The 115,343-nt window shown below is 56.6% G+C and carries 97 protein-coding genes (2 of these 97 only partly in view); 77 read left to right on the forward strand and 20 right to left on the reverse strand.

Going from position 1 to position 115,343, the window contains the following annotated elements; genetic code table 11:
• Nucleotides 1–289 carry the beginning of a M20/M25/M40 family metallo-hydrolase gene (locus ACOYW0_RS22045; protein WP_482415909.1) on the reverse strand. Its footprint begins 1,022 nt before the window's first position, so only the first 289 of its 1,311 coding nucleotides appear in the window; it begins with the start codon at nucleotides 287–289; its stop codon lies off the left edge, out of view.
• Between the two features lie 358 nt (nucleotides 290–647).
• Between ACOYW0_RS22045 and ACOYW0_RS22050 the strand changes: the two genes are divergently transcribed.
• From ACOYW0_RS22050 to meaB, 5 genes are all read left to right on the forward strand, one after another.
• Nucleotides 648–1,196, forward strand: coding sequence for a bacterioferritin (locus ACOYW0_RS22050; RefSeq protein ID WP_482415910.1), 549 nt, complete (start codon nucleotides 648–650; stop codon nucleotides 1,194–1,196).
• Nucleotides 1,197–1,409: 213 nt separating this feature from the next.
• Nucleotides 1,410–2,231, forward strand: coding sequence for an OmpA/MotB family protein (locus ACOYW0_RS22055; protein ID WP_482415911.1), 822 nt, complete (start codon nucleotides 1,410–1,412; stop codon nucleotides 2,229–2,231).
• A gap of 757 nt (nucleotides 2,232–2,988) precedes the next feature.
• On the forward strand, nucleotides 2,989–3,390 hold the full coding sequence (gene mce / locus ACOYW0_RS22060) for a methylmalonyl-CoA epimerase (protein WP_180141909.1): 402 nt from the start codon (nucleotides 2,989–2,991) through the stop codon (nucleotides 3,388–3,390).
• Nucleotides 3,391–3,530: 140 nt separating this feature from the next.
• Entirely contained in the window at nucleotides 3,531–5,666 is a 2,136-nt protein-coding gene (scpA, locus tag ACOYW0_RS22065) for a methylmalonyl-CoA mutase (protein WP_482415912.1), read from the forward strand.
• A 203-nt stretch (nucleotides 5,667–5,869) separates the two neighbouring features.
• Complete coding sequence (gene meaB, locus ACOYW0_RS22070) at nucleotides 5,870–6,856, forward strand: methylmalonyl Co-A mutase-associated GTPase MeaB (protein WP_482415913.1); 987 nt, start codon at nucleotides 5,870–5,872, stop codon at nucleotides 6,854–6,856.
• A gap of 146 nt (nucleotides 6,857–7,002) precedes the next feature.
• On the opposite strand, the gene ACOYW0_RS22075 is transcribed toward meaB, so the two are convergent.
• A complete protein-coding gene (locus tag ACOYW0_RS22075; protein ID WP_482415914.1) occupies nucleotides 7,003–7,449 on the reverse strand; it encodes a methanogen output domain 1-containing protein in 447 nt (148 codons plus the stop codon).
• Nucleotides 7,450–8,772: 1,323 nt separating this feature from the next.
• Here ACOYW0_RS22075 and ACOYW0_RS22080 point away from each other — a divergent pair.
• Nucleotides 8,773–10,386 (forward strand): putative Na+/H+ antiporter, encoded by a 1,614-nt coding sequence (locus ACOYW0_RS22080; protein WP_482415915.1) that lies wholly within the window; start codon nucleotides 8,773–8,775, stop codon nucleotides 10,384–10,386.
• 391 nt (nucleotides 10,387–10,777) lie between these two features.
• On the opposite strand, the gene ACOYW0_RS22085 is transcribed toward ACOYW0_RS22080, so the two are convergent.
• The gene (locus tag ACOYW0_RS22085) at nucleotides 10,778–11,041 is read right to left on the reverse strand and encodes a DUF4282 domain-containing protein (protein WP_482415916.1); all 264 of its coding nucleotides are present in this window, start codon (nucleotides 11,039–11,041) and stop codon (nucleotides 10,778–10,780) included.
• Nucleotides 11,042–11,608: 567 nt separating this feature from the next.
• A complete protein-coding gene (locus ACOYW0_RS22090; RefSeq protein ID WP_482415917.1) occupies nucleotides 11,609–11,926 on the reverse strand; it encodes a hypothetical protein in 318 nt (105 codons plus the stop codon).
• Nucleotides 11,927–12,796: 870 nt separating this feature from the next.
• Here ACOYW0_RS22090 and ACOYW0_RS22095 point away from each other — a divergent pair.
• Entirely contained in the window at nucleotides 12,797–13,090 is a 294-nt protein-coding gene (locus ACOYW0_RS22095) for a hypothetical protein (protein ID WP_482415918.1), read from the forward strand.
• An 865-nt stretch (nucleotides 13,091–13,955) separates the two neighbouring features.
• Here ACOYW0_RS22095 and ACOYW0_RS22100 read toward each other — a convergent pair.
• From ACOYW0_RS22100 to ACOYW0_RS22125, 6 genes are all read right to left on the reverse strand, one after another.
• On the reverse strand, nucleotides 13,956–14,330 hold the full coding sequence (locus tag ACOYW0_RS22100; protein WP_482415919.1) for a hypothetical protein: 375 nt from the start codon (nucleotides 14,328–14,330) through the stop codon (nucleotides 13,956–13,958).
• Nucleotides 14,327–14,647: a monooxygenase gene (locus tag ACOYW0_RS22105; protein WP_482415920.1), complete on the reverse strand. Its 321-nt coding sequence runs from the start codon at nucleotides 14,645–14,647 to the stop codon at nucleotides 14,327–14,329. Before ACOYW0_RS22105 ends, ACOYW0_RS22100 begins: the two co-directional genes overlap by 4 nt.
• Before the next feature lie 884 nt (nucleotides 14,648–15,531).
• Nucleotides 15,532–16,047 carry a hypothetical protein gene (locus ACOYW0_RS22110; protein ID WP_482415921.1) on the reverse strand — a complete coding sequence of 172 codons (516 nt, stop codon included), beginning with the start codon at nucleotides 16,045–16,047 and terminating at the stop codon, nucleotides 15,532–15,534.
• Nucleotides 16,048–16,164: 117 nt separating this feature from the next.
• Entirely contained in the window at nucleotides 16,165–16,488 is a 324-nt protein-coding gene (locus ACOYW0_RS22115) for a hypothetical protein (protein WP_482415922.1), read from the reverse strand.
• A 43-nt stretch (nucleotides 16,489–16,531) separates the two neighbouring features.
• Complete coding sequence (locus ACOYW0_RS22120; protein WP_482415923.1) at nucleotides 16,532–17,263, reverse strand: hypothetical protein; 732 nt, start codon at nucleotides 17,261–17,263, stop codon at nucleotides 16,532–16,534.
• A 987-nt stretch (nucleotides 17,264–18,250) separates the two neighbouring features.
• Entirely contained in the window at nucleotides 18,251–18,673 is a 423-nt protein-coding gene (locus tag ACOYW0_RS22125; protein WP_482415924.1) for a heavy metal-binding domain-containing protein, read from the reverse strand.
• A gap of 75 nt (nucleotides 18,674–18,748) precedes the next feature.
• On the opposite strand from ACOYW0_RS22125, the gene ACOYW0_RS22130 reads away from it, so the two are divergent.
• Complete coding sequence (locus tag ACOYW0_RS22130) at nucleotides 18,749–19,969, forward strand: IS256 family transposase (protein WP_482415925.1); 1,221 nt, start codon at nucleotides 18,749–18,751, stop codon at nucleotides 19,967–19,969.
• A gap of 455 nt (nucleotides 19,970–20,424) precedes the next feature.
• Here ACOYW0_RS22130 and ACOYW0_RS22135 read toward each other — a convergent pair whose 3' ends face one another.
• The 5 genes from ACOYW0_RS22135 to ACOYW0_RS22155 all read right to left on the reverse strand — a co-directional run bounded on the left by ACOYW0_RS22135 (nucleotide 20,425) and on the right by ACOYW0_RS22155 (nucleotide 26,459).
• Nucleotides 20,425–20,892 carry a GNAT family N-acetyltransferase gene (locus ACOYW0_RS22135; RefSeq protein WP_482415926.1) on the reverse strand — a complete coding sequence of 156 codons (468 nt, stop codon included), beginning with the start codon at nucleotides 20,890–20,892 and terminating at the stop codon, nucleotides 20,425–20,427.
• Nucleotides 20,893–20,958: 66 nt separating this feature from the next.
• On the reverse strand, nucleotides 20,959–21,399 hold the full coding sequence (locus ACOYW0_RS22140; RefSeq protein WP_482415927.1) for a GNAT family N-acetyltransferase: 441 nt from the start codon (nucleotides 21,397–21,399) through the stop codon (nucleotides 20,959–20,961).
• Nucleotides 21,400–21,535: 136 nt separating this feature from the next.
• Entirely contained in the window at nucleotides 21,536–21,994 is a 459-nt protein-coding gene (locus tag ACOYW0_RS22145) for a GNAT family N-acetyltransferase (protein WP_482415928.1), read from the reverse strand.
• 1,031 nt (nucleotides 21,995–23,025) lie between these two features.
• The gene (locus ACOYW0_RS22150) at nucleotides 23,026–24,738 is read right to left on the reverse strand and encodes an FAD-binding oxidoreductase (RefSeq protein ID WP_482415929.1); all 1,713 of its coding nucleotides are present in this window, start codon (nucleotides 24,736–24,738) and stop codon (nucleotides 23,026–23,028) included.
• A 173-nt stretch (nucleotides 24,739–24,911) separates the two neighbouring features.
• On the reverse strand, nucleotides 24,912–26,459 hold the full coding sequence (locus ACOYW0_RS22155) for an FGGY-family carbohydrate kinase (protein ID WP_482415930.1): 1,548 nt from the start codon (nucleotides 26,457–26,459) through the stop codon (nucleotides 24,912–24,914).
• 249 nt (nucleotides 26,460–26,708) lie between these two features.
• Between ACOYW0_RS22155 and ACOYW0_RS22160 the strand changes: the two genes are divergently transcribed.
• The 66 genes from ACOYW0_RS22160 to ACOYW0_RS22485 all read left to right on the forward strand — a co-directional run bounded on the left by ACOYW0_RS22160 (nucleotide 26,709) and on the right by ACOYW0_RS22485 (nucleotide 100,678).
• Nucleotides 26,709–27,404, forward strand: coding sequence for a GntR family transcriptional regulator (locus tag ACOYW0_RS22160; RefSeq protein ID WP_482415931.1), 696 nt, complete (start codon nucleotides 26,709–26,711; stop codon nucleotides 27,402–27,404).
• A 25-nt stretch (nucleotides 27,405–27,429) separates the two neighbouring features.
• Entirely contained in the window at nucleotides 27,430–28,989 is a 1,560-nt protein-coding gene (locus ACOYW0_RS22165) for a glycerol-3-phosphate dehydrogenase/oxidase (protein WP_482415932.1), read from the forward strand.
• A 366-nt stretch (nucleotides 28,990–29,355) separates the two neighbouring features.
• Nucleotides 29,356–31,674 (forward strand): protein kinase family protein, encoded by a 2,319-nt coding sequence (locus ACOYW0_RS22170; protein ID WP_482415933.1) that lies wholly within the window; start codon nucleotides 29,356–29,358, stop codon nucleotides 31,672–31,674.
• Between the two features lie 30 nt (nucleotides 31,675–31,704).
• Nucleotides 31,705–33,327 (forward strand): endonuclease/exonuclease/phosphatase family protein, encoded by a 1,623-nt coding sequence (locus tag ACOYW0_RS22175; RefSeq protein WP_482415934.1) that lies wholly within the window; start codon nucleotides 31,705–31,707, stop codon nucleotides 33,325–33,327.
• A 95-nt stretch (nucleotides 33,328–33,422) separates the two neighbouring features.
• A complete protein-coding gene (locus ACOYW0_RS22180) occupies nucleotides 33,423–34,304 on the forward strand; it encodes an RluA family pseudouridine synthase (protein WP_482415935.1) in 882 nt (293 codons plus the stop codon).
• Between the two features lie 440 nt (nucleotides 34,305–34,744).
• Nucleotides 34,745–35,722 carry a sigma 54-interacting transcriptional regulator gene (locus tag ACOYW0_RS22185; protein WP_482415936.1) on the forward strand — a complete coding sequence of 326 codons (978 nt, stop codon included), beginning with the start codon at nucleotides 34,745–34,747 and terminating at the stop codon, nucleotides 35,720–35,722.
• A 313-nt stretch (nucleotides 35,723–36,035) separates the two neighbouring features.
• The gene (locus ACOYW0_RS22190; protein ID WP_180141848.1) at nucleotides 36,036–36,251 is read left to right on the forward strand and encodes a RebB family R body protein; all 216 of its coding nucleotides are present in this window, start codon (nucleotides 36,036–36,038) and stop codon (nucleotides 36,249–36,251) included.
• Between the two features lie 19 nt (nucleotides 36,252–36,270).
• Nucleotides 36,271–36,624, forward strand: coding sequence for a hypothetical protein (locus tag ACOYW0_RS22195; protein ID WP_482415937.1), 354 nt, complete (start codon nucleotides 36,271–36,273; stop codon nucleotides 36,622–36,624).
• Between the two features lie 24 nt (nucleotides 36,625–36,648).
• A complete protein-coding gene (locus ACOYW0_RS22200) occupies nucleotides 36,649–37,101 on the forward strand; it encodes a hypothetical protein (RefSeq protein ID WP_482415938.1) in 453 nt (150 codons plus the stop codon).
• 64 nt (nucleotides 37,102–37,165) lie between these two features.
• Nucleotides 37,166–37,390, forward strand: coding sequence for a RebB family R body protein (locus ACOYW0_RS22205; RefSeq protein WP_482415939.1), 225 nt, complete (start codon nucleotides 37,166–37,168; stop codon nucleotides 37,388–37,390).
• 170 nt (nucleotides 37,391–37,560) lie between these two features.
• Nucleotides 37,561–37,788, forward strand: coding sequence for a RebB family R body protein (locus tag ACOYW0_RS22210; protein ID WP_180141840.1), 228 nt, complete (start codon nucleotides 37,561–37,563; stop codon nucleotides 37,786–37,788).
• Between the two features lie 113 nt (nucleotides 37,789–37,901).
• Nucleotides 37,902–38,126 carry a RebB family R body protein gene (locus ACOYW0_RS22215; RefSeq protein WP_180141838.1) on the forward strand — a complete coding sequence of 75 codons (225 nt, stop codon included), beginning with the start codon at nucleotides 37,902–37,904 and terminating at the stop codon, nucleotides 38,124–38,126.
• 27 nt (nucleotides 38,127–38,153) lie between these two features.
• Nucleotides 38,154–38,381: a RebB family R body protein gene (locus ACOYW0_RS22220; RefSeq protein ID WP_092210099.1), complete on the forward strand. Its 228-nt coding sequence runs from the start codon at nucleotides 38,154–38,156 to the stop codon at nucleotides 38,379–38,381.
• Nucleotides 38,382–38,533: 152 nt separating this feature from the next.
• Nucleotides 38,534–38,761, forward strand: a complete 228-nt coding sequence (locus ACOYW0_RS22225; RefSeq protein WP_092210098.1) for a RebB family R body protein — start codon at nucleotides 38,534–38,536, stop codon at nucleotides 38,759–38,761.
• 78 nt (nucleotides 38,762–38,839) lie between these two features.
• Entirely contained in the window at nucleotides 38,840–39,106 is a 267-nt protein-coding gene (locus ACOYW0_RS22230; RefSeq protein WP_218951047.1) for a RebB family R body protein, read from the forward strand.
• Nucleotides 39,107–39,186: 80 nt separating this feature from the next.
• On the forward strand, nucleotides 39,187–39,546 hold the full coding sequence (locus tag ACOYW0_RS22235; protein WP_482415940.1) for a hypothetical protein: 360 nt from the start codon (nucleotides 39,187–39,189) through the stop codon (nucleotides 39,544–39,546).
• 85 nt (nucleotides 39,547–39,631) lie between these two features.
• Nucleotides 39,632–41,764 (forward strand): hypothetical protein, encoded by a 2,133-nt coding sequence (locus ACOYW0_RS22240; protein ID WP_482415941.1) that lies wholly within the window; start codon nucleotides 39,632–39,634, stop codon nucleotides 41,762–41,764.
• Complete coding sequence (locus tag ACOYW0_RS22245; protein ID WP_482415942.1) at nucleotides 41,751–42,542, forward strand: hypothetical protein; 792 nt, start codon at nucleotides 41,751–41,753, stop codon at nucleotides 42,540–42,542. Before ACOYW0_RS22240 ends, ACOYW0_RS22245 begins: the two co-directional genes overlap by 14 nt.
• Before the next feature lie 88 nt (nucleotides 42,543–42,630).
• Nucleotides 42,631–43,434 (forward strand): peptidoglycan-binding protein, encoded by an 804-nt coding sequence (locus tag ACOYW0_RS22250; protein ID WP_482415943.1) that lies wholly within the window; start codon nucleotides 42,631–42,633, stop codon nucleotides 43,432–43,434.
• A gap of 159 nt (nucleotides 43,435–43,593) precedes the next feature.
• A complete protein-coding gene (locus ACOYW0_RS22255; protein WP_482415944.1) occupies nucleotides 43,594–45,090 on the forward strand; it encodes a DUF6765 family protein in 1,497 nt (498 codons plus the stop codon).
• Nucleotides 45,091–45,297: 207 nt separating this feature from the next.
• Nucleotides 45,298–45,879: a Pvc16 family protein gene (locus ACOYW0_RS22260; RefSeq protein ID WP_482415945.1), complete on the forward strand. Its 582-nt coding sequence runs from the start codon at nucleotides 45,298–45,300 to the stop codon at nucleotides 45,877–45,879.
• Nucleotides 45,876–46,745 carry a hypothetical protein gene (locus ACOYW0_RS22265; RefSeq protein WP_482415946.1) on the forward strand — a complete coding sequence of 290 codons (870 nt, stop codon included), beginning with the start codon at nucleotides 45,876–45,878 and terminating at the stop codon, nucleotides 46,743–46,745. Before ACOYW0_RS22260 ends, ACOYW0_RS22265 begins: the two co-directional genes overlap by 4 nt.
• 2 nt (nucleotides 46,746–46,747) lie before the next feature.
• Nucleotides 46,748–48,337 carry a phage tail sheath family protein gene (locus ACOYW0_RS22270; protein ID WP_482415947.1) on the forward strand — a complete coding sequence of 530 codons (1,590 nt, stop codon included), beginning with the start codon at nucleotides 46,748–46,750 and terminating at the stop codon, nucleotides 48,335–48,337.
• 72 nt (nucleotides 48,338–48,409) lie between these two features.
• The gene (locus ACOYW0_RS22275) at nucleotides 48,410–48,868 is read left to right on the forward strand and encodes a phage tail protein (RefSeq protein ID WP_092210079.1); all 459 of its coding nucleotides are present in this window, start codon (nucleotides 48,410–48,412) and stop codon (nucleotides 48,866–48,868) included.
• Between the two features lie 34 nt (nucleotides 48,869–48,902).
• Nucleotides 48,903–49,403: a phage tail protein gene (locus ACOYW0_RS22280; protein ID WP_482415948.1), complete on the forward strand. Its 501-nt coding sequence runs from the start codon at nucleotides 48,903–48,905 to the stop codon at nucleotides 49,401–49,403.
• Nucleotides 49,404–49,417: 14 nt separating this feature from the next.
• Nucleotides 49,418–49,588, forward strand: coding sequence for a DUF5908 family protein (locus tag ACOYW0_RS22285; protein WP_180141817.1), 171 nt, complete (start codon nucleotides 49,418–49,420; stop codon nucleotides 49,586–49,588).
• Nucleotides 49,589–50,275 carry a CIS tube protein gene (locus tag ACOYW0_RS22290; RefSeq protein ID WP_482415949.1) on the forward strand — a complete coding sequence of 229 codons (687 nt, stop codon included), beginning with the start codon at nucleotides 49,589–49,591 and terminating at the stop codon, nucleotides 50,273–50,275.
• 3 nt (nucleotides 50,276–50,278) lie between these two features.
• A complete protein-coding gene (vgrG, locus tag ACOYW0_RS22295; protein WP_482415950.1) occupies nucleotides 50,279–52,069 on the forward strand; it encodes a type VI secretion system tip protein VgrG in 1,791 nt (596 codons plus the stop codon).
• Complete coding sequence (locus ACOYW0_RS22300; protein ID WP_180141811.1) at nucleotides 52,069–52,371, forward strand: PAAR domain-containing protein; 303 nt, start codon at nucleotides 52,069–52,071, stop codon at nucleotides 52,369–52,371. Before vgrG ends, ACOYW0_RS22300 begins: the two co-directional genes overlap by 1 nt.
• Before the next feature lie 3 nt (nucleotides 52,372–52,374).
• Complete coding sequence (locus tag ACOYW0_RS22305; RefSeq protein WP_482415951.1) at nucleotides 52,375–52,785, forward strand: GPW/gp25 family protein; 411 nt, start codon at nucleotides 52,375–52,377, stop codon at nucleotides 52,783–52,785.
• Complete coding sequence (locus tag ACOYW0_RS22310) at nucleotides 52,786–56,493, forward strand: hypothetical protein (protein ID WP_482415952.1); 3,708 nt, start codon at nucleotides 52,786–52,788, stop codon at nucleotides 56,491–56,493.
• Nucleotides 56,494–56,511: 18 nt separating this feature from the next.
• Nucleotides 56,512–57,261: a hypothetical protein gene (locus ACOYW0_RS22315; protein ID WP_482415953.1), complete on the forward strand. Its 750-nt coding sequence runs from the start codon at nucleotides 56,512–56,514 to the stop codon at nucleotides 57,259–57,261.
• A gap of 1 nt (nucleotide 57,262) precedes the next feature.
• Nucleotides 57,263–59,656 carry a hypothetical protein gene (locus ACOYW0_RS22320; protein WP_482415954.1) on the forward strand — a complete coding sequence of 798 codons (2,394 nt, stop codon included), beginning with the start codon at nucleotides 57,263–57,265 and terminating at the stop codon, nucleotides 59,654–59,656.
• A gap of 39 nt (nucleotides 59,657–59,695) precedes the next feature.
• Complete coding sequence (locus tag ACOYW0_RS22325; protein ID WP_482415955.1) at nucleotides 59,696–60,094, forward strand: hypothetical protein; 399 nt, start codon at nucleotides 59,696–59,698, stop codon at nucleotides 60,092–60,094.
• 15 nt (nucleotides 60,095–60,109) lie between these two features.
• Nucleotides 60,110–60,595, forward strand: coding sequence for a hypothetical protein (locus tag ACOYW0_RS22330; RefSeq protein ID WP_482415956.1), 486 nt, complete (start codon nucleotides 60,110–60,112; stop codon nucleotides 60,593–60,595).
• A gap of 129 nt (nucleotides 60,596–60,724) precedes the next feature.
• The gene (locus tag ACOYW0_RS22335; RefSeq protein WP_482415957.1) at nucleotides 60,725–62,845 is read left to right on the forward strand and encodes a hypothetical protein; all 2,121 of its coding nucleotides are present in this window, start codon (nucleotides 60,725–60,727) and stop codon (nucleotides 62,843–62,845) included.
• Between the two features lie 44 nt (nucleotides 62,846–62,889).
• The gene (locus tag ACOYW0_RS22340; protein ID WP_482415958.1) at nucleotides 62,890–63,939 is read left to right on the forward strand and encodes a hypothetical protein; all 1,050 of its coding nucleotides are present in this window, start codon (nucleotides 62,890–62,892) and stop codon (nucleotides 63,937–63,939) included.
• A 41-nt stretch (nucleotides 63,940–63,980) separates the two neighbouring features.
• Nucleotides 63,981–65,456, forward strand: coding sequence for a hypothetical protein (locus tag ACOYW0_RS22345; RefSeq protein ID WP_482415959.1), 1,476 nt, complete (start codon nucleotides 63,981–63,983; stop codon nucleotides 65,454–65,456).
• A gap of 24 nt (nucleotides 65,457–65,480) precedes the next feature.
• Complete coding sequence (locus ACOYW0_RS22350) at nucleotides 65,481–65,723, forward strand: hypothetical protein (RefSeq protein ID WP_482415960.1); 243 nt, start codon at nucleotides 65,481–65,483, stop codon at nucleotides 65,721–65,723.
• A gap of 70 nt (nucleotides 65,724–65,793) precedes the next feature.
• Entirely contained in the window at nucleotides 65,794–66,126 is a 333-nt protein-coding gene (locus tag ACOYW0_RS22355) for a hypothetical protein (RefSeq protein ID WP_482415961.1), read from the forward strand.
• 60 nt (nucleotides 66,127–66,186) lie between these two features.
• Nucleotides 66,187–67,410: a chitinase gene (locus ACOYW0_RS22360; protein ID WP_482415962.1), complete on the forward strand. Its 1,224-nt coding sequence runs from the start codon at nucleotides 66,187–66,189 to the stop codon at nucleotides 67,408–67,410.
• A 32-nt stretch (nucleotides 67,411–67,442) separates the two neighbouring features.
• Nucleotides 67,443–67,868, forward strand: coding sequence for a hypothetical protein (locus tag ACOYW0_RS22365; RefSeq protein ID WP_482415963.1), 426 nt, complete (start codon nucleotides 67,443–67,445; stop codon nucleotides 67,866–67,868).
• Nucleotides 67,869–67,967: 99 nt separating this feature from the next.
• On the forward strand, nucleotides 67,968–69,176 hold the full coding sequence (locus tag ACOYW0_RS22370; protein ID WP_482415964.1) for a hypothetical protein: 1,209 nt from the start codon (nucleotides 67,968–67,970) through the stop codon (nucleotides 69,174–69,176).
• A 37-nt stretch (nucleotides 69,177–69,213) separates the two neighbouring features.
• A complete protein-coding gene (locus ACOYW0_RS22375; protein ID WP_482415965.1) occupies nucleotides 69,214–69,726 on the forward strand; it encodes a hypothetical protein in 513 nt (170 codons plus the stop codon).
• A 260-nt stretch (nucleotides 69,727–69,986) separates the two neighbouring features.
• Entirely contained in the window at nucleotides 69,987–70,526 is a 540-nt protein-coding gene (locus tag ACOYW0_RS22380; protein WP_482415966.1) for a hypothetical protein, read from the forward strand.
• A 46-nt stretch (nucleotides 70,527–70,572) separates the two neighbouring features.
• Nucleotides 70,573–70,770: an RING finger domain-containing protein gene (locus ACOYW0_RS22385; RefSeq protein WP_180141788.1), complete on the forward strand. Its 198-nt coding sequence runs from the start codon at nucleotides 70,573–70,575 to the stop codon at nucleotides 70,768–70,770.
• A gap of 317 nt (nucleotides 70,771–71,087) precedes the next feature.
• The gene (locus tag ACOYW0_RS22390; protein WP_482415967.1) at nucleotides 71,088–73,217 is read left to right on the forward strand and encodes a DUF6765 family protein; all 2,130 of its coding nucleotides are present in this window, start codon (nucleotides 71,088–71,090) and stop codon (nucleotides 73,215–73,217) included.
• A gap of 562 nt (nucleotides 73,218–73,779) precedes the next feature.
• Complete coding sequence (locus tag ACOYW0_RS22395) at nucleotides 73,780–74,202, forward strand: GH-E family nuclease (RefSeq protein ID WP_482415968.1); 423 nt, start codon at nucleotides 73,780–73,782, stop codon at nucleotides 74,200–74,202.
• A gap of 33 nt (nucleotides 74,203–74,235) precedes the next feature.
• Complete coding sequence (locus ACOYW0_RS22400) at nucleotides 74,236–74,856, forward strand: hypothetical protein (RefSeq protein ID WP_482415969.1); 621 nt, start codon at nucleotides 74,236–74,238, stop codon at nucleotides 74,854–74,856.
• Nucleotides 74,857–75,029: 173 nt separating this feature from the next.
• Nucleotides 75,030–75,590, forward strand: a complete 561-nt coding sequence (locus tag ACOYW0_RS22405) for a hypothetical protein (protein ID WP_482415970.1) — start codon at nucleotides 75,030–75,032, stop codon at nucleotides 75,588–75,590.
• A 239-nt stretch (nucleotides 75,591–75,829) separates the two neighbouring features.
• Nucleotides 75,830–76,804 (forward strand): hypothetical protein, encoded by a 975-nt coding sequence (locus tag ACOYW0_RS22410; RefSeq protein ID WP_482415971.1) that lies wholly within the window; start codon nucleotides 75,830–75,832, stop codon nucleotides 76,802–76,804.
• Nucleotides 76,805–77,265: 461 nt separating this feature from the next.
• A complete protein-coding gene (locus tag ACOYW0_RS22415) occupies nucleotides 77,266–78,432 on the forward strand; it encodes a hypothetical protein (protein ID WP_482415972.1) in 1,167 nt (388 codons plus the stop codon).
• A 1,319-nt stretch (nucleotides 78,433–79,751) separates the two neighbouring features.
• On the forward strand, nucleotides 79,752–80,876 hold the full coding sequence (locus ACOYW0_RS22420) for a hypothetical protein (RefSeq protein WP_482415973.1): 1,125 nt from the start codon (nucleotides 79,752–79,754) through the stop codon (nucleotides 80,874–80,876).
• A 34-nt stretch (nucleotides 80,877–80,910) separates the two neighbouring features.
• The gene (locus tag ACOYW0_RS22425) at nucleotides 80,911–81,336 is read left to right on the forward strand and encodes a hypothetical protein (protein WP_482415974.1); all 426 of its coding nucleotides are present in this window, start codon (nucleotides 80,911–80,913) and stop codon (nucleotides 81,334–81,336) included.
• A gap of 1,309 nt (nucleotides 81,337–82,645) precedes the next feature.
• Nucleotides 82,646–84,013, forward strand: coding sequence for a hypothetical protein (locus ACOYW0_RS22430; protein ID WP_482415975.1), 1,368 nt, complete (start codon nucleotides 82,646–82,648; stop codon nucleotides 84,011–84,013).
• Nucleotides 84,014–84,229: 216 nt separating this feature from the next.
• Nucleotides 84,230–87,046 (forward strand): ABC transporter substrate-binding protein, encoded by a 2,817-nt coding sequence (locus ACOYW0_RS22435; protein WP_482415976.1) that lies wholly within the window; start codon nucleotides 84,230–84,232, stop codon nucleotides 87,044–87,046.
• Nucleotides 87,047–87,058: 12 nt separating this feature from the next.
• A complete protein-coding gene (locus ACOYW0_RS22440; RefSeq protein WP_482415977.1) occupies nucleotides 87,059–88,999 on the forward strand; it encodes an SLC13 family permease in 1,941 nt (646 codons plus the stop codon).
• On the forward strand, nucleotides 88,996–90,051 hold the full coding sequence (locus tag ACOYW0_RS22445; RefSeq protein WP_482415978.1) for an ABC transporter substrate-binding protein: 1,056 nt from the start codon (nucleotides 88,996–88,998) through the stop codon (nucleotides 90,049–90,051). The genes ACOYW0_RS22440 and ACOYW0_RS22445 overlap by 4 nt, the downstream gene beginning before the upstream one ends.
• The gene (locus tag ACOYW0_RS22450) at nucleotides 90,044–90,988 is read left to right on the forward strand and encodes a phosphoglycerate dehydrogenase (protein ID WP_482415979.1); all 945 of its coding nucleotides are present in this window, start codon (nucleotides 90,044–90,046) and stop codon (nucleotides 90,986–90,988) included. Before ACOYW0_RS22445 ends, ACOYW0_RS22450 begins: the two co-directional genes overlap by 8 nt.
• A gap of 12 nt (nucleotides 90,989–91,000) precedes the next feature.
• Nucleotides 91,001–91,648 (forward strand): HAD family hydrolase, encoded by a 648-nt coding sequence (locus tag ACOYW0_RS22455; protein ID WP_482415980.1) that lies wholly within the window; start codon nucleotides 91,001–91,003, stop codon nucleotides 91,646–91,648.
• Between the two features lie 29 nt (nucleotides 91,649–91,677).
• A complete protein-coding gene (locus ACOYW0_RS22460) occupies nucleotides 91,678–92,562 on the forward strand; it encodes an NAD-dependent epimerase/dehydratase family protein (protein WP_482415981.1) in 885 nt (294 codons plus the stop codon).
• Nucleotides 92,562–94,094 carry a hypothetical protein gene (locus ACOYW0_RS22465; RefSeq protein ID WP_482415982.1) on the forward strand — a complete coding sequence of 511 codons (1,533 nt, stop codon included), beginning with the start codon at nucleotides 92,562–92,564 and terminating at the stop codon, nucleotides 94,092–94,094. Before ACOYW0_RS22460 ends, ACOYW0_RS22465 begins: the two co-directional genes overlap by 1 nt.
• Before the next feature lie 10 nt (nucleotides 94,095–94,104).
• The gene (locus ACOYW0_RS22470) at nucleotides 94,105–96,996 is read left to right on the forward strand and encodes a contractile injection system tape measure protein (protein WP_482418854.1); all 2,892 of its coding nucleotides are present in this window, start codon (nucleotides 94,105–94,107) and stop codon (nucleotides 96,994–96,996) included.
• Between the two features lie 6 nt (nucleotides 96,997–97,002).
• Complete coding sequence (locus ACOYW0_RS22475; RefSeq protein WP_180141763.1) at nucleotides 97,003–97,479, forward strand: eCIS core domain-containing protein; 477 nt, start codon at nucleotides 97,003–97,005, stop codon at nucleotides 97,477–97,479.
• Nucleotides 97,480–97,843: 364 nt separating this feature from the next.
• Nucleotides 97,844–99,217, forward strand: coding sequence for an ATP-binding protein (locus ACOYW0_RS22480; RefSeq protein WP_482415983.1), 1,374 nt, complete (start codon nucleotides 97,844–97,846; stop codon nucleotides 99,215–99,217).
• Between the two features lie 12 nt (nucleotides 99,218–99,229).
• Complete coding sequence (locus ACOYW0_RS22485; RefSeq protein ID WP_482415984.1) at nucleotides 99,230–100,678, forward strand: hypothetical protein; 1,449 nt, start codon at nucleotides 99,230–99,232, stop codon at nucleotides 100,676–100,678.
• A 3-nt stretch (nucleotides 100,679–100,681) separates the two neighbouring features.
• Here the strand turns inward: ACOYW0_RS22485 and ACOYW0_RS22490 are convergent, their stop codons facing one another.
• Both ACOYW0_RS22490 and ACOYW0_RS22495 read right to left on the reverse strand, forming a co-directional pair.
• Nucleotides 100,682–101,620, reverse strand: a complete 939-nt coding sequence (locus tag ACOYW0_RS22490; RefSeq protein ID WP_482415985.1) for an alpha/beta hydrolase — start codon at nucleotides 101,618–101,620, stop codon at nucleotides 100,682–100,684.
• 157 nt (nucleotides 101,621–101,777) lie between these two features.
• Entirely contained in the window at nucleotides 101,778–102,989 is a 1,212-nt protein-coding gene (locus tag ACOYW0_RS22495) for an MFS transporter (protein WP_482415986.1), read from the reverse strand.
• 393 nt (nucleotides 102,990–103,382) lie between these two features.
• Here ACOYW0_RS22495 and ACOYW0_RS22500 point away from each other — a divergent pair, with 393 nt between their 5' ends.
• From ACOYW0_RS22500 to ilvN, 3 genes are all read left to right on the forward strand, one after another.
• Nucleotides 103,383–104,258, forward strand: a complete 876-nt coding sequence (locus tag ACOYW0_RS22500) for a radical SAM protein (RefSeq protein ID WP_482415987.1) — start codon at nucleotides 103,383–103,385, stop codon at nucleotides 104,256–104,258.
• Nucleotides 104,259–104,908: 650 nt separating this feature from the next.
• Nucleotides 104,909–106,582 (forward strand): biosynthetic-type acetolactate synthase large subunit, encoded by a 1,674-nt coding sequence (gene ilvB, locus ACOYW0_RS22505; protein ID WP_482415988.1) that lies wholly within the window; start codon nucleotides 104,909–104,911, stop codon nucleotides 106,580–106,582.
• On the forward strand, nucleotides 106,575–106,850 hold the full coding sequence (ilvN, locus tag ACOYW0_RS22510) for an acetolactate synthase small subunit (protein WP_180141749.1): 276 nt from the start codon (nucleotides 106,575–106,577) through the stop codon (nucleotides 106,848–106,850). The genes ilvB and ilvN overlap by 8 nt, the downstream gene beginning before the upstream one ends.
• 286 nt (nucleotides 106,851–107,136) lie before the next feature.
• On the opposite strand, the gene ACOYW0_RS22515 is transcribed toward ilvN, so the two are convergent.
• From ACOYW0_RS22515 to ACOYW0_RS22525, 3 genes are all read right to left on the reverse strand, one after another.
• Nucleotides 107,137–113,460: a hypothetical protein gene (locus tag ACOYW0_RS22515; protein WP_482415989.1), complete on the reverse strand. Its 6,324-nt coding sequence runs from the start codon at nucleotides 113,458–113,460 to the stop codon at nucleotides 107,137–107,139.
• Nucleotides 113,461–113,936: 476 nt separating this feature from the next.
• Nucleotides 113,937–114,728 (reverse strand): TIGR00266 family protein, encoded by a 792-nt coding sequence (locus ACOYW0_RS22520; RefSeq protein ID WP_482415990.1) that lies wholly within the window; start codon nucleotides 114,726–114,728, stop codon nucleotides 113,937–113,939.
• Between the two features lie 73 nt (nucleotides 114,729–114,801).
• A protein-coding gene (locus ACOYW0_RS22525; RefSeq protein WP_482415991.1) for a hypothetical protein crosses the window boundary here: on the reverse strand, nucleotides 114,802–115,343 show its 3' portion. It continues 304 nt past the right edge of the window; the window shows 542 of its 846 coding nt (coding positions 305–846); its start codon lies off the right edge, out of view; its stop codon occupies nucleotides 114,802–114,804.

Raw genomic sequence — 115,343 nt, forward strand, 5'->3', positions numbered from 1 at the left:
AAGGCGAGAAGGGAGAATCCCATTCGGTGTGATCTGCGTCCACGGTGTCCACATGGGCGCTTAGGTACACAAGTTTTTTTTTGAGGTCGATGCTGCCGGGCAGGGCAATGAGATTTTGTCCCTCGTCTTCTATGACGGTGTAATCCGGGAGGGCCGACACAAGGACTTTTTTGCAGTACCCCATGGCTTTTTCCACGTCCCGGGGCCGGGTAAAGACCGACGGAAGGGCCGCCAGGTTGCGAAGATGGGCGAGATAACGGCTCGCATGGGTTGAGACAAAGGCTTCCATGGTGGGCACTCCTTCCGTTGTAACCCGCAATGCGTGGGATTCATGACCCTTTTTGCGGGAAGGTGTTGTGGGCTCGGGATCCTTCCAATATCACAGCGGGGGTTGACTTGGGAAGGCAAGGTTTTTATTCTTGTAGACACGAACCAGGAGAAAGGGGCGCTTCTTGTCCCTTCATCTCCGGCCTTCACCGGGCCCACGGGTTCATGCCTCACCGACCCGACCTTTGTTGTTGATTTACCCGCAGACCGTACGAAAGCGCGAGAGCATCACGGTTGATGATGTTTCCTTGACCATGCCTTGCCCCATGCCCTTGCGCGTGTGCTTTTTTCCACAACCCCTAATAAAAAGGTGCAGACCCATGACACAGACTTCACGGGAAGAGAAGAAGGCAAAGGTGATTGAGGTGTTGAACAAGGCCAGGGCCATGGAACTTCACGCCATCGGCCAATACATGAATCAGCACTATGCCCTGGACGACATGGATTTCGGGGAGCTGGCAGCCCAGATGAAGCTCATCGCCATTGACGAGATGCGCCACGCCGAGATGTTTGCCGAGCGCGTCAAGGAGCTGGGGGGGGAACCCATCACCGAACCTGCCGATGCCGTGGAACGGGGGCAGGAGGTGTCCGTCATCTTTGGGTTTGATACGGAACTGGAAGATGGCACCCTGGCCGATTACAATGAATTCCTTGCGTTGTGCCTGGCCTGTGGAGACAGCCTGAGCGCCAAGATTTTCGATGATATCATCGACGAGGAGCAGGCCCACTACAATTACTTCGACAGCGTGGCCGGTCATATCAAGACCCTGGGGGCCGCCTACCTGGCCCAGAAGGCGGGGACCTCGTCCGCCACCGGGCTCAATACCCAGGGCTTTGTGGCCCGCAAATCCACACCACCCCCCGCCTGATTCGAGGTTTTTTTATTCCCCGGCTTCAGGTTTGCCGAGATCCGGCGATATATGAGACAGGTACCCGGCTGCCGCAGAAAAGGCAGCCTGGTGCCGAGGCCTTTTTCAGGGCCATGGAAGACCCCGGACGCACGGATGCGCCGGGCCGGATTGCGGTGCGAAAGCACCGGGTACACCGTTGAATGACCAGGGAAGGTTATGGGACGAATGGTGATGTCAAAGATACGAGGCGCCGTGTGTGCGCTGGTCGTGTTGGGGTTCGCGTGTACGGCGGCCGGGGCCGACGGCGTCAACGGCTACGGTCCCGACGGGCTGAAACCTGATGCCGAGGCCATCGCTGTGGTGGCCAAGGCCGTTGAAGAGGTCTCGTCACGTCTCCTCGACGCCAAGGAGCGCCTTGTGGTGCTTGCCGTGGAAGGCCGGGACACCCGCAGGGTCCACCGGGAGATTGCCCACCTGGAGGAGGTCCTCCTCAACCACAAGCGTGAGTTCTCCGATATGGTCAAGGTGATGGCCGAAGCCGGGGGCGGTGAGATACCGGTCTGGCTCAAGGGCACCATGGCTGTGGTTCTGGAAGAAGAAGGGCTGATTTCCGACCCTGATTTTTCCGTGAAGAAAAAGCGGCGCGCCCTCCACGCCGACCTTGCCTCCCAAATCAAAAAAAGCGATGTGGCCTCCTGGCTCTCCCTGGACAAGACCACCTCCGAGCTGGTGGTCCACCTGGATCTGCCCGTGTTTTTTTCCGCCAACGGGAGCCGGGTTTCCGGCGAGTACAGGGACACCCTTCAGCGCGTAGCGACAGTGCTGAAACCCTATCGGCCCGTGGTGGTGGTGACGGGGTTCACAGATGCCGAAGGGGCTAACGCCCGGTTTGCCCTGAGCGCCGAGCGCGCCGCCAATGTGGCCCGGGAGTTCCTGGACGCAGGCATGGCCTCGGATGCTCTTTCCATCCGCACCCGCGAGGAAGAGGCAGGCATGGATCGGGTGGAGGTCTCCTTCAGGATCTTGGACCCGGAAGAGGTGATTCCGGGGTAATTCTCTGGTTGTGCCGATTCCCGTCAAATGGCTTGAAACACGTTGCCGCACATGTTTGTGCGGCTTTTTTTGTACCTGTTCACCATACCTTTGCCTTGGGCGATCCTGTTGGGAGCAACGTTTTTGCAGAGCCTTTTTCAACGACGTGATCCGTCGGAGGCCGTGTGGCCAGATCCACAGTGGACAAGTGGCGACAACGTATCCCGTTAGGTCGAAGCTTGTGAGCCAGGCCGTACAAACCATGAGTGTTTGTGAAGGGCGAAGCCCGAGGCAAAGGCAATCAGCTTTCGAGGTGTCTCACCTCGCCGCCGGAGGCCTGCTTTATCCACTCACTTAAACCACAGAAGGCACAACAGAATGGTTGCGTTTTTTTTGCTGGTCCCGTCGTTGCATTTCCTATCGAGGTTCTCTCTCAAATCCCCTTGACAACCAAAAAAGCCGCGTGGTATTTCTTACCAGACTGAGCGCTCGTTCAGGCCCTTAAACTTCGTTTCTTCTTCTTGCGATATTCCTCCTGCGTCCTGTGCGTTTGCCCGAGAGCGCGACTCAACCGGAGACAATTCATACGTAGCCTTTCCTAACCCGAATATTTCACGAGGCAAGTGCACCCATATTCAAGGCATCAGAGCTGCAGATGTAGTGGTTTACCTCAATGCTCTGATAACCACCGGCAATGACCTTTCATTGAATTGATATGGTCGTTTTCTTATGAAATATTCGGGCTAATGTGTCTTTATCATGCAGAGAGGAGACCTCCATGAAGGTGCTTCACGTGGATCACATCGGTGTGGCGGTGCACGGTATCGACGCCGGGCGACGCTTCTGGGAAGAGGTTCTTGGGCTGTCTTTCGACGGCACGGAGACCGTATCCGAGCAGAAGGTGACCACCGCTTTTTTTCCGGTTGGGGAGAGCGAAGTAGAGCTCCTGGAGGCCATGGAGCCCGACAGCCCCGTGGGACGATACCTTGCGAAAAAAGGTGAAGGGGTGCACCACATTGCCTTTCGGGTTGCAGACATCGACGAGGCCCTGGCCGAGCTTAAGGCAAAGGGGGTTCGTCTCATCGACGAGACGCCCCGCATGGGTGCCGGGGGGGCGCGCATTGCCTTTATCCATCCGAAAGAGACCCAAGGGGTGCTGGTGGAGTTGTGTGAAAGATAAAACAGGAAAATAAGGTCATAGGAAAAACAGGGGATAGGAAAAAAGAGGACAGGGAATAGGGACTACTTTGTTTGTGTAGCGTACAGGTTGATCCGATTGTGGTTTTCTTCGGTGGTTTATCATCCATAAGGAGACTCGTCATGGGCAGTAGCAAAGGGCTTGAGATGTGGCGGAAGCTTGCAGAAAAGGAACTTCGGGGCAGGGCCGTTGAGGAGCTGACCCGGGCCACGCCGGAGGGGATCTCCATCAAGCCCCTTTACACGGAAGACGACCTGGAGGGCCTGGAGTGGGCCGGTGCCATGCCGGGGCTATCCCCCTATGTTCGGGGGCCCAAGGCCACCATGTACGCTGGTCGCCCCTGGACCATTCGCCAGTACGCGGGCTTTTCCACAGCCAAAGAGTCCAACGCTTTTTACCGGCGCAATCTGGCGGCAGGGCAGAAGGGGCTTTCCGTTGCCTTTGACCTTGCCACCCACCGGGGCTACGACTCGGATCATCCCAGGGTGTCCGGGGACGTGGGCAAGGCAGGCGTGGCCGTGGATTCCGTGGAGGACATGAAAGTACTTTTTGACGGGATTCCCCTGGACGCCATGAGTGTTTCCATGACCATGAACGGCGCGGTGCTGCCCGTTCTGGCCGGGTACATTGTGGCAGCGGAAGAGCAGGGCGTGCCCCACGACAAGCTCACCGGCACCATCCAGAACGACATCTTAAAAGAGTACCTCACCCGCAACACCTACATCTATCCTCCGGCCCCTTCCATGCGCATCGTTTCGGACATCATCGGGTTTTGTTCCAGGGAGATGCCCCGGTACAACACGGTGAGCATCAGCGGGTATCACATGATGGAGGCAGGGGCTGACTCGGTGCTTCAGTGTGCCTTTACCCTTGCCGACGGACTGGAGTACGTCAAGGCCGCCCTTGACGCGGGCCTGGATGTGGATGCCTTTGCCCCGCGCCTCTCCTTTTTCTTCGGCATCGGCATGAACTTTTTCATGGAAATCGCCATGCTCCGGGCAGCCCGGTTTCTGTGGGCGGAGATCATGGCCCGGTTCAACCCCAAGGATCCCCGATCTTCCATGCTGCGCACCCATTGCCAGACCTCCGGTTGGAGCCTCACGCGTCAGGATCCCTACACCAATATCATCCGTACCACCCTGGAGTGCATGTCCGCCGTGCTGGGCGGCACCCAGTCCCTTCACACCAATGCCTTTGACGAAGCCGTGGGGCTTCCCACGGAGCTCTCCGCACGGGTGGCGAGGAATACGCAGATCGTGGTGCAGGAGGAGAGCGGGGTGTGTGGCGTGGTTGATCCCCTGGGAGGCTCGTACTACGTGGAGTCCCTGACCCGTGAGATTGTTGACAAGGTGCGTGGGGTCCTGGCCGAGGTGGAGGCCCTGGGCGGTATGGCCCGTGCCATTGAATCCGGCATGCCCAAGATGCGCATTGAAGAGGCCGCTGCCCGGCGTCAGGCGCGCATCGACCAGGGGCTGGATGTCATCGTCGGAGTCAATCGGTATCAGGAGGAGGAGGAAGAGGAGATGGAGGTTCTGGACGTGCCCGCTGCCATCCGGGAGGAGCAGGTCGCCGGGCTCAAAAACCTGAAAAAAAGCCGGGATGCGGCCGAGGTGGACCGGTGCCTTGCGGCCATAACCCGCTGCGCTGAAGGGGATGGCAATCTTTTGGAGGCGGTGATCCCTGCCATGCGCGCCCGGGCCACCGTGGGGGAGGTCTCTGAAGCCATGGAGAAGGTCTTCGGACGCTTTACCGCCACCACCCGGTGCATCTCCGGTGTCTACGCCGGTGAGATGGGCGACAACGGGACCATGGCGACCCTGCGGAATCGCACCGATGCCTTTGCAGAGCGCAACGGGCGCCGCCCGCGGATCCTTCTTACGAAGATGGGCCAGGACGGCCACGACCGGGGCATCAAAGTCATCGCCACTGCGTATGCCGATTTCGGTTTTGACGTGGACCTCTCCCCCATGTTCCAGACCCCGGAGGAGGCCGCGAAAATGGCAGTGGAAAATGATGTCCACGCCATCGGCGTCTCCTCTCTGGCTGCCGGGCACAACATCCTTGTCCCGGAGCTGATCCGCCACCTTGCCGATCATGACGCCGACGATATCGTCGTTTTCGTGGGCGGTATTATCCCGCCGTCGGATTACGATCTTTTATCCTCAATGGGCGTCAAAGACGTCTTCGGCCCCGGTACCCGCGTCACCGAATCCGCCAACCGGATTCTCAATGTGCTGATGGAAGAGTCACCAATGTAAAAAAACTGCATGATGCCAAGGGCGCTATGAATGTCCTTGACACACCATATATCAACTGTGACCCTTAGCCCTTAGCCCTTAGCCCTTAGCCCTTAGCCCTTAGCCCTTAGCCCTTAGCCCTTAGCCCTTAGCCCTTAGCCCTTAGCCCTTAGCCCTTAGCCCTTAGCCCTTAGCCCCATTAACCCCTTACTATTCATTATCCCATGTCTTCTTTCTCCCACCCTCCAGATTATCTCATCCAGGGCGTCCTTGCCGGAAATCGCCGTATCCTTGCCCGCACCATCACCCTGTTTGAAAGCCGAAATCCTGACCATCTCCGGTTGGCTGCCCAGGTTCTGCAAGGGCTGGCTCCCCATGGGGGCAATGCCCTGCGCCTGGGGATCACCGGCGTGCCGGGTGTGGGCAAATCCACCCTTATCGAGGGGCTCGGACTTCATCTTGTTGAGCGAGGGCACCGGGTGGCCGTGCTGGCCGTGGATCCTTCCAGCCGCGTGAGCCAGGGGAGCATCATGGGGGACAAGACCCGCATGGAGGAGCTGTCGCGACGGACAGACGCCTTTGTGCGCCCCTCTCCTTCGGGCGGGACCCTGGGCGGTGTGGCCGCACGGACCCGGGAGGCCATGGTTGCCTGTGAGGCGGCCGGATTTGACGTCATCCTCGTGGAGACGGTGGGGGTGGGGCAGTCCGAAACAGCTGTCAAAGGCATGGTGGACTTTTTTCTCCTTCTCATGCTGGCAGGGGCCGGTGACGAGCTCCAGGGAATCAAGCGGGGCATCATGGAGCTGGCCGATGTCGTGGCCATCACCAAAGCCGACGGCGAGAACCGGGAACCCGCGGAAAGGGCCCGCAAAGCGTATGAAAACGCCCTGGCCCTGTTCCGTTTTGATCGAGAAGTGCCCGTGCTCACCACCAGCGCCCTGAACGGGGACGGGTTGGCGCCTCTGTTAGATAGTCTTTTTCGATTGTATGAGGCAGACAAGGCCACCGGGGCTCTTTTTAGCAGGAGAAAAGCGCAGCAGGTGGACTGGTTCTGGGAGCTGGTGGAAGAGGGTCTTCTGGATCGGTTCAGGCATGCCTCAAAGGTGGCATCCCTCATGGACGAGACCGTAGCAGGAGTCGAAAAAGGCGAGGTTTTTCCCGGCCACGCAGCCCGGAAACTTTTGGAGCTATTTGCCGGGGAAAAAAGGTAAGGCAGCTGTGGGGCTATTCGGTGGGAGACAGATTTTGGTAAGGGTGGGGGACACCGTTTTTGTGGCATCAACCCCTCCCTGGACTGCGTTGGCAACTGTTATTGTATAAGTGTGTCCCCTTCATCATGACGATGTGACTCTTCAACTCAATCTTCCCGGATCATAACCGTGAACTCACAAACATCATCGCCGTTTCCAATGGATTGCTTGATGTGGACGTCAGCTTTTTTATGTGTAGCGTGTGAGAAAACCCTTTCAATCATGCCCTTGGAGCACAAACACTGAACAGGAGTAAGCTGAACAAATCCCGACCGAACCAATGGGCAGCCGCATTCATGGAATGTCCCCGTGATGCAATCACCATCTATGATCCACTTTCCCCGGAGATCTTTCGATTCCCTGACGGTGTTCCAGCCAGTGACGAGGTCCTCAAGAGAACCCACAGGGTGATTCAATACGCTTTCACACAAAGCCAGAATGTCAGAGGAACATCCCACACCCGCCTCACGCATAACCATTAAACGGTCTTGTTCGCTGAGTTGATTTATGGCCGTCTGTAAGCTTCCAACCCAACGTCTATTCTTTTCAATCATTTTAAAATTATCCTTCATAATACTGACGTATAAACAACCGGCATCACAACTCAGTATAGCGAGAAACGAGCGGACTCTTTCGTGATGCCTGAGAGCGTTTTGGTGCGTACGCCCGGTATGGAGTGACTTTGTGCGGCGATCCCTATGCTTAATGATGGGATAGCCTCTGGACAAGAAGAATCCAGGCGATCATCGAACGGCTTAACATACGAGCTTTTGCAGTTCAAGTATGGGGCCATTGGCACCCATCGGCAAGGGCTTTGACGTCGTTTGCCGAACGGTTTGGGCGGGCATTCCCTATGGCACTGTAGCTGCTGTGCTTTATGGTGGGTAGTAAGATGCTGAGGCCGTCATTACGTCAGAATAAACAGAGCAGGCATCGACTACGCCGCAACGGTGTGTTGCTCCTTCCTTATTAATAGCTGTGGTGACCGTCGGGCCGGAAGGGAGAATACGTGCCAGGACTTTTTGACGGAGCATCTGCCTTGGCGTTTTCGGCTCCTGGCTAATCGAATATGGTGCATGAAATGTGGGCTGCAAGGGAATATTTGTCGTGTTTCTATGCGTAGGAATGAGATAAATTATTTTGATGGAACTGTCCAATTTTTTTGGGCAAACGACCGGGACTTTTCTTTCCCCTTTCGTGGATTTGGCGGCGCTTGGGGTCGTTGCTGACGGAAAACAACATTAAAATCCGGACATGAAACGTTGTTTTTATTTGGGCGCGTTTTTTGGAGCTTCCCGAAATCAGGAGGTTTTGTCGTATTTGCCCTTCAAGGCCCTGGAAAAAAGGTTCAGGAAGGGGCTTGCTTTTTTGGAAGATTCTTGAGAGTTCCAATAAGTCACGAGCCTCAGCACCTGCTATTTCGGGTGTTGCTGACAGTGATGGTAACTCTGCACTGTGCTCGTTCCCGGAGCAGTATGACTCGACGTGTTACAGGTTCAGGAAATAGATTTTCAAGACGCATGGACTGTCTTTTGCAAATAATAAAGGCGCTCCATGTTCTTTTTGAAGCCGAGGGTTGTCATGGTCCAATGAGAATCCCTCGGTCCTTTGGCGTGTTTAAGGTTTGTTTCCTCTTTTGAAATATTTTCGCAGTCTGTCGTGGAGTAAATGTTATGGAGAAAAGAAAGCTTTTAAGTATCGTTTTGTTTTCGCTTGGAATTGTGGCCATGGCCTCGCTGGTTTACGCCAGTGGGGGAGGGCATGGCGCATCAAGCGGCGAGGTTTTTCCAAGGGCCCTTGACTCTTACGGGGACGCTCATGCCTCTGGAATTTTAGAGATTCTAAAGGACCGAGTGGCCCAGGAACCCTTTAACTTGGTGGCGAGTCTCATCTTCCTCTTTGCCATCATTCATACCTTTGTTGCCAATAAGTTTCTCGCCATAGCCCACAAGTGGGAACACGAGCATCAGGAAAAGATTGAGCGCGGGGTCGCGGATAAATATTCCGTGAGCCATGGTGCCGAGCTGTTTCACTTTCTGGGTGAAGTGGAGGCTATTTTCGGCATCTGGGCCATTGCCCTGGCTGTGGCCATTCTCGGGTTCTACGATTGGCACACCCTCCTGAACTACCTCGGTCACAAGGTCAACTTCACGGAGCCCATGTTCGTCGTGGTCATCATGACCCTGGCCTCCACGAGACCTATCCTGAAACTGGCCGAAGGAGTCATGTGGAAGATCGCCAACCTTGCCGGTGGAACCCTCATCGCCTGGTGGTTCACCATCCTCACCTTCGGTCCCCTTCTTGGGTCTTTCATTACCGAGCCTGCCGCCATGACCATTTCGGCGCTTCTTCTTTCCGCAAAATTCTACGATCTGAACCCCAGCGAGAAGTTCAAGTATGCCACCATCGGCCTGCTGTTCGTGAACATCTCCGTGGGCGGCACCCTGACTCATTTTGCGGCGCCTCCGGTCCTCATGGTTGCCAGTCCCTGGGATTGGGGCATGATGCACATGCTGACCCATTTCGGATGGAAAGCCCTGACCGGTATCCTGGTTTCCAACGTGGTCTACTTCCTGCTCTTCAAAAAAGAGTTCAACAAGCTGCAGGAAAAATTTGAGCTTACGAGCCTCAAGGAGGAGATCGGTAAAAAATACTTTACCCGTGAAAACCTTGAGCAGGAGTTCAGCGACCTGGAACACATCATCAGCAACAAGCTCGGGTTCACCGATTCCTTCAACGAGGCGTGCAGCCGGATCAAGGAAAGGACCCGGACCCGGCTCCGTGAAGAGCTTGCAGAGCGCATTGAGCGCAGGGGCACCGATCCCGAACTGGTGAGGGAAGCCTTTAACGAGCGCTTTGAAGAGATCAAGCGCCGCGAGATGCGAAAGACCATTCCCGGCCTCATGCCCCACAACGAGCGTGCGAACTTCTACGACCCCGAGTGGGACAAGCGTGATGATCCCGTCCCCCGTTGGGTGGTTGTTGTCCACGTCCTCTTTATGGTCTGGACCATTCTCAACGCCCATTACCCGGCCCTGTTTATCTGCGGCATGCTTTTCTTCCTGGGCTTTGCTCAGGTGACCTCGCCCTTCCAGAACCGCATCGACCTGAAGCCCGCGCTTCTTGTTGGTTTCTTCCTCGGCGGCCTGGTTATCCACGGCGGCGTCCAGGGATGGTGGATCGCACCTGTCCTCGGCAACCTGGGTGAACTCACCCTGATGCTTTGCGCCACCGTCCTGACGGCGTTTAACGACAACGCGGCCATTACCTTCCTGAGTACGCTGGTACCCAACTTCACCGACCCGCTTAAGTACGCGGTGGTGGCAGGTGCTGTTGCCGGTGGTGGTATGACCGTTATCGCCAACGCCCCGAACCCCGCGGGCCAGGCCATTTTGAAGAAGTACTTCAAAAACGGCGTGAACCCCGGCAAACTCGCCATGGCGGCCTTCTTCCCCACGGTTGTGGTGGTTCTCGCCTTCCTGCTTCTGTAGAAGCTGGGACAAGGGCTTAAAAAGCCGTTCGCATGAAAGACGGGCCCTTTTCGAAGGGCTCGTACATAAGATATGGAATTAAAAAAAGCGCTTTTCATCTTCGCGGATGAAAAGCGCTTTTTTTGTCCGGCCAGCCTGTAACCTTCTGAACCAGGAGAGGCGATGTGGCAGCGGCATTTATCGAAATCAGGTGCCGCGCAAGGCACAATGAACAACAAGTGGAATCCAAGGCAAGGGTTGGCTTCCATTGGAAACGAGTGGGTGAGAATTCATTGCCAGGCTACGGTGCGGTTATTTTGGTATAAGCCGCCCGGAACGGGACGCAAGGACGTGGCCGCTTTAGATCCGCATGTAAGGTGCTGTGGGGCCGGGGGGAGCTCCGGCTATGTCGCTATAATATCTGTCTATCGCAAAGCTTTTTAAGGTTTTCATGGATTTTGAAAAGTACAATCATCAGTTCACACCAAATTCGTGCACTCAGTGCTCCAAAGATAATTATACAAATTCCTATCAGCATCATTCCGAAGGTTCCTTGATCATAGGCAGCACTTATTACGGCAATTCCTGCAATAGCAGCAAAGAATAATATTAGCCAATAAACAAAGGTGATAATCTTAGGGGTTAGCATTGAATCGAAAAAGAATATATTTCTCACGTGATGACCTCCGTATTCCATTTGGTATAACTCCAAATATGTTTAACAATCTGACAAGTCTTTGTAGTGCCTCTTTTTCCATTAATATGGGCATTATCTCAAGAGATGGTTTGAGAGTATAACAGGAACTGTTCGCAATTCCTGCTGAGCCTGCAAGGGCTTAACATAAGTACTAATAAGAGGCAAGATTTGCGTCTTTTTTTTGTCTGAAATGGATAAAGTGAAGGGGAATAACGAGTTTTAGTCTGGATGGTTCACGAGTCTCATTCTCTCATGTTCAGAGTATCAGAGCTGCAGATGTAGCGGTTTGACTCAATGGGCCGATGACGCCGGAGAGGGGGCTCTACAGTAAATCTTCAAGCTGAGGAGAAGGTAAAACCACAGGCGTTTATATATTGGCATCTTTGCCGTATTTTTCCGATGGGACAACGGGAAACGGTAGGGTGAGCTGACCGCACCGGCTTTTTGGTCCTGATATGGCTGCTTTAAGGCTCCTCTTTATTGCTTGGGAACCATAAGTTCAACATTTCAAAGGGTTGAGTTTGACTTTTCGCGTGGTGCTCTTTGCTATGAGGTCATGTCGCTATCATCAGGATCTTCGGGGTAGAAGGTGTATCCACGCCCAGGGCTTCGCCTCAAATACTCAAACATTCCAACAGGGACAATTTCCTCTACGTAAATCATTGGAGGGTCATCCCTTTGGTTCAACGTTCTTTGTGTTAGATCAGGGCATTTTTTGATGAGGCCAATGGCACGTGTTTCAGCATCATTTGCGTTAGTTGCTTTGACCCATCTTGTCGTGAAGAAACCATATTTTTCCGGTGTCGTTTCCTCAAAGTTGAAAAGGAAATTCGTTCCATTTAAAAAAATTCTGTATCTTTTCATTGTTCTTTCCGTGAGATGTGCATGTAATTTTGGGACATTTTTTTTGAAGGGTTCGGTTCCTGAGGGGCAAAAATGGAACATCGATGGGCCGCCTGCAATGACAAAACCACTTACTCGTCATATCCTTTGCCCTGGGTACTTAACTTTTAAGTCATACGACCAAAGCCCCCAATTTTCAATTCAAAAAAATCGTCTTCCCTCGATAGGAACGTGTCCAACACATGGTTCTTTTTGGCATATTGAGAGAGTCAGGATGGTCATAACAGGCATGGTTTCGATGGGCTCACGTCAAATACATCCATGAACTTTTGCAATCAGTTGGCTGCTGATACTGGGGAGTTCTTCGGGAAGGCTGATCTGTCGGGGTTCGCTAATAAGGCTTTATCAGAAATTATTTCAGTAAAGATCGAAATGAATAACCCCATGATTTAGTGTTAAAAAACTATTGACACGCCATGGGGATGGTATTAGGGTGGGGCGTAATAACTAGTTATTGCGAAGTTTTTGGAATTCATGATGCGACCCGACAGGATGCGCCAACATCCTGCCAGGCCTGACCAAAACAACCTTTCAAGGAGGTCGTCATGGCTACACGGTTTTTTACACCACACACATCCCCATTTCAAGTCGTATTTTCCTCTATCCGCGCAACCTTGCGCCCCTTTCACCAACGCAACCGTCGTTACAAATGGCCAATGAACAGTGGGTACTAGGTTATAGGTCCTCACTGATTAGGTAATGGGTGATAGGGGATTGGCTATGGGCTAATCACATCCGGCGCATTTCCTGTGCCTCCCCTATTGCCTGTTCATCGCCATGGCACACTGAGTGCATCGATATTCCACACACAAAAATAAACGGGGGTTCCTCATGATCTCATCGGATAGCCAACCCGGCCGCCGCATGTTTTCAGGGTCGGAAATATCTGAACTCTGCGATGCCATCAAAGACGTACACCGTTTGCTTACATCCGTGGGAGCGTTCTTTTCCGAACTGGAAGATGCCGAAGCCCCGGGGGGAAACGGCCTTCAGATCGATTTTAAGAAATGGGGCCTTCGCACCATCACCGAAGACCTTCTGGATCGGCAATACCAGGCAGTGGATCGGATCGTGTCGTTTTACAGGGCAGAGCAGGAGAGGATGACGGCGAAGGGGAGGGGATAGAGCCCGCAGGGCTCAGGGCATTGCGGAGCGGGAGGCGCTATATGCTGGTGTGAGGGGGAGTGACGCGCCTGATGGGCTCGCTCCGCTTTGCCCATCCTACGAGGTTTGGTGTGTGCGGAATTGTTCGAATATAGGGTGTTGTGAATTTTTAGGGAGGCGCATCAGAATGTGTTACTGGAAGCAGTGGCCAGATGCCGTACCCGGGTTCGAAATCTCATAAGACTTGGTTGCCTGTTGGACGAAGTAACCTCCGTGGGAATGGGTCGGAAAAGGCCGTGGCATTTATCGAAAACGTTTGCCACTCAACGCGAAACGAACAACAAGTGGTTTGTAAGGCAGGGGCTTGTCACCATTAGGGATGAGTGGCTGAAGATTCATTACCCGGCTACCCGACTATACATATTGCTGTACAATGTGTTTTATTGTTTTGTAGATATAAAACTCCAAAAATAGGGGGATTAATCCACTGATTGCGACAATGATTGATTTTTTAAAAAAGGTTAATTTTACGCCTGAGTCGATAAATTTCTCTAAAGTAGAAAAAAATAAATTCCACCCATATAAAAAAACGAGAATAGCTGAAAACACCCCAACGCAAAATAGAACGACCGATTTTGAACTTTGAGATAAAGCAATTATCGTTGCAGACAATGCTGTCCAGCCCACAATATTGAACCAACCACTTATGAGCTCATAATGGAAGAGCAACTTTGATTTGGATTGGATACTTGTACAAAAGTGATCAAAAATGCTTAATATTCTCATAATATTAGTTTTTTTGTGTTGTAAACATTCACATCACTGGCAGCAAAAAGAAGAGCGAAAAACGAGCAGCATTTTTTGGTGCCTGAGTGTATGCCTGTTACTACTTTTTCCGCAAGCTCCACACACATAACCCCGCCATCAACGCAAAGAACGCTGGATCGGACCAGCCAAAACCGATAAAGACCTCGATTAAACAAGCATATAAAGTAACTCCAACGCCGAGCAAATTTGTCCAGAGCAACCCAGTAACAAGTATTCTTGTAGAGACACCATCTGACTCAGTACGACTAAACAATAGCGCTATAATGGCAATTCCACCAAGGAAGATACTGTTGTGTTGAGACAGAAAACGGGCATATTGATCGTTCACGCTCACACCATACAATGGCCAGAGGGTATCTGGAATAAAGAACAATACGATGGCAAACATAGCGTATATTACGGCGTGAATAACGAGTAGAGACTTCATGCTCATTCTTTTGTCTCCAACGGGGCGTGATTTATTCGTGAAAGGTCTTCTAATATGTCAAAAACATGTTCCGTGATGTCAGTGATGCCAATAGCGTTAAGCCGTTTGATGTGCATTTCCCGATATTTTTCAAGGTACTCTAAATTTTTAAATAGGTAAGTAGAGCCAAAGTGGTTCGTGCCGGTTTCGTGGGTCCATATTTTCCAGATGACGCCAGGCTCTTCAGCAATGCTCTCGGCCAACTTACGGTTACCATCCATAAACTCATCCGTTATTTGTCCATCGTATTTCAAGTGAATATCCCATAGCTTTAAAGTGCTCATTTGACCTCCTTTAAGGCATAACATTTGAGCTAACCGGTTGCCAAAAGTTGCAGAGCGAAGCGGCGCGGCTTTTGGCAATTATAGTTTAGCGATTTGTGTACGCCTGGCATGGGTGTAATCTTATGAGGTGACCCGGAAGTTTAACCGGGAAGCCCTTTGTGGCTGAATTCTTCCTATTAAACAATGATTTAGCATGAGCGCTATCCTAAGGCAAGGGCGGCATCGTGAGGTTCCGTCTGGAGGAGATGAAGCGTAGCGGAATCACGAGCGCCAGCGAGAAAGACCGGAGGGCGTGGTCACTCTACGTCAAACCTTTGAGCCGACGAACAGAAACAGCATATAAGGCCAAGTCTCTGGATGAGTCAGCACAACATGACGAAGTCCAGGATTCGAGGAGATATGGGAAATGCTGCGGTTGTGTAAAGAAAGATTACGTTCTTACACCCCTCAAGGGGGTACTAAACTGAGTCCGGGGAGGCCTGTTCGACTTTGCGGCCGTATGGCAGCGCTGATTGTGGTAACACAGGCAGTGATGGAACAGGAATCAACAGAGGTCATAGTAGGTGTAAGAATACGTCATTGACGGAGTGACGTTTGGAAACGAGCCGCGAGACACCCCGAGGTAATCGCTGGAGGACTTATCCCACTGAAGGGCCGAGCATGAAGAACAAAGGTGCAACCATGTGCTCTGCTTCTACTATGAATTCGACAGGATGATTCTGAAACATGCTCGGCGTGGGTTACGTGCCATTGTAGGTCAAAAGGAGAACCGTCAACTTATTACAAGATCAGCTCTTTTAACTACTCGTTGGCTACTCTCGGATATCTTCGTGAACCGCCCTCCGGGTGGTGTGGGGCTGGGGGAAGAGAAACCCCCGGCTACCCTAATTGGGCCTTTCTGTTTCCACTTGGACCAGAATACTTTCGTCAGAAAAGACGATCTTTAGTGAGCCGTCAACCTGTTCATATACCTCGGCTGCTTTTATAGATACAGTATGGCCGTTTATTATTAATTGTACTTCAGAAATGTCGTCATCACCATTTTCGTCAAAAAAAAGTTCAACGGAATCAACAACACCTAAGGGCAATTCACTTAAGGTGCGCTCTCTGTAGATGTTATCTGGTGTTGACGACCCCAACTCTGATGGAGGTAGATTATCGCGCCGACACAAACCCCAATGCGTATTATTTTGATAAGTAACGATTGATCTAACTTCGTCGTTTGATAAGACTAAATCAAGACGATCAAGCTGTAGAGCCTGAATTGAATCATCGTACCATTGTGGTCGTCCATCCAAACCGACTTCTCGTACAGCCATCTCGATTCCAACCCATTGCCGGATGTTGCATCCCTGCAAGGCGCGCAGTAATGTGGCCTGCTGATCGATCCAATCGTTCATTAAAGAATGTTCCTGTGTCCCAACACGTGGCTAAGCTGCCCCAAATAGTTGATAGGGAATGCTGTTGAATTTGCGAAAGATATGGCCAGCTTTTTGGGGGAGGCCATGAGTCAATTGTTATAAGCTGATGTCGACTATTTTATTTAAAAAGATATGATAATAAGCAACTTTATAATCTGAACCCAATTCTGTTTGTAGTTGTTTGGCAAGCAAGAATCCTTTGTCGACAAAATGCTGCTCTTCATTGCCTGATACAAAAGCAGATTCAGGTGGGTACTCTGTGTTTAAAGTCGTATCATATGTTTTTGCCCATTGTTCCAGAGAATAGATTAGCTCTTTAGATAAAGGTAAACTATTTGGATTAATATTTCCTATATCTTTACCTTTATAATGCCACAAAGGGTGGCAATTATAATCCGGCATTAATTTTATAAATTTCATATTTTGGCTTATAACGTTTTGACGATCCGAGTTTAGCGAATTGTTAGGCAACTGTACTGCATAGGTCTGCCACGTTTGGACATTCAAGTAAAAAAGGGTCAATTGTAGTCGTTTCTTGGGGAACCCAAAGCAATCGGAACTCTTTTTGAGGTGAATACTGGTCGCTTGGTTTGACAAAACCAATAGGCCCCGGTGGGGTTTCAAGCCCCGTGTAAAAACGGTCCTTATATTGGACTAAACCCATTCCGCCATCTCGAATTTTAACGAGCTTATCGAGCTCAATAGAGATGTACTTGAATAATTCTAAAGGGTTAGATATTTTTACGCAGTAATTTCCAAAAGTATTGGACAAGTTTTCCGGTTTAAATTCTTTAGTTGCACATAGTACAAAAGCATCTGGTAGCTTTTGTATATGGGTAGCGTTACTGATAGTAATGTTGGAGCATCCCTCGCCGATATGTATACCGCTACGTGCAGCCATTTCGACAAAAGCGGCATCTGAACTACCACCAACAATATGACCGGACTGATATGTATGTGTAGCTTCTTCAGGATCACCTTGTAATGGATCCTCATATTCCCGACATGTCTCCAAAGTGCTGAGCCATACCTTACCTTGGCACAAATCCTCTGCTTGCCACTGTTCAGGAAAGAATCTATAAATTGGTTCATTATACCCATCTAACGATACCAGTTTTGAAAACAACATCGTTTGCGAAATTTGAGCGGCTTTAAGCTTTCTTCTTTCTTTTTTTAATCTGCTTTTCTTACCCATACTCACCAACTTTATGTTGCCTAACGCTTGAATTCACCGGTGAGGGCGGCGCAGACCGACAGCGGTGAATATGCCAAAATTGCTCGAAACCGTGGTGCTCAACGAGGTGAAGCTGTAGCCCGATCCGGTGTAATGATTTGTGAACGCCAGGCATGGGCGTAATCTTATGAGGTCACCCAGAAGTTTAACCGGGAAGTCCTCTGTGCGTGAATCTTGCTGATCAAACAACGGTTTAGCATAAGTACTATCTTAAGACAAGGGCGGCATCGGGAGGTGCCGTCTGAAGGAGATGGAGCGGAATCACGAGCGTCAGCGAGAACGACCGGAGGGAGTGATAACTCTACGGCAAACCTGTGAGCCGACGAACAGAAACAACATACAAGGCCAAGTCTCTGGATGAGTAAGCACAACATGAAAAAGTCCAGGATTCAAGGAAATATGGTAAATGCTGCGGTTGTGTAGAGACAGATCACGCAATTACACCCCTCAAGGGAGGGCTGAAAAGAGTCCGGGTAGACTTGACCGACATCGCGGCTGCATAGGGCAGCAGCGCCCGTCGTGGTAACACGGGGGGTGATCGTTCAGGAGTCAGCAGAGGTCATAGTAGGTCTGAAATGGTGTTCAATTGTTCCGCGAAGGCCAAGGAAACGAGCCGCGGGACACCCCGAGGTAATCGCTGGAGGACTCACCCTGCCAAAGGACCGAACATAAAGAACAACGGTGCAACCATAAGTTCTGCTGCTACAATAAATCCGACAGGAGGAGTATGGAACAGGCGCGGCGTGGGTTACGTGCCCTTGAAGGGTTAAAAGTGGAAACCGTCATCTTGGTATAAGATTCGTTTTTTAACACTTTTTCCTGGCTACGGCCCTGATATCTTTATGAAACGCCCGGTGCGGACCCGCATGCCGGGTGGTGTGGGGGCTGGGGGCGAGAAACCCCCGGCTACCCGATTATATGTCTGTTCTCAGAGTTGAAAAAGCCAAATTAGATGTCTTCCAATAACACAGCTGTACCCGTGTATATTGATTGCGACACTTGCCACCTTGAGCCTTGTTTTTCATACGTTCCAGTGTTTAGTTGGACATCTACAACGCCATTTGCCCCTAACTGTCGAGCTTCATTTAGGAGACTTAGTAGTGCTTCTTTTTCACTTAGTTCGAACTCCGCAGCCCCTGTAGCTTGCGTTTTAGAGATACCACGTACACCACCAATAACACTTAGAACTTCACGCCCTTCAATCTGAGAGCCAGTAATAAAAACTATGTCCTTTCTAACTTGAATCAATTCCATTTCAATATTAGTTATACTTGTTATTGCTGCTTTTTCGCGCTTTTTGTTCGTAGTAAACATGGAAACAAAAACAAAAACCAAAAAGATAAAAACCGATATGATAATTATAAGACCCACCACAAATTAGCTGAGAGTGTAAATTTATCTGTGTATCTGGCTGTGGTATTAACCTCCTGAAAGGAGAATGTCACCATGGCCAAAAAGCAGAGTCGTATAGATGCACTTTTAGATGAGCTGCTCAAAGATGAAGACCCTAAAGAACTATTTAATAAAGATGGACTTCTTGAGAATTTAACCAAACGCCTTGTGGAACGCGCCTTGGAAGGCGAGCTGACCGATCATCTCGGCTACCAGAAGAATGAACGCCAAAAGAGTCGCTCGACAAACGTCCGTAATGGCAATACAAAAAAGACAATTGTAACGAATCGAGGTTCACTTGATATTGAGGTTCCCAGGGATCGAGATGGTGATTTCGAACCTCAGTTAGTCAGAAAGCGCCAAAAAAGGCTTCCAGGGTTTGATGACAAGGTCATTGCACTATATGCTCGCGGAATGACAGTGAGAGAGATCCAGGGCCATCTCAAAGATCTCTATAGTGTTGAAGTATCCCCGACACTGATCAGCAATGTGACCGACAGCGTCATAGATGATGTTCGCCAGTGGCAGTCTCGTCCGTTGGATACGGTCTACCCCATCGTTTACCTGGATGCAATATATCTAAAAATTCGTAAAGGCAGCCATGTTGAAAATCGAGCTGTTTATCTGGCATTGGGTGTAAACCTTGAAGGTAACAAAGAGCTTCTTGGCCTCTGGATTGGAGAGGCTGAGGGTGCAAAATTTTGGCTTGGCATCCTCACTGAGCTTCAAAGCCGAGGGGTAAAAGATATTTTGGTCGCTTGTGTTGACGGCTTAAAGGGCTTTCCTGAAGCCATTGGGAACGTCTTTCCTCAGACGGAAGTCCAGCTCTGTATCGTTCATATGGTGCGTAATTCTTTGAGATACGTTGGTTGGAAAGAGCGAAAGAACGTCGTAAAGAGTTTAAAGGAAATCTACACTGCACCCACAGAAGAAGCTGGTTTGAGAGCTTTGGATCAATTTGAGCAAGAGTGGGGAGAAAGGTTCCCAATTATCGGCCAAATATGGCGTTCTAAATGGGAAAATATAGCGCCGTTCTTCCGTTACCCAGAACCGATACGTAAAGTCATTTATACGACAAATGCTATCGAATCTTTGAACGCATCATTGAAGAAAATTACAAAGAAACGGGCAGCTTTTCCAACAGAGGATTCAGTGCGAAAGGTTTTGTATCTGGCGATATTAAAGGCTTCTGAGAAGTGGTCGCGCCCCATCAGGGACTGGGCTGCTGCTCTCAACTATTTTTCGATTGTATTTGAGGGGAGAGTCCCTCTTTGATTTAAACGCCAGATACACAGTTTATTTGACAGTCTCAATTAGCTCCTTTTTTACAACTATGATTATACTAAGGCCACAAACAGCACATTTCAATTTTATTAACAAGTTAATACTGAGGTGACCATCACTTACAAAAAGAAAGGTTCCCGACGCCCCAGGCGACAGACACTTGAAGTGATGGAGTTCATGCTAAAGATCAGAGCCCTTGGGGTGCGCCTTGAGGTGTGGACACGCCAAAGCAGGGGGCACGCCGAGCCACAAAACACGAGACAAATCAGTGAAACCGATGCGACGAGTCACCACATCACGTCAATGAAGCAGCCCATCTCGCAACTCAGAGGCGGGCTCCCGCCTGTTTGCTGAAAAGCAATACCCTATAAGACCATCGAGTACCGAAAACCGGGCTTCTTGAACAAAGGATTGATGTGACCTTCGGTCACGAGCAATCCTTAATGTTAAATGCTTTTTATCATTTGTAAACATGGTGTATTTTTACCCCAGAAAGCACTTGTGTCTTCGAGTGGGGTAAATCCATGTTTTGTGTAAAATTTTAGAGTTTTTAGATATTCGGGATTTTTAACTGTAGGGCTTAGTGTTTTTACTTGAACATATTTGATGTTTTTTCTTTTTAGTTCACGTTCAACATGATTGTATAACGAACTACCAATGCCGATTCCATGAAATTGCTTGTGCACCCCCAGGACATGGAGTTCAGCTGATTCTGAAAAGTGATTATTTACCGTAATAAACCCAATTAAATGGTTTTCATACCAAGCACTATAAGTATCCATAACATGGATATCACGAAGATAGGATTGTAAGGAGGATTCAATTCCGAACCACTCTGGGAGTGATCTGAGAACAGCTTCACATTCAGCCGATAAACCTACAACACAATCTTTGTATTCTATATTACATTTCATTGCTCGAAATATGCATTTAACGTTTTGATAAGCGGCGCGGCTTTTTGCGTACGCTTAATTAAATGGTTATATTTCCTTAAATTTCATGTGTATTAAAGGAAAAGGATTGCCCTGCCCATCAAGGTCAGAGCGACCTGTTTGCACAAACCCCATTCGTTGATAAAACCCTATTGCATTAGGGTTCTGCTCGTTTACGTCAACTTTTGATGCACCAAGGTTCTCAATTGCAAATTCAGTTAGCTTTCGACCGATTTTTTGACCAATATAATTCGGATCTAAAAATAACATTTCAATATTCGAATCAGCGACGCCTATAAATCCTAATATCCTATTGTTACGGTCTTTAAAGCACCGCAAATCAACAGCATCAAAATACTGTTCCAAAATCAGAGGCTTCAACTCTGCAATTTTTTCCTCTGGTAAAAATTCATGGGTTGCCCTGACGGAAGCTTCCCAGATAACGATTAATTCTTGATGATTTTCTTTTGTTACTTCTTGAATACTCATGTTTCCCTTTTGAAATATAACGCCACACTTCACCCGACGGGCGCCGAAGTACGACAGTGTTTGATATTTGAAAAATTCCGGGCAACGTGCAGGCACGAAAAGTTGAACTTGCGCCCGGTCGGCGTGCAAGTGTTTGTTAGCGAGGCAATTTTTGCATATGGAGCAGTCCAATGCCCTGTGGTGTTTCTGATTGGGTATAAGTCTTGTAGCCCAATTTTTCATAAAGATGGATGTTTCGACTACTTTTTATTCCGGTAAATAATTTGAAGGTAACTTTTTTATCAGCAATTTGCTCAACTCGTTTCATCAAGGCTGTTCCAACGCCTTGATTCTGAAAATTTGGATCTACAATCAAACGTTCTATTTCAATTGCATTACCATCAATCGTGAAACGTACAGAACCTATTATTTTGCTATCGAATTCGGCTTTTAAAAATACCTTGCTTTCAAACTCATCTTTCAATGATTCCAAAGTTTGGACCAATGGTGGCAACTTGTAATTATAGTAAATTTTTGCCTGCCCCTCAAATGCGGATTTTTGAATTCTCCAAATTTCAGGAGCATCCGATAACTTTGCCTTTGTAATCGAAATCATATCAATACTTCCATATCCAACTGAACGCTAACATATATTATGGTGCATTATCACTCAATAAAACGATCAAATGCATCATAAACTGTCGTTAACGTGGGTTATTGTGCGTTTGTGCGTATATAATCGTTCAATCTGTCTTATGATACCTTTTTGCCCAATAAAGTTGGTATATCTGTGAAAAAGTGCATTTTCCAGTTTGATTGTTTTATAGGACTATTTTTTTGCGGTCGCAGTTGGATCAACTCAGTGTGTTCTATCGAAAGGTGGCAGTGTCCGAAATTGACGCTACATTTCGATTGATTAACGTTCTTAGTCATACGCCTGAAATCGTGAACATTCAATTTAAAAACGAGTTTTGATTTTTGTGGTGTGATGTCGGGGAATATTTGTGTTTGATTGTGACGTTGGGAGAAGGGCGGGGCGTTAGGTGGGCACGCTTCGCTTTGCCCATCCTACGTGGGTGGAGGGGTGTTGGTTTGGGGGGCGGGAATTGTGTGGGATCGTAACCTATCGATTTTGTGTCGGTATGGGTGGCGGCGGGTCTGGTGTGAGGGGGCTTCGGGGTGCTCGATGGGCACGCTTCGCTTTGCCCATCCTACGTGGATCGGCGGAATGTTGGTGTGTGTGATGGGGGCGTGAGTACACGGGGGGGGAGATGAGTTGCCGACACCCTAAAAAGAAAACAGGCGGACTCTGGGAAAGTCCACCTGTTCTCTAAGGGGGAATGCTGTTGATGAGGGGATTTACTTCGGTATTTAATATAGGTGAAATCAAGGGCGGGGTCTATGAAGTAAAAGACTCAAATATATGGGGTTTTCTCCTGGGGTGCCGGGGTGATGTGAAAGCATTGGGCTTGCGCAGAAAACGAACGGGCTCGTTGCCATAAAAAAACCGCCTTCCGGGTGTGGGGTCACTCGGTGAGGCGGTTTTTTGTTGGGAGCGGGGGCACAGGTCCCGATCTCCCTTAGCCCGGATATCTCATGGGGACAAGCTGTAACTTACTGCTATTGGCGTGCTTCGGGCAATTCGGGTCAGGGCTCGGTTGGCTCGTCCAGGCCCAGGGTGCCGCCGGGGTTCATGATGTTGTTGGGGTCGAAGTGTTTTTTTAAGGCTTTCAGAGTGTCCATTTGGCCCTTTCCGAGGTGTTTTTCCATGAGGGGGGCCATCATACGGCCCACGCCGTGGTGGTGGGAGAGGGTGCCGCCGTTTTCCTCGATGCTTTGGATAATGCCCCGTTGAAAGGTCACGAACTCATCCCGGGTTTCGAATTTGCCGATGAAGATGAAGTAGAGGTTGGTCCCCTGGGGGTAGATGTGGGAGCAGTGGGTCATGCACAGGGTGTCCGGGCGGTTTTTGATAAACTGGCGCACGCCCATGTGGACCTTGTGCAGGTTGTCCCACTTGACGCCGGTCTCCAGGGTGTCGATGACCACACCGTAGTCGTTCAGGTCCTCCCGCAGGTACGGGTCGCTGAAGCGGCCGTGTTGCCAGAGTTTGACGGGGTAGCCGGTGAGGCTCATGGCTCCGTTGGCCTTTGCGATGCGTCGCACGTTTTTGCAGACGTTTTTGGAGAATCCCTTTTCCCCTTCGGTGTGGCCGAGGAGCAGGCAGCGCTGGCCGGATTTGTAGCCTCGAAACGTCATGAAGGTGTCCAGCGGGGTGCCTTCGATGCCGTGTTGCTTGAGGCCGATATAGGTCTCTTCCGGGTCGGAGATGCGAAACACCGAGGGCATGCCGCATTCGGCCTGGGAGATCTCCCGGGTGGCGTTCACCGCGTCCTGCCAGGTGGGGAAGATGAAGCTGAAGCGTTTGCGGGTCTCGGGGGTGTGGCGGAACACCTTGAGGGTGGCACGCGTCAAGACCCCGTAAGCCCCTTCTCCTCCTTTGAGGATGTCGTTGACCATGGGGCCTGTGGCGGTGCTGGGAAAATCGAGGGTGGTGACCTTACCCGCAGGGGTGACGCAGGTCTGGCCCAAAACCAGGTCCACGGCGTCGCCGTAGTAGGAGGACTGCTGGCCCGATCCCTTGGCCGCGATCCAGCCGCCCACGGTGGAGAACTCGAAGGACTGGGGAAAGTGGCCGCAGGTGTAGGTGTGGCGGGTGTTGAAGGTGTTGGGGGCGTTGTTGAGGAGCTCTTCCAGGGCCGGGCCCATGATACCGCATTCCACGGTGATGGTCTGGTTGGTCTCGTTGAACTCTACCACCCGGGTCATGTGGGTGGCCATCACCAGGGTGACGCCCCCTTTTTTTGGTGTGAGGCCCAGGGTTACGGAACTGCCGCCGCCGAAGACGTGAAGGGGGATCTTTTTTTCGTGGCAGAGGGCCACGATGTGGGAGATCTCCTCTTCGGTGCGGGGGTGAACGATGAGATCCGCCACTTTTTCGGGGGTTCCATCCCGGAGGGCGTAGATCTCCTCCATGGTCTTGCCGGTGGAGTATTTCACCCGGTCGTAGTCGCTCATAGAAACGTTTTCCTCGCCGCTGATGGCGGTGAAGGCCTCCATGGTTTCTGGATCGATGGCAGGGGTGTTTTCACCTAAGGTGACAAGGTCGTCACCGGAGGAGACCGGGGCGGTAAAGGCGTCGTCCGAGAGGCCGAAGGTCTCCTTCAGCATGGCGTACAGCTTGGCGTTGGGGTGCTTGAACCCGTCCGGGGCTCCCCATTTGAAGATGGCTCGCCAGCTTCCGGGTTCCGGAGGGGTGGTTCGCCATTGGGGCTCAAAGGATGGCTTTTTTCGTTTCATGGCAGGTCTCCTTGGTGTGTTGATATCTGTGTGCGTGAGCATATTTTTGAAAAAACTTGTTAAAGGCCCATTTTTTTACCCCGGGCAACGATGGGAAAAACAATTCTTTTTCTCGGGCGTAGCCCGTACGCACATGCGGAGGGGCGAAGCCAGGGAGCATTTGCAATCCTCTGCTATTCTGGATATCCGGTGATCTCCCGGATCTCCTTGTAAATGGGGTCCAGGCGCGGGTAGATGCGTTTGTAGACCCGTTGGTAGAGTTTTCTGTAAAGGGCGGTGCGGTCGGGGCTCGGTTCGAAGGTGGTGTCGTAGTGCACCATGGCGTCGATGGCCCCCTGGAAGTCTTTGTAGATTCCTAAACCAACGGCGGTGACGATGGCAGCGCCCAGGCCCGAGGTCTCCGTGGTTTTTCCCCGCACCAGGGGCCGGTTGAAGATATCGGCCGAGATCTGGCAGATCTGGTCGCTTCGGGAGGCCCCGCCGGACACGGCAAGGCGTTCCACCGGAATTTTTGTCTTTTTCTCCAGGCGTTCCAGGCCTTCCAGGAGGGCATAACCCAGTCCTTCGATGACCGCTTTGTAGACGTGCTCTTTTTTGTGGACATCTCCGAATCCGATCATGGCCCCCTTGGCGTTGGGGTGCTCCAGGCCCGGCCCCCAGTAGGGTTGGACCATGAGGCCCATGGCCCCGGGAGGGGCTTTTTCCAGGAGCCGGTCCATCTCCGCTTCCGGGGCGATGCCTTTGACTTCGGCCTTGGCCACCTCTTTGTGGGCGAACTCATTCTTGAACCAGGTGATCATCCAGTAGCCCCGGAAGATCTCGATTTCAGGGTTCCAATGCCCGGGCACCGGGGCGGGGTAGGCGGGCATGAAGCGCAGCGGCTCGAAGTAGCGCCTGGAGGAGAGCTGCACCGTGGCCGTGGTGCCGAAGCTCAGGCTGGCGGTCTCTTCGGAGAGCACCCCCATGCCCAGGGTCTCGCACCCTTTGTCCGACCCGCAGGCGATGACGGGCAGGCCCTGGGCAAGGCCTGTCGCCGTCGCCGCCTCCGGGGTGATGTGACCCAACACGTCGCCGGGGGGGACCACCTCGGGCAGCTTTTCCCTTTCCATGGGAAAGAGCAGGGACGAGGGGTCGAAGCGGGAGGCCCAGCAGCTTTTTTTGTAGTTGAAGGGGATGTGACCTATCTGGGAGGCCGAGGAGTCGGCGAACCGTCCGGTGAGACGGTGATTCAGAAACCCGGATACCTGGAGATATTTGTGGGTCTTCTCCCAGATCTTGGGCTGGTTCTGGCGGATCCAGTTGCCCTTGCCTTCCTGTTGCACCTTGGTGAGGATGGAACCCACCCCCACGGCGGATAAAATGGGGCCCACGGGAAAGGGGGGCGTAAAGACCGGAGTTGCTTTTCTCTGGTCCAGCCAGGTGATGGCCGGTCGCAGGGGTGTCCCTTGGGCGTCCACGTTGATCATGGTGGCCCGCTGGGTGGTGACACCCACCCCCTTGACCGCGGCCATGAGGTCGGGTTTGCGGGAACAAAGGGCTTTGCATCCGGCCACAAGGCTTTTCCAGAGGAGTTCCGGGTCCTGCTCGGCCCAGCCCGGCTGCTCGCTGTAGTAAGGGGCGTACTCCACCTGTTCGCTGTCAAGGAGGGTGCCCTCTCCGGAGAAGAGGAGGGTTCTCATGCTCTGGGTGCCGCAGTCAATGGAGAGGATCACAGGGGTCATGGGGGCTCCTTGGGGATCGGCTCGGTCAGGGGCAGGCGTTGCGGCCATACCCTCCGGTCTTTGCCATCGGGGCTGTGCCTGTGGTGCGAACATGGCTGATCAAGGCTATTTATGTTCACTTTGCGATGGCAATTGTTTTTAATCGGGTATTCAGACTGTTGTCGTCTTGACACAGAATGACGACTAGTGGTATGACCACTTACCAGATATCGGCTTCATTGCAAAGAAAAAAATGAAGGAGAGCGTGCGATGAACAACAGTGCCGGGCCTTTACGTCCTACAAAGTTTGCAGAACACAAGCTGGTCAGCTCCATCCTCGACGGAACCTACCCGCCGGGCTCCACACTGCCCGCGGAGCGGGCCCTGGCCGGAGAGCTCGGGGTCACCCGCCCGACCTTGCGGGAGACCTTGAAGCAGATGGAGACCGAAGGGTGGATCACCATTGCCCACGGCAAACCGACCCTGGTGAACGATTACCTGAAAACCGGGGGGCTGGGGATTCTCTCCACCCTGACACGCCACAAAGGGTACGTTCCCAGTGACTTTGTCTCCCATTTCCTTGAGCTGAGGTCCGCCCTCATGCCCCGGATGGCCCTGTTTGCCGTGTGGGAGGAGAGGGACAGCCTTTTGGCCTATCTCAAGGAGGCCGAAGGGATTGACGAGACCTCCGAAGCCTATGTGACCTACGACTGGGGCTTGCACCTGATCCTGGCGGACCTGTCCGGGAATCCGTTTTATCGGATGATTTTAAACGATTTTGGAGAGATGTATCTTCATATGGGAGGCCTCTATTTCGAGGAGGATGCCCACCGCAGGGAGTCGTCGGCGTATTACGAGGCCCTCCTTGAGGCGGTGGAGGCAAAAGATTGCAACGGGGCGTCTGAGGTGGTGCGGCAGACCATGGAACAGGCATCCGCACTCTGGAAGTCCATGATGGGAACGTGACGAGACAGGCCGGGAAGGGGAACCAATGGAACGACAGCAGGAAGAGAACAGGGTGGATTTGATCATTGTCGGTGGCGGCGTCACCGGCGCGGGGGTGTTCCGGGAAGCAGTCCGAAATGGGCTCCGGTGCCTCCTGGTGGAACAGAAAGACTTTGCCTGGGGAACCTCCAGCCGGTCCTCCAAGTTGATTCACGGAGGGCTCCGGTACTTAAAGGAGGCCCAGTTCAAGCTGACCCTGGAGTCGGTGAAGGAGAGGGAGAGACTCCTCACCGAAGCCGAGGGGCTTGTCTCGCCTGTTGATTTTCTCATGCCCCTTTACGAGTCCTCGGGGCCGGGCAGGGCGGCCATGGCAGCAGGGCTTACCGTGTACGACATCATCGCGGGGAAGTTTCGCCACCGGTATCTTCGCAGCAGCAAGGTGCAGGAGTTGGTTCCGGGGATCAACACCGGCAAGCTCAAAGGGGGGTACCTGTTCATGGACGCCCAGGTGGACGACGCCCGTCTGGTGCTTCGGCTCATCGGCGAGGGCACGCGCCAGGGGGGCCGCGCCCTGAACTACACCGAGGCACAGTCCGTCCTGCGGGACGAGAACGGGGCCGTTCGCGGGGTATCTCTGCGGGACGTGGCCACCGGCAAGACCTGGGAGGTAGCGGCTCCGGCCGTTGTCAACGCCACCGGGGTCTGGGCCGAAACCTTGCACCCGTCACCGGAGTCCAAGGTTCACCTTCGGCCTCTGCGCGGGAGTCACCTTGTCTTCTCCAGGCAGACCCTCCCCGTGGACCAGGCCATCAGCTTCTTCCACCCCGTGGACAAGCGGCCGCTTTTTATTATCCCTTGGGAAGGGGTGGTGCTTCTGGGCACCACGGATCTGGACCACGACGGGGACGTGAACTTGGAGCCCTTTATCTCCGATGATGAAGCCGACTACCTGTTGGCCGCTTTAAAACGCGTGGTCCCCGATGCACAGGTAACGCGGGACGACGCCCTGACCTCCTTTGCCGGGGTGCGGCCGGTACTCAGCCAGGGCCGCAAGGAGGCCTCCCGGGAGTCTCGGGAACACGCGGTGTGGGTGGATCACGGGCTGGTAACGGTGACCGGGGGCAAGCTCACCACCTTCCGCAGGCTGGCCTGGGATACCCTCAAGGCTGCCCAGCCCTTTATCCGGGAAGATCCTCTCACCGGTGAGGGGGACGCGGTCTTTTCCGAACGCAGGGGGACCACCCCGGACGGCCTGGACAAGGAGACGTACAAGCGCCTCTGGAGCCGATACGGCAAAGGGACCCTGGACTTGCTCGCCCTGGACGTTCCCCACGGGCTGGAGCCCATCGCCGACTCGCCCTATATCTGGGCGGAGCTTGCCTACGCGGCCGAGCATGAGGCGGTGTGCCACCTTGACGATCTTCTGCTTCGGCGGGTGCGGATGGGGCTGATCATGAAAAACGGGGGGCTGGACCTCATGGAGACCATCCGGGAGGTGGTTCAACAGCCGTTGAAGTGGGACGACGAGCGCTGGGCGAGGGAGACCGAGGCCTACGAAGCGCTGTGGACCCGTTGCTACAGCCCGCGGCCCGCCGATGCCCGATGACCGGGCTGCCGCCTTTTCCTTAATCTTTTCCCATAGATCGTGTTGTGGCCCCGGTACAGAGACCTGGCCGGGGTACAACACCCCCTCCTCCTTTCCTTTCATTTCAAACGTATTTCAAGTCAATGGGTTGCTGCCTTTGGGGGATTCTGTTACATAAGGGAGGTGCCGGTTGGTTGCGTCAGGCACGGGTTCCAGAGCATATCAAGGCATGACGGCCTCGTAGAAAATCAGAGATTTTTTAAGGCGATGCATCCGATGTCGGTCAGTTTCGTGCGATGGGCCAACGAATAAGGGGACAGCGCTGGTTTTGTCGCCTTCAGTGCGACGGTTCGATTACTTCTCCTACACCTCAGTGCGGACACCACCATGAAATCCTTTAAAAGGATCCTTTTTTTATTTGTTCTTGTTGCTGTCGCCGTCTCTTTTTTCCCTGAGAAGACAGACCACCTTTGGCGAGTGGCAGACCACTGGCTTCGTGCCGTTGCCGAATCCCTCACGTTTTTTGTCCTGTTCATATACAATGACGCCCCGGTTACGGAGGAGGGCATGGCCCTGTTCCTGGTGGCGGCCCTTGTTCTCCTGAGCCTCTGGACGGTTGTGTCCATCAAGCCGGGGAAAAGGGGCAGAAGGAAAGGGTTTGCCGATAAGGCGGTCTCCGAACCGGGCCACGACGAGGCCGCGGAGATCGAGTATCGTTACGTGGAAGAGGATGTGGTCAAGCACTTTCTGGAGATCTACCGGGCCCAGGTGGGGGCGGGAAACGATGCCCCCTGTCGGTTTGAGCCCGTGGACGGTCAGCGGGCCGCCTTTGGCGTGATTTACGAGCTGGGGGTCCTCAAAGACGGAGAGTGGCATACGCGCAGGCTCACCATCGGCCCTTTGGGCGAGGCCGGGACCCACAGGAGCCACACATGGTTCGTGATCTACGACCGCTACATCGTGGTGAAGATTCCCCCCAAACCCCTCACGGATTTCAACGTCTACATCAAAGAGCTGGTGTACGGCAACTCCCTTGCGGCCCGCCTTGCCCCCACCGAGTGTGTGGTACCCAACGTGTCGGTGATCATGGAGCTTCTGGCCCCGAACCGCACCCCCTCCCTGTCGGCCACCGAGATCGAAAAGGGGCACGTGGGACGCCTCTCCGGCAACACGGCCTTCCAGAAGCACCTCATGATCGGTCCCTCCTTTGCCTTTTTCATGGACCTGTCCCGGTACTATTTCCTGAGCCGGGTGCTGGATGATATCCATATTTCCCGCGCTTCCATTGAGGAAGAGATCGTGGGGCATCCGCACATCTTGTGGGACCTCAATGATTTTGAAGGGCGATACGGCAAGGACCGGGCCTCTGCCTGCGGAAAGATCTCCGCGGTGTTCGACTTTTTCGAGGATGAGGTCAATCGCCTGCTCGTGCAGTTCGGGATCAGCTCTTCCCTGCCGATTTTCAGTGTCCGGTCCTGGTTTATTCAGTTCCTTGCGGGCCGGAACATTCCCACCACGGACCAGAACCTGTCCGCCGCCTTCATGGATGAACTCAACAGCCGGGCCACCCTGGCCATGGCTGAGCACACAGAGCCCATCACCGATTACCGGAAGATGATCCACGGCTACCTGTTCGAGAAGAACACGGTCAAGAGCCGGGCCATGATCGGCAGCATCGTGACGAACCTGCTGGATCTTCTGGCCGGTCTCAACAAGCGCTATATCGCCATCCGGGACATCAAGCCGGACAACCTGCTCATCGCGGGGGACCCGGAAAACTACCCCACCTTTCTCACCAGCCCCACGGAGTTCAAGGTCGGCATCATCGATGTGGAGACCGCCGCCTATCTCTCCATGGGGGAAAAGGGCCGCATTGAGCAGCCCCTTCTGGGGGGGACCCCAAAGTACGCCACCCCGAGCAATCTCTTCGGAAACGATGTGATTCGCGAACACTTTGGCGAGGTGGCCCGGATCCTGAGGCTTCAGGACTGGTATGCCACCGCGGCCCTGATATTCAAGGTTGTGACGGGCAAAGACCTGTTCGAGGAGTCGGCCCAGCTGATCCCCGAGGTGCTCCGAATCCTCACCGTGGCCGATGACGACTCCGGCCCTTCGGTCTACGAATACGTGAGCCGCATCTATTTCAAGAAGGCCCTGGAAGAGTTTGAAGAGAAGATCGCCGAGCATCGGGAGACGCTCTCGGAGTTTCAGGTCATCGTGCTTCGCAAAAACCAGAAGGTCCTCAAAACAGAGATCGACTTCTGCAAGATGGGCCTTGAAGCGCGGGTGGACCAGCTCGTGGAGGCCCAGACTTTTTTTCAAGGGGAGAAGAACACCGATACCCTCAAGCGGGCCAGCAGCGATCAGATTCATCGCCTTATCGCCTCCTGGAAGGCGAAAAACATCACCTCGGAGGCCCACCGCAGCCGGGTGGCCGAAGCGGTTCGTTTTCTCAGGTTACTCCACGGGTTCAAGGTCCGCTACGAAGGGATCGCCCGTTTTTCTGATGGATTCAACGAAGAGGGCATGAAGGTATCGGCACAACACCTGATTCATGCCATGTTTCATACCGTCTGTTACTCCATGTACACCCGGGTCTGGGGAGAGCTGAGCGGGGCCGAAGGGTTTGAGGCCAGTCAGGATGTGGCCGATGAAACCCTGGAGCGGACCCTTGACTGCGAGAAAACCGTTCCTGTCGCCTACTGAGTCAACGATATCTCATTATTCAGGAGTTCCATGGTTCGCAAGGTTGTGACAACTGTCCGGCTCCTGGCCGGGCTCCTTGTTATTCTGTTGGGCGCATCCGCCCCGGTGGCGGCAGGATTTCGCCTTGTCTCCTACAATGTTGAAAATCTGTTTGATCTTACCTTGAGCGGCAGCGAATACCCCGACTACACTCCGGGTACGGCCATGGGCTGGAATGAAGCCACGGCCCGGGTAAAATACGCCAATATCGCGTCGGTGCTGGCCGGTGCAGGGGCCGATGTGGCCGTGCTCTCCGAGATAGAGTCGCCCAAGGCCCTGGCGCGCCTCCAGAGGGAGCTTTTAAACGCGGGCCACCCCCTGGCCCACGGCGTTGTGGCAACGCATCCCTCCATCGTACGCTGTGCGGTGCTCTCCTGTTTTCCCGTGTCCGAGGTTCGGGACATCATCCCCGGCCCGGAGCAGCGGGCCATCTTGCGGGTCACCCTGGATGTACTGGGGACACCGGTGGTGGTGTATGCCAACCACTGGAAGTCCAAACAGGGGCCGGAGAGCCAGCGCATGCTCTACGCCCGAGCCCTGGCAGCCGATATCGCCACGTTGCCTTCGGGCACCGATTACATCCTTGCCGGGGATTTCAATGCCCATTACAACGAGTGGCAGCGATTCCCGGAAGAACCCCGCCTCAACGACACCCATGGAAAAACCGGCATCAACCACCTGTTGGGAACCGTTTTTAACGACGCCATGGTCTCGGAAGAGGGCCTGAAAAAAGGGCGGGGGAAGCATTACGACCTCTGGATGGAGCTGTCTCCGGAGAACAGGTGGAGCTACATCTACCACGGCAGGAAAGGGAGTCTCGATCACATCCTTCTGCCCGCCGCCCTCTACGATGGCAACGGGATCAGCTATGTGGACGGCTCTTTTCATCGCTACGCTCCGAATCACCTCATGAAAAACGGCGAGATCTTTCGCTGGCAGCGCGGAGACAGAGGCCGGGGCAGGCACCAGGGCCGAGGGTATTCCGATCACCTTCCCGTTTACGCGGAGTTTCGCCTCGGCCCCTTTAGGCCCGTTCACAAGCCCGAGATCATCTCCCGTGAACCTTCCCCAAAACGGCTCCCCACCGACGTCTCGGTGGCGGATCTGTACAATCTGCCCGCCGGTTCGTCCAACTATCGCCTCCGGGGTGTTGTTGTGCTATACAAGGCGGGTTCAAACGCCGTGGTCAAGTCTCCGAAGGGCCGGGCCATCTATCTCTACAAGGCCGGGAAGGCCCTGGAAACGGGGTGGATCGTCGATATGACGGTGACGCGCTTAAAGGATTATTACGGCCTTCGTGAGATTACGTCCCTTACCGACCTGGAGGTGCGGGGCAAGGCCGACACAGGGGCCCACCTGCTCACCGTGGACGACGGCGTGAATCTGAGCGACGCCTCCCGGGTCAATGAGGTGGTGGCCGAGGTCTGCGGCCTGTACCAGGGCGGCTGGCTTCACTACGGCAAGGGCCGCTCCATTCACGTGTACACGGTCAAAGGGGTGGCGCGTCCGCCCGACGAGACCTTTGTCTGCCTTTCCGGTGTACGCATCGGCTACCACCGGAGCCCGGAGCTGGTGGTGGACAGGGCGGAGCAGGTGAAACAGGTAAACAGGTAATAGGTTGCAGGTAATAGGTAATAGGCAATAGGCAATAGGCAATAGGGCATTGGGGTTATCGTTTTTTGCGTGAAATAGTGTGCGGGATGGATAGTATGGACGTGAGTCGAGGAAAGAAATGGCAGCATCGTGAAACGGTTTCCGGCGATGCGGTCGAAGCAGGGGCCTGTCTGGCCGCCGCCACCGGGCTCTCCCGGGGGCGGGTGAAACTGGCCATGAAACAGGGGGCTGTCTGGCTGCGCCAGGGGAAAAAGAGGCGTCGCATTCGTCATGCCAAACGCACGGTGCAGCCCGGCCAGACCCTGGAAATCTATTATGACGAGGCCCTCCTCACCGCCACGGCTCCCGAGGCCTGGTGCCTGAAGGACGGGGAGCACTACAGCGTCTGGTTCAAGCCTGCCGGGCTCCTTACCCAGGGAACCCTCTACGGCGATCATTTTTCCCTTGAGAGAAAAGCAGAGCTGCATTTTGCCGGGGTCCGCCATATTCACCCCGTGCATCGGCTCGACCGGGAAACCGCCGGGCTGGTGATCCTTGCCCACGGGAGAAAAAGCGCGGCAGCCCTCTCCTCCCTATTTCGGGAAGGCAGGATCCAGAAAATCTATCGTGCCGAACTCCTCGGGGAGATCAAGGACGCCGGGGAGAGCCGCTTTATCGACGAACCCATCGAAGGCAAAGAGGCCAAAACGGAATTCGTCGTGGAAGGCGTTGACCCCGATGCCGGAACCTCGACGGCCCTTGTGCGCCTGCACACCGGGCGCATGCACCAGATTCGCCGCCATTTCGATATGATCGGTCACCCTGTCATGGGTGATCCCCGCTACGGCAAAGGGAACAAGAACCGTTTCGGTCTTCGCCTGGCCGCCGTACACCTCTCCTTTCTGTGCCCCTTCCTCCAACGACAGGTCGCTTTCACCACGGAAGAGACCCTGCCGGATCCCATATTCAGAACCGCCAATCTGTCGCTGTTTCGTTAAGCCCTGTACTAGTGGACGGCAGGCCCCGGGGGCCTGCCGTGCTCCACCTGTGATGTGCGGTGGCACGGAATATGTATACCAAAAGTGCACGTAGTGTCCCGGGGTTGCCTGGCTTTGTGGGAGACCTGTGATGTATTCTCCCTTGATATCAGTTGATTAGACCCGTCTGTATGCCTTTCGCGATAAGTTGTGGGCAGCGCATCAATCCGTGAAAACCTTTTTTGTGTCGTGAGCGCATTTGTTTCACCTTCATTTTCAATGGTTTGGTTGTGGGGGCAGACAGTGAAAATGGTGCTGAAATTTCCCGGATGGACACGACGGTGATTTTTCAGAAAAAGCCCCTTAACAAGCTGTATGTCTGCAGGCATTTATACGAGTCTTGCGAGGCCGCCTGAACTGATAAACTAGCTGTGTCATGCTTATATAAAGGGCCTTTGTCTATGGACTTGAAAGTCAATCAGGAGGTTGTACGAGATGCCATGGTGATCGGCAGTTCGGCAAAGATGGAGCACGTCATGGATATGGTCTGCAGAATTGCTCCTTCCTCACTGCCGGTATTGATCACCGGGCCGACGGGCTGCGGGAAGGAGGTTATCGCGTCCGTGATCCATCATATGCGGGGGGATCCTCGCCTCCCCTTTGTGGACATCAACTGCGCCGCCATACCGGAGACGCTGGTTGAAACCCTGCTGTTCGGCCACGAAAAAGGGATGTTTACAGGGGCGACGGGAAAGCACCAGGGGTATCTCTCCATCACCGGCAGGGGCACCCTGTTCCTCGATGAGATCGGGGAACTCCCGCTTCCGCAGCAGGCCAAGCTGCTGCGTGTCATCGAGGCCAGGTCGTATCGGCCACTGGGGGGGGGCGTCAACCTCCCTTTTGAGGGGCGGATCATCGCGGCAACCCACGCGGATCTTGAGACGATGATCAAGCATCGCAGGTTTCGCGAAGATCTGTACTACCGCCTGAATGTCCTGAACCTGGAGGTGCCTTCCCTGCGGGAGCGGCGCCAGGATATCCCCGAACTGGTGAGGTTTTTTCTGCGTCGCGTGGAGCAGAATGTGGACTTTACCGAGGGCGCGCTCCGGGCGATGATGGCCCTGGACTGGCCGGGAAACATCAGGCAGTTGAAGAACACCATTGAAAAGATTTCCCTTCTCTCAGACGAAAAACCCATTACGGAAAAAAGCGTGGCAGCCTTTGCCCATCAGCAGGGGCTTTCCCTGGATGAGACCTTCGACAGCATGGCCGACCAGGTGATTGACCTCACCTGCGAGGACAAGGTGGAACGCATGGAAACCGCCCTGGTGCGCAGGGCCCTTGTGAGGGCCGAGGGGAACAAGAGCCAGGCCGCGCGGTTCCTGGGTGTTCATCGTAAATATATCGAGCGGAAGGTCAAGCTGTGTAACGGCGTCTGATCGCCGAAGACGATCGTCGGTGAATCTAAATGGTTGAACGTATCGCGTGTTTTGTCGCGATGGCAATGCGATGGCCGGAAGTGTCCAGTCCCTTTGTGGGCGATGGACGCATCCGGCCATTTTTTTTGGCATGGGGGGGAAGAAAAATCGTCGAATCGCATCAAATGGTGTTGGCACGAAGGTTGCTACATGGATACTCGTTCTCAGGATTAATCCGAAAAATTAGGGGGTTGTAACGTACGGGGCGGAGCTATGCGCTTCGGCCCGCAACACGGCAACGACCATGAACGGTTCATCTCAGAGGGAGGCTCTCATGTCGGATTTCAGCCAGGCTGTAACGGATGCGGTTTCACAGATCAATTCGCTTGTTGTCGGGTCTTCCCCGGCAATGTCTCTGGCCAGCCAGTACCAGACCCAGGGATTCAACATCGCCATGGCGTCCATGAACGCCGTGAATTCACAACAGCAGTCCTGCATTGTCCACCAAACAGCGACCGTTGAGAATGTCATTAAAATGCTTCGTTCATAACGCACCGCAAAGATGAAAAATGTCAAACAAGATAAAGAGTCTTGCCGATGCAAATAAGGAGATCGCCACCTCGGTCAAGGGGGGGGCATTTGACAAATCGCCTTTATCAAACGGGGCGGGGCAATCCGTTCAGTCGGTATCTCAATCCGTTGCCATTGCCGTGCAGGATGCAGGGGACACCATGCGGAACATCGCCCTTGTTCAATCCACTGCCCTGGGGGTCGCCACCCAGAAGTTCGTCGAAACAAAGGACCCGGAGTACATTCCCGTCATCAAGCAGTGCCAGGCCGTCATGAATGATTCCGTGACGTACTGGGAGACCATCGGGAAAAAAGGGGCCGAGATTCTAGAATCCTACAAGAAAATTTTCTAACCACGGGTCAGGGGGAGCAAGGACATGTCAGATGAGAATGCATTCAAGTTTACTCACCAGGATTTTGGCTCCTTTAAGAAAAACTACAGCTCGTTTCTGAAAAACTACACCTCCTCGTTGAGCGAGATGGTGAAGATGAACAATCAGTTCCTGGAGGACAAAACCAAAGAGATCGACAAGTTGATGAAGATCAACAACGTGATCTTTTCCCAGCCGGACGGTTCCGATGCGGAAGGGGAGGAGGGCGGTCCCGCAGCAAGCCAGGTCAATGCGTTCATGAAGATGTCGTCCCAGACGTCGGAGCAGGTCAATGAACAGTTCAAGCACGCAGACGCCATGCTGAAGAACGCGACAAAGCAGTTGGAATCGTTGACACAGAAAAGCAATGAGATGCTGAAAAAGATGCACCCTGAATTTCAGGCGAATCCGGCCCCGGAGGCACCGGCTTCTTCCGATGACCCGGCCCCGGAGTCATGATGTGGTGTGGCAGGAACAGTAACGCGTTTACCCGATGACTCATTAATCTAAAAAGGAGAAGACAATGGCTCAACTGCAGGAAGTCAGCCCAGCGATCACGGATGCTGTCACGGAATCGAACTTGAGTGTGTTGGGTGAATCCCCAGCCATGGCCCTCGGCAGTCTTTACCAGACCATCGGTAACTCTGTGGCGATGGCTGCTGCCAACGCGGTGTATGCCCAGCAGCAGGCCAACGTCACGTTTCAGGCAGCCACTACCTTGGCCGTGAAAAAATTGATGGAAGATTGATGATGCACTGGGCAAGGGGCCCGGGGTCAGCCCGAAGCCGGCAAGCGTCCCCAAGGGACGGGCTGATCGGATGTCTTTATATCGCATCGTGGGCCCTGGCTCGGTTTTTTACCGGTCCGTGTGGTGGGTGTAAAACGTTCCGTTAACCCTTAAGACGAAAGGAGATGAGAATGCCTCAATTACCAGAGTTGACGCCTGCGGTGACTGATGCGGTGACCCAGAGCAACGTCAGCGTGTTGGGTGAGTCCCCGGCCATGGCCCTGGGCAGCCTGTATCAAACCATCGGTAACTCCGTTGCCATGTCGGCCGCCAACTCGGTGTATGCCCAGCAGCAGGCCAACGTTACGTATCAGACGGCCACGACCATCGGGCTGACCAGGATGCTTAACGGTCAATAATCCGGGCGGTGTAAGCGCAGCCGCCGGTTACCGTTGCCGGGTCGGTGCACAGCCACCGGTGACGTCGTTACCAGGTTTCATGCCTGACAACCCAAAACCATTAGGAGGTTAACATGCCGCAACTCGCCGAAATCAGCCCTGCCGTAACCGACGCAGTCACCCAGACCAACGTCAAGGTCCTTTCCGAGTCTCCTGCCATGGCCCTTGGCAGCCTGTACCAGACCATCGGCAACTCCGTGGCCATGGCTGCAGCCAACGCCGTGTACGCTCAACAGCAGGCCAACGTGACTTACCAAACGGCAACCACGGTTGCCATCACCAAGCTGGTTAACGGTTAACAAGCAGGACCCAACAGGAGGTAACAAATGGCTCAACTTCCCGAACTTAGCCCCGCCGTCACGGATGCCGTGACCCAGACCAACGTCAAGGTTCTTTCCGAGTCTCCCGCCATGGCCCTTGGCAGCCTGTACCAGACCATCGGCAACTCCGTGGCCATGGCTGCCGCCAACGCGGTTTACGCCCAGCAGCAGGCCAACGTGACCTACCAGACGGCCACCACCGTCAGCCTGGATAAGATGATCAACAGCAAGTAGTGCTCGGCCTCATCGCCTTCTTTAAGGCAAGGGCATCGTTTCACCTCTGTGTGGTATCCGTGGGCCCTGTCGCCGCGTCGGCGAGCGATGCCTCCTTTTAAGGGGGCACCAAGGCAGAATACCAACACCATTAAGACAAGGAGTGCAAGCAAATGGCACAACTTCCCGAACTCAGCCCGGCCGTCACCGATGCCGTGACTCAGACCAACGTGAAGGTTCTTTCCGAAGCACCGGCCATGGCCATGGGCAGCCTTTACCAGACCATCGGCAACTCCGTTGCCATGGCCGCCGCCAACGCGGTTTACGCGCAGCAGCAGGCCAATGTGACGCATCAGACCGCCACCACCGTGGCGATCACCAAGATGATCAATCCCAAGTAAGCACCACTGAAGCGCTGAATTCACCGGCCTTCATCCCGGAGGCCGGTGTTTTCAGTCGCCAACCGATGAGGGGGTTCAATGGCTGAGATGAACAAACCGGGTACAGACGCCGGCAATTCCGATGAGAACAAGGTGGATCCCAAAGTCCTGGATGCCGTCACCAGCACCAACGTAGCCGCCATCGGGGTGGCCTCCGATGAAGCCATGGCTGTTGCCTATGAATCCCTGGCTCACTCCCTGAGCCTGGTGATGCAAAATGCAGGCTCTACGCAGTACGGGATGAAACAGATCGAGGCCGCGGCGGTGGCAAAAACCTGTCAGAAAATTCTTTCTCTAATCAAATAAACGGTGGGCTGCTGAAAAGGACCCTGGGGTCGTAATGTCTGTTCCCTCCACCGCAAACCGAGACCAACAAAGGAAATGACATGACAGACAAACATGTTCACATTGCCGGAGCCAACAAGGAGATCGCCGCGAACCTGCAAGGGGAGAAGAAGAACTTTACCCCCCTGACCCAGGGGGCGGGCCAGGCTGTCCAGTCCATTGCCCAGTCCATCGCCATTGCGGTGCAGGACTCCGTGGACACCATGCGGAGCATGGCCACCGTTCAATCGGCCACCATCGGTGTGGCCACCCAGAAGTACATCGAAACCAGGGATCACGACTACATTCCCATTACCGAGCACTGCAAGGGCAACCTGAACAACTCCGTTGAGTACTGGGAACGCGTGGGCCTGACCGGCGCCTCCATCTTGAAGTCCTACAAGGAAATTTTCCAGAAATAGGCCCGGAGCGGCCACGGGGCCCGGACACGTCGTGCCCGCCGGGTTTGTCGGATATTTTTTGACGCCACACAGACGAGGACCAACCATGCAGACAGTCGGAAATTTCAATTCCCAGTTCGGGCGGGAGTTGCCCACGGAGCGGTACCTGGAGGCGATCACGGAACTGGCGAAAACGGATGAAAGGTACGTGTTTACCTGTTACCTGGGGCTGGTGCAGCGGGTTCTGGAGAACGTGACCGGAACCCTGGACACCCTTGATGAAGAGGGTGATGCCGAGGCGCAGGTTGAAGAGGTGTGCCTGACCCCGGGCCTGAACCTGGCCCGGATGATGGTGATCCACTGTGTGGCCCTGGGGGCGTTGATTCGCCTGTTTACGACCACACGCAGCGCGGATGACGACAGCCAGAGGATCTTTGACTCCTTCGACGACCTTGTGGTGGTGCCGGGGGCCACGGGGCCCGTGAAAAAAACGGGGATCGTGTCGAACCTGAAGCGCTACTTCAACGAGGCCAAGTTCGAGGCCAGTCACCTGACGAAAAGGCGCATTGTCCTCACCGAGAGCATCAACGCCTATTGCCTGAGGAACATCAAAAAGGCCCTGCACGTGGGAACGAGCATCACGGCCGCGGATGCGGGCATGGCCATCGAGCACCTGCCCGAAGAGGTGATATTCAAGGCCTTCAGTCTCCAGTTCGGTGTGGATGTGGGGCCGGAGAACGTGGATACCCTGGAGCACCTGGAAGGGTTTGTCAAAACCAACGGACGCCAGGTGTACGACAACTACTGGAAGCCCCGGGGCATTGAAGGGGACCGGTATTACGCGGAAGCCTTTGCTTCGGTGGAGGGGTTCATCACCGGCCTTGCCAGGGGGCCCTTTGCCAAAATGATGCAGGTGGTCTGGTACGCAACCCACAGGTTCGGCAACGGGGACTCCCCGGCAACGCAGGTGCGTTTTTTGCTGAAAGTGCCTGATGTCCGGCCCGAGGGAAGCGGCTCCACGTCCAAGGACCTTGTGGATATCCTCTCCCTGTATGATCAGTGGGTTGCCTCCGGGGAAGGCCTTCAGCCAAGGCTGGTGGGGGTGGATCTCACGGGGCCGGAGGACGATGCCGTGGACGTGGAAGCGGTGAAATCCTTTTTCAATGAGCTGCACAACAGGGTTTTTATCGAACGGGACGATCTGCTGGTGGTGCACGTGGCCATGGACACCCTTCGCCTCTCCCGGGACGAGCTCATGGAGACCAACCCCTGGGCGGGCAAATGGGAGGATATCAAGAACCCCTTCAAACGGTTGCACGGGTATGTGAGCAATGAGCTCCTGATGAATTACGGCAAAATCAAGCGGCTGGCCCTGGAGCTGGAAGAGGCCAGACTGATCCGGTTCTGCTACAGCGGTCTGGAGGGGCGCATCGGGGAGCGGGACCCCGCCTTTGCGGCCCCTGCCATGGTGCTGAAAAAAGAGAGCTTCGAGGCTGTCAAGGGGCGCAAGCTCACCGTGCTGTATCGGGTGGTGTCGGCTTATCTTGCCAGTATCTTCAACTTCAAAAACGCCAAGCTCAGGCTCGGCTCCCTCACCCAGGTTGATGATGAGGTCCTGGACCTCATGGCCGGCACCGAGAATATCTACGTGGATCTTCGTCCCGGATGGACCATCCGGGAGGCGATTCAGAATCTCAATATCACCCCCCGGCAGCTGACCATCGCCAAGGAGCTGCTTCTGGTGGAGAGCGGCGTCGGCGCAGGGCGTGACGGCCGAAAGCGCGGCGGGGACCTTGTGGTCATCGAAAAAGCGGTGGAGATCCATACCCGGGAAAAGGGGGGCACGGAGCCTCCGAGGCAGACGATTCTTGCCCACTCGCCCATGGGCCATATCGTCGAGACGATTCCGTCGCAGTTTGTCCTGGGCGACGGCGGGGGAGGGACTGAGCGCATCGGCATCGCTAAGGAGTACGAGCTGTACAACGACCTGGTGGGCCTGCCCCGCCTGCTGGATGAAAACGTCAGACGATATGCCGATTTTGCCCTGAACACCCGGTTTGAGAAGGGTGACAACAGCCTGGCGGCACCGGAACCGGTGAAAAGCGGTGAGCCTGAACCGCCCGCGGCATTGCCCGCGGCCGCCGCTCTTCCTTCCGATGAGCCCCGTCGCTCGGGCGAGGGGGAAGACCCCCTGGATGACGACCTGCTGCTGGGCCATCTGTTTTATGACGATTATTAGCCGGGCCACGGCTCGGCACCTGATGGGGGGGGCTCGGCGGGTGGGCCGCAGCAGAGCACACGAGGCAGCCGTCATGGAGGCCCTGTGCCGGGATCCCTGTCTGCGTGAGTGCATGGACTGGGTCGAACGGTGGCATCTCCACCGGTCCCCGGGGGCGTTGGAGGTCCTGACCCTTTTGTGTGAATGGTTTCCGGGGCACCACAGCTGGCATCGGTCCCTCAAGGAGGTCGTCCGGGGACAGGCCCCTTTTCACCGGGTCGGGGCCCCGCGGGTCCGCTGTGCCTCCGATGCCCTGCAGCTCCTGCTTTCGGAGACCTTCACCACCGTGGAGGAGGGATATGCCCTGAGGCGGTGGGTGGATCGTCTGCTGACAAAGCCACCGGGCAGGCTCCGCGAATTTTTCTCCTTGCTGGGGGTGCACAGCACCGGAGGGCGCAGGCTGGTATGCGTGATGTCCGAGCGCCAGCTGGAGAAAATGGTGAAACGGCTCGCCCCCGGCCCCGCGGACCGGATCCTTGACCTGGTGGCGGAGCTGGTCTCCGACCTCCAGGGGTTCCGCAGGGCGCCCGGGGCCCAGGGTCGATTCTGGGTACTTGACGACGCACACCATGCGGTGGCCCGTATCTCGACGGAGGGTTGGAACCCCTGGGGGCGCGAGGCAAGGGTTTCCTGTCCGGGGCGTTCCTTTTTTGAGGCCGATTACCGTCAGGACCCGTTGCTGCTGGTCTGGTCGGCGGTGTTGGGGGATCTTGCAGGCGAGGACCGGCGGTGCGGCTGATCCGGAGGGTGGGAGAGTTGAGCAGAAAACCGTGAACAACATTTCTGCGCAACGGTAACCGACGTTAACACCAGCAGGGAGGATCACCATGAAGATTTTGAAACAAGGGGATGGCTTTGCCCGTCAATCCCCGGAGTTGCGGCCGGATGTGAAAGTGTTGCAGCAGGCTTTGGTTAAGGCCGGGTACCCTGTGACCGCCGACGGCCTGTTCGGCAAGGGCACCGAAGACGCCCTGAAGAGGTTTCAGGCGGACCGGGGGCTTCCCGTCACCGGTGTGACGGATGCGGCAACCTGGAAGGCCCTTGGGGAGGACGGGGGTGTGTTGCGGGGCTTTCGGGGGGACGCGGCATGGGTTCATGCCCGGGAAGGCTATGCCGGAAAAGCCTACTGGCCCGGCGGTGAGTCAGGCGTGACCCTGGACCCGGGCATCGACCTCGGGTATGCCGACCTGGCCCTGGTGGAAAAGCTCTACGGAAAGCTGTTTTCCAGAGAGCAGCTCAACGCCGTCAAAGCCGTGGCCGGGATCAAGGGCGAGGCGGCCAAGAAGGCCCTGGCGGCAGACCCCGTGCTCCAGGGCATCCGGGTGACCCGGGAGCAGTCCGACGTCATCTTCCCTTATGCGGCCGACCCGTATTGGAAAAAGATCGCCGGCCGATTCGAGACCCTGGCCGATAAGGACACCTTCCCCCCGGTCCAGACGGTGATGCTCTCCCTGGCCTACAACAGGGGGCCTTACAACAAAGGCCTGGAGGTGTTGCGACAGCCCATCAGGGAGAAAAACTGGGCAAAGGTGGCCGATGTGGTGGGGGCCATGCAACAGGACCATCCCTTAGAGGGGATCCGGAAGCGCAGGCGCATGGAAGCGGAGTTGATCCGGTCCCACCTGAAATAGGTGGCGGTGCCCCGGTGTGATTTCGGATCATGACGGATTGATCGCGTTTTACCCTGTCGGGAGAACGGGGGGCATGTCGCCTGCAGCAATGTGGGGGGCCCATGGCGTTCGAGGGCGCGCCATGCCCCGTTCTCCCGTCCATTTTCAAGGAGGCCTGTGGTGGATCGAGATTTTCATTTTTTCGGGACGTTTACGGCTTCTGCGCTGGCCGGGTTTTCCGGGGCCGAGGCGCTGACCATCGCCACAGCGGCACAGTTCGTGGACGACTGCACCGAGGGCGTCACCCACAAGCCTCCCCCTCTCCACAGGTGTCCCAGGCAGGTGTGGGTGCTCTCCAGGGGCGGGTATGTCTTTACCCCCATCATCACGGCGGTGGAGGATATCACGGCCTGGGCCGGGGCCTTTGAAGCCGATGAAACCCGCCAGATCTGGATGCCTTTTCATTACCTGCCGGGCAATACCCCCAGCAACCTCGACCCGGTGACGGTGCGCAGGGGCAGGGCGGGGGAGTCCCTGGACTGCCTGTGCCGCCCCGGAAGCGAAGCGGCCCGGGAGCTTGTGAACTTTGCCGTGGCCCGGTACGGCGAGCTTGCGGCCGTGGACCGGCGCCTTGCCCTGATGCTGGTGGGGATCTGCATGCATGTGTTTGCAGACACCTACGCCCACCAGGATTTTGCCGGGTGCGCTTCCTCGGAGCTCAACGCCCCGAGCCAGGGCATCTGGCGAAACACCGGCTCCTTCACCAACAAGGGGCGCTGGAAGGGGCGTCGCTGGATCCCTCGGGGGAAGAGTTACAGGGAGATCGCCTGGCCCTGGCGGGTGGCACAGGTGCCGGACTCCCCTTTAACCGCCTATTCCGATGTCCCCACAGATGCCACCCGCCTGGGGCACTGCCACATGGGTCACCTTCCGGACATCTCCTCCATCGCCTATGAGTTCTATCCCTGCTGGGCCGACGGCCTGACCGACACCAACCGGAACAATCCCGAGATATTCCTGACCTGCTTCATGGAGATGGTGCGCGCCCTCCGCGCCGTGCGGGACGGAGAGCGGTTTACTTTCCTCGCCTCCGAGGCCGAGGCGGATGAGGCCTATGACCGGGACGCCTCGTTTTTTAAGCGGGTGAAAAAGGTCATCAGCCCGTCGGACCATGATCCGTGTGACCGTGATCTCTACGGTACAGGAATGAACCTGGCCTCGGACGCCTGGTTCCGGGCGTCGGAAGAGCGGTGGGGCCGGCTGGTGTCTGAAGCGATAGAGCCGAATATCCGTGTGGACATGGCGGTGTATGACGCCACACGGGATGCCTGGGCGGATCAGGTCAAGAGCGCAGGCGGCAGGGAAATGGCCGTCCGTGAGTTTACGGAGCTGCCCTTTGTCAAATGGAACTGCGCGGCCAAGGCGGTGTTTGCCCACCTGTTTCAACGGCTCCAGACCCCGGGCAACAGGATGAAGGTGCTTCCCTTTGACAAGACCTCGGCCTGCATGCCGTCCCAGTTTCATCTCCTTGACGAGATCGCCGAGTTCTGGGTTCCCAAGGGCAAGAGAGGCGGCGGGTACTACTATTCGGACCAGGTGGCGCGCCTCAAGGTGAGGAACCGTGCCCTCCAGAGGGCCACCACCCCCTTTGAAATCGAGACCCTGTTTTTCTGTTGAACACCCATGAATCCGTATCTCAACCGCAAGGGAGCTTCCATGAGGTCATCACTTCTGAGCCATGCCTTACTCTTCTTCATCCTCGGCGGGTGTGTTTCTGTTTTTCTCGGGGTTTACGGGGTGTTGACCTACGGAATCCTGCTGGGGTTCTTTTTGTCAGCAGCGGTTGTGCGTCAACGATTCTGCGGAGTTTAAGAAGGGGAGAGCATGCTTCACCATGCCATGCAGCACATCACGGCCTCACTGAACCGGTACTTAAAGGGGCGCTTTGACCTGCCCCAGGATGTGGCGGTCATGTCCGGTATCCTGGATCAGGACGGAGCCGTTGAAACCCAGATCCACAACAAGCTGGTGGTGAGCCTGGTCAACCTCGAGAAGGAGCAGGTCCCTGCGGCTTTTATCCGTCATGGATCCGAGGAGACGGGGCTGACGAGCATCGGGTTTCCGCCCATTCACCTCAACGCCTATCTCCTTGTCTCCGCCTATTTTCCCGGCAGCAATTATGCCGAAGCCTTGAAGTTCATCTCTTATGCGGCCCTTTTTTTCCAGGGGAACCCCGTCTTTACCCGGGAAAATTCACCGGATCTGGAAGGTGACATCGAAAAGATCGTCATGGACATCGAAAACCTCAACTTGCGGGACCTGAGCAGTCTGTGGTCGGTGGTGAGCGGCAGGTACCTGCCCTCCATTGTCTATAAAATGCGCATCATCACCCTGGACTCCAGGGGCATCGGCAAGCAGGTGACCGAATTGTCCGGTACGGACCCGTCGGTGAGGAGGTCCCCGTGAAGACACTGTTTCTCCTTGAGGGGGAACACGCCTATTTCGGAACGGGGGGCGGGGCCGGGGTGTGCTTTGTTCCCACCAGGAGCAGCCGGTACATCGCTGACAAGGCGGGGCTCCGGTTTTTTCCCCGGGAGAGCGGGCTCCGGATCTGCTTTGACCCCAGGGACCTTCCCAAGCTCAACGCCTACACCGAAGACACGGTGGAGCCTTTGGTGCTGACGATCCTGGTGCGCCCCGCCGGGGACGATTTCTGGAACTACACGGCATTTCCCGAGGTGCCCCAAGGATGGTTTCTCATGGGCGCCAACACCGACGGCGACCTCGATCCTTTACTGTTTACCCGGAGCCCGGCGTCACCGGAGTCCCTTGTGGGTGGGGACGCCTTGACGGCGGACGGCACCTGTTCGGGGGCGGAGCTGGCAACCACGCCAGCTGGCCTGGTGCGCCTGGCCTGCCGGGGCGAAAAAGGACGGGACGCACTTCAAGGCGCCCTGGAGGGAACCCCTCAGGCGTGCCGGTTTGTTTTCAAGAATCGAAAGACCTTCTGGCGTTACTTCATTCCCTGTGACGGAAACCCGGAGGACCTGCGTATCGACGATCGCAGCGGGAGCGTTTCCTTCGGCCTGGCAGGGGGCTTAAGGACGCGGGGGCATCCGTACTACGCTCGTTTTGTGTCGGATCGCCCCCTCGGGCTTCATCGAAAAGGGGAGGCCCGGTTTCAACTGACGTGCACCGGGGGCGGTCGGGCCCGGACCCTTGTGAAGGCGTTGCCCAATGCCCCGTCGGACCCTCTGCATTGTATGGCCTTGGACAGCGGAAAGGTGTATGTTTCGGATATTTTCGTCAATAACTACGTCTACGGGAGGTGAACATGGGTCAAATGAAGACACCGGGTGTCTACATTGTCGAAAAAAGTGCGTTTCCAAATTCGGTGGTGGAAGTGGCAACGGCCGTACCGGCCTTTATCGGCCATACGGAGATGGCGGTGAACGGTGGGAAATCCCTTGCCGGAAAGGCGTGGCGCATCACCTCCATGGCGGAGTTCCACAGCTTTTTCGGCGGGGGGCCTTCCCCCAAGTTCACCCTGGCAGAGGCTGCGGGGGGCGGTGGCGAGGCGGCAACACCCCCTGAAGGCGGTGAAGGGGCTGCAGCGGCTCCGGCCGAGGGGGGCGCTGCACCGGCCGCACCGGCGGAATCGGATTTCACCTTTAAGGACAAAGCCTACACCCTGGAGCAGTCCGAGGGACGTTACATCCTCTACGACTCCATGCGCCTCTTTTTCCAGAACGGCGGCGGGCCCTGCTACATCGTCTCCGTAGGGGACTACAAGGCGCCCGTTGAGGCGGATCGTTTTAAAAAGGGCATCGAAGAGCTCATCAAGGAACAGGAGCCCACCATGGTGGTGGTGCCCGAGGCGGTGCTTCTTGAGGCAGCCGACTGCACCGGCGTCCAGCAGGCGGCCCTTCAGCACTGCGGCGGCAAGATGCGGAACCGCGTGGCCATCCTCGATGTGTACGACGGTTTCAAGGACCGTCAGGATCCTTCCGGCGACTGCGTCGACAACTTCCGAAACGCCCTGGGCATCAACTACCTTGATTTTGCGGCGGCCTACTACCCCTGGGTGGACACCTCCATCGTTCAGGACAAGGAGCTGAACTACGAGAGCATCGGCAACACGGACATGGTCAAGACGCTGATTTCCGACGAACTCGGCCTGGGGGAAGACGCAGGGGACGATCCCAAGAAGGCCCAGCTCAAAGAGACCCTTGAGAAGATGACGGACACCTCCCTGCCCGAGGATGAAAAAGAGCTCCTCAACAAAACCCTGGTGCAGGTCAGCCCCCTGTTCAAGACCATCTGCAAGGAGCTCAAGGCCAAGCTGAACCGCCTGCCCCCTTCTGCGGCCATGGCCGGGGTCTACACCATGGTGGACAATGCCAGGGGCGTCTGGAAAGCCCCGGCCAACGTGAGCCTCAGCGCGGTGGTTGCCCCGTCCGTCAACATCACCCACGACGACCAGGAAGATCTCAACGTTCCCACCAGCGGCAAGTCCATTAACGCCATCCGCTCCTTTATCGGCGAGGGCGTCCTCTGCTGGGGGGCCAGGACCCTGGACGGCAACAGCCTGGACTGGCGCTACATCAACGTGCGCCGCACCATGATCATGCTGGAAGAGTCCATCCGACTGGCCAGCAAGGCCTATGTGTTCGAGCCCAACGACGCCAATACCTGGGTGACGGTCAAGAGCATGATCGCCAACTTCCTGACCGGCATCTGGAAACGCGGCGGCCTGGCCGGTGCCGTGCCTTCGGACGCCTTCAGCGTCCATGTGGGGCTGGGGGAGACCATGACGCCGGAAGACATCCTTGAGGGGATCCTTCGCGTGACGGTTCTTGTGGCTGTCTCCCGACCCGCGGAGTTCATCGAGATCACCTTCCAGCAGCAGATGCAAAAGTCTTGACAGGGCTCTGCGATGCTGTAAGACAGCTTATCCAGCTGTGATGACAACAATCCTTAAAGGAGGAATGATGCCATGAGTGATGACGGTTCCGCACAATCGACCACTGTCTGGCCGATGCCGAAATTTCATTTTGAGGTGAAATGGGACTCGGAGGTGATGTCGTTTCAGGAGGTTTCCGGCCTGGATATCGAGGCTCAACCCATTGAATACCGCCACGGGGACAGTCCGGAGTTCTCCACCATCAAGATGCCCGGAATCAAGAAGAGCGGCAACGTGACTATGAAAAAGGGTGTCTTCAAGTCCGACAACAAGTTCTGGGACTGGTTCAACCAGATCAAGATGAACACCATCAAGCGAGTTCCGGTGACCATCAGCCTTCTGGATGAGACCGGGGCCCCCACCATGGTCTGGACCCTGGCCAACGCCTGGCCCACCAAGATCCAGGCCACGGACATGAAGTCCGACGGCAATGAAGTGGCCATTGAGTCCATTGAGATTGCCCATGAGGGGCTGGTGATCGCCAACGCGTAATCGCCTCAGTCAGACACTATAGGGAGTCCGTACCATGGTAGCCATACCGGATGCAGGCCTCATGTCCGCTGCCCTTGGCGCAATGCTCGGTGGGTCCCTGCCGGCGGCATTTCACTTCCGGGTGGTCTTCTCGGCCACCCAGGGAACCACAGACACCTCGTTTCAGGAGGTGTCCGGCATCGGCTCGGAGATGGAGCTCGAAGAGGTGGTGGAAGGGGGAGAGAACCGCTACGTCCACAGGCTTCCCAAGGGGGTCAGGCACCCCAGGCTCGTTCTGAAACGGGGGGTGGCCGACGCCTCCTCCCCGTTGGTGATCTGGTGCAAGTCCGTGTTCGAGTCGGGGTGCCATGTGGCCCTGGTACCCATGCCCATTCTGGTCTTTCTGCTGGACGAGAACCGGCTCCCTGCCCGGGGGTGGTTCTTTGCCAACGCCTACCCGGTAAACTGGAAGATGGATCCCTTCAATGCCACCGGCAATGAGGTGGCCATCGAAGAGATTGAGCTGAGTTACAACCACATGTTTCGCATTGTCTGACAAAGGAGGCTTTCATGGCGGTTGAGATTCGCGAGATGGTGGTGCGGACCACCATCTCCTCAAGCCCTGCGAAAGAGCCGCGTGAGTCCCTTTCCTGCAGCGGCATGGAGCAGGTAAAGCGGGAGGTGGTGGCCGTCTGCATGGAGCGGCTCGCCGACTACCTTGCCAGGCAGAAGGAGCGATAGATGACGGCATCGGGGCTCAAGAAAAAGCTGAAGCTTACCACGGTTGCCGTGAGCAAGGGCAAGCTGGGTGCCGAGGGCGACAGCTTTGAGGTGATGATCAACCCGGCCGGTTTCTCAAGGACCCTGGGGATCTGCTTCAGCGAGGATCAGGCCCAGGGCGCCATCGGCAGCGAGCAGAAGTTTACCCGGGTCAGCCCGGACAAACTCTCCTTCGACATTGTTCTGGACGGCACCGGGGTGGTGGAGGTACCCGAGGGAGGGGACGGGGCAGACGACGTCAAGACCCAGGTGAAGAACCTGCGGACCGTGGTGAGCCGCTACGAGGGCAGCATCCACGATGTCAACGTGGTGAAGATCCTCTGGGGCACCACCTTGTTTTACGGCCGCCTGGATACCCTGGAACTCGAATACACCCTCTTCAAACCCGACGGGGACCCTTTGCGCGCCAAGGTAAAGATGAGCTTTACCGAGTTTCTCAGCAAAGAGGAGGAGGTGAAGAAAAAGGCCAACGAATCCCCGGACATGACCCATCTCATCGAGGTGATGGCCTTTGACACCCTGCCGGCCCTGTGCCGCAAAATCTACGGTGACGATGCGTACTACCCAGATGTGGCCCGCATCAACAACCTGGTCAATTTCAGGCGGATCGAACCCGGAACCCGCCTTCGGTTTCCCCCCTTGAGGTAACCTGTGCCCGACTCCCCGAAAAAAGAGGCCGACGGTGTCTTAAAGCTGGTGGTGAAGAGCGGCGGCAACGAGGTGGATGAAAAGAAGTGCCGGGTGATCTCAGCCATCGTGGACAAGAAGATCAACCGCATCCCCTGGGCCCAGCTGGTGCTCATCGACGGCGACATGAGCGACAAGACCTTTGAGGTGAGCAGCGATGCCGCCTTTAAGCCCGGCGCCGAGATCACCCTGGAGGTGGGCTACGGCAAGACGGCGGTGCCGGTGTTCAAGGGCGTGGTGATCACCCACGGCATCAACATCCACGAGGGGGGCTCCCACCTGGTGGTGGAGTGCCGGGACAAGGCCGTGGCCCTGTGCACCCTGAGGAAGAACACCAACCACACGGACAGCTCGGACAGCGATATCCTTTCTAAAATGATCAAGGCCTGCTCGGGCCTTTCCGCGGACGTGGCATCCACCCGCCCCGTGCATCCCCGCATGGTTCAGTACCAGGCCACGGACTGGGATTTCATGCTCACCCGTGCAGACGCCAACGGGCTTCTGGTGACGGTGGAGGACGCAAAGGTCTCGGTGAAGCCTCCCAAGACCGACGGGGAGGCGGTGCTCAAGGTCACCTGGGGGGACGATCTGGTCCGGTTCCGTGCGGAGATGGACGCCCGCCAGCAGGTGGCGGCATCCCGGGGCGTCTCCTGGGACCCCAAGACCCTTGCCATTGCGGAAAAGACCGGCTCCAAACCCTCGCTTCAGGCCCAGGGGAACGTCACCACGGACCAGCTCGCCAAGGTGGTGAAGGCCGACAAGGCGGTGCTGCGAAGCGCCGTGCCCATGGAGGGGGATTCCCTCAAGGCCTGGGCCGACGCCAGGATGCTGAAGGCGGGCATGGCACGCATCCGGGGGACCATGCGGTTCCAGGGCAGCGCCAAGGTCTCTCCCGGGGACCTGGTGGAGGTGGAAGGGGTGGGGGACCGGTTCAACGGCAAGGTCTTCGTGGCCACGGTCCATCACGACATCTCCCTGGGGGACTGGTATACCGACGTGGAGTTCGGCCTGTCCCCGGAGTGGTTTTCAGAACGGGAGGACATCTCCCCGCCCAAGGCGTCGGGGCAACTCCCCGGGGTGGACGGGATCCAGGTGGGGCTGGTGACCAAGCTCGACGCGGACCCGGCCAAAGAGACCCGCATCCAGGTCTCCCTGCCCGTCATGGAGAACAGCACCCAGGGGATCTGGGCCCGGCTGTCCACCCTGTACGGCACCAACGGCGCCGGCACCTTTTTTATCCCGGAGGTGGGGGACGAGGTGGTGCTGGGCTTTTTCAACTCAGATCCCCGCCACCCTGTGATCCTCGGGTCCCTTCAGGGCAGCCGCCACAAGATGCCGAACCAGCCCGAAGCCAAGAACAACACCAAGGCCATCGTCACCCGGGAGAAGATGAAGATCACCTTTGACGAGGAGAAGAAGGTGATCACCGTGGAGACCCCGGGGGGCAACAAGATGACCATCAGCGACGACGCCAAGGGCATCACCCTGGAAGACCAGAACAAAAACACCCTGACCTTGAACGACAAGGGCATCACCCTGGACAGCCCCAAGGACATCAAGGTCACGGCCAAAGGCAAGATCACCCTGGATGCCATGGGCGCGGCAAGTGTTACCTCCAAATCGGACGTCAAGCTCAAAGGGATGAACGTCAACGCCGCCGCCGACGTTGGGCTGGTGGCCAAAGGAAACGCCAGCGCCGAGCTCTCGGCCTCGGGCCAGACCACGGTGAAGGGCGCCATGGTGATGATCAACTGATGCCTCCTGCAGCCCGCCTCACAGACATGCACACCTGTCCCATGCAGACCCCTGCCTTCCCCTCGCCCATCCCCCACGTGGGCGGTCCCGTGACAGGACCCGGAGTTCCCACCGTCCTCATCGGCAAGATGCCCGCCTCGGTGCTGGGGGACACCTGCGTTTGCGTCGGCCCCCCGGACGCGGTGGCCAAAGGCTCGGCCACGGTGCTGATCGGTGGACGGCCTGCAGCCCGGGTGGGCGATACCACGGCCCACGGCGGCACCATCGCCATGGGCTGCCTGACGGTGATGATCGGAGGATAACCCATGGACGATACATCCCTGTTTCTCGGCTCGGGCTGGAGCTTTCCTCCCTCCTTTACGGGAAAAGGTCGCCAGGCCAGCATGGCCCAGGGAGAGACGGACATCAGGGAGAGCCTCCGCCTGCTTCTCTCAACGGTCCCCGGAGAGCGGGTGATGCAGCCGGAGTACGGGTGCAGCCTCTCCTCCATGGTGTTCGAGACCTTTGACCGGAGCACCCTCACCGATGTGGAGGACCGGGTGAAACGGGCGATCCTGTTCTTTGAGCCGCGCATCATCGTGGAGCGGGTGATGGTGGACCTCTCCAGGGAGCCGGAAGGCTACCTCTCCATTGTGGTCTCCTACCGCGTCCGTGCCACCAACAACCGCAGCAACATCGTCTATCCTTTCTACTTCCTCGAAGGAACCAACCTGTAGATGACCCCTGTCATTCACCGACAGTGCCACCCCCTCACCGACACCGACGGCACCGGGCGGGACGATCGCCTGAAAGGGCTGCCGGCCCCGTCGGACCTGGCCGTGGACGGCATGGACCTGACACGTCGCCTGGCCCTTGCCGCCGCCTTTTCCGGCCAGGTGGCCTTCATCGGCGACACGAACCTTCCGGCCGGAAGCTGGAAAGGGCTCTTCACCTCCGATGCCACCATGCTGTTGTCCCTCATCTCCTGCTCGCCCCTGGAAGACGCCGAAAAGAAGATGCGGCGGTACAGGGGGCGTCACCGGGGTGAGGCGGCCTGGGATATGGGACGGGTGATCTACCGTGTGGCCCGGTTGCTCAACGACTGGTACCAGGCCCTTTCCGCATGCGACGGCCGTGAACCTTCGGAGCTGGGCAGGACCCTCTCCGAGCTGATCCGAAGCAGCCTGAGGGATGCCCTGGCCGCCCTGTGCCTTGCCGGTGAAGCCCTTGAGCAGGAGCTTGCCGACAAGCGGCCCTTTGTAAGCCCTTCGACCTTTCACACCGTGTGGGCCCTTACAGAGCGCATGGCTGCCCTGGCAGCGGCTGAGGAGACCGGCAGGGGGGTGCACGCGGACCTGTTTTCGCCTTTTTACAACGCGGCCCTTCACATCCGGGAGAAGGCCCGGCAGCTGGTACCCCGCACCCTTTCCGACGGGGACCACGATCCGTCCGCCGGGCTCTTCATCGCCTTTCTCACGCTGTACCAGAGGGCCGCGGACCGCATCAACGAGATGCCCGGACGCCACAGGGACCTCTATTACGATGGCATCCTCGGCTTTTCCAAGAAGGCGGGGCGCTCGGACAGCCTCTACCTGGCCCTGTTTCCCGACGGGTCGCGACCGGTGGTCCCCGTTCCGTCGGATACCCTGTTTTTCGGGGGAAAAGAGAGCCTGGGCCATGATGTGGGTTGTCGGACGGCCCGCCCGCTCTCCGTCCATCAGGGGAGGGTGGCCAGGGTGGAGACCCTCTTTTTTGAACGGCACCCGCTGATTACCCCGGAGTGTGACCTGGGCCTGGTGAGCTCCGTGCACCATGCCGTACGGGCGTTGGAGGATCCCGCCGAAGAGGACGCTTCCGGGGACGGCTCCGGGTGGAGCCTTTTCGGTGCCCATCACTGCGAGGGGGAGGATGGAAAGGAAGCGACCCTCGGGTTTGCCGTGGCCTCCCCGCTGCTCCTTCTTGCCGAGGGCCGTCGCCACATCGAGATGACGGTTCACACCCATGCCCTGGATGGCGAGACGTCCGACCTTTTCGAGCGAACCTTAAAGACCCTGGAGAAGAGCCGCAAAGAGGGGGTCACAGGGGCTCTGCGCCTTCTCTTCGGCAACGCTTTTCACCTCTATATCTCGGCGGAAGGGGGCTGGTTTTCGGTGTCCGACTGCACCTTGTCCGTGTCGCTGTCCGGGCCGGGGCCGGTCCTCACCTTCCAGATGGAGCTGGAACCCCGGGATCCTGCCGTGGTGCCCTGCACGGCAGAACAGCACGGAGACATGAGTCTGGGCGAACCCGGGGTTCCCGTGCTCCGGGCCGTGCTGAACCCCAAGGCCCATGTGAATCCGTACACCCTTTTGTCCCGGCTGAAGCTGACGCGCATCGGCCTCGGGGTGAGGGTGACCGGGGCCCGGAACCTGAGTCTGGCCAACAACCTGGGGATGCTGGACGTCAACACCCCCTTTGCCCCCTTCGGGCCCTTGCCCAGGTGCGGATCGTTTCTGGTCCTCGGTCACCGGGAGTCTGCGGGAAAAGAGATGACAAAGCTGGCCGTGGAGTTCGCCTGGTCGGACCTTCCCACCCTGTCCGGTGGGTTTGCCGAATACTACCGGACCTACGGGCGGCCCGTGGACAACGGCTCCTTCAAGGTGACCCTGGCGGTCCTCAAGCAGGGGCAATGGGTGGAAGAGAGCGGGCACCCCGGGTACCGCCTGTTTGACGAGGATCCCGGCCCCGGGGAGAAACCGGCGGCAACGGGCAGGCTGGTCTGCACCAGCGAAAAGCTCCTGGATGCCGTGCCTGATGAAGAGGGGGCCTTTGTCTTCGGGCCGGGCGTGCGCAACGGGTTTTTCAGGTTCCAGCTTTCTGCCCCGGAGATGGGCTTCGGGCACGGGATCTATCCGCAGCTTCTCACGCGTGGCCTGATGCAAGAGTCCAGGACCAAGGGAAAGCTGGCCGTGGACCTGCCCAACGCCCCTTACACGCCCATGGTCTCGGGGGTGAGTCTCTCCTACGACGCCGTGGAGACCCTGGATCTCTCCTGCGGTCAGGGTTCCGGACGCTTCTATCACCTCTACCCTTCGGGCTATGACCGGCTGGACGACCGTGAAGAGGGGGAGGAGATTCCCCTGATTCCCCATGCCGACGGGGACGGCCAGCTTTTTATCGGGATCAGCGGGCAACGCCTTTGCGGCATGGTGAACCTTCTCTTCTGTCTGGAGGGAGACGGCCTTCACTCTTTTCACCTCCCCCTGCCCGAGACCCGGTGGGCTTACCTTGAGGCGGACCGCTGGCAGGCACTCCCCGAACGCTCCGTGCTCTTGGACAGCACCCGGGGCTTCCTCACCTCGGGCCTGGTGGTCCTGGATCTGCCGCCCGAAGGGATCCCCAAAGAACACACAGTGATGCCCACCGGTCTCTTCTGGCTGAGGGCCGTGCCCACGGTGCCGTCCGGGGACCCGGCCACCCTCCAGCGGGTCATGGGTTCCCTTAGCCGCTGCCGGACCGTGGTGCTCAACGGTGTCCCGGCCCGCCTGGAACATGACACCGCAGCTGATGCCACCGTGCCCTGCGGAAGCCCTTTTCGGCCTGCCGCGCCCCTGGCCGGGGTGGGGACGGTGCGTCAGTTCATGGACTCCTTCGGGGGGAAGGGAGAAGAGACCGCCGAAGAGCGCATGGCCCGCATCGGTGAGCGGTTGCGCCACAAAGGGCGGGCCGTGACGCCCTGGGACGTGGAGCGGATTCTTCTGGAGCGGGAACCCGGCATCCGAAAGATCAAGTGCTTCCCCGGCATGAGCCTTGAGCGCAGGCACCATCCGGGCCGGGTGCTGGTGGCGGTGCTGCCCGACCGGCAGGGAAGGGACAGCGGCCCCCCGCTCTTCACCATCCTGGAGTTGGGGCGCATGGCCGCAAGTCTCCGGGGCCTGCTTCCGGCCCATGCCGAGGTGGATGTGATCAACCCCGTCTATGAGAGGATCCAGGTGCGGTGCACCCTTGTCCTGAAAGAGGGGCAAGGAGACGCCCTGAAACGGGTCCATCGGTCCGTCAGCGATTTTCTTTCGCCCTGGGTGCCGGAGGTGGGGTATCCGGCCCGTTTCGGCTGGTGCGTCCGCGAGGTGGAGGTGGAAGCCCACATCGCCGCCCACCCGGACGTGGTGTCCGTCACCGATTTTTCCATGCTGCACCTGACCCGGTCCCCGGAAGAGGGCCACGCCATGATCGATACGGTGATCATGGAAGACAAGCGGGCCGATGAGGTGGCCCAGCGCCCCTGTGAGGGCATCGCCGATGAGGAGGTCTCCATCACCCGAAAGGAGATCGGCCCCAAGAACCCCTGGAGCATCGCGGTCCCGGCGGACGCACACTATTTTCAGACCATTCCCGAGCCCCGCCCCATTGCCCCCCAGCGCACAGGCATCGGGGAACTCGAAGTGGGGCGGACATTCATTGTTTGACAAAGGGAGCGAACCTTAATGGCCCAGCAGAACCGCAACACCCTGAAAAAGTATTTTAAGAAGGGCGCCCTGCCGACGGAGAAGCAGTTTGCGGACTTGATCGATTCGGTGATCAACATCATCGATGACGGCTTTGAGAAGTCCGCGGAGCACGGCCTGAAGATCGCCGCCATCGGGGAGCGGGAGAAGCTGATCAGCTTTTTCCGGAAGATGGAGATGGTCTGTCCGGACTGGTCCATGGGGATCCATCCGGATACGGGGCGCTTTCACCTTCGCAACGGGGAGAACAAGAGCCTTTTGACCCTGACCCCCGAGGGAAAGGTGGGCCTCGGGTGCGACGACCCCCGGTCCGACCTCGACCTCCACGGCACCTTTGCCCTGGAAGGGTGCACAGGCCGCTTTCGCAACGGGGTGATCCCGGCGGATGGTCGCTGGCACACCCTGGTGAGCGGGCTTGACGGGTGCCAGGCCTTTGAGGTCATGGCCGGGGCCGGGAAAAAGAGGGAAGGGCGGTATGCCCTGGTGCACGCCGTGGCCCTGAACACCTTCAGGGGACGGGGAAAGGTCGTTATGCACCAGGCTTACTTCGATGCCCGGCGCAACCGCATCCTGATTCGCTGGCGCGGGAAACGCCACGACTATCGCCTTGAGATGCGCACGTGCCGGGCCTATGGGGGCGATGCCGCCGTTCGGTACGGCCTCACGCGCCTCTGGGACGATCCGTTTATGGACACCTGCGTGCTGCCGTCCGATGAAGGGCAGGTGTGACATGGGCACCCTGGTCCTTAAAAAACGGGACTTCAGCCGGGACGACACCAGCTTTGAACGCCTTCGGGCAGAAGGACTCCGTCTGGTTCAGGAGCTCTGCAGCGAGGTGTGGACGGATTACAACCTCCACGATCCCGGGGTCACCATGCTGGAGCACCTCTGCTACGGCATCACCGACCTGGTCCATCGCACGGGGTTTCCCGCCGCAGACTATTTTACCGGAGAAGAGGGATTTGTTCCCGAGGCCGTGGGCATGTTCCGGCCCGAGGCGATCCTGCCCTGCGGGCCGGTTACGGGCGAGGATGTGGAAAAGCATCTTTTCGACCGGTTGGACGGGGTGGAGAATGTCTGGGCCGAAGCCCTGCCCGCCGGGCTGTGGCGGCTCCTTTTGCGGGCGGCCCCCGGGGTGGACGCCTCTGCCCTGGCCGCAGAAGCTCGGGAAGCCTACCATGAGGTTCGCAACCTGGGGGAGGATCTTCAGGAAGTGGTGGTTCTCACCGAAGACCCCTACGCCCTGGAGGCGGAGATGGAGCTGGACGGCTCCCGGCCTCCCTCCACGGTCATGGCCGAGGTCTACCACGTCTGCAACGGGCTCCTGGCCCCGGGGTTGCGGCCGGAGTCTCACCTGGCGGTGCTGGAGGATGGGATGGAGCCCGCCGACATATTCCATGGCCCCCTGACCCGTCACGGGATCCTGTCGCGGCGCGGGCGCTCCCAGGTGGCGGAGAGAGTGGCCGTCACCGAGGTGATCGGCGCGGTCCGCAAGGTCAAAGGGGTGGTGTCGGTGAAAAAACTCTGTTTCTTCAAAGGGGGGCTTCGTCACTTTGTCTGCATCCAGCGCGCGAGCCAGGGGTGCGTGCTCTCCCTTGACATTCCCGAGCGGGCCTCTGAAAACCGGGTGACGTTTTACCTCGACGGAAAGGGCCTTGCCGTGGACATCGATCAATTCAAGGGGCTCTATTCTGCCCTGGAGTACGGGGGGCGACGGCCCGCACCCCATGATCCTGCTTCCCTGTACACCCTGCCTGCGGCCACGTTTCGGAATTTCGGCGACTACACCTCCATCCAGGACCATTTCCCCAATGTCTACGGAATCAACGCCTTTGGCGTGCCCCCCACCTATTCTGCAGAGAGGAAGGCCGCCGCCCGGCAGCTTAAAGGGTACCTGGCCCTGATGGAGCAGTTCCTGGCCGACGGCATGGCCACCCTGGACGCCATGCCGGATCTTTTTTCCCCGGAGCCCCGGGTGAGGCAGACCCGGTTCGGGGCGTTTTTGGGCCCCGACCACATCAGCGGCATGGATGAGCTCCGTACCAAAAAGGACCCGGAGGCTTCCCATACAGCCCTTTTGAGAAAACACGACGATTTTCACCGGCGCCGCAACGGGTTCCTCTCCCATCTCCTGGCCCTGTACGGGGAGACCGTGGATGCTGAGCCCCTTCGTCGGGACGGCAGTTACTTCAGCGACACCGCCCTTGAGGAGTCCCTGATACAGGTGCGCATCGCCCTGTTGAAGCGGCTCCCCGAGATCTCTGCCCACAGGTTCCGGGGGGCGTGCCTGACCACCCCTCCGGAAGGGCATCGGAACATCCCTCCGTTTCAAATGAAATGCGAGATCCTGCTGGGGTTTTACCACCACAAAAGCGATTCGCTCACCCGGGCCGTCACCCGGGACAGCCTCCAACTTGTGTCCGATGACGACTACCTGAGTCGGTATGGCGGGGCCCTTGCCACGGATCCGGAGGCCGAAGATCCCGGGCAGATGGTGCCGGTCTCCCCCACACCCAGGGATCCCCGGCTCACCTGCGGGGCCGTGCGCGAACTCCTGGCGTCCGTGGAGCCCTTTCGTCACCACCTGATTTTCGATTCCCTGCTTCGGGGCGGGGGGCGCCTGGAGAGTTACCGTTTGATTCACCTCTCCGAGTGCGACGATGTGCAGATCGCCTTTAACGCGGGGGGCTCCTGGGTATACCTGGGCAGCACCCGGACCATCTGGCGGGCCACCCACCTGGTGCACCTGCTGCGCCGTTACCTCATGTACCTCAACATGGCCACCGAAGGGATGCATGTGGTGGAGCATATCCTCCTCAGGCCCCGGCCACCGGACACGGCCCCGGATATCCCCGCAGACGAGTTTTACCCCCACCGTATCAGCATCCTGTTTCCGGACTGGAGCGACCGGTTTGCAAACCCGGTCTTCCGCGAAACCGCCATGGAAATGGTGGCCGGTCAGCTTCCGGCCCACCTGCTTCCCTCTTTTCTCTTTCTCTCCTTTGACGAGATGCTCCACTTCGAAACCCTTCGGACCCGCTGGCAGGAAGCCCTGGCACGAGGGGACGAGAGTCTTCAGGACGAGTTGGCCGAGGCCCTGAGGACGTTTCTGGAACGAGCCTGATACCCTGCCGCCTGCAAAAAAGAAACCAAAGGAAGACACATGGAAATCATTGTGCTGCTGGCCCATGGCGAGGCCTCGGACGGTTGTTTTTCGCATCCGAAGATACGGGTCATTGCCAGGGCGGGAGGTCCGCTGTGCGGAAGCGAAGTCCGGGACTACCTCCGCGGGGCCTCCGCCCCGGAGTGCGCCACGTGTTCTTCGGGTGCTTTTTCCGGGATCAGCGACGCAGAGTGCAGCCGGGATCTCGGGGTGATCCCCGGGGCCGGACCCGGGTTCGTGGACAGCGGCAGGCGAAGCGGCGGCGCCCTGTCGGGAAACCGGGTGTTTGTGCTGCGGGGGACAACGGTGTCGTTCCATGAGATCGCAGAGTTTGCCCAACCCTATCGGAAGGTGATCCTGCTGCCCTGCAGCCGGGAACCGAGTCACATGACTTCATGACAACGGAGGAGAATCATGCCTGCAAACTGTTTGGCCTACGCCTGCGGCAGGGAAGAGATCCCCATGGCCGTCGAGCATTGCCCGGGATGGGAAGTGTGGTGCAAAAACAACGAGAAAAAAAAGGCCCTGACCTGGGGCTACCTGGCCTGTGCCGTTGTGTACCTGGCCACGGTGACCGGGGGGCGGCCCGATAAAAAGAATGTGTTCCGAAGCAAAGAGACCATCAACGGCTACGGTCTGGACCTTCTCAGGATCCTTACGGGAAAGAACGACGGGCAATACCTCAGCGCCCGGGGTCGGATTCCGGAGGAAGGGGACCTGCTCATCTGCGGAACCCCGGCGGATCCTCACTACGTGCGGTACGCCGACGGGACCTTCACCGGGCAACCGGCGGCTGCGGATATCCAGTTCGAGGCCGTGGTCACCGGGGAGACCCTGATGCAGTATACGGACATCGCCGGGGGACGCCGGAACTACGGGATACGGGGGACCTTTCGATGAACGGCTGATGTTTGGGACAGGTAACAGCGGCGGTTTTGCCCCGGCCGTGTGCCGGGCGGCACCCGCCTCGTATACATTCGGTGCCGCAACGGCACACAAACAGAGCCCACCTGGGGAGGACAACAACGCATGAAACGGATGAAGGTTGCAACCAAACGTGAAATCGACAGTGAAATCACCGGTCAGCTCCTGAAAATCGATGCCATCCGAGGGGAGCTGATGGCCTATGCCAACCGGTTCATGGAAAAGTACCACACCGACAACCGCCCGCTGCTCGATGCCCTTCCCCTCCATGAGCTCTGTTCCCTGAGCGTCAAGGGCGGCCTGGGCCTGAGCAACCTCAAGGCCCAGATCAGCCCCAACCCTCCGGACACCCTGGTCTGGGACGGGTACGCCGGGGATTGCGACCTGAACCTTATCGTGAAGCACGACAAGATCCCCAAGGGCAAAACCGTGGGAGAGGTGATGGCCGCCGTGGCCCAGCGCATCAAGATCCTTCTGGTGGAGAGCATCGAAGACACCCGGTACAGCACCCTCCTTGAACATCTGCCCCATGGCGCCCTGGGCGGGGACAAGCTCTATCGGTGCTCCCAGCTGGAAGCCCTGGCAAAGCTCATCGATTTTGCTTCAAAGAAACTGGACATGCCCCTTCAGGTCCCTGTGGAGATGGCAGGGGCCAAGACCATCGTCAACGTGTTCAAGGACCTTATCCCTGTTCTCACCGCCGTGGGCGGTGCCAACCTGAAAAGGGTCTTTGACCTGATCACCACGGCGGATTCCAAGGACTGGCTGGTGTACTGCACCGATACGGTGTTTTTCGTCTCTGACCTCAACCGGGTAAACTCTGCCTGGAACGATGTGGACCACAGCTTTTTTCCCTACGCCCCGGGTCGCATAGATGCCCTGGGCCATGAGGTCTCGGAGCTGGCCATCGAGCAGCAGAAGGCGCGCCAGAAAGAGGCGGAGGGCCATCAGCCCTACGGCGTGTTCAAGGTCATCACCTCGGATTTCAGGTACAGCCGCAGGGACATCTCCGAAGAGCCTGTCTCCGATGACGAGGACACCCTCTTTGAACCTGAGGAGAGCTACAACCTCTCCATGTACGCCAACAACCTCATTGATGACTTTACCCTGATCCGGACGGCCTTGAAATTTCTCGGATACTCCGTGGAATACCGTGACGTGCCGGAAAACTCTCCCGAGGCGGAAAAGCTCGATGTGCGGAACGGCGCGGCCAAGTGCGAGTTCGTGGATGTGGCCGTGCCCCACATCACCTCCCCGGAATGGTATTTCTGCCAGGACCGTACCTACTACCACCAGATCCCCGATCCCGTCCCCGACGGCCAGTGGGGCTTCAAGGTCTGTGATTTTGACTACCAGCTGGAGGAGAACGTCAACCTCATCATCGAGAACTCCTGCGGTCTCAGCCACAGCGCCCACAAGCTGGGCAAGCGCATCGCCCGCATGAAAGAGACCTGGGTGCATTGCGACCATGTGCAGGTGTTTCCCAGGAAGCACGGCGGGCCCAGCCCTGCCAGCATCAAGGAGCCCTTTGACGCCCCCAAGGCCCTTGTGGACTCTTTTTGCCGGGATTATGAGTTGCTCTACTCCATCCATACGCTTCCGGACTGGCTCTACGACGGGATGTTCCTTTCCCTCAAAGAGTTAAAGGACAAGGCGGATGACGGGTCGGCGGAGGATGTGGTGGGGGCTGCGAAAAAACTCGGTGAAACCGGCATCTTTGAAATGATGTGCATGGCCGATGTGGTGGACGGCCCGGCCATCGCAGAACTCAGGGCCTTGCTGGAAGACGGGCATATCAAGGTCAACTGGGTGGTGGCCGCCTACCTCCTTCTCAAGGCGAGCCGGGTGTCCGACGTGATCTGGTTTCCCACCTTCGGGATTATCCAGGTGGAAAATCCTGAACAGGTCCAGAAGGCCCTTGCCGTAACGAACAACAGCAATGTTCCAATGGCTGCGGGGGATTTGATCAAGGTGGACTGGGATGCCAGGCCCGGGGTGCCGCCCCTGACCTACTTTACCCTTCTGGCCCAGGACATCATGGGGCCTTCCCCCGATCACCCCACGCCCTTTTTCGGCCCCGGTCTGGATGCCTCCCGCCGTGCGATTTATCGCGAAATCCGGTTCCGGCTTCGACGCGCCAACAACCAGATGCTGCGCATTGCCTACGGACGCATGCTCAACGCCTTGATGCGGGGTGCCGCAGAGAGCTTCTCCCTGGAAAAATAGTCGATTTCTCATATACCAACTCGAACAGGTGAAAGGATGGACCCATGGATACCTTGCACATGGTGTGGATCGGAGACCCGGTTCAACATGAAAAAAATGCCCTGATGTTGCTGACCTCCATCGTCAACGACCCCGGCCTCGCCGCGGACAAGTCGCTGAAGATCAAATTCTGGTGCAACGGGGACAAGGTCGAGGACTTGACCCAGATGGTCAGGAAACTGGAGGCCGCCGGTGAAGACAAGAAGGCCCTTCAACCGACCGAGGTGGTGAATGTCGATACCATCCTGGAAGGCGATATGAAAAACGGATTCCGTTTGACCTATGAGAATTTCGACGGCCAGGTCTTTGTGGAAAAAGAGGGGGCCGTCAAGGAGGCGGCGATGGGCGTCAAGCGGGTGTACGACAAGCTTAAAACCGTGGCACCGGTGTCGGCGAAGGACCTCATCGCCCAGTACATCATGTGGAGGGAAGGTGGGCTTTTTCTGGACACGACCATGGAACTGGCCGACGGAAAGGCACTGCTTGCAACCCTGAGCCATGGGGAGAGCTTGAGCACCGTGCCTGTTTTACTCGATGTTTCCCAGAATTATCCTGATTTTCTTCAGACCAAGATGGATACCGAAGAGGAAGACCAGGGGATCGCCTATGAATGGAGCTGGATGAATATTGGCCTCTACAGCTCTGACTTTGGGCGTTACGTTCATGAGTACAAAAATAATCTCGAGTGCTGGGCGTTGCGCGCCACCGTTTCAAACCGTCGGATTTTTTCCGTGACGCTGGGGCGTCTTCTCAGGTTTTGGGAGACCGTCTATTTTCTTGATCCTCCGGTGAAAGGGACGGAAGAGGAGGTGGAGGACTTAAAAAAGGCCATGGAGGCCGGAAAGGGCAATGAAACCCGTGCCACGATGATCGGGGGCTCTATTACCTACAGCCTGTACGAGGGCATGAAAAATGCCACAAAAAAGGGATTTGATATTGAGCGCGGGCTCCCTAACTGGGTGGAGGACTACTGCTGGACCGGGAAAAAGGAGTCGGGAAAGGTGACCATCGATGCTTTGGGCGTCACCAAATGCTACCAGGGAAGCTGGCGGTAGTGAACGTGAAATGAAACGTTTCATAACATGGAGGAAATATCATGCCTACGAGCATTCCCTATGATCCGTCCCTTGTGTTGGGCAACATCGTCAAACCCGAAAAAATAAAGGCCCTTGAGCACATCGCCACCCTGCAGAAACCCGTGGACGATGCCCAGCGGGAGCTCAATGCCCTCATCCTTGCAAAGCGAAGCATGGACATGACGATCCAGGAAATGATGAACATGAACGTGGATGCCAAGGACCTGGATAAAGTGGCCAAGGAGGTCGAATCCCTGAAAACCTCCATGGCCAATGCGGCCGTGGACCTGGCCAAAAAGACCATCGACGCCCAGAACAACATCAAATCTGCACGGGACAGCCAGAAGGAAGACAAGATAAGCGCCAGCGTTGAAAGTCCCATTGATTACAACAAGTCCGCCATCAAGCAGATGCCCCTGTCGTCGGACTCCATGATCATGGATGCCCAGTACTTTCGATTTGAGTCCAACAAGCAGAGCTCGGACGCCCATTCGAGTTCCATCGCCACCTACGTTTCGGCCCAGACGTCAGGTTTTCTCGAGCCCTCCTACGGAGCCTCCGTGGGGTCGTCGGCCAAGAGCGCCATGGAGAGCCAGCATGCCAACCACAAGCTCGAAGGCACCCTGGTGATTACCGCCAACTGCACCCACAAGATCTGCGATATCTTCGCCCCCTTTGTCCTGGACCCGGAAAAGGGGATCCGAGCATGGAATGTCTACTGCCCGGACCGGAAAATCAATACCGACGACAACACCTCCATGGACCAGGCCATCGAGGGCAAAGACGCCGACACCCCGGGCATGCAGCTTCTCTCCGGTGCCTCCTACGGGTCGAGTTTTGTGGGCCTGGTTCATCTGCTCAAGGACGAGAAGAGCGACTCCTCCCAGTCGGCAAGTTCCCTGGCCGAGTCCCTCAGCACCTCCATCAGCGAAAACCTGTGTCTCTCCAACTACAGCGGGAAGTTCGGCCTGGATTCCTCCTTTGCCGACAGCGTCAAGAGCCTTTTGAGCACCTCCAACCTCCAGACCCATGCCAGCGTCATCACCATGGGTCTGATTCCCTCCATTGTCTCCAACAAGATCGAGACTTCGGTGCAGAACCTGAAGCCGGATCCCAAGGAGGTGATGTCCCAGCTCGCCGCCATCCAGGGCTCCAGCGATTCGGAGGTGAACACCATGGGCTCTGCCGCAGACAAGGCCAAGGCCGGTGAGAGCTTTATGCAGTTGAACAATTCCTATGTCAAAAACGTGGTCTCCAGCCTCGGGGCTTACGACGACAAGAACAACAAGGTCATCGACACCAACTCCCTCATGACAGCCTTTGAGGACTACGTGAAAAAAGCCATCGCGGGCAAATGCGGCGTTCCCATCAACTTTTTCCTGAAGCCCATCACCTCCCGGCAGCTGGCCGAGGCCTGGCTCAACAAGTTCTACCCGGGACAGTTCATCGGGGAGAGCTCCGGTGACGACCAGTCCAAAGGCCCGGCCAAGAAGTAACAGATCCGTCAAGGAGTACATCATATGTTTGTTTTGAAAAGCAGCGATGGGCAGCACACCCGGCTTGGGACGTCCACAGGCAACCGGCGGGATAACCCGGACGGAAGCTTTTGGGTCTCCGGCTGGGGCCCGATGACCCAGGGCCGTGTCGGTGTGGGCGGTTTCTATTTTTTGAGCGAGTCAGACGCCGCGAAGTTCATGTCCGTGAAGGTGACACAGATCGGCGGACGGGGCATTGGCGGTATCTGCTTTGAACACACCGGGTAAGGGCAGAACGAGGCGCTGATCGAAGACACCTGGTCAGCCATGAGATGAAAAGACCTTGGAGGGCAATGCAATGAAAACATGGATTGTGTTTCTGGTGTGTCTCTGGTTGCCCCTGGGGGCATCGGCTCGGATGATCTCCTTTGACCAGCATGTCTGCGACACCTCCACGGTGTCCTGCTCCTTTATCATCGAAGATGCCGAACATGTCAGGCTGACCATATGGTGGGGCACCGGAAAAGGCCAGTATACCACTTCGTATCTCTGCAAGAAAAAGGTCGGTTCATGGAAGGAGCTGGTTGCCTACGCCAAAGGATTCGCCCTTTACGTGGGCACCACGGATCACATCAACATGAACGAGATCCTACCGAAACTGGGCCTGCCCGTTTACACGGAAGACAATTGAGCGCTCAGCCCGGTTTTTTCATGAAAGGTGGTTTATCTTTATTTAACCCAAGGAGCCATTATGGTGACATTTATTTCATCGGAAGGCACGCAATGGTACGTCAAGATGACGCTGGTCTCGGAGGAGAAAACAAGGACCCTTAACCTTGACTGCTCGGACAATGTCGCCTTTGACACCCGGTCCGGCGGATCCGTGGACGGGGCGTGGAGCGAGGTGGCGGTCTTCGGGCACAGCCTGCGGTTTGCAAAGGAGGGAAAAACCTTCACCATCTCGGCCAACATCACGGACGGCAAGGCCTTTACCGTGTGCGGAGAGACCGTGGGCACGCCCGAGGCATCGTCCGGGGAATCGGATCAGCCCCATGAAGGGGGCAGCGTCGAGGCGGTAGAGATTTCTGATGAGGAAAAGGGCGAGCCCCTTGCGTTTCATCCCCTCGAATCCTGGTTCACACCCAGCGTCTGGGACGAGCTCTTTCCCCATGCCAACCATCAGTGCTTTGAAGGCGTCAAACCCTACAGCTATGCGTCCTTTGTGAAAAACGTTCGCTATTTCCCTGGGTTTGCCTCCGGCGAGGAAAAAGAGCAGAAAAAAGAGCTCGCCGCCCTTTTCGGTATGGCCCTCCAGGAGGTGGGGGGCAAGTCCCTTCGTGACGGAGGCCCAATTGTCCTGAAGGGGCTGACACAGACAAAGGCCTACGGCTTTTCCGAAGCCTCCTGGACCAACGAGCCCAGCCACAAGTGGAACCTTGCCTTCTCCAGCGAGCAGGGTCACGAACGAAGCCGGGTTTACGATACCGGTTACCCCCTGAAACCCAACCAGAAGTACTTCTCCGGAGCAGGAATCCTCCAGCTCAGCTATCCCGTCAACTACGCCCGCTTCAGCCAGTTTTACTACGGAGACAAGGAGGTCCTACTTAACGATTCGGACCGGGTGAGGAAAGACCCCGACCTGGTGGTGGCCTCGGCCCTGTTCTACTGGATGGCCCAGGCCGGAACCCGCCCCTCCTGCCACTGCTGCTTTACCGGCAACCCGGTTAACGACACGGACAAAGCCTGCTACGAGCGCATCACCAACCTGGGCTATAAAAAAGGCCTGGCCATGGCCATCGCTGCGGTGAACGGCATCGAGTGTGCCATCCCCGCCGATTACCGGGTAGGCACCCGGGTGAACGGTTATTTTGAATACGGCAAAGCCTTTGGCCTTACGGAGGACGAATTGCTGGAGGATTGTTTTGTGGAGACGGCGGAGATGGCGGGGAACCTGCATACCGCCGGGATTGCCTGATGCCCTGCAATCATTGACAAGGGGAGAATACCATGAACCGGAAAACATGTTTCAGGCCGTCTGTTGTGTGGTGCCTCATTTTGTTTATCAACGTGCTCATCCTGGCGGGAATCGGGTGGGCTGCCTTCGGGAACACCGGGGTGAACGACCCCACGGAGACCACGGGCCGGATCATCGCGGAGCTGCAGAAAGTCAGGGTGAAGGCCGAGGCCGATCCGGGCGGGGCATGGGACCTGACCCACGGGGAGTACAGCAAGCTGTTGACCTCCATGATCGATGAGGCCACCAAGGCCTCGCGGGATCAGCAGTCCTTTGCCGCCCACTCCTTTCACATTGTCCTGGGGGCCATCCTCGGCTTTCTTTCGGCGTCGGCGACCATGGTTTTCCAGGGAACAGGGGAGAAGCCCCATGAGGATTCCCCTCCATCCGGGGCGGACGAGGCTGATGAGGGGACATAACGGCCTTGTGACCTTGGGACGCGGCGTTTTGAGCGCAGGGCTCATTGGATGGGGAGGGCAGACATCCTCGGAATCGGTGTGTTGACGAAGGAGGCCATCATGAAGGTCCGGAGGGCGTATTTCAAAACCTGTGACGACATTCCGGATATCCGGAACCTGCAAGGCGACTTCAAACCCATCGATGAATATGGGTTCGAAACCTATCTGGATCTGTGGTCCGAGCGGTTTTTCGGCAAGGATCGCTTTGATTTTGCCGTGTGGGGGGCTTACGAAGAAAACACGTGGAACTACACCGCCTATCACAGGGACGGGTTCAGGCTCAGGGCTTCCCAGACCAAGGGGGATATTGAGTTTACCCACCGGGTCACCGGCGGCTCCCACGGCAACGTGCCGTTCCAGGCATACCGGGATACATTTCTGGGGGGGCCCATGTTCAAGGAAAACCGGCCCATCCTGACGGATATCGCCAATCCGCTTTTTTCCGTTGTGGATCACAACAGTGCCCATCATATGGCCTACATCCTTGCCAACAAGAGCTTTCGAGGCCACGAGGACAAGGCGTGGCGCCGGGTGGTCATTAACTTCGACAATCACAAGGACTATGAAGCCTTCAACCCGGATGCAGACTCCATCTGCTGCCAGAACTGGGGCCAGGCCTTGCGACCGCGCCCGGACGACAAGACCCTTCATCGGGATCATCCCGTGTCCCGGTACGTGGTCCTGGGCCTGGGCAGCACCATCGCCAACGTGGTCTCCTGGGGACTCGGCGGCATTCGGTATCAGGACAAGGTGGATCTTTCCCAGGAGATTTTACTTGCCAACGCCCTGCGCAAAAGCCTTGAGCTCGGGGAACCCCTGGAAAATTACCTGTTCCATATTACCGTGGACCGCGATTTCATGAAAGGCAGCTACACCCCTTATGGCGACGGCCCCCATTACCCGCATGAAGGCCGCAACATGGTGCTTCAATGCCTTCATTTTCTCAAGCAGCGCGGGGCCACACTCGGCGGGTTCGACGTCACCGGACTTCCCTGTGGTTCCAGCGTCTGGTTCAACACCATCGTCCCTGTTATCTACGCGCGGTGGGTCGCCGACAACCCCATGTCTGAATCGTTTATGAGGGAACACCGCGTTCCCGTGGAATACGTTGCCAAGGTCCATCGGATCTGCGATCGGCTGAGCCTTCCCCGTCGTCCCCTGGACGAAGAGCCCCAAGCCCGGGTGCTGATGAAAATTCAGACAGCCCTGGCCTTTGATCAGCTCTGCGACGACGTCCGATGCTTTTACGATGCGATTCTGGCCTATTGATGCCGTTTCTTTAATCAACCAAATTAAGGAGAACACCATGATTGTTGAGCAGAAGAGTGAAAACAGTGTGAATGCCTTAGGGGTGTCCTGGGGACACTACTCAGAAAACCAGATGCCGGTAACGGTGTCCTTGGGCACGGACAGCCTGGGGAGCTGCTTTGCCTTTATCCGCGTGGACAAAGACGACGAATCCGTGATCTTCGCCCATGTCTCGAGCGACGGGGAGACCGATACCCTTTTGAACAGGAACTTTGCCGTCTCAGGTCTTTTGACCCCCGCTAACAAGGAGATCCAGTACCTCTACGTGAAGGGCAAGGAGCCCAACGACAACACGGAGCGGCGGATCAAAAGCCTTAAAGACAAGTACGGTGGCGCCGTTTACCAGAAAGCGGACTATGCCGGAGTGGCCCTGTCTCCCTTCAAAAAGGCGGACGGCAAGATTGTGATCACCCACTGCAAATCCATTACGGCAAGCAACAACAACACCTATGTCACCAACACGGAAACCGCCAAATTATGGGCGGGCACCCATGGGCTTGAGTCCATGTAAGTGGCTGGTGGTGAATGGCCAGGAGTGAATAGTGAGTAGAACCGTCTGAACCGCAGCGAATTTACGATACCCCGCAGGGCGCGCCGTGCGCACCGCCATAGCAACATCCCACACCACACCGAATCCTCTCCAGCCTGTAGGGTGCACTTCGTGCACCAAATTGCTTCCGCTTCAGGACCGTTGTCGCGATGTCGATCATGCAACGAATCACCATCCATGCCCCCTGACTTTTCCCAAACCTAAAAATGGAGGTAACAACCATGCCGATGTGTGGTGCAAGACCCGCTTACCCTTTCGACGACATTTTACCCGGTGCTGTCGGCCAGAACGCAAGGCACCATCTTATCCCTTGGGCCCAGGTGTGTGCGGTGGGGCGGGATTACATCATCAATGAGCAGGCCAGAATCCAGGCTGTTTTTGACCACTATGATGCCGCCAGCCTGCTGGCGGCAAATCTGGGGGGATGGGGAGGGACCGGGCAGGCAAAGGTTCTTGCCGGTGGCGACGGGCTGATCAACCAGATCCTTGTACGAAATGGCGAAGCCTTGGAAGAGTTTGCCGGTTTGTTGTCATGGCTGCCCGGAAACCTTGTGGTTGGGCCCACCGTCAGGCCCCTGCACCCGGATCCCGGTGAGGCGTTCGATGATTTTGCCTGTGAAAGGAGAAGTGCTACCGATGGTGAGTATGCTGACCTGAGGGTGGAGTGGGAAAATGCGGACGATCAACAAAAATTTGAATTGATCAAAGACCTGGCGGGAAAAACCATGCTCAATGACAGCGCCAATGCCGGGCTGTGGTGATTCCCATCCATGTACTTTTTAGTAAACCCCACAAAAGGAGATTCCCATGACAACCTGCACGATATGCCTGAAAAAATTCCAGAAGGGCGACAACATCAGAACCCATGACTCCGACGCCACCGGGGAGACAGTGGCCCATCCGTTCCACGAAGAGTGCCTTCGGGAGTGGTATAAGACCCGGGACACATGCCCCATATGCCGGGATCGCATCGATTGGGATGACTGGATCATCGTGGAGATATGACGGGGATTCAACGAAAAAAGAAAGTACCTGGCGGTCTGCGCTGGCTTATTCGGTGGGGAGAACGCAACCGCCAGTCTTGATGTGGGCCGGTGTGGAATGTTTCGTCTATTTATCTCTCTTCCTGTGACCAAAAATTGCTTTCTTTGCCATGTAGGATGGGCAAAGCGGAGCGTGCCCATCTTTTATCTGAACCACCCCACCGGCAATTTTCATGCGCTACATATGGGCACTCGATTCGTGAAGTATTCGAGCTGTCAGAAGTAAAATGCAAGGACGACAAATCGTTTTCGTGACGTCTACCAAGAAGGAGACGAGATATGAATATCGATTTTCATTACTACGCAACATACACCGCGGCACGCATTGCCGGTTACAGCTTTTCAGAAGCCCAGACCATCGCCCACGCCGCACAGTATGTGGACGAGTCCGACCGTTCGTTGTTGCAGAATGAGGCCGGACAACCCCATATCGGTGATTTTGAGATGGTTCCCACCGTGCAGACCAATGAGGAGATCGTCAAATACAATACCATTGCCTGGTCAGGAACCAACCTGGACGAAACCATGAGCGTCTGGATTCCGTTTCACTTTCTACCCGGCAACTACGGGCATGATCACACGGTTGGGTATACCGGGCCCATGGAGGATCACGGTTGGACCAACCATTGGGTGTTCAACCGGGAGTCGGAGCAGAAGTTTAAGCTGATATGCCTGCCCAACAGCCTTCTCCTTGGAGAGATGATCAACAATGTGGTGGAGGCACACGCCGACAATCTGCAGATGCTCGGCCTGCGTATGCATATTTTGTGCGACACCTGGGCCCATTGTTATTATGCGGGTATTCCTGCCTGGTTCATGAACAATGCAGGTGAAACGGTGATAAGCATCGCTCCCGACGGATCCGAGCAGCAGGTTGCCTGGAAACGTGTCTGGCCTCTGGGGGATCTGTTCAACCCGGAGATCGCCACCCCGGCTCTCCCGGCGTACAACTCCTACGCCTATCTCGGCCACGGGCGCATGGGGCACCTGCCGGACTATCCCTACATGGCGTACCGTTACCAGCCCCAATGGTCCGGGCAACCCATCATCAAGGACAATCGCGACTTTTTTATGCAGGCGTTCAAGCAGATGGTCCAGGCCATGACCTGCGTCCGCAACCGCACCCCCTTTGCGGTGGAGACCTACGCCCCGTTGGACAGCGCCACCGAACAGGTGATCCGCGAGATTCTGGACACCCGTGAGCCCGATCAGTGTGAGGCCTGGAGAAAACATATCGGTCGCATCCTGGTGAACGGGCAGGCGCTGGATGTACCTGAAACCTTTGAGCGCATGCAGTGGTTGAATGAATACCTCGCCAGCAGCGACAAAACCGGAACGTCGTATTACCGGTTCAATCGGGCGGCTGTGGACCATCTGGGACTGGTCCATGGCCATCTGGAGAGCCAGGGGCTTTTCTTTCTGTCCGGCGACGAGGGGCCCAATACCGTCAGCATGCGGCTTCGTAACCGGGACGGCGCCTGCATCGGCAAGATGTCCGAAAGCGCCTATGGCATCGGCAGCTCCCAATATTATCCCCGCATGAGCAACATCGGCCTGACCCAAAAGATGATCAAACCGGACGGTGGCCCGCTACGCTCCGGGGCGGTGACAGAGATCAAAACCACCGAAGATGCTGTCGGTGAATACGCCTTCCTGGGAGCCTGGGAGACGCCGGCACTCTACTATTACACCAAGGATTATTCGGTCAACAAACAGCGCTGGATCATCGAAAAGAGCGATCTCAGCCAGGACGACGTGATCCGGCCGGGTGATCGGGTATACGTCAAGAACCAGAACTTTACCGACAAACCCTACCTGGCCGCCTATCAGTATGGCGACGGCTATCAGTACCTGACCACCATCGCCACCCAGGTGGAGTGGGACCTGGAAGAGGGCCCCATGCCCGGCGGGGTACCCGTCCAATACCGCACCAGCGATGTGACCCTGCAAGGTGGCAACGGCCAGTTCATCGGCGCCATGCAGGAGGAATCACTCTTTCCATCCACCCAGTATTTCCCCAAAATGCGCACAGCCGCCATCACCGTCTCGCTTATCCATGCCGACAATGAAGACTCACGGAATGTGGCCCGGCATGGTGCATCCATCAAGATCAAAACCAACGAATCGGCCACCGGTAATTACTGCTTTCTCGGCGCCTGGGCCACCCCGTCCCTTTACTACTACATCAAAGACTACGACGCCTCCAAACAGGGCTGGACCCTGGAGAAGATTAATCTGGAAGATGGGGAAGAGATCCGGGCCGGTGACCGGGTGCGGATCAAAAACCATCACTACGCCGACAAACCTTACCTCGCCTGGCACCGGACCGCAGGTGACAACTACCTGACGACCATCGCTGACGGCAATAGTGACGAGGCGATATGGGTTGTGGGTGTGAAAATGGGTTAGCACGGATAAGCAATTCGGAAATCCGTATAAACCAAGGGCGCTTTTGGTTGGTGTCCAGAAGAATATTGATGCCTTCGTTTCATTGTAGGATGGGCAAAGCGGAGCGTGCCCATCTTATGCCCGCCATATCTCACCATTTGATCATCTGACGAAAAACATCACGATGAATCGGTATCTACATTTTGAGGCATTTCCATTCTGCATTCACCTAGTGGGCACGCTGTGGCTTTGTCTATCCTACAGCACGTGGGGCGCCATTGCCGAGCGTTTGGCCTATTTCCCAGATTTTGTTTCGGGGTTGTAGAGACCTTATTGTTTTGGGGCTCTCGAATGTCAAGATGGGGCTCTTGTATACGGTTTGAGATGGAGTGGGTTGTCAATACGGGACAAATATTAAAGTAGGTGACCCTTCTTTCTCTTTCTGAGGCGTACCATCGCCTTGATATAGAATGGTGCCTGGAAGAGGATGCCAAAGGGTAGTTGACGGTCATTATCCCTAAAAGAAACGGTCACAGCATCATGGTCCGGTGGCCGTTTCCACGATCAACAAAGGAGAGACCCCATGAAACGATCGTATAAAGATCAATTAGCCCTGCCGGAAGAGGTAACCATAACCATCACCATCGAGGAGGACGCCAGCGTAAATCAGGCTGCGGTGAATGCCTACGTTGACGAGCTCTCCCGTCCCGGATGGTACACCCACGACTTTTCCAACCGCAAAGACACCCGGCTTTTCATGCTGGAGCGTTACCAGCCCTTCACCCCCAAAACCATTGACGGAAAACTGACACGGACCTGGGTGTGTGAGAACTGTGAGGGTCTCATTTTGTACGAAGGGGTTCAGATTGGCCACAAAAGGGCTTGGAAAGAGGAACTGAAAGCCGCCGGTGTGTTGAACGCGGAGGAGGCCAAAGCCGCCTACAACAACCTCAAAAACCTGCGCATCGAATGCTCCACCTGCAACCAGAGTCATGATTGGGAGTAGCCTCCATGGGGGGCCTTCAAAGGAGAAAAGACCATGGCCATCTATGAGTTCAACGCCCAGCAAGACAGCGGCTCCACTATGTGCGGGGCCTTTGCCCTCTGTGCCTTTTTAGGGGAAAAGGGCTACAGGCCGGAAGATATCATGTATGCCATTTCGCGGGGGATGTACAGCGGCGTCCTTGAGAGTGAAGCGGTCAAAAAAAGACGGGACGACCTTGAAAAAAAGATGATTTCCAAGGACAAATTTGTGGCCTGCTGTGTGTATGAAATTGTTAAGAGTCCTGATCTTCGGGGCTTCTGTTCACCGAAACAGATGGTCGAGTTCGGCCGGTTCGGATTCGGCCTTCACCTGAAAATAAAAACCCAGACCAAAGACTACACGGAAGCCAGGTTCCAGGAAACCATGGGAGCCATCGGTACGCATATCCAAGGTATCGAATACGCCATCTATGCCCGCATTGCAGCACCTCAGATCCTTGTAACCATCATAGGAAATCCGGAGATCTGGTACGAAGGGATGCACTACATTGCCCGAAGCCTCAAAGGTCACTACATCGATTCCGGTTCAGGGTTTGGCGACCGGGGTCACTACGAAACGCCCTTTCAGGACAAACCCAGACACTACTCGAAGTGGGGCCCCCTGTGGGTGGAGTGACCCGTCTCAACCCCACGGCCCATGGCTTAACCTGTGTGGGAGGGTCACCTCACGGGGAATCCACCGGCCTTCCGCACAGGCTCCCGGCCCAGTGCCGCACCCCCCTTTCACGCTGATCACCCTTTTTCCGGGGGGCTTTCCCCCACAACACACCAACCCAAAGGAGATGAAACATGGATGTAGAGTATCTTTTCAGGCCTCACGATGAGGCTCCGTTATGCGATGGCGTTTCCATGGGGCATTACGTGATGCGATCATTGCCCTCCGGTGAGCTGGGCACAGACTCCATGGCCAGTTGTTTTGCGTTTATCTATATCACGCAAAAAAAAGAGGGAAGCTACGTGTTGATGGCCCATGTGGCAACCGATGGGGATGAGAAGTGGCTCAGGGATTTGAACCTCAGCCAGGGCTCCAAGGATGAGCTGTTTTTTATGGTGACGGGCATAGGGCCCAATAAAAACACGGAAGCACGCATGGACCGGCTCCAAAAGCTCTACCATATTCCCAAAGAGCACATCAAATCCAACAAGGACAAGGTGGGCGGTGTGGTGGTCAGTTCAGTAAAAGCCGATACCAAAACGGTTACCATCACCTCTTGCGCCAAAATCAAGGCCAGAGATGCGGCGGGCTACAAAGCAAAAACCAACGCTGGCTGGGCCAAGGGGAACCAAGTCCCCCTCTCCCCGCAAACGGCCATGGATGGTCAGAATTACGACAATGAGTTTGAGGGCTAATCGTCGGTCAGGTTTTGTTTGAACCGAAAGTGCATTGACGTGTTGTACGTGTCGGGTGGGGCATCGATAGACGATGGCCCCACCATGAAACCGGCACCTTGTGGAGGAGTGAACCAAGCTCAAAGGGCTCTTAGACGTCACAGCCGTAAATAATGATCTAATACAATAGCATAGCTTTCCTTTGGTTGGGTCGCTCATTATCGGTGCGCCAGTCCCAAATAGCCCTGTCGGAGGCGCTCATGTATGCTTATAAAACCCAGAACAAATCTGTCCCAAGAGGGGCTGCAAACAGAGATCCCGGCGGCCAGCGCGCAACTGCTTCAGCCCAGGGGAGTGCGCTGGTTTGCCAGCGCGCTTTGCACGCCTTTAAGCAGCCTGCCGTTCCCAATGTGGATCAAGCTCAAATCGCAGCCGATGCCGCCACCATTGATGGGTTCACGAATGCGGTCTATCCCAATGTGTGGCAGGCCATTCGAAACTCGTTTCCGCCCACCAGCACACCCTTGACTGCCGCCATGTTTCCCAACACCTCCGCTGGCCGTGTCACAAACCTTGTCAATGCCTTGAACGGCGGTAATGTGGGCGCAACGCTTATGGCCATCGGCTATGTCATTGAATCCGAGGTTTCTGGTGCCGTTTTACCAGCAGGTACAGCCACTCAGGTGCCTGTGGGAAATGCCATTCCTGATTTTGTCATCACCCACAACGCAGAGCGCGGGATCCTCGACCTCACCTCCACCGGCCAACTGGGCCATGTGTTAAAAAAAGACTTTGCCAAAGGGCCCTTTCCTTACATCGCTGAGACCGTCTACCCCAGCGTGAACTATGCCAACATCACAGGAGGGGCCGCAGGGCCTCCGGCTGTGGGTGGCGGGCTTGCCGCCGCAGCAAACCTTGCCCAGAGAAACCATGCGAATGCAGCGGTGAGGTCTGGGTTAAGCAAGCTGAAAACCTTGCTGGATCTTTATGTGTCGGGAGTCTATATGGGCGATAAAGCCTTTGGGCAGAGGGCCGTTGACACCAAAACAGGTATCAACCTAATCCTCGGTATAGGTGCTGCCTGGACAGGCGCCCAGGTCCAGGGCGTGGATGATCTTATTGACGATGTGAATTTGACCCTGGCAGCCGACGGCCAGCCCAGCATAAACACCCCGTCGGATATCATCGATGCAGCCCGCGATGATTACGTGTTGGCTGGCAATCCGGTGTGGTGATGAAGAGATCGTGGATGGAGAGGTGTCGCGTCTTGACAATACCTCACCTTTTGATAATCCGCCGGAAAATATCACGATGAATTGGTATCCACATTTTGAAGCATTTCCATTCTGCATTCACCCGATGGGCACGCTGGGGCGTCAATGCAGAGCGTTCGGCTTATTCCCCAGAATTTGATAGGTGTTTCAGAATCCTAATTGTTTTGGAGCTGTCAAATGTCAAGGCGCGACCCCTATACACTATTGTCAGAGCGGCAACTGATGTGGTGACATATTGATATGACGACTACGGAAAAATGATTGAGGTCAGGCGGCCTGCTTGGGTTTGGCAGTGCGGGGTGAAGCGGTGAGGGTTGCCAAAACGGGACAGTAATCACTCTTTCATGAATGGGGTAGGGGCAATTTTGTTAAATGTGTAGGTTTGTGCCCCCTTCTTTCTTTTCTAAGAAAAGGACTGAGATATGTATAAACAAATAGAAAAGCCGAAAGAGAATAAAGAGGCGGTTGCCAATTCTATAGTTCAAATAAAGAATACTGAAAAGCAAGGCTTTGGGTTTGTAGGCAATCCGCCTGCCTCTCAAAAAAAAGTTATAAAAATTGTAAAGGAGAACACTGAAAATCGTCACTCAAACAAAATCAATCGAGCCACCTCGACTAAAGGTACGATGTTAACGGAGAAAAACAAAGAAGTTATCCAGCCGTTTGGATCAATAATTTCAGATTGGTGGATAACGAGGCAGCTAAAAAAAGAGGTTAGAAATAGAAGGGACAAAATCTTACGGTATATCGGTTTGATGAACAATGATGAACAGGAGAATCTAACTGACAATATGAATGGAATTGATGTGAATAACTTAATAATTCCAGATGAAAGAGATGATCTGGATGCTCTCAATACTGATTTGCAGAGCATAGAAGATTATATTAGAAATAACTTCAGTTTTCATTATAGATATGAACATTACAGTCGTACAGGGCTTATCGAAAGTGATGCGGAACAAACTGAGTTGCGAGATACAACAGCGGAAGATTATGATCAAGATCGAGTTAATAACTTGATTCATACTTCACCTGAAGTGCGTCCAGTTGATAAAACAAATGAATCTACAGAACAACTCGTTAATACGATCTTTCAGAAGTTTATAGCACGTCCGGTGACCTACTCTTTAATGACGATGGGTAGTGCTTATATGTTTTCTAATAATGATAGTCCTGAAATGAACTGTATAGGCTTATCGAGTAGTTTTGCTCGCCTTCTGAAAAGTGTTGGTATAGAAGCAGAACCACGACAGGTGGATAGCGCTTCAGGTAATCGTTTTTTAACTAAAATTCCAAACTTTATTGATGGAAATGTTAAAGGCCATATATATAAAGGTACTTCATTACAGGAGGGGTACTATGTATTTTCTTCTCATTATGCGACGTATGTACCTGCATTGGGGACGTATTACGATCCAACTTCTAAGTCAATATATAATATTTTTAGTTGTGTAAAGTGTAAGGAGAAGACGTCAAAATCAGGCAATCCGAAACTATATCCGCAATCTGGTGGCTTCGAAGGAAAAGCGTTGATAATGACAAATGAAAATGTTGCTGGTGGGTTTCATAAGATTATACTGAACCAGTAAACAAATGGAAAATCCATAGCAAAACATAAAACGGGCCTGTAAACTTGTTAGCCAACTTGTTGAACAAAGGATTGATGAAGCCTTAGTTATGCCTATGCTAAGGCAATAACGAAAACCTATAACAAAACAAAATTGCATCGCCCTTAAGCCACAGTGCAACACAAACGCTCAGGAGAAGGGTGCGCGTCTTGACAATTGAAAATTGCCTGCGTAAATCTTTTTGCCACGCTTGTAGAATTTTACTGAATATCCACTATGGGTCTATCTTATTGAAAATAAAACTAACCTCTGTCATCTAATCAATTAACATACAGACTTTTTTCTAACTTCACCAATGCAGTCTGATCCTTCAGGGGGAGATATGTGTACCTTCGCCAGTGTAGTAACCGAAGTGGAGGCAATTGAGGTTGTGATTGCGGGGAAATGGTTGAGGTCAAGCGGTCTGAACGGGTTTGGTGGTGCGGGTTGTTAATACGGGACAGATATTCATTATTCTTAGAGTATAAAATATGGATGAGAAAACCGTAAAATTAGTCAACGTTGCCCCATTGATTATTTTTTGTTAAATGTCAAGACGCGACCCCTATACACGATGAATCGGTATCCACATTTTGAGTCATTGTCATTCTGCATTCATCCGATGGGCACGCTGATGCTTTGGCCATCCTACAGTGAGCGGGACGGCATTGTGGAGCAGTTGGCCTATGTCTCAGATTCTGTGACTCCTAATTACAAAAAGCGCCTTCTATTCATTGGATTCGCGACCCAGTGTTATGGTCGTTGTATTGTAGGATGGGCAAAGCGGAGCGTGCCCATCCTTTACCCGAGATACCTCACCTTTTGAGCACCTGATATAACCATCACGATGAATTGGCGCCCCCCTTTTGAGGCATTTTCATTCTGCATTCATCCGATGGGCACGCTGACGCTTTGCCCATCCTACAGAGAGCGGGGCGCCATTGCAGAGAGTTTGACCTATTCCCCGGTGTCTTGGTGATGAGGAAACTTATTGTTTATGGGTTGTCAACTGTCAAGGCGCAACCCCTCCTCATATCAGGTGTATTCAAGCTTTTTTGGGGCACAGCAGCCCGAAGACCACTCAAATTTACACTCATATCACGACAAAGAGATTTGATAATATTAAATCACCTTTCGACAATCTGGATATATGAATAAGGTGGCTTTATTCACCAAGATCAGTCGAATAAAGACACCTTTTTGATGATATATCAAATATAAAATCCATCGGGGGGGCTGTTATAGGCAATTGAAGAAAGCCCATAACAATCGATAAAGTCCAATTAGAAAAGGTTTGAAATATGTATGAACAAGTAAATAAACCTAAAGAAAGTAAAAGTCAGTCGATTGGGATTGAGGTTTCTCAAAAACCAAGGGGTAGTGAAACTACTTTTCAGTTTGTAGACAATCGACCTGAGGCAATTGCTCAAAGGCAACTGCAAGAGAAAGCGAGTAATAGTTCACAAGCAATGCAACTGAAATCTTTTCAAGAAATAGTCAAAAGTGGCCCTCAAATCAAACAAGCAGCATATTTGCAAGCTGGCATTGTAAAGAAAAAATGCCGTAGCTTTAAGGCAGGTATGATGGGACAAACCGTAATCAATGCAAAGCCTTCTAATGTTGCTCAATTAACCAAGCAGGAAGCGGCAGATGCAACAGCAACTTGGACGGATTTCAACAATAATGTGCAAGATGTGAATAACAGGCTGACAGCTGATTTTTTGGCGATAAACGCCGAGTATAATGCTATTGATTTGGCTCGGGCACCACTTGCTCCGTTGGCAGCCAACGTAGCGTCAGCTTCTCCGTTTTTGGAAGCTACTACGGCTGGATTAAAACATGACATGAATGAGATTGAAGCTCATGCAGGAGGCTATTTATTTCAACAACAAGTTAGAGATAATATTAATGCTAATTTGCCTCGAAATTTTGGTGCTGGTATTGGAGTTAGTGGTGGTAGTAATAACTTTTTAGAGCCAGATCTTGTGTATAGTGATGGTGGAGGGGGACGACAAGCGATTGAAGTTAAACGGACAACAACGGCAGGTGGATTAGATGGAATGTTTACTTCTGCAATTGGACAAATTAGTTTAAGACGTGGTTTTGACTCAGGAGGAGCAGTAATCCAAATTACCGAACCGGGTCTCGTTGCCACAATGAATACCGGTGCAGGCAGAGCAGCCTTCGAGGCACACGTGCTTCTTGGCATAGGAGCGCGTCGGTTGGGATGGCAGAGCTGGTGGAATTCTATATTTGGAGGCGGGATTGCTGGTAATAATATTGTTATTACAGTAGAAGTTCTAGATTCTAATGAACAACATCTCTTTGATCGAGATTATACTATATCGTCTGTTGCTGGAGTCAATCGAGCTGGCGCTGCAATGCGAGTTTACAACAATGTTGTTCGAACCCGACTTGGAACTTGATCCAGAAAATAAATGACATAAGGAGGGTAAAATAATGATCAAAATTATCGAGTTAGGACTCGATGCGCGCCTAAACTTACGAGGTATGTGGATTGAAGAGCTCGGAGAGATTAACACCTCAGTCCTTGCTAAAAAATGCTTACTTGCACAGCAGCTATCCCTTTCTCCATTTATCGAAAATGGGTTGCTTAATACAGAAAAAGAGTTGCAGCACCATGAAGAGGTTTTTACACTTCTTGAGAAGACTGAAGCCAATGCAAGTCTTATTATAAGGCAAAAGGAAGTTGTACAAGTTCTGAAAAGTCAATTGCAACAGCATAAAAATAAAACCGATTTCATCGGATATGAAGAAGCGATTTTAGCTCAAATAGAAATTGATCAACTAGAATGGAGAAGAGGTTACTTCGAAGACCTGATTGCGGAAATTGATGGGTTAAACAAGAAGACCAGTAGGATATAGTAACGGGGCAAGATTCGATCGCCAAACTGCTGCAAGGGTTTGTATGCTATATTTCTTGGTGTTGCCATCAGAGTAATAAAAAGACTATAACACCAAACAAGCAAACATTAACGGCACTCAATTTAATTTCTAAAAAGTGTGATAAGTGCAAATCAAAAACAGCCCATAACAAAACCTAAAAGCCATTGAAAACATCTTTTAGCCCAATTGTTCAAGAAAGCCGCAACGCGGCAAACCATTATTCAGCCTTCATAGCAAGCTCATAGAACCCGCAACACAACCACTTTATTTTAGGAAAGATACATCGTAGCCTGCCGAACAACACTAACCTTTTTAAAAGGAGACTACGATGCACGACTATTATGAAAAATCAATGTGCGCTTTGCAACGGGCAAGTTTGGGAAAGAGCACTCAGAAGACATGCACACGCGCTGTTCGCAAGCTCGTCGATTACTGCAGCAAAACGCCTGGTCAAATTTACCGAAGAAGAAATTGACGCTATTTTCTTCATCGTCGAAACGGTTACGGATGGTCCGCCTCCACCATGGGTATCGTCCATTACGGAATCAAGTTCTTCTTCACGAATGCATTTAAGCAATACTTTCACCTCTTTTTTTACCTGAAGGCCAAGGGGGAAAATAGCCTGCCGTATATCCTCCGCCGGAGAAAGTCTTTCGCATATTGGATTATGTGACAACCCCACCCAAACTGGCGTTTTATGATACGGTCTATGCATGCGGCCTCAGGTTATCCGAAGGCCTCAATCTCTGAATTTCAGATATCGACAGCACCCGACTGATGCTTCACGTTCATCGCGGCAAGGGGGCTAAGGATCGCCATGTACCTTTGCCGGAACACACACACTGATACTGACAACCGAAAACCGGCCTTTTTTGAGCAAAGAATCGATGTGACCTTCGGTTATGATTAATTGCTAATGTTCAATGATCCTTCAAACCGCCCTCACACCAAAAAATTATTTTCATATCCTCACTCACTACCATCCACCCACTTTATTTCTTCATAAGGTCATGCCTACAAAAGCATCAAATCGCATCAGAAACATTCAGGCTTTCTTCTTGGTTCTTTCCCTTGTCTTTTCCGTGATGATGATCTGGTACTACCGGGCCGACAGGGCGGCGTGTGTTCGGGAGACGCTTGATATGGCCAGGGCAAAGGTGGGAAGGTCCATCGGGCGTACGGCTTTTGACGGTGCGGGTGCCGCACCCTACGTTCGTATAGCTGTAGATAGAATCCCATACTGCAATGCTCTATTTTGACGATATTTTTATACTTTGGGGGTAAGAGCATGTATGCATACGCATATGACGCCAGGGAACCAGTCAAAAAGGCATGTGCCTATTCTACTTCGGGGCAAAAGAAGCTGGAAGACGAGTCTTTGCCGGCTCGTAATGGCATTGTGTCGAAAAGACAACGAGGTTGGCTGTGTCAAAAGGGCGCCACGTCCTCGCGGGTCGTTCAGCGGGTGATAATCGGCTACTCGATAACAAGGCTCGGGCACAAACAGCTTCGAAAAGAATTACGGGACGTACACCATCTCACTGATCGGGAAATTGACTATGTGATGATGCTTCATGAGCAAAAAAGACGGTATAAGATTGAAACAGCGGTTGAAAAAGCCAGGAAAAAGAAGTTTCCAGAAGATGCTGCAGTGGATGGGGATGATGCTGACAGCATGAGTTACCTTGCATTGTTGAACCTCTTGGCAGGGGATAAAGATCCAAAAGACATGACGTTGGAAGAGATCCATACCGAACTGGTCGATGATGAAGAGTATATTCCCGGGGATCCGTTCAAGAGTTTCTTTACTGAAAAGACAACCGGAAGTTCAAAGGCCATCGGGTTTCGTAAACGAAGGTTTGATAAAGCAAAGGGGCCGAGGGACAAAATGCTGACGCCCAAAGAACATTTCAATTTTCAGACATATACTTTCGGCCTTGCGGACCGGGCAAAGATGATACATCTGTATCGCTCCTTGGATCAAAAGGCTTTGAAAAAACTGAAAGCAAAGTATGGCGAAGAGAACTTTCTTGACATCAGCACCTACACACCTCAGTTCTCACGGGGGTTTATCGCGGGGGGGATACATTCAAACAAGACGTTTCAGATACATGAACAATTGAAAAAGAACAGCGCCTTTCTTGGCCGGGCCAAAGAGACGAAAAAGAACCCGGAATCAACGGCTGTTCTCGGGCGAGAGATGCTCAGCTTGTTTGAAGCCGGGTATAAGCCGAAAAACAAAGGCGGTGAGTTTTTCATGGAACCGCCGAGAACCGAAAAAACCGGTGAACCGATCATACCAAATTACAAGGACATGTTGCGGGATCGTGAGACGCTTCCGTCAAAAGTCGCTCCGATGACCAAAGCGAAAAGACAGAAAATTGAAGATGACTACACGAAGAGTTTGAGCCTCAGTATGCCCGAGGATAAGTTGCCTGTATTCACCAATCGTGATGTTGAGCCGGACGAAGAGCTTAAAGGGAAGCACGCCTTGGATATGGTGGGTTCCATGGCAAAAATTTGGGACATGGACACACCCAACCCCTCCATCGATTACAAAGGTAAGACCCTCTTTGCGACAGCCCCTGAAAAGAAAAAGAAAGACACGACATCCCTTTCCAGCATTTTTGCCAGCCTCTCAAAAAGCAAGAAGTGATGTCACCGGGCTGACCTCAACCCTGTGATGCATACCTAACTATATATTTGATGAAAAATGGTCTTCACAAACAACTGAATGTGATTCAAGTCGATTGTTGAGTCGCATTTGGTCGCTTTCCAAGTGCAAAATGTAATTCACCGTTTTCTGCTCGATTTTCTCATCCACCAGACTAACCCCCACCCCATGAGGCCCCCCATCAAAACAATCCGCTGCATGATCCTTTCGACCCTGTTCGTGGCCGCTTTTGCCCCCTGTCTTCTGTTTGCAGGCGGCAGGGGCGATCTTCACATTGCCGTGGTCTGTCCTTTGTCCGGCAGGAATGCGTCCAATGGCAAGGCGGTGATCCAGGGGGTGCGTCTCTATGTGGATGCGGTGAACAGGGGAGGCGGGGTGGATGGGCAGAAGATCGTTCTGGATGTCTACGACGACGAGGATGACGCGGACACGGCGGCTAAAATGGCCCGTGATATTGCCGGGGCGGATCGGGCGTTGGCTGTTATTGGGCATGAGAGCAGCACCTGCTCCATCATGGGCGGGGAAGTCTACTTGCAGCATCGGATTCCGGCGCTGTCTCCCACCTCCACGGATGTGCGGGTGACCCGGAGGAACCCCTGGTATTTCCGCATGACCTTTAACAACGAGTTTCAGGGGCGGTTTCTGGCCAATTACATGCGCAAGGTGTTTCGCCAGGGGCACGTGAGCGTTATCCACGAGGACCTGGCCTACGGGGCCAATCTTGCCGAGGTGTTTGTGGGGGCGGCCAGCAACCTGGGCATGACGGTGCCCTATGTGTGGCGATATGACGTCAAGGACAAGGGCCTGGACCAGCGCCTGGAAGAGATTGTCGATGAGCTTGACCGGGCCGGGGAAAAGGCCGGGGCGGTGTTCATCGCCCTGCACCCCCCGGAGGGGTTCAAGCTGATTACCCTGCTCAGGGACCGGGGCATCGAAAATCGCATTGTGTTTGCGGCCGGGCTCTCGTCTCCGAAGTTTCTTCAATTGTTCAGCCGGTATCCCAAGGAGATGGAGCACCCTGGTTACTACACCGACGGCATGTACGCGGCAAGCGGGGTGATCTTTGACACGGCGGATGAAAAAGACCAGGCCTTTATGGAGGCCTACCGCAGGGCCTACGGGGAGGAGCCCAACCGGCGGGCGGCGTTTTCCTATGACGCGGCAAAGGTGGTTCACAGGGCCCTTTTAGAGGCGGGAATCTCCGGGGACCTGGAAGAACTGGCCGTGGACCGGCATCGCATCCGTCAGTGGCTGGCATCCCGGGACTCTTCCTTCAAGGCGATCTCCGGGGTGACGGGGCGGACCTATTTCAACGCAGACGGCGATCCGTCCAAGCCCATTACCATGGGCATGTTCAAGAACAGGCGGTTGGTCTCTGCTCCGGTACAGCTCCAGGAGGTGCCGTCCCTGAGCGAAATCCCCAATGTGCGGGAGGCCCTTGCCCAGGAACGGGTGATCCGCGTGGGGGGGCGGTACTTCTACAAAACCAACGTGGTTTACACCGGGGTGCAGATCAACAAGATCAGTGAGATCGACATCCGGTCCCAGACCTACCTGGCGGATGTGTACATCTGGTTTCGCTACCACGGAAACATCGAGCCCCAGGAGATTGAGTTCCTCTATGCTGCCGATGCTGTGAGCATGGGAACCCTTGTGTCGGAAAAGCGCACGGAGCGGATGACCTATCGCAAGTACAAGGCCACGGGCCGTTTTATGATGGACTCCTATTCGGATCGGCGCATGTACGGAGAGCATGTGCTCAATATCGGCTTCCGGCACCGAACCATGCCCCGGTGCAACCTCGTCTATGTCACGGACCTTCTCGGCATGGAGCCGCCGGAGACCCTTCGGACGAAGATGGAGACGTCCCGGGTTCTGGGACCTTCCGAGGACTGGGCCGTGAGCGGGATCTACTTTTCCCAGGGGGTGTCGAAAAAAGAATCCCTGGGCCATCCCGACCACCTGGAGAGCCAGTCCGGGGTGGTGGACTATTCCAAGTTCAAGATCGGGGTACGCATCAAGAAAAGGGAGCTGCGCCTGCGCCGGAACCTTCCGCCGGCGGCCGTGAACTATCTGTTCGGCGGCTCTGTAATCGTGTTGATTTGCGGGTTCTTGCCCGGGATCAAGCGGGAGTCCTTTCTCCTGATAAAGGCCGCCACCGTGGCAATTCTGCTGGTTTCCACCGAGGTGATGCTCCTGCAGTGGTTCCTGGAGCGCCACCAGACCCACCACCTCCAGCCCGTGATCCGCATGTTCGACATCTTGTGGTGGGGTGTTCCGGCATTTTTCCTGATCCGGTGCATCGAGCGCTACATCTGGACACCCCTGGAGCAGAAGACCAACCGCAGCATTCCCAACCTCGTCAGGAGATTTGTGAAGATTTTCATCTGGATGCTGGTGTGCTTCGGGATCCTCGCCTTTGTCTTTGACCGGAAGATCACCAGCCTCCTGGCCACCTCGGGGGTTATCACCATGATCATCGGCCTGGCCATCCAGGTGAACATCGCCAACATTTTTTCCGGCATCGCCATCAACCTGGAGAGGCCCTTTCAGATCGGGGACTGGATCAAGATCAACGATCTTGGCGAGGGCAAGGTCTCGGACATCACGTGGCGGACCACCCGGATCTGGACGTCGGACAACAACATGGTGAACATCCCCAACAGCATGGCCTCCGAGGCTGTCATCGTCAATTACAACCGACCGGACGAGGCCTTCAAGATCGACATCGACGTCCACCTGGACGTGGTGCATCCCCCGGAGCAGGTGGAAGACATTTTGCGGGAGGCCATGCTCTCGGTCACCGGGGTGCGGCGGGCCGAGGTGCTGTTCCGGTTCCATGAGTGGGGCTGCATCTACACCGGGTCGGTGTTTGTCCGGGACTACGGTCAGATCCAGGGGTTTCAGCACGCCGTGACCAAGAAAATCTGGATGGCCCTTACCCGGGCGGGCATTGAGCCCGTGGGGTTGCGCTATGCCCCCTGGGTGGGCCAGGAGCCTTCTTCGGAATCATGATCTTACTATTCCATGAAACAGACGAGAAAAAGGGAGAACGCCATGGGGGAACAGTCCCGTTCCGATGACCTGGGAGCCTTTCCGTCCCTTTCCAAGACCCTTCTGGGGGATGCCATCCTGGGGCGCGCCCCGGCAGGCGATTTGGCCCACATGCTGATGCACGTGGTGGAGCGTCACATCGACAAAGGGGAGGTGCTTTTCAGGGAAGGAGAGGCCGCGGACACGTTGTATCTCGTTCGGCACGGCGCCTTTACCCTCACCGGGGAAGGGGACGGCAGGGTCTGCCTGTGGCGCCGGGCACCTTCGGCACCGGGGGGATACCTCGGCCAGGAGGCCGTGCTGGGGGCCCGGACATACAGCGTTACGGCCGTTGCCGTGGAGCCTGCATCCGTCATCGAGGTACCCACCCTGGATATCCGGCAACTGGCCGATGCCCACCCGGAGATCAAGAACCTGTTTTTTGATTCGTATGTGAAGCTGGCATCCTGCGAGGCATGCGAGGCTTCCGCACCCACGGGCGAAGGCCGGGAGACCGAAGAGGCAGCTGCTTTTCCGGTGAGGGAGACGGTGGGGTGGGGCGTCACCCTGCTGGTGGCCCTGGGGTGCTGGCTGGCAGCCTCCGGCCTCGGACTGGAAAAGAACACGGGGTTTTACCTGGCCATCATCGCCTCGGCCGTCGTCCTGTGGGTGTTCCAGCTCGTGCCCGCCTTTGCGCCGCCGCTTTTTGTGGTGATCATGGTGATCCTCCTGGATATCGTGCCGCCGGAGGTGGCGGTTTCCGGGTTTGCATCGGGGAGTTTTTTCATGCTCCTCAGCGTCTTTGGGGTGGGGGCGGTGATGGTGGCCTCGGGCCTGACCTTTCGCCTCTCCCTCATGGTCCTCAGCCTGGTGCCTGCTTCCTCGTTCTGGTACAGCATCTGCCTCTTTTTGAGCGGCCTGTTCCTGACGCCCGTGGTGCCGTCCCAGGGCGCGCGCATGGCCATTGTCTCCCCGTTTCTGGTGGACCTCATGGGAGCGTCAAATCCCTCGGAAAAAGACGTTCTCGGGGCGCATTTCGTCAACAGCACCCTGGGGGGCATCGGGCTGATGGCCTCGGTGTTCCTTACGGGCAAGCCAGCCAACCTCATTGTCCTTGGCCTCTTCGATTACCAGACCCAGTTTGCTTTTCAATGGATGAACTGGCTGGTTGCCGCTTCGTTCTCCGGGGGGCTCATGCTGATCCTGTTTTTCGGTGCGTCCTGGGTGGTGTTCCGGGAGTCCCGGGGGTTCAGGATTCCCAGGTTCATTGTTGCCGAGCAGCTCAAGGTGCTGGGTCCCCTGTCCCCCTTGGAGCGCACCGCCGTTATGTCCATGGCCGTGCTTATCCTGGGGATCCTGCTTTCGTCGGTGCACAAGGTGGAGATTCCCTGGGTGGCTCTCTCCATCTTCACCGTGCTGATTCTTTTCGGCGGGGTGGGGAAACGGGAGATCCGGTCCCACATCGACTGGTCCACCCTGCTTTTTGTGGGGGCCATCATCGCCTGGCTGCCCGTGATGTCCCTCACCGGCCTGGACACCCTGGTGGCCGACTACCTGGGCTGGCTCGGGGAGTACATGCGGAGCAGCCTGCCCATGTTCATCGGGCTCCTGTGCCTGCTCATCGTGCTGGTGCGTCTCTTTCTGCCCGAGCCCATCACCGTGATTCTGTTCGTGACGGCCCTGTTCCCCCTGGCCGATGTGGCAGGGGTCTCCCCCTGGGTGGTGGGGTTCATTATCCTGACCATGGCCGAGGCCTACCTTTTCTCTTACCAGTGCGGCTACTTTATCCAGCTTAAGGACATCTTGGGTCTTAAAGGGCTGGAGGGGCATTACGACGAGGGGCGGATCATCCGCTTTAACATCCTCATGATCCTGGGGCGCGTGCTGGCCATCTACGCGTCCCTTCCTTTCTGGAGGTATCTGGACATCATATGAAACCCAAGACAAAGGTATCGGTATGGGTCAGGGCAGGGGTCGTCATGTTGGCTGCGGCCCTTATTGTCTCCCAGAAAGCCCAGAAGCCAAGGATCCTGATTCTCCACAGCTACCACACAGACTACCCGTGGGTGGTTCAGATCAACGAGGGGATCCGGCGCGTGTTCGAAGGCCACCACGACATTGCCCTGCGTTATCACTACATGGATTTAAAGAACCATATGGATGAGGATTTCAAGCGTACCGCCGCTTCCACGGCCCATCGCACCATCCGCAAATGGAAACCGGATGTCATTGTTATTTCCGATGACCTCGGGCAGCAGCTGGTGGGGCAGCGCTACGTCAACGACAGCACCATCCAGATTGTCTTTTGCGGGGTCAACGGAGAGACCCGAGTCTACGGGTACGAGGGCGCGGGCAACGTCACCGGCATTCTGGAACGCAAACCCCTCTCGGCCATTCGGGAGACCCTGATGATGGTGGCCCGGGCCAAGGGGTTCCGACCGGAAAAGTCCGGGGGCGATCACCCCCGGGTGGTGTTTGTCTGCGATGCCTCGGACTCGGTGACTGCCGAACTGGCCGAACTTAACGCCTTTGACTGGTCGCCCCTTGCGTGGTGCCCCCCGGTGAGGGTGAGCCGGTTCGGGGAGTGGAAACGGGCGGTGAGGGAGGCCAACGGCTATGCGGACATGATCCTGGTGAGCGATTACCGGGAGTTCCGTCTGCCGTCGGGAGAAAAAGAGCCTGTCCCCCCTTCGGAGATCATGGGATGGACCGAGAAGAACTCGGGGATCCCCATCTTGGGGATGTCCCTGGTCAATGTGGCCGACGGGGGGATGATTTCGGTTTTTACCTCGGGTTACGAGCAGGGGGAGGTGGCAGGCGGCATGGCCCTTGCCATCGCAAGGGGGGAAAGGGCCGGTGACATGGAGGTGCAACGGACCCGGCAGTTTCTTATCTCCGTGAAAAAATCGGCCATGGAACAGCGTGATCTTCCCATCCCCACCATTTACGAGTCCTTTGCCCGGGCCACGGACAACTACTATGACTGAAAACGGCGGCAAGCCCGTCATCCTTATCACCACCTCCACCTTCGGGATTCACGATCCCGCTCCCCTGAAGCGGTTGAAACGTGCCGGCTTCAAGGCGGTGCTCAATCCCTTTGGCAGGCGTCTCACCGAAGGGGAGGTCGCCGGTCTTATCCGGGAGAGCGCCCCCGTGGCCCTCATCGCCGGTGTGGAGCCCCTGACGGCGAAGGTGCTCACGAACGCTCCGGGTCTCAAGGTCATCGCCCGCTGCGGCGTGGGCCTGGACTCCGTGGATCTGGAGGCGGCTGCCCGGCTTGGGATTGTCGTGTTTACCACACCGGATGGCCCGGCGGACTCGGTGGCCGAGCTCACCCTGGGGGCGATGCTATGCCTTTTGCGGGGCCTTCATCGCTCGGATGCAGGCATTCGCTCCGGCACGTGGGCTCGCCCCATGGGAGGACTCCTGGCCGGGAAAACCGTGGGGATCATCGGTTTCGGCCGGGTGGGGTACCGGGTTGCAGGTTTTTTGAGTCCCTTTGGGTGCCGGTTGAAGGTGTGTGATGCCCGCCCACTGACGTCCCTTCCTTCCGGGTGTAGTCAGGTGGGCCTGGCGGAGCTGCTCAAGGCCTCGGATATCGTGACGCTTCATTTTCCCTTCAGCCCGGAGAGTCGTTACCTGATGAATAACGAGCGGCTGCAGGTCATGAAAAAAGGGGCCTTTCTTATTAATACCTCCCGGGGTGGGCTGGTGGATGAGGAGGCCCTTTTCCGTGCCCTGGATTCCGGGCATCTTGCCGGAGCTGCCCTGGATACCTTTGAGGAAGAGCCCTATGCCGGACCCCTCGTGGGGATGGAGACGGTGCTTCTTACCGCCCATATCGGTTCCTACGCCCGGGAGGGCCGGGTGAGGATGGAGGCTCGGGCCGTGGACGGGGTCCTCGAATGTCTGGGGGGCTCTTAAAAGGAGAGTGCCATGGCATGGCAGGGTGTTTTCTTTGACTTTGACGGGGTCATTCTGGACTCGGTACCGGTGAAGACCGAGGCCTTTGCCCGGATGTTCCGGGATTTCGGCCCGGAGGTGCAAAGGGCCGTGGTGGCCCATCACCTGGCCAACGGCGGTGTCTCCCGGTTCGTGAAGTTCAGGCACTATTACGAGGAGTTGCTTCATCTGCCTGTGGACGACGACGTCCTTGACCGGCTGAGCAGGGAATTCTCCGGGATGGTGAGTCGTGGTCTGCTCACCGCCCCCCTGATCCCGGGGACCCTGGACAGCCTGGCCCTTCTCCATGGAGCAGGGATTCCAGCCTTTGTTGTTTCCGGTGCCCCCCGTGATGAGGTGAGGGAGCTTCTGCGGGCCAGGGGCCTGGCCCCATGGTTCACGGAAGTCCACGGGTTTCCCGATTCGAAGCCAGACCTCCTCAACCTCCTCCAGGCCCGTCATGGTCTTGTGCCTTCTGCCTGCCTCATGGTGGGGGATGCCATGGCCGATTACCGCGCGGCAAAGGCAACCGGCACCCGTTTTTTGGGCATCGTGCCCCATGGCCAGGCCTCTCCCTTTCCCCCGGGCACGCCGGTTTCGTCGGTTGTCTCCATCCCTGAGAGGCCATCAGGCCACCTTTGATAAAACGTGATGAAAAGGAGTCTGCCACCATGGAAAAAACGGTTGTGTTCGGCGGTTCAGGGTTCATCGGAAGCCATGTGGCCGATGAGCTGAGCGCAAAGGGGTACGGGGTTGTGGTTTTTGACCGGAAGGCGTCCCTCTTTTTGAAGGAGAACCAGGCCATGGTGACCGGGGACCTCCTGGACCGGGAGGCTGTGGCAAGAGCCGTCGAAGGAGCCACAGCCGTGTTTCATTTTGCGGGCCTTGCGGACATTGCGGAGTCGGCAAAGCGCCCCTGGGAGACCCTGGAGACGAATGTCATGGGCACCTGTGCCATCCTGGAGGCCTGTGCCGATGCCGGGGTGGCCCACATCGTGTTTGCCAGCACCATGTATGTCTACAACGAACTGGGGAGCTTTTACCGGGTCTCCAAGCAGGCGTGTGAAAAGCTCATCGAAGAGTACGCCAGGGCCTTTGGCCTGGGGTATACCATTTTGCGCATCGGCACCCCTTACGGCCCCAGGGCCAACGCGTTCAACTCCATCGGGGCCATGATGCGACAGGCATGCGGTGAAAAGAAGCTTACCTGCTACGGAGCCCCGGACGAGGTCCGGGAGTATATCCATGTGTTCGACCTGGCCGAGGCCTGTGTCGGGTGCCTGGAGAAGGGCGCCGAAAACCGGCATGTCATCATGACGGGTAGCGAGGCCGTGCGCCTTGATCACCTGACCCAGATGATCCGTGAGATTTTGGGCAAGGACGTGGCCGTTGAATACCGGCCGAGGAAAACCTCCGGGCACTACCGGTTGACCCCTTATGCTTACAAACCGGAGAGGGCGGTGAAGCTGAGCCCCGCACATCACAATGACCTGGGCCAGGGGCTGCTGGAGATGTGTTACGAACTCGGCTGCAACACATGGGAGGACAAGGGGTGATGCCTATGGACGGATGGTGCCGACGGCGCTGTGCTGTGGGCCCGTGGCTCAGGCGGGCCAGGATGGCCTGGGTGATGTGTGCCGTGCTGATGGTACCCGCGTACCCCGTGGGCGTTGCATTTGCCGGGAGCTCAGCCGGGATCACCCCCGTGGACGGGTGTGGGTGCCCTCCGGATACCCATGATTACAAGGGAACCTACGGATTGTTCGACATGCAGGGTGGCAAGGCCCTTGACGTGGACCTCCAGGGGTGGAGTCGTATCGGGCTTTCTGACGGCGCGGTTCCCAGTGTGTTCGGCTACCTGGGCAGGGATGGCAGCGACCTCCGGGAGATGACCCTCGCGGTGCGGGCCTACGGTACCGGGGTGGACCTCATCATTGACCTGGGGATCAGGCGCGAAGGGGATCCACAGGCCGATGGCGGCGAAGCCGTGGCCGAAAAAGCCGACCAAGGGAAAGAGGAGGCCGGTGAGAAGGGGAAAGCACCCCAGGAAAAAACGGGTGAGGGAGAAAACGGTGGCAAGGGTGCTCAAAGCGTTCCGTCCTGGGTCAAAGAGGGGGAGGGGGCCTGGGTGGAGGAGGCCAACGCCTTTTCCATTATCAACCTCGCCGAGGAGATAGACGCCTATGTCCAGGGGGCGGAGGCCGACGGGGTGCTGCTGCGGTTTCCCATGGCCTACATCGGGGACTATTTCAATGTGACGGCAACCGACACCAAAGAAAAGGCCGAAGAGCGTCATATGCTTCCCCGGCAACGGGTCATGAACCTCATCTACAAATTGAAGAAGATGGAGTCCTTCAAGGATGGCGGCGCGCGCATCAACCTGTGTTTGACCCACTGCGATGATGCCAGGGAGGACAGCGTCCTCTACAGCTATCTGGAAAAGCTGCTGGCCGAGGTGGACGTGATCCTGCTGGACGTGGTGGTGCTCATGAAGAACATGACCACGCCGAAACTCAACGAAGCCCTCTGGCAATACTATTCGCCCCTGGTCTCCCTGAAGGACGGGGACAGGTCCAAGGTGTACCATGTGATGTCCTTCGACTGGTACAAGGCGCATCGGAAAAAAGAGGGGTACGAGCCCATGGAGCTGGCCCGGACCCTGGGGTTCGGCGGGCTGGCCATGGACCTCACCGACGAGACGGCCACCGTGTTCCTTGCCTACAACCGGGCACGGCTTGAAGACCAGGGGGACTTTTTTGCGGAGATCGTCTGGAAATCAGGCCTGGGCAATGCCCTTTGTTCCAAGCGTTACCTTATCAAGGGCGCCGCGTGGGCCCTGGGGCTGGGGATGGTCTTTGTGGCCCTTCTTTCCTGCTGGTCCTGGCCCGTGTGCAATTTCATCGAGAGGTTTTACGGTTGGGCCATCGGCACAGGTTTTCTTTTTGCCGGGCTGGTATGGCTCTACGAGGCCGTGAACCCCACGGAGAATAACTGGACCAATGAGACGGCGGCGGTCATCATAGCCACTGCCTGTGCGGTTTTTGTGCTGATCTGGTTGAGAAACCGGCAGCGAGCCCAGTTTCCCTGAGGCAGGTGTGATGACTCCGATTTTCAAGGTTCGCAGAGCCCGGTTTGAGGTGGCCCTTCGGGGCGGGCAGGAAGCCCGGGCCATGGAACATGCCCTGGTGCCTCTTTTGCGGCAGAGGGTGATGCCCGTCTTTGAATCTGTGCTGGAGCGCTTTGACTGGCCCGAAGGGGACGTGGTGATTCCCGGGATTGTGCTGGACCTGGGGGAGGTGACGGCAACTGAGGCGGCGGAACTCATTCCCAAGCGCTTTGAGGCCCGGTTGATACGTCAGCTCACCTCGCATATGCAAAAGCTCATGGCGCTTCATCCCCGGAGCGGGCCAGAGGCTTCCGATGCACAGGCACAAAGGCCGGAGCCGAAGCCGCCAACCCGGCGTACCAAGGGGGACGGCCGAGAGGCGGCGTTCAGGCGGGTGCTCAAGCAGGTGCTGGTTCTGGGGCGGGGTGGCCGGAACCTGTCGCGCATGGTGGAGCTGTGGCCGGAGTTTCCCTGGGTGGTGAGGCACCTCTTTTTCTATTACGCCCACGAGAGAAACGTTCCCCGTCATGCAGCCCTTTACCTGGGCAGGGACCGGCTGAGGCAGAGCGCCATGCTGCTCTCCCCGGAACACGGGGGCTTTGTGGGAGGATTTGTGGCAAAGACCGCTGAAAACAGGCTCCTTCTCAAGCATACAGCCCCGGTCTCCGGCGATGCGGACGGGTTCGAGCGGCTCCTGTGGGAGTTTACCCTTGGGTATCTCCTTGTGGAGGGCAAGGCCCGGTTTGAGCGGAGGCAATACGTCTCCCACCTGATCTCCCGCATCGCGTCCCATGAAAATGTGGATGCCAGAAGGCTTCTCCGTGCCTTTCAGGCTGTCTTTCTCCAGGTACCGGGGGCTGCGGGGCAGGAGATGCGGGAGATACTGGGAAGCCTGGCTCGCGATTCGGTCGCTGAAGAGAAGAAACACAGGAGTTCCGCCCAAAAAGGGCAAAAGCATGGGCTGCTGTGGGAACATGGGTCGCTGGAGCGGGTGCTCATTGGCAAGGGCACCCCCGCTGAGATCGAGGCCGTGTTACGCTCCCTGGCCGGGGGCGATGCCGAGGTGCGACGCCTGGTGCTCAATGAGGGCCGCCGGGCCGATGTTCGGTCCGCCATGGTCAAGGCGCTCTCCCATGAGCAGCTTGAATCCCTGGTGGCCGCTTTGGGCCCAGAAGAGGCTGCTGCCGGGCGTTTTGTCAACCGCTGCATTTCCAGGGGCACCACGTTTGAAAAGCGGACCCCGGAGGTGACGGGGCGAGAGGCATTTTCCCACCAGCTCTGGGAGCTGAGCCTCGCCTTTCTCCTGGTGGAGCGTAAGAGCCGGTTCAACTTCAAGCGGTATCTCCAGCGTCTCATTTCAGGCATGGCCTCCCGGTACAACATGGCCTACGGAACCCTCCTTTCGGTTTTCAGGGATGTCTACGCAACGGGTGGGGGCAAACGGGAGCAGGACGATCTGGCCTTGCTGGATGAACTGTGGATGGAGGAACACCAGCGAAAGTCCCCTGCAACAAAAGAGGGCCGGGTAACGGACGGGACAGGTGGGGCGCCCCTTGTTCCCGGGGATGGCAACACCACGTCGGCTTTTGAAAAGCCCCCTGCAGAGACCGGGGCCGGGGCTGAACGTCCTGATGCGGTTGCGGCAGGGCAGGGACCATCGGCCGACGGACCGGGCCTAAGTGATCCAGCCACGGCTCACCCGGCGCTGGTGCGGTTGCTGCGGCTTCTTGACAGCGATGTGCCCCCCACCCCCGGGGAGAAGGAGCTGTGTGCCCGGGAGATTCGGGCCGCCCTCGCCCGCAACGGGGCCCCTTTCGGAAAACCCCTTGCAGAGAGGCTGAGATCCCTGCGCGCGGCCAGGCGCCTGGCAGAGATCCTTCCTGCCCGGGACGGGGCCCGGGTCCTTGGCGTGCTCGCTCCGTCGTGGGGCCTTGGTGTGCATGGGGTCCTGGGTGCCGTGATACGCGCCATCGGAGCGTCAGGCAGGAATTCCGGGCTGGGAGTCTGGGCCCTTCGTATCCGTGCCTGGGCCTTTCAACTGGCCGCGGCCCCTTCCCATGGTCCCATGACGCCGACCCTGTTTCTGCGAAGTCTCCTGGCCTGGATGGGGCGTCACGGCAGCCCGCAATTGGCCGGAACACTCCTTGGCCTTCTGCCCGCCGCAGTGGGAAAAGGTCCCGGAGGAGAAGCGGCGGCAGCAGCTGTCCATGGGGTTCTCTACGGCGGTCGGGCCGGAAACGCCAAGGAGGCGACGGTCACAGCACCGGCACCGGCCGCTTCGGAAGAAAAAGCCCGTCAGGAAAAAGCGTCCGCCCCGACCGTTATCCCGGATGCATCCCCGCCCCCTGCAAAGCAGCCATGGGATACGGAGGTGGCCGAAGGCGAGGTCTGCCGGGTGGCGAGTGCAGGCCTTGTGATCCTTTCTCCGTATCTTCCCTCCCTGTTTTCACGCCTCGGTTACCTCGAACACGGGCGGTTTTCAGACCCCGCCAAGGCAGACAGGGCCGCCTTGCTTCTTCATTACCTCTCCCACAACGCCCTGGAGACCCCGGAGTACCCCCTGGTGCTCAACCGCCTTCTCTGCGGCACGGCCTCGGAAGGCCGCATTCTTGATCCCATGGTCCTCTCCGAGGGAGAGACCGGCCTGGCCGACCAGCTGCTCCGTGCCGTCATTGCTCACTGGACAGCGTTGAAAAACACCTCCCCCCAGGGCCTCCGGGAGTCCTTTCTCGTTCGTTTGGGGGATTTGATACTCAAAGAGGGGGCCTGGCATCTCACCGTTGAACCCAGGGCCTGGGATGTGCTTCTGGACCGGCTGCCCTGGGGGATCTCCCCCATCAAACACCCCTGGATGAAACAGGTTCTTTACGTGAATTGGAGGTAACAGACCATGAAAGATTTTGTCCAACGCAGCGAAAAAGAGGGGGCATCGCCCCTTACCGTCGCGTCCGAAAACCGGGCCCCCGAAGCCTGCCACACCCCCGATGCGGTGCAGCGGCGGTGCGGGGCCATCGTGGCACAGGCCAGGAACACCACCGGCCTGCCGGACAGGGTCAAAGAGGGGATGCAGCGCTCCTTTAACACCGACTTTTCCGATATCACCGTGCATCCCTCCTCATCCAAAGCCCCGGCCCTGGGCGCCCAGGCCTTTACCCAGGGCCATGACGTTCACTTTGCCCCGGGCCAGTTCAGGCCGGACACCACCTCAGGGCGCGAACTCATCGGCCACGAACTGGCCCATGTGGTGCAGCAGCGGGAAGGCAGGGTCTCTCCCACCTGCGAGGTGTCGGGCATGCCGGTGAATGACAACCCGGGCCTGGAAGCCGAAGCCGATGCCCTGGGTAAACGGGCTTCTGGATCGGTATAAAGGCGCGGCAAGGGGCTAAAGCCCCTTGACCCCAGGTTCGCAAATGCTTCGGGGCTTCGCCCCTTCACATTTGCTGATGGGCTGCACCTGTGAGGGTAGCGTTGTGCTTGTTGGGAATGAGCCTCGGAGGCTCTGCCTCCATGTGCGGTGTTACCGGAACATGTGTGGTGTGCCAGCCATGGGACGATTAAGCCCACCGGCAAGGCAGAGCCTGGGAGCGAGGCGGCCAATTGTGATTGAGGGCACGATACCAAGCCCGCGCCGCTTGCTCGTTCCCATGCTTCGCCTGGGAATGCGTCCCGCAGGCTTTTTTTGCAGTCTCTCCACATTGCCCATTGATGCCACGTGATAGACACCCCTTCCTATGCCCCCTTTTCCAAACGAGTCATCTTCTCCAGCCCCGGAATCCCTCACCCGCGCCCTTGAGCAGGAACTCGCCTGGTTCGAGCAGGTCCTGGAGACCCGGATTGCCCTGTACTTCGGCCATGAGTGCCGAGTGCGGGGCATCGAGGCCCATGTGCCGCCGGATCTTTCCGGGGATGCGTCCCCCTTTGCTGAGGCGGTGCGGGAAATGGCCCTCGATGCCCGGGAGCGGCTGGTGCTTGTGCTGGCCCTTGCGCCCCACATCCGTCCCCAGGTCCTCGACACCTTTTTCATCCAGAACAAGACCATTGACAGGGGGTTCACCGAGTTCGGAGGGGTGACGGGAAACCGCCACGGCGGGTTTTTACCCACGGGAGAAACCGCGGCCTTTATCGTGGCCGGGGGTGACCTTTCGGCCCGGATGGACCTGCTGTCCCTCTTTGGTGAGGGGCACTCCTTTGCCCGGAACGGGGTGCTGGCCCTGGAGGGCCGGGAAGCTGGGGAGCCTTTGTGGAGCCGGTCCCTGCAGGTGAGTGAAGCCTTTCTGCATCGGATTACCTCCGGGGGCGTCCATCGGCCCGAGTACGGGGCCGGGTTTCCGGCAAGGCGGCTCACCACGCCCCTGACCTGGGACGACCTTGTCCTTTCTGCCGAGGTGATGGAAGAGATCGACCATATCGTGGGATGGGGGCGCTTCGGGGATGAAATCATGGAGTCCTGGGGGCTCTCCCGGGTGCTGAAACCCGGGTACCGGGCCTTGTTCCACGGGCCCCCGGGCACGGGAAAGACCCTGACAGCTTCCCTCATCGGTGAGGCCTGCGGGGTGGATGTCTACCGCATCGACCTGTCCATGATGATCTCCAAGTACATCGGGGAAACAGAGAAGAACCTGGCCGGGGTGTTCGATCAGGCCGAGCACCGTAACTGGATTCTCTTTTTTGACGAAGCCGACGCCCTCTTCGGCAAGCGCACCCAGGCCAGCAGCTCCAACGACCGCCACGCCAATCAGGAGACAGCTTACCTTCTCCAGCGAATCGAGGACTTTCCCGGGGTCGTGATCCTGGCCACCAACATGAAGGCCAATCTGGATGAGGCCTTTTTCAGGCGGTTTCAATCGGCGATCTATTTTCCCGTCCCCGATGCGGAGCAGCGGCAGAAGATCTGGACCCGGGCCCTGCACGGGGTGTCCCGCCTGAGCGATGACGTGGACGTGGTCGCCATGGCCGAAGCCCACGCCCTCACCGGCGGTTCCATTGTCAACGTGATTCGTTTCGGCGCGATCCAGGCCCTGCGTGAGGGCCGGCAACGTGTGGGACGGCGGGATTTTGAAAAGGGGATACGAAAGGAACTCCTTAAAGAAGGAAAGACCGGATAACGGGAGGTGACCATGACGGAATCGGACAAGATTGAACGGGTTTCGGAGTTGTTCAACCGCCTTCAGGACGGGCTCACGGAAATGCAGAGCCTGTCCGTGGACAAGACGAGCTTCACGGCGGAGGAGAAGCAGGTGGTTTTGGAGGTTCTCTTTACCCGGGACGCCATCCACGATGCCTACAGCACCTTTGACGTGAACGACGAGGAGGCCGCCGCGTGGTTTATCCGGGCGGACGGCAGGATCAAGGCCCTGGACCGCTGGCTTCTGAAGAACGCGACGCTTGTGAACAAAGTGATCCAGCTGGACCGGTGGCGGGAGCAGTGCGGGCCGGACAACGACGCCTGGTGGTGGCACATGACGCCGGAAGTCTCTGCCTGGGATCGTTTTGACTGGGTGTGGAATTTTGCCACCATGCTGGTCATCGGCCTGGGCGCCAGTCACGTGGTGACCATTGTAAAAGCCCTCTCCGTGGGGGACCTGACCGTGGCCTCCACTTTCTCCACCATCGCCCAGGTGGGGGGGCTTGCCGCCATCAGCCAGGGGACCCTCACCGCTTCGGGGCGAGACCGGGTAAAAGCCATCCTCGAAAGCCTGCGGGTGCCGACCCAGTTCCAGAGCGAGGTGGTGCTCGTGGTGGCAGTCATTCTTCTGGTGGGCGTGATGAGTACCAGCTCCTATTTGAAAAATCACTACGATGAGACGGGGCGCCGAGCCTACGACGCCGGAGATTTGAACAATGCAGAGACCTCCTTTATGAGGGGACTGCAGCTCGATCCCCAGGAGGCCTCCTTTGACTCGGAGCTGGGAAGGATCTACGAATCCATCGGCATGCAGGAGAGCGCCGGGGATCACTACTATCAGGGCGTACGTGCCGGAGACCTGGCCGGAATCAACAATCTCGGTCGCCTGCTCATCAACCGCATGAACCCCATCACCCAGGCCAGGGACCCGCGCTTGGCCCAGTCCTTTCTCATGCTGGGGCTCCAGAGGGTGGAGGCCCTGGAGCCGCGGAACCTTAATCTGGAGTACCAGTTTAACCGGAACCTCGGGTGGGCCCTTTTGGAGACACAGGACTACGAGGTGGCAAAAAAATACCTGAGAAAGGCCATCGCCCTGGACAGGCAGATCAAGGACGATCAGATCGGCGCGGGCATGGCCTATTGCTTTCTGGCCCATGTTCTGGAAAAAGCGCCGGAACCTCCCGGGCCGGATGGCATGGCCGAAACCGCCGAGGATTTCTGGAACCACTGCGTGGAGTGCGCACGGCCCGAGACGGTGTTGGAGTATCGGTGGCTCATGAAGACCGGCAACGCGCATCGGGCCTTTTTCGTGGACACCAGCAAGATCATCTCGGGCCTGGACCGCAACGCCAACCAACAGAGGGCGGTGTTCGATACCTACATGAGTGACCAACTTTCGGCAGTGGCCTCGGAATCATCGGGGACGATTCAGAACCGGTAACCGTTACGGCCTGTTGAGAAAGTCTCCCAGTTTGGCGTAGACGGCGTCGCACTCTTCCCGGACCAGGTCTTCCATGTTCATGAAGGTGTGGATCATGTCGTGGAAATGGTGGCGCTCGGCCTTCACTCCCGCCTCTTCCACCTTGCGGACATAGGCCGCGCCCTCATCCCGAAGTGGGCAGAATTCGGCGGTGAACACAAGGGTTTCCGGGAGTCTGGTCGTGGTTTTCATGTAGAGGGGGGACGCTTCCCGTCGGTTCTCTGCGTGCTGGAAGTAGTTATCGAAATACCAGCGGACTTTTGCTGTTTCCAACAGGTACCCCACGGCGTTTTCCTCAATGGAGGCGCTGTCCATAGTGTAGTCGAGGCTGGGGTAGATCATGGCCTGGCGCTTGATGTCCGTCCCTGCATCATGCTGGGCCAGGTGGGCGACGGTGGCGCATAGTGCACCACCACCGCTGTCGCCCGCAATGGAGAGCCGGGGGGTAAACAGGATTTCCCGGCTCTTCAACACATCCCACACCCCTTTGATGGTGTTGTACGCGTCGTTGACGGCAGCGGGGTAGGGGCATTCCGGGGCAAGGCGGTAGTCCGGGGCCACCACGATGTGGTCTGTGGCAAGGGCTGTTCTGCGGAAGATGGGGTCGTAGACGGTGACGCTTCCGGCCATGTGGCCGCCCCCGTGGAAAAAGACCAGCACCGGAAGGGCCCGGGACGGGTCCGGGTGGTAGATGCGCACCGGGATGTCAAAGCCTGGGCTGGGGATGATGTCGTCTTGGACCCAGGCAACATCGGGGCTGGAACTCACCAGGCCCCGGGTGAGGTTTGCCAAGCCTTCCCGGGCGTTGGTGGGGGTGGCCTTGAAGCCGGTGGCCTGCAGATGAGCAAGGAGCGCGTTGAATTTTTTCAGCCAGGGTTCCAGTTTGGGGGATACCTTTCGCATGGTGCCTCCTATCCCGAATATTTGATGAGAAAACAAACGTCCAAGATGAAAACTGCATGATTTCAGAATACTATAGCAAAAATGCCAGCCATTTTGAAAATGCAAAATGTAAATCAGGGTTTGCTGCTTGATTTTCTCACCCTTCGGGCGAGCCGGGCTATAAGGTGTCTTCAGCGGTGACAGTTGGTGACGGTGCCTTTTGCCGACCGGTCTCAGGCAGGAAGAACGAGGCAAGGAAAAAGGTCGAAGAGCAGGCCACAGCAAAGTACGCGGCAACGGAGATATTGCCCGTGGAGTCGGCTAACACGCCAGCCACGTACATCAGGATGGTTTCGATGAGGTAGGAGATGGACCAGAACATGCTGAACACCACGGTGATGCGTCCCGGCGTCATACCCGGTAGCTCCTGGGGCAGAGTGGTGAGGGCCGGCATGGGAAGGAACATGAAAAAACCGGCCATAAAGGCCGTGGCATAGGCAATGACCGGGTTTGTGGTGAGAACCATCACCGCCGCGCAGGCGGTCATGCTCAGCCCGCTGTAGCGGATGACGGGAATTCGCAGGGGATATCGATTGGCGCTGAGGATCCCGGCAACGGTGCCGGCCATGCCCGCAGCGATCATGATGGCCGAAAGGTGGGCGGCCTTTGCTGCAAAGTCAGGCATCAGTGGAAAGAGAGCAAAAATGGAGATGTAGCAGAAGAGGAGCCCCGAGTAGGTGATGGGGAGCCACCAGTTCACCGGCTCACGGAACCCTTGCGTGAGGGTGTACTCCGCGCTGTCTGCGGTGCCATCGGCCCCTTGCCCTCCCAGGTCGAAATCCTCGCTTAACACCCACCAGATGAGAAGGAGCAGGCCGCTGGCTGCGGAGATGGTCAGGTTAACGTTCTGCCAGGTACCGAGTTTGGAGATCAGGGCGCCGGTGAAAAGCAGGGCCAGCAGGTTTCCCGTGTTGAAGGCGGCTGCGTTGATGCCGTTGACCAGGGGGCGCTCCTCCGGGTCGAAGTACCGGACCACGATGGGGGCGAAATAGACGATCACCAGGGCCCCGCCGAATCCCATGACGAACCGGGAGGCGACATACACCGTGTAAGACGGGGCAAAGGCACCGATGACGCCACAGGTGATGAGGACCGAGGCCAGGGCAAAGGCTTTCTTGGGCCGGAGTTTTACCAGGAACCAGGCCGCGGCAAGGTTTCCCACGATCTTTGAGAGGGTGATGGCGTTGTTGAGCCAGGTGGCATCGGCCATGGTGTCGATGCCGAAGTGCTTCATGATATCCAGGGTCAGGGTGGAGCCTGCAACCCAGGACATGGCAAAAAGCGCATAGGTGAGGAAGATGATGGCCTCGATGACGATCTTTTTTTTCATGGATTCAGGTATCCTGTTTGGGATGGCGGGGCGGGGGGAGAACAATGTGATTGTTTCGTTTAGGGTTAGCAGGGATGATGGAAAAAGTAAAGTGTCTCAGGGGGTTGTCGTGTCATGCGCATGAGCGCACCCGACTCGTGAAATATCCTTACTAAATGCCTTTCATCGCATTTCCTGTAGAATGAAATGGGTCTCTCCTGCAAAAGCGGTTGCCATATGTCACACTGCACGCGAATGCCTCAAAAACGTTGGCATGATGATTGCCTTGGTGCCTTCGCAACCTGGGGTCCAGGGGATTTATTCCCTGGCCGCCGGAGGCGTTTTTTGCTTGTCTCTATTCCTCAGGGATGAAATAGTTCCGTGGCATATTCACCCCACCTGAGGAGCGACACAATGCGATACGAAGGACAGATTTTCAGGCCGTTCAGCGAGGCCAACAGTTACTTGCTGCAGTGCACCGTCGGGTGCTCCCACAACAAGTGCACCTTTTGCGGGATGTACAAGGACAAGCGTTATCGGGTGCGCGCCATGGACGAGATCATGGAAGACATCCGCATGGCCAAGGCCCACTACGGCGATGTCGAGAAAGTGTTCCTCTGCGACGGGGACGCCATCGCCATGGAGACCGAAGCCCTCCTTGAGATCCTTGCCGCCCTTTACCGGACCTTTCCTTCCCTGCGCCACGTGGGCAGCTATGTGGGCCCCCAAAGCACCCTGGCCAAGGGGGACGATCTTTCGGTCCTGCGGGGAGCCGGACTCACCAAGGCCTACCTCGGCGTGGAGTCCGGAGATGATCAGGTATTGGCCGCCGTCAAGAAAGGGGTGACCGCTGACGAGATGCTCGAAGCCGGGCAGCGCCTGGTTCGGGCTGACATCAACCTCTCCTCCATGGTGCTGCTGGGTATTGCCGGAACCGGCGAGGCCGCCCGCCGACACGCCGAATCCACCGCCGAGATCACCAACCGCATGAAACCCCGATACCTCGCCGCCCTCACTTACACCCCGGTGCCGGGGACCGTCCTGTTTAACGCCTGCGAAAAAGGAACACACCTGTTGCCCGACCCCTTCGAGACCCTGGAAGAGATGAAGACCATCTTCGAGAACATCACCATTGATAAGCTTAAATTCGTGGGGGCCCATGCCTCCAATTACCTGCCGGTGAGTGGGGAGCTTCAGAAGGACAGGGCCAAGATGCTGGCGACGGTGAATGAGATTCTTGAAACGAAGGATTCGGGGGCGCTGAGGAGCGAGGCGGCGAGGGGGCTTTAGGGCAGTGAATAGTGAATGGGTAATAGTGAGTAGGGAATAGGAAACAGGTCATAGGGTATAGGTTATAGGAGGGGGGCGTCGTGGGATTGATGGGGTTGTTTTTTTGCGTGACCCCGGCAAACTCACCTGAATTGTTTGATTTGTAAAAACAGTTGACAAATGTCTTGAATGCCTTCAAAGTTAACCAATATTCCATTTTTTGACGATAAGGAAACAACAACGTGCTCAGCCTCAACAACATTCAGATGACCGCTTCAAACGCCGACGTTCGCGTGGTGGGTGTGGTGGTGCATGTGGTGGTGTGCTCCGGCTGAGACTTTGCTCCCATAGATTGAGACAAAGCCCGGCCGGAACAACCGACCGGGCTTTTTTTATATTTTTAACAACCTCGACTTAACCCAACGGACCTTTTTGATGATGACCATCTCAACCAACCATACCGCCCTGACGATTTCCTCCCTCGTGGTGTGTGTGGTGGTGGTGGTGGTGGTCTGCGTGGGCAGGCCGGGGTGAGACGAGACGCAGAGCAACGCTGATCAAAACCCCGGCCGGAACCAACCGACCGGGGTTTTTTTATGCATGAATTTTGGGCATCCGGCACGGCAGCCGGACACGCACGCATGATTTCATTTTAAGGAAAGGAGAGAACCATGGAGTATTCAGGAGCAGAGATCGTTATCAAGCTTCTCGAACGGCAGGGCGTTGAGTGCCTTGCCGGGATCCCCGGCGGCACCAACCTTCCCCTGTACGACGCCTTGCGGGAGAGCCCCATCCGCCACATTCTGGCCCGGCATGAGCAGGGGGCGGGGTTCATCGCCCAGGGCATGGCCCGGTCCACGGGCGTTCCGGCGGTCTGTTTCGCCACGTCCGGTCCCGGTGTTACCAATCTTATCACGGCCATTGCCGATGCCCATCTGGACTCGGTGCCGGTTGTGGCCATCTCCGGCCAGACCCCCATGAGCCTCATGGGCACCGACGCCTTCCAGGAGGTGGACACCTTCGGCATGAGCCTGCCGGTAACCAAGCACAACTTTCTGGTCCGCAGCGCCGCCGAGCTTCTGGAGGTCATTCCCGAGGCCTTTCGCATTGCCATGAGCGGGCGGCCCGGTCCGGTCTGGGTCGATATCCCCAAGGATGTTCAGACAGAACTCATCGACATTGACACCCTGCCGGAGAAGTGCACAAGGATCTGTCCGGCATCACCGGACGAGGAGGCCCTTGCCAGTGCCGCAGAGATCATCAACGCGTCCGAGCGCCCCGTTTTCTACGCAGGTGGGGGCATCATCAACTCCGGGGCCGGTGCAAAGGTTCGGGAATTGTGCGAGAAGGCGGGGATCCCGGTGGTCACCACCTTGATGGGTCTTGGCATCATGCCTTCGGAGTCGCCCCTTTCGCTGGGAATGCTTGGGATGCACGGTTCACGGGCCACCAACCTGATTTTGGACCAGTCGGACCTGCTCATTGCCGCAGGGGTCCGGTTTGACGACCGGGCCACCGGGCGCATTGCCGCCTTCTGTCCCCATGCGCGCATCATCCACATGGACATTGACGGAGCGGAGATTGATAAGCTGAGACCCTCGGATTGCAGCATCACTGGGGACGCCGGGGAGATTCTTTCCAGTCTGTTGCCTAAGGTGGCGGACAGGGCCAGGCGAACCTGGGACGCGTCTGTTGCCGCCATGAAAGAGGCCCACCCGACTCCGGCAGGGGAGCTGGACGACGCCAAGCCCCCCGCATTGATCCGGCGCATCGGCATGCTGGCGGAGGCCGGGACCTTTGTCTCCACCGACGTTGGCCAGCACCAGATGTGGGTGGCCCAGCACTACCCCCACCATGAAGCCAGTCGTCTCTTGACCTCCGGCGGCCTGGGCACCATGGGCTTCGGCCTGCCCGCGGCCATCGGGGCCGCCCTTGCCAACCCCGAGGCCCCGGTGATCTGTTTTTCCGGTGACGGCTCCATCATGATGAATATCCAGGAGCTGGCCACCCTGGCCGAGCAGGACTTAAACGTCAAGGTTATCGTTCTGAACAACGGAGCCCTTGGGCTGGTCCGCCAGCAGCAGGAGCTCTTCTACGGGGCCCGCTACATGGCCTCCCAGTACAACCGGAACCCGGATCTGACCACCATCGCCCGGGGCTTCGGCATCCCGGGGCGCCGTTTGCCTCTATCCGCCTGTACCGACGGGGCCTTGACTGAGTTTCTCCACGCCCGCGGCCCGGCCCTCCTGGATATCGCCATTCCCCAGGAAGCCAATGTTTTTCCCATGGTTCCTCCGGGAGCCGCCAACACCCGCATGATTGAAGAAGGAGCCACCCATGACTGATTGCACATTGACCCTTACCGTCTCCAACCACCCCGGGGTTCTCTCCCGGATTGCCGGTCTGTTTGCCCGGCGCAACTACAACCTGGACGGCGTCTACGTGGTGGGCCTCACCGGTACCACCGAAAGCCGCATGCAGCTTCTGGTCAAACAGGACGAGAGGTTGCCCCAGATCATCAAGCAGCTGGAAAAGCTTTATGATGTGAAGGCCATCTCCGTGAATGAGGGCAGCGACATGCTCGGTGGCTGTGAGGTGAAAGAGGCGGGGTAGCCCGGGTATCTCTTGCGCATCCTTCTGCGATGCCGACGGCGTGGGGGTGTGAGGTAGGGTGTGCTTGCGCACCGCCGAAGAGCCGCAACGTGCATAAAACCCATGCACTGCTGACCCTCACGCCGTATGGACATGGCATAAGACGTTGGTTTGTCGAACACATGGTACGCAAGCTTACCTTGCAGGCTGCCACATACCAATCCGTGAACATGCTTTCCGCGGTTTGGGGTAGGGTGGCTGACGATCCCCCTGGCAGGGCTGCCAGGGGGATTGGAGGGCGGTGTTCCTACCGGTCTGTTGTTTCGATCAGTGTGGTGCCGTCGTTCACGGTGTGTTTCCACAGGTAATGGTGGTCATCATCGAAGGTGGCAAAGAGAAACTCGTTTGCACCGGCGGGTTCTCCATAAAGGGTGATGTATGTATACTTCTGGCTCCGTTCACTTACCTTGATGCGGTCGTGGCTTGTGCCTGGCTGGATGGCAAAGACCTGATCTCCATAGGGCTCTGAGTATCTTCTTACCCTGAAGTAGAAGGTGTCGCCCACCACCTGAACCTTCCCTTCGATCCGTACCCTGCCTAATGTGAAGTCCGGAAGCGTGCTAAGGTCGTTAATCAACGTCGTTCCGTCTTCGGTCCCGTCTGATGCCCAGATTTCATGGCCCCTTGCAATATAGAGAGACCCTTCCACCACAAACATTTCCGTGGGGTCAAAAGAGCCTCGCTGCGCCATCTCTTTCACCACCTCGGTGCCCTCCGGCGTGCCGTCACTCTTCCAGAGGTCCATGTGATCGAGGGTGTAATCCTCGGCATCCCTTGTCTGATAGTGGTCATAGAAATAGAGCACCCCGTTTATATCGGTGAGATACCATGGCGGGTGCTCGGTCGCTTTGAGGCGCTGCGTTCCGTCCGGCGTCTTGTCGCTCACCCAGAGGCCGCAGCCGTTGCCGCCCATGTCGTCCGAGGCGAAAAAGAGCTTGTCCCCGCAGGGGGTGAGGTGCCCTTCAATGGCAAGGGACCCTTTGAGCTGCGTGGTGCCGCCTTCTGTTCCGTTGCTCTTCCACAGGGAATCCGGGTTGCTGCTGCTGGATCCGTTGAGGTGGATAAAAAGGGTGCTGCCCAGGGTTTTTATCTGCTGGATTTTGCCCCCTGAAAGGGCTTTGACCTCGGTGGTACCACCTTCTGTTCCATCGGTTTCCCACAGGGTTGTCTCCGTTGATGACCGGGCGGTTCGGAAGAAAGCCCGGTCCCCCAGGGTGGCAAAGGGTGTGTACGCTGTATCCTGGATGCCCGGCTTCAACGGCACGGCGCCCTGGCTGGCCGTGGCGGTGAAGGGCTGGCTTTCTCCATCTTCACCGGTGCCCTGGAACACGTACCGTCCACCGAATTTGTTTAGCGCGTACCCGATGTAGATCACGTCCCCGGTGGGGTTGGCGTCGTTCAGCATCGCTGCCGTTATCCCGTCGGTTTTCCATATCTCCGTGCCGTGGATTCCGTCGGCAAAGGGGATAAGGACAAAGGGCCGGTGGTAGATGGTGAACTCCTTTTCGCTGGTGTAGGTCCCGTCGGTGACGGTGATCACAACCCGCTGGGTCAGGGTGCTTTCCGGGTCCAGGGCTCCGGGGGTGAGGGTGCCGGTGCAGTCGTATCCTCCGTTTGCGTTGGGTGTTGCCACAATGTCGGTGAGGGTGGTCTCCGTGTACCCGCCGGGGACGGTGACGTCTTCGATGCGGGCCGTGATGGTGAGCCCGGCAAGGGGGGTATCCCTGTCCGTAACAGTGAACGAAAAGGTGTAGGGCGTGGAGGAGCCCACGCGTACCAGGGTGTCCAGTATGGGGCCTGTGATGTACGGGCCCTTGTAGGCGAACCCGTCGTAAAGGCTCAAAAGGCTCAGGGTGTTGATGCCTGAAAAGCCCAGGGCCAGGTCACGGTCTGTGTCGGCAAACTCAAACCGTCTCACCCGCTCGGTGCTGTGATAGACGTCCGGGTCGTTTTTATCGGCCTTGAGGGCGGACTTGAGGTAGCCCGAGCAGGCGAGGCCGTCGGTGCAGTAGTAACCCCCTTCCGGGTTGTATCGCAGGGACCGGGCATTGCGGTGGGTGGACTGGTCCCCGAAGTAGTAGGCTTTGGTGGTTGTGTCGTATTCCAGCTGGTAAAGGGTTGCTCCCACTTTCAGCATGGCGGATGAGTCCTGAACGGCTGCGACGCAGCTTAGTTTAGACCACGGATGCCAGACAAAGAGGGACCCTCCGAGTCGCAGGCTGGAGGGCGTGTAGCTGGCCTCGGTGGGTTCGTAAAAGATGTCCAGGGCGTCGGTGAGTTCGAACCGGTTGCTGTCGGTGATGTCATAGAGCAGGAGGTCCTGGCCCACCATGTCAAAGAGGCAGTCCAGGTTTGCGCTGGAACAGGCACTCTGAATGGTTTTTCCGTTGGGCCACCACGGGTTTTTCCCGTCGCCGAACAAGAGGGTCCGTGTCATGGCCGCCACATGGGTCTCGTCGATGAAGGCAAGGCTTGTGAGCGGGGCATTGGCACCGAAGGCGGTGGTTGAACGCCGGGTAATCTCCGTGGTTCCGCCCAGGGTGATGTCATAGAGGTTCACCTCGGTTTCCGGGGTGGACTTTTTGTCGGAGGCGGCGTATCCGGGGGGCACAAAGGGGACCAGCAGGCGCGACCGGTCGGGAGAGATGGCAGGCTTCAGGAGGGTGTAGACCTGGTTGCCCGACGCGTCTTTGATGAGCACGCTTTTTTCAAGGGAGAGGGTGCCGGTATCTGAGTAGTTGACCACCATGAGGCGTGCGCCGTCATGGTGAGAGATGGCAAAAAGGATTCGGTTGCCGTCCAGGAGCCGGACCATGGGCAGTTCGGTTCTGTGGATGGTCTTGGGCGATCGAAGGGTCTCGGCAATGGGGAGCAGGTCTCCGGTGAACTCACTGATCGTGTAGTGGCCGATGTTCGTCAGAAAGTAGGGACCCACACCGTAGGCAATGAGGTCTGCAGAGCGCAGGGTGTTCCCCACAATGGCGGCACCGTTCCAGGCATCCTGGATCTGTCCTGTTGCAGGGATGCTGGCCACGGGCTTCATGTTCATGGAGTAGGTGTCGTGGCCGTCTGCCAGGATGCCGACGTCCAGGGAGGTGTCCACCTTGGGGTGGGGGGTGCTCAGGTCTCCCATGGACAGGTTGACGGTGAGGGAGACCAGGGCGCTGGGCCTTCGGTTTCGGTTGTGGGTTTTCTGAAAGTCGTGGTCCCGGCTCAAGGGGTTTTCCAGGCAGAGCTGGTTACTGGAGTTGTAGATGGGGTATTCGCTGATGTGAAGGCGGTAGTCGTTGCCCCCCAGGAACTCCCATTTAAACTCCGCGTGTTTGTTGAAGATCTCCTCAAGGCGGATGGTCTGGCTGAAGACGCCGATCATGTCGTCGTCTTCCACGCTGATGCCGTCGTCTTCCATGACGGCAAGCTCCACGTAGACAGCGGCAGCGTTGTACCCGCCTCCGGTGTAGAGCACCGTCTCCTGTGTGTCCAGCTCCTGGCCATCCTTTACGCCGTTGAACCGCAGGTAATCCCACCCGTGGTAGTTGGTCTGGATATCTTCGCTTTCCGTGAACAGGGCGTGCAGGGTATCCCCCTCACCGGGTTTGTCGCTCACCACGCCGACATAGGGAAACATCCTTATTTCCGCCGTATCATCCTTCTCTTCATAATTGGAGATGATCTTCACCCTGTCCAGGGTGACCTCAAGGCGGGTGACGGGAACCGAACTCACCCGGCGGAATTCCACCTCAGCCCGGGTCTTTCTGTCGGTGCCCAGGAGGTATTTGGCGTTGGACTTCAGAACGTTGTTGCCGTTTCCGGCAGAGCCCGTGTTTTGATAGTTGGCCATGAGGCTGTCGAGGTCGTTGTATAGGTCCCGGCCCTCGGACAGGGCATTGATGTTGGTGCTTGTGGCAAGGCGCGCACGGGCCTGGGAGATCTCTCCGTCCTGGATGAGGCCCGCGATTTCGTGGGCATCGGCCATGATATCGGCGGCACCGACTGCTGCCGAGGTGCCGGCGATGACTTTGTAAACATCGGCGGCGCTGCCCAGCTCTTCATAGTCCAGGCTGAGAAGCATGTCGGCATTTTTTGCAAACTGGTTCCCGGAGCTGGCCAGGTTCACGCAGTCGCATGCAATCTGGGCGTAGCTCAGTTTCTGGCCGTAGGTGTCCACCTCGGTGTTTTCCTCGGGGACGCCGGACATGAAAAAGGAGAAGGCGCTCTGGTTGTGCAGTCCGTAAAAGGGGTCGCTGCTGGTGTACCGGTTGATGCTGGCCCGGGCGCTGCCCAACGGATCGTCCTGGGCGGCGAGTTCCACGTCGTGGAGGTCATCCACTAGGTTGACGGTTTCGCAGACGAGCCCCACGAAGTTGCCGGAGATGACGTTGAAGGTCTGGCTGGCCAGGTAGCCCAGGAAGGCCCAGTTGGCGGCACTGGCATCGTAGACGTCCTGGTCACTTGCCGTGTAGTCGAAGGTGATGGGCTGGGTGCTCTGGACCATGCGGTCCACCGGAACCCCGAAGATGGGCCGGTTGACCTGGATGATGACGGGGATGCGGGGCGTTTCCCCTTTCATAACCGCTTTGACGCACTCCAAGTCCCCATCCGGGCATGCCATGAACTCGTGGGTTTTGTAGGGCACGCCGTCGTAGGGAAACTGGGCCGTGTCCACCTGGACGGTCCGCTCCTTCCAGTGCTGGTAGAGGTCATAGTAGTTGGTGAGCATGTGGAGGTATTCCACGTCCTGGTACTGGTGCTGCATCTTTTTGGAAAAATCCCTCATGACCACCCGGGCTTTGAAGTCGTCGGGGATGGGCTCGGGCATGTTGTAGGGGCCCAGTTCGCCTCGGATGCAGGTTGCGGATTGTCCGTCTTCGTCCCGGCACTCATAGACCTCCGGGTTGTTCTGGTAGTCAAAGGTGTGCTCTGTTTCGTAGAGCTCTTTTTGTCGCTCAAACTGCGCCTTGAATTTGACCAGCTCCCCGTGGGCTTCAAATTCATGGCCTGTCTTTTCCGATTTGATCCACGCCTGCCAGAGGCCGAGGGTGTCGTTGAGCTTGTCACCGCCTGCCAGGATATCGTCCATGTAGGTGGGGATGGTGAGGTTGGGGGACATGCTGGTGTTTAAGTCAACGGTGATTTCGCCTTCGTTGTAGGTGCCCTCCTCACCTTGTGTTTTCAGGGAGATATTCTTGACCGTGCCGAGGACAAACTCCTTGGTCTGCAAGGTGGCCTCGGAGGTGATCAGGGGGGTGATAGTGAACGTGGCCAGGGTGTCGGGCATGTCCCCGGCAGGCGCCAGGGACTCCAGGGCGTTTTCAGCAATGCCGACGCTTCCCTGGGGCAGGATATCCAGTCTCCAGATGCCGGTATCCCGGTTAACGGCATGGGCCAGGCCGTTTTTGTCCCCCGTGTAGATGGTGCCGGAGGGCGAGTAAAGCACAAAGGTGAGGTTGGCTGTGTCCGGTGACTCCGTTTCGATTTGAAAGGAGAGGTCCAGCTCATCCAGGTGGGAGTTGAGGGTGCTGAAGGTGTAGGATTTCGGTGCAAAGCGGGAGCCCGGGTTCAAAAGGTCGGCAGCCGAGCCGCTTGACAGAAAAGCGTCACCCTCCACAAAGGCCGTATCGGAAAGGCGCTCGGGGGTGATCATCTCCACCAGGGTGATATCAACGGTGCTGCTTGCGCCCACGAATCGGAAGGGTTTGCAGCGGTTCTCCCGGGTGACGGGAAGGTAGTAGAAACGGGGCTCCGCACCGCCTGCTGAGCAGAGGGTCTTGCCGCTGCTGTCCTCAAGGGTGACCTCCCGGCTCGCCTGGATGACGGCGATGCCGGTTTCCGGGAAGGAGATCACGGCATCTCCGCCTTCGGAGCTGACCACCAGGGTCTCCACGGGGCCTTCGGTGGAGGCAATGGCCATGGGCAGGTTGGGCATGGCCACCAGGTTGCAGGGGTTGGCTCCGGATGGCGTCTCTCCGATGCCGCCGTTTTCTTTGAGTTCGTCCACGGCATTGACCAGGGTGACGCCATCGGAGGGGCCGTCCACGAACGCTTTGGTGTGCCGGTTCTGACGCACGGCGACGTTTTGTGTTTTCTGGTCAAGATTGCCGAAGTTGTTGACCATTTTTGTGCTGCCCAAGGCATTCTGCAAGGCCAGGAATTCATCCATGGTCAGGGGCGCCTGGGACTGCAACCACAGCCTGCGGTTCAGTTTTTTTTGTTTTTCCCTGTTGAGGCGGACAAGGGCGTCGGAGCTTGCGCTGATGGGGAAAATATCCGGGTCCGGCAGCTGAACGAACGCCTGGGTGGCCACAGGCGAATACGGAAGCGCTTTGATGCGGGAGATCACGCCCTCGGGGACCCCTTTTTGCGCGAGCTTTTTGTACTCGATGTTTTTGTTGTTCTCTTTCAGGATGGAGATGATTTTTTCCGTGGGCAGCGTCGGATTTTCGTTTCGGAGTTCAACCGTCAGCCCGAGGAGCCCTGTTTCAGAGACCTTCTCTTTAACAGCCTTGTTGGTGGTGAGCCCGATGGCGGACAAGATCCCGTCCGGGTCCTTCAAGGGGACCGACGGATCCATGGGCGGCGGGTCCTGGTTTGAGCCTCCTCCGCCGCAACCGGTCAAAAAAATAACGATCATCAAGGGAATTATGAATCGGTGAAGTGATGCGTGTATGAACTTGAACATGTAGATCTCCTGCATGCATAAAGAAAAAAGTGCCGAGATGAGTGGCGGTGATTTATGGGTTGGGGCGGCTATAAGCCGTATCTGTGGGGACAGGACCCTCTGGGGGGAGTTTCATGACCGTTACGATTCTTCGGCGGTGCGCAAGCGCACCCTACCTCTCATGGGCTTTACCGCTGGCAACGCGCACCACTCCTGGAAGGTGCGTTTACACACCTTTTTATTTCGCAGAGGTGGAAAGCTGCCTGATCAGTCACATCAGGATACGTGTGGAGATTCATCAAGAGGCGGGCACCGACCCATCTTCCCCCCCCCCCCGGAGAGTGGATCGGTGACGCCTCGTTCTCCCCGGGAGAGGCTGGTAACGGAATTTACTTTTCAAAAAGTGTGGCGATCTCCCCCAAAAGGGAGCCTTCCCCCTTGGCCTCCCCGCCGGCGGACGGTGCGTGTTCGATGATGCGGTCGGCCATGCGGGAGAAGGGCATGCTCTGGAGGTAGACGGTGCCGTGGCCTTGCAAGGTGGCCAGAAAGAGCCCTTCACCGCCGAAGAACATGGATTTCAGGTTTCCGGCCTGCTGGATGTCGTAGTCGATGCCCTGGGTGAAGGCTACGAGACAGCCGGTATCCACCAGGAGCTTTTCTCCGTGGAGCTCTTTTTTGACGATGGTCCCCCCGGCGTGCACAAAGGCCATGCCGTCGCCGGTGAGTTTCTGAAGGACAAACCCTTCCCCCCCGAAAAAGCCCCGGCCCAGCTTCTGGGTGAAGGAGATGCCGATGCTGGTGCCAAGGGCCGCGCACAAAAAGGCGTCCTTCTGGCAGTAAAGGGTGCCGCCCTCCATGGTGTTTAAGTCCACGGGGATGATTTTTCCGGGGTAGGGCGCTGCAAAGGCGATGTGTTTTTTCCCTGCCCCTGCATTGGTAAAGTGGGTCATGAAGATGGACTCGCCCGTGAGAACCCGTTTTCCCACTCCTTTGAGCAGGCCCATGATTCCACCTCCCTTGGGTTCGGTTCCGTCGCCCATTTTGGCTTCGAACCGGATCTCCTCTTCCATGTAGTTCATGGCACCGGCTTCGGCGATGACCGTTTCGCCTGGGTCCAGTTCCACCTCAATGACCTGAATGTCGTCGCCGATAATGGTGTAATCGATTTCATGGCTCTGCATGTGTCGCTCCTTAAGGTAATAAATAGGTCGTAATCAGCCCGTGGCTGTGTAGGTCGTGGTCAAAAGGGACGGGTTACTCGCCTTGACCGGACGGACCGAAGAGGCCCTGCATCTGGGTTTGCAGGACTTCCAGTCCGCCGTTTTCCTGCATCTGTCGAAAGGTTTCCATGGCCTCGCCCATGTCATCCATGGATTGCTCCTGGCGGCTCACCGGGCGTTCACCGGCAAGAAGGGATTGGAACATCATGTGGATCTGGTCCCGGATTACGGCGTCGGCGGCGGGTTCATGGCGGATGTCGGCCCCCTGGGGCAGGGCGAATTTTTCCTTGGGGACCCTTTTTTTCTCAATGCGGGTCACCTCTTCATGGATCTGCATGCCCATGATGCTGCCCGACACCTTCATGGGAAAGTCGGTTCCGGCGAGGGTGAAGGTGTCGATGCCCAGGGCCGTGACCTTGTCGCAGGCATACCCTTTGATCTTCAACGCTTTTTTCTCCACGGAGCCGCTCATGTCCCCCACCATGGTGATGCCCATTTTTTCGCTGTTTTTGACGAGTGTTTTCTGCTCCTTGCGGGAGAGGCGGTTAAACTCGTCTTCGATCACCTTCTTGGGGT

The organism is Desulfoluna sp. HI9BLuna (genome assembly GCF_056829775.1).

Excerpts from the sequence above, each read along its gene's own strand:
- ACOYW0_RS22515 (WP_482415989.1), bottom strand. The coding sequence starts at position 113,460 with ATGGATCCGTCGGTCCCCTTGAAGGACCCGGACGGGATCTTGTCCGCC.
- ACOYW0_RS22315 (WP_482415953.1), top strand. The coding sequence starts at position 56,512 with ATGGCCCAGCAGAACCGCAACACCCTGAAAAAGTATTTTAAGAAGGGC.
- ACOYW0_RS22160 (WP_482415931.1), top strand. The coding sequence starts at position 26,709 with ATGAACAACAGTGCCGGGCCTTTACGTCCTACAAAGTTTGCAGAACAC.
- ACOYW0_RS22075 (WP_482415914.1), bottom strand. The coding sequence starts at position 7,449 with ATGATTGAAAAGAATAGACGTTGGGTTGGAAGCTTACAGACGGCCATA.
- ACOYW0_RS22225 (WP_092210098.1), top strand. The coding sequence starts at position 38,534 with ATGGCACAACTTCCCGAACTCAGCCCGGCCGTCACCGATGCCGTGACT.
- ACOYW0_RS22405 (WP_482415970.1), top strand. The coding sequence starts at position 75,030 with ATGGATGTAGAGTATCTTTTCAGGCCTCACGATGAGGCTCCGTTATGC.
- ACOYW0_RS22330 (WP_482415956.1), top strand. The coding sequence starts at position 60,110 with ATGCCTGCAAACTGTTTGGCCTACGCCTGCGGCAGGGAAGAGATCCCC.
- ACOYW0_RS22485 (WP_482415984.1), top strand. The coding sequence starts at position 99,230 with ATGACGGAATCGGACAAGATTGAACGGGTTTCGGAGTTGTTCAACCGC.
- ACOYW0_RS22100 (WP_482415919.1), bottom strand. The coding sequence starts at position 14,330 with ATGAGCATGAAGTCTCTACTCGTTATTCACGCCGTAATATACGCTATG.
- ACOYW0_RS22280 (WP_482415948.1), top strand. The coding sequence starts at position 48,903 with ATGGTAGCCATACCGGATGCAGGCCTCATGTCCGCTGCCCTTGGCGCA.
- ACOYW0_RS22350 (WP_482415960.1), top strand. The coding sequence starts at position 65,481 with ATGTTTGTTTTGAAAAGCAGCGATGGGCAGCACACCCGGCTTGGGACG.
- ACOYW0_RS22090 (WP_482415917.1), bottom strand. The coding sequence starts at position 11,926 with ATGAAAAGATACAGAATTTTTTTAAATGGAACGAATTTCCTTTTCAAC.
- ilvB (WP_482415988.1), top strand. The coding sequence starts at position 104,909 with ATGGAGTATTCAGGAGCAGAGATCGTTATCAAGCTTCTCGAACGGCAG.
- ACOYW0_RS22445 (WP_482415978.1), top strand. The coding sequence starts at position 88,996 with ATGAAACCCAAGACAAAGGTATCGGTATGGGTCAGGGCAGGGGTCGTC.
- ACOYW0_RS22190 (WP_180141848.1), top strand. The coding sequence starts at position 36,036 with ATGTCGGATTTCAGCCAGGCTGTAACGGATGCGGTTTCACAGATCAAT.
- ACOYW0_RS22095 (WP_482415918.1), top strand. The coding sequence starts at position 12,797 with ATGATCTCATCGGATAGCCAACCCGGCCGCCGCATGTTTTCAGGGTCG.
- ilvN (WP_180141749.1), top strand. The coding sequence starts at position 106,575 with ATGACTGATTGCACATTGACCCTTACCGTCTCCAACCACCCCGGGGTT.
- ACOYW0_RS22495 (WP_482415986.1), bottom strand. The coding sequence starts at position 102,989 with ATGAAAAAAAAGATCGTCATCGAGGCCATCATCTTCCTCACCTATGCG.
- ACOYW0_RS22130 (WP_482415925.1), top strand. The coding sequence starts at position 18,749 with ATGGCCAAAAAGCAGAGTCGTATAGATGCACTTTTAGATGAGCTGCTC.
- ACOYW0_RS22290 (WP_482415949.1), top strand. The coding sequence starts at position 49,589 with ATGACGGCATCGGGGCTCAAGAAAAAGCTGAAGCTTACCACGGTTGCC.
- ACOYW0_RS22375 (WP_482415965.1), top strand. The coding sequence starts at position 69,214 with ATGATTGTTGAGCAGAAGAGTGAAAACAGTGTGAATGCCTTAGGGGTG.
- ACOYW0_RS22455 (WP_482415980.1), top strand. The coding sequence starts at position 91,001 with ATGGCATGGCAGGGTGTTTTCTTTGACTTTGACGGGGTCATTCTGGAC.
- ACOYW0_RS22520 (WP_482415990.1), bottom strand. The coding sequence starts at position 114,728 with ATGCAGAGCCATGAAATCGATTACACCATTATCGGCGACGACATTCAG.
- ACOYW0_RS22170 (WP_482415933.1), top strand. The coding sequence starts at position 29,356 with ATGAAATCCTTTAAAAGGATCCTTTTTTTATTTGTTCTTGTTGCTGTC.
- ACOYW0_RS22195 (WP_482415937.1), top strand. The coding sequence starts at position 36,271 with ATGTCAAACAAGATAAAGAGTCTTGCCGATGCAAATAAGGAGATCGCC.
- ACOYW0_RS22380 (WP_482415966.1), top strand. The coding sequence starts at position 69,987 with ATGCCGATGTGTGGTGCAAGACCCGCTTACCCTTTCGACGACATTTTA.
- ACOYW0_RS22390 (WP_482415967.1), top strand. The coding sequence starts at position 71,088 with ATGAATATCGATTTTCATTACTACGCAACATACACCGCGGCACGCATT.
- ACOYW0_RS22240 (WP_482415941.1), top strand. The coding sequence starts at position 39,632 with ATGCAGACAGTCGGAAATTTCAATTCCCAGTTCGGGCGGGAGTTGCCC.
- ACOYW0_RS22150 (WP_482415929.1), bottom strand. The coding sequence starts at position 24,738 with ATGAAACGAAAAAAGCCATCCTTTGAGCCCCAATGGCGAACCACCCCT.
- ACOYW0_RS22415 (WP_482415972.1), top strand. The coding sequence starts at position 77,266 with ATGTATAAACAAATAGAAAAGCCGAAAGAGAATAAAGAGGCGGTTGCC.
- ACOYW0_RS22500 (WP_482415987.1), top strand. The coding sequence starts at position 103,383 with ATGCGATACGAAGGACAGATTTTCAGGCCGTTCAGCGAGGCCAACAGT.
- ACOYW0_RS22230 (WP_218951047.1), top strand. The coding sequence starts at position 38,840 with ATGGCTGAGATGAACAAACCGGGTACAGACGCCGGCAATTCCGATGAG.
- ACOYW0_RS22310 (WP_482415952.1), top strand. The coding sequence starts at position 52,786 with ATGACCCCTGTCATTCACCGACAGTGCCACCCCCTCACCGACACCGAC.
- ACOYW0_RS22395 (WP_482415968.1), top strand. The coding sequence starts at position 73,780 with ATGAAACGATCGTATAAAGATCAATTAGCCCTGCCGGAAGAGGTAACC.
- mce (WP_180141909.1), top strand. The coding sequence starts at position 2,989 with ATGAAGGTGCTTCACGTGGATCACATCGGTGTGGCGGTGCACGGTATC.
- ACOYW0_RS22355 (WP_482415961.1), top strand. The coding sequence starts at position 65,794 with ATGAAAACATGGATTGTGTTTCTGGTGTGTCTCTGGTTGCCCCTGGGG.
- ACOYW0_RS22245 (WP_482415942.1), top strand. The coding sequence starts at position 41,751 with ATGACGATTATTAGCCGGGCCACGGCTCGGCACCTGATGGGGGGGGCT.
- ACOYW0_RS22180 (WP_482415935.1), top strand. The coding sequence starts at position 33,423 with ATGGACGTGAGTCGAGGAAAGAAATGGCAGCATCGTGAAACGGTTTCC.
- ACOYW0_RS22300 (WP_180141811.1), top strand. The coding sequence starts at position 52,069 with ATGCCTCCTGCAGCCCGCCTCACAGACATGCACACCTGTCCCATGCAG.
- ACOYW0_RS22115 (WP_482415922.1), bottom strand. The coding sequence starts at position 16,488 with ATGAAATTTATAAAATTAATGCCGGATTATAATTGCCACCCTTTGTGG.
- ACOYW0_RS22140 (WP_482415927.1), bottom strand. The coding sequence starts at position 21,399 with ATGAGTATTCAAGAAGTAACAAAAGAAAATCATCAAGAATTAATCGTT.
- ACOYW0_RS22345 (WP_482415959.1), top strand. The coding sequence starts at position 63,981 with ATGCCTACGAGCATTCCCTATGATCCGTCCCTTGTGTTGGGCAACATC.
- meaB (WP_482415913.1), top strand. The coding sequence starts at position 5,870 with ATGTCTTCTTTCTCCCACCCTCCAGATTATCTCATCCAGGGCGTCCTT.
- ACOYW0_RS22260 (WP_482415945.1), top strand. The coding sequence starts at position 45,298 with ATGCTTCACCATGCCATGCAGCACATCACGGCCTCACTGAACCGGTAC.
- ACOYW0_RS22480 (WP_482415983.1), top strand. The coding sequence starts at position 97,844 with ATGCCCCCTTTTCCAAACGAGTCATCTTCTCCAGCCCCGGAATCCCTC.
- ACOYW0_RS22220 (WP_092210099.1), top strand. The coding sequence starts at position 38,154 with ATGGCTCAACTTCCCGAACTTAGCCCCGCCGTCACGGATGCCGTGACC.
- ACOYW0_RS22365 (WP_482415963.1), top strand. The coding sequence starts at position 67,443 with ATGAACCGGAAAACATGTTTCAGGCCGTCTGTTGTGTGGTGCCTCATT.
- ACOYW0_RS22370 (WP_482415964.1), top strand. The coding sequence starts at position 67,968 with ATGAAGGTCCGGAGGGCGTATTTCAAAACCTGTGACGACATTCCGGAT.
- ACOYW0_RS22470 (WP_482418854.1), top strand. The coding sequence starts at position 94,105 with ATGACTCCGATTTTCAAGGTTCGCAGAGCCCGGTTTGAGGTGGCCCTT.
- ACOYW0_RS22465 (WP_482415982.1), top strand. The coding sequence starts at position 92,562 with ATGCCTATGGACGGATGGTGCCGACGGCGCTGTGCTGTGGGCCCGTGG.
- ACOYW0_RS22155 (WP_482415930.1), bottom strand. The coding sequence starts at position 26,459 with ATGACCCCTGTGATCCTCTCCATTGACTGCGGCACCCAGAGCATGAGA.
- ACOYW0_RS22175 (WP_482415934.1), top strand. The coding sequence starts at position 31,705 with ATGGTTCGCAAGGTTGTGACAACTGTCCGGCTCCTGGCCGGGCTCCTT.
- ACOYW0_RS22400 (WP_482415969.1), top strand. The coding sequence starts at position 74,236 with ATGGCCATCTATGAGTTCAACGCCCAGCAAGACAGCGGCTCCACTATG.
- ACOYW0_RS22360 (WP_482415962.1), top strand. The coding sequence starts at position 66,187 with ATGGTGACATTTATTTCATCGGAAGGCACGCAATGGTACGTCAAGATG.
- ACOYW0_RS22145 (WP_482415928.1), bottom strand. The coding sequence starts at position 21,994 with ATGATTTCGATTACAAAGGCAAAGTTATCGGATGCTCCTGAAATTTGG.
- ACOYW0_RS22200 (WP_482415938.1), top strand. The coding sequence starts at position 36,649 with ATGTCAGATGAGAATGCATTCAAGTTTACTCACCAGGATTTTGGCTCC.
- ACOYW0_RS22440 (WP_482415977.1), top strand. The coding sequence starts at position 87,059 with ATGAAACAGACGAGAAAAAGGGAGAACGCCATGGGGGAACAGTCCCGT.
- ACOYW0_RS22235 (WP_482415940.1), top strand. The coding sequence starts at position 39,187 with ATGACAGACAAACATGTTCACATTGCCGGAGCCAACAAGGAGATCGCC.
- ACOYW0_RS22385 (WP_180141788.1), top strand. The coding sequence starts at position 70,573 with ATGACAACCTGCACGATATGCCTGAAAAAATTCCAGAAGGGCGACAAC.
- ACOYW0_RS22275 (WP_092210079.1), top strand. The coding sequence starts at position 48,410 with ATGAGTGATGACGGTTCCGCACAATCGACCACTGTCTGGCCGATGCCG.
- ACOYW0_RS22425 (WP_482415974.1), top strand. The coding sequence starts at position 80,911 with ATGATCAAAATTATCGAGTTAGGACTCGATGCGCGCCTAAACTTACGA.
- ACOYW0_RS22430 (WP_482415975.1), top strand. The coding sequence starts at position 82,646 with ATGTATGCATACGCATATGACGCCAGGGAACCAGTCAAAAAGGCATGT.
- ACOYW0_RS22050 (WP_482415910.1), top strand. The coding sequence starts at position 648 with ATGACACAGACTTCACGGGAAGAGAAGAAGGCAAAGGTGATTGAGGTG.
- ACOYW0_RS22120 (WP_482415923.1), bottom strand. The coding sequence starts at position 17,263 with ATGGGTAAGAAAAGCAGATTAAAAAAAGAAAGAAGAAAGCTTAAAGCC.
- ACOYW0_RS22435 (WP_482415976.1), top strand. The coding sequence starts at position 84,230 with ATGATCCTTTCGACCCTGTTCGTGGCCGCTTTTGCCCCCTGTCTTCTG.
- ACOYW0_RS22340 (WP_482415958.1), top strand. The coding sequence starts at position 62,890 with ATGGATACCTTGCACATGGTGTGGATCGGAGACCCGGTTCAACATGAA.
- ACOYW0_RS22110 (WP_482415921.1), bottom strand. The coding sequence starts at position 16,047 with ATGAACGATTGGATCGATCAGCAGGCCACATTACTGCGCGCCTTGCAG.
- ACOYW0_RS22460 (WP_482415981.1), top strand. The coding sequence starts at position 91,678 with ATGGAAAAAACGGTTGTGTTCGGCGGTTCAGGGTTCATCGGAAGCCAT.
- ACOYW0_RS22475 (WP_180141763.1), top strand. The coding sequence starts at position 97,003 with ATGAAAGATTTTGTCCAACGCAGCGAAAAAGAGGGGGCATCGCCCCTT.
- ACOYW0_RS22320 (WP_482415954.1), top strand. The coding sequence starts at position 57,263 with ATGGGCACCCTGGTCCTTAAAAAACGGGACTTCAGCCGGGACGACACC.
- ACOYW0_RS22285 (WP_180141817.1), top strand. The coding sequence starts at position 49,418 with ATGGCGGTTGAGATTCGCGAGATGGTGGTGCGGACCACCATCTCCTCA.
- ACOYW0_RS22185 (WP_482415936.1), top strand. The coding sequence starts at position 34,745 with ATGGACTTGAAAGTCAATCAGGAGGTTGTACGAGATGCCATGGTGATC.
- ACOYW0_RS22335 (WP_482415957.1), top strand. The coding sequence starts at position 60,725 with ATGAAACGGATGAAGGTTGCAACCAAACGTGAAATCGACAGTGAAATC.
- ACOYW0_RS22325 (WP_482415955.1), top strand. The coding sequence starts at position 59,696 with ATGGAAATCATTGTGCTGCTGGCCCATGGCGAGGCCTCGGACGGTTGT.
- ACOYW0_RS22270 (WP_482415947.1), top strand. The coding sequence starts at position 46,748 with ATGGGTCAAATGAAGACACCGGGTGTCTACATTGTCGAAAAAAGTGCG.
- ACOYW0_RS22420 (WP_482415973.1), top strand. The coding sequence starts at position 79,752 with ATGTATGAACAAGTAAATAAACCTAAAGAAAGTAAAAGTCAGTCGATT.
- ACOYW0_RS22205 (WP_482415939.1), top strand. The coding sequence starts at position 37,166 with ATGGCTCAACTGCAGGAAGTCAGCCCAGCGATCACGGATGCTGTCACG.
- ACOYW0_RS22055 (WP_482415911.1), top strand. The coding sequence starts at position 1,410 with ATGTCAAAGATACGAGGCGCCGTGTGTGCGCTGGTCGTGTTGGGGTTC.
- ACOYW0_RS22490 (WP_482415985.1), bottom strand. The coding sequence starts at position 101,620 with ATGCGAAAGGTATCCCCCAAACTGGAACCCTGGCTGAAAAAATTCAAC.
- ACOYW0_RS22135 (WP_482415926.1), bottom strand. The coding sequence starts at position 20,892 with ATGAAATGTAATATAGAATACAAAGATTGTGTTGTAGGTTTATCGGCT.
- ACOYW0_RS22210 (WP_180141840.1), top strand. The coding sequence starts at position 37,561 with ATGCCTCAATTACCAGAGTTGACGCCTGCGGTGACTGATGCGGTGACC.
- ACOYW0_RS22105 (WP_482415920.1), bottom strand. The coding sequence starts at position 14,647 with ATGAGCACTTTAAAGCTATGGGATATTCACTTGAAATACGATGGACAA.
- ACOYW0_RS22410 (WP_482415971.1), top strand. The coding sequence starts at position 75,830 with ATGTATGCTTATAAAACCCAGAACAAATCTGTCCCAAGAGGGGCTGCA.
- ACOYW0_RS22165 (WP_482415932.1), top strand. The coding sequence starts at position 27,430 with ATGGAACGACAGCAGGAAGAGAACAGGGTGGATTTGATCATTGTCGGT.
- scpA (WP_482415912.1), top strand. The coding sequence starts at position 3,531 with ATGGGCAGTAGCAAAGGGCTTGAGATGTGGCGGAAGCTTGCAGAAAAG.
- ACOYW0_RS22305 (WP_482415951.1), top strand. The coding sequence starts at position 52,375 with ATGGACGATACATCCCTGTTTCTCGGCTCGGGCTGGAGCTTTCCTCCC.
- ACOYW0_RS22450 (WP_482415979.1), top strand. The coding sequence starts at position 90,044 with ATGACTGAAAACGGCGGCAAGCCCGTCATCCTTATCACCACCTCCACC.
- ACOYW0_RS22250 (WP_482415943.1), top strand. The coding sequence starts at position 42,631 with ATGAAGATTTTGAAACAAGGGGATGGCTTTGCCCGTCAATCCCCGGAG.
- ACOYW0_RS22215 (WP_180141838.1), top strand. The coding sequence starts at position 37,902 with ATGCCGCAACTCGCCGAAATCAGCCCTGCCGTAACCGACGCAGTCACC.